This is a genomic window from Paralimibaculum aggregatum, assembly GCF_030270585.1.
GTDB classification, from domain to species: Bacteria; Pseudomonadota; Alphaproteobacteria; order Rhodobacterales; family Rhodobacteraceae; genus Thermohalobaculum; species Thermohalobaculum aggregatum.
This window is the reverse complement of the sequence record NZ_BSYI01000004.1, coordinates 57,672-171,690: the sequence shown is the minus strand read 5'-3', so window position 1 is coordinate 171,690 and position 114,019 is coordinate 57,672. Positions and strand designations below refer to the sequence as shown.

96 protein-coding genes and 1 tRNA gene (2 of these 97 only partly in view) are annotated in these 114,019 nt (G+C 70.9%); 40 read left to right on the top strand and 57 right to left on the bottom strand.

What is annotated here, in order from left to right:
* The 8 genes from tssJ to QSJ97_RS03925 form a co-directional block, all read left to right on the top strand.
* Positions 1-21 carry the 3' portion of a type VI secretion system lipoprotein TssJ gene (tssJ, locus tag QSJ97_RS03960; protein WP_285670265.1) on the top strand. Its footprint begins 648 nt before the window's first position, so only the last 21 of its 669 coding nucleotides appear in the window; the start codon falls outside the window, past its left edge; the stop codon is at positions 19-21.
* Positions 22-78: 57 nt separating this feature from the next.
* The gene (gene tssK, locus QSJ97_RS03955) at positions 79-1,416 is read left to right on the top strand and encodes a type VI secretion system baseplate subunit TssK (RefSeq protein WP_285670263.1); all 1,338 of its coding nucleotides are present in this window, start codon (positions 79-81) and stop codon (positions 1,414-1,416) included.
* A 23-nt stretch (positions 1,417-1,439) separates the two neighbouring features.
* On the top strand, positions 1,440-2,918 hold the full coding sequence (icmH, locus tag QSJ97_RS03950) for a type IVB secretion system protein IcmH/DotU (RefSeq protein ID WP_285670259.1): 1,479 nt from the start codon (positions 1,440-1,442) through the stop codon (positions 2,916-2,918).
* A gap of 3 nt (positions 2,919-2,921) precedes the next feature.
* Positions 2,922-6,569 carry a type VI secretion system membrane subunit TssM gene (gene tssM, locus QSJ97_RS03945; protein ID WP_285670258.1) on the top strand — a complete coding sequence of 1,216 codons (3,648 nt, stop codon included), beginning with the start codon at positions 2,922-2,924 and terminating at the stop codon, positions 6,567-6,569.
* Between the two features lie 86 nt (positions 6,570-6,655).
* On the top strand, positions 6,656-7,444 hold the full coding sequence (locus tag QSJ97_RS03940; RefSeq protein WP_285670257.1) for a PP2C family protein-serine/threonine phosphatase: 789 nt from the start codon (positions 6,656-6,658) through the stop codon (positions 7,442-7,444).
* A 13-nt stretch (positions 7,445-7,457) separates the two neighbouring features.
* Positions 7,458-8,576, top strand: a complete 1,119-nt coding sequence (locus tag QSJ97_RS03935) for a peptidoglycan-binding protein (protein WP_285670256.1) — start codon at positions 7,458-7,460, stop codon at positions 8,574-8,576.
* Between the two features lie 58 nt (positions 8,577-8,634).
* Positions 8,635-9,513 carry a c-type heme family protein gene (locus tag QSJ97_RS03930; protein ID WP_285670255.1) on the top strand — a complete coding sequence of 293 codons (879 nt, stop codon included), beginning with the start codon at positions 8,635-8,637 and terminating at the stop codon, positions 9,511-9,513.
* 22 nt (positions 9,514-9,535) lie between these two features.
* Positions 9,536-10,891 (top strand): serine/threonine-protein kinase, encoded by a 1,356-nt coding sequence (locus QSJ97_RS03925; protein ID WP_285670253.1) that lies wholly within the window; start codon positions 9,536-9,538, stop codon positions 10,889-10,891.
* Between the two features lie 90 nt (positions 10,892-10,981).
* Here QSJ97_RS03925 and QSJ97_RS03920 read toward each other — a convergent pair whose 3' ends face one another.
* Complete coding sequence (locus tag QSJ97_RS03920; RefSeq protein ID WP_285670252.1) at positions 10,982-11,824, bottom strand: M15 family metallopeptidase; 843 nt, start codon at positions 11,822-11,824, stop codon at positions 10,982-10,984.
* A gap of 176 nt (positions 11,825-12,000) precedes the next feature.
* On the opposite strand from QSJ97_RS03920, the gene QSJ97_RS03915 reads away from it, so the two are divergent.
* Entirely contained in the window at positions 12,001-13,296 is a 1,296-nt protein-coding gene (locus QSJ97_RS03915) for an AI-2E family transporter (RefSeq protein ID WP_285670251.1), read from the top strand.
* Between the two features lie 124 nt (positions 13,297-13,420).
* Here the strand turns inward: QSJ97_RS03915 and QSJ97_RS03910 are convergent, their stop codons facing one another.
* Positions 13,421-14,839, bottom strand: a complete 1,419-nt coding sequence (locus QSJ97_RS03910) for a hypothetical protein (protein ID WP_285670250.1) — start codon at positions 14,837-14,839, stop codon at positions 13,421-13,423.
* A gap of 116 nt (positions 14,840-14,955) precedes the next feature.
* On the opposite strand from QSJ97_RS03910, the gene QSJ97_RS03905 reads away from it, so the two are divergent.
* Positions 14,956-15,031 (top strand) — tRNA-Lys (locus tag QSJ97_RS03905).
* A gap of 197 nt (positions 15,032-15,228) precedes the next feature.
* On the opposite strand, the gene QSJ97_RS03900 is transcribed toward QSJ97_RS03905, so the two are convergent.
* The 7 genes from QSJ97_RS03900 to QSJ97_RS03870 are packed head-to-tail and all read right to left on the bottom strand — an operon-like array spanning position 15,229 to position 21,563.
* Positions 15,229-16,329, bottom strand: a complete 1,101-nt coding sequence (locus QSJ97_RS03900) for an ABC transporter ATP-binding protein (protein ID WP_285670249.1) — start codon at positions 16,327-16,329, stop codon at positions 15,229-15,231.
* Positions 16,326-17,237, bottom strand: a complete 912-nt coding sequence (locus tag QSJ97_RS03895) for a polysaccharide deacetylase family protein (RefSeq protein ID WP_285670248.1) — start codon at positions 17,235-17,237, stop codon at positions 16,326-16,328. The genes QSJ97_RS03900 and QSJ97_RS03895 overlap by 4 nt, the downstream gene beginning before the upstream one ends.
* An 18-nt stretch (positions 17,238-17,255) precedes the next feature.
* On the bottom strand, positions 17,256-18,056 hold the full coding sequence (locus QSJ97_RS03890) for an ABC transporter permease (protein ID WP_285670247.1): 801 nt from the start codon (positions 18,054-18,056) through the stop codon (positions 17,256-17,258).
* Positions 18,056-18,883, bottom strand: a complete 828-nt coding sequence (locus tag QSJ97_RS03885; protein WP_285670246.1) for an ABC transporter permease — start codon at positions 18,881-18,883, stop codon at positions 18,056-18,058. Before QSJ97_RS03885 ends, QSJ97_RS03890 begins: the two co-directional genes overlap by 1 nt.
* Positions 18,884-18,938: 55 nt before the next feature.
* Positions 18,939-20,060, bottom strand: coding sequence for an ABC transporter substrate-binding protein (locus QSJ97_RS03880; RefSeq protein ID WP_285670245.1), 1,122 nt, complete (start codon positions 20,058-20,060; stop codon positions 18,939-18,941).
* 49 nt (positions 20,061-20,109) lie between these two features.
* Positions 20,110-20,874 (bottom strand): MBL fold metallo-hydrolase, encoded by a 765-nt coding sequence (locus QSJ97_RS03875; protein WP_285670244.1) that lies wholly within the window; start codon positions 20,872-20,874, stop codon positions 20,110-20,112.
* On the bottom strand, positions 20,871-21,563 hold the full coding sequence (locus QSJ97_RS03870; RefSeq protein ID WP_285670243.1) for a cysteine hydrolase family protein: 693 nt from the start codon (positions 21,561-21,563) through the stop codon (positions 20,871-20,873). The genes QSJ97_RS03875 and QSJ97_RS03870 overlap by 4 nt, the downstream gene beginning before the upstream one ends.
* 135 nt (positions 21,564-21,698) lie before the next feature.
* On the opposite strand from QSJ97_RS03870, the gene QSJ97_RS03865 reads away from it, so the two are divergent.
* From QSJ97_RS03865 to QSJ97_RS03855, 3 genes are read left to right on the top strand one after another with little or no spacing between them, the layout of a single operon-like run.
* Positions 21,699-22,370 carry a TetR/AcrR family transcriptional regulator gene (locus QSJ97_RS03865; RefSeq protein ID WP_285670242.1) on the top strand — a complete coding sequence of 224 codons (672 nt, stop codon included), beginning with the start codon at positions 21,699-21,701 and terminating at the stop codon, positions 22,368-22,370.
* Positions 22,367-23,107 carry an SDR family NAD(P)-dependent oxidoreductase gene (locus QSJ97_RS03860; protein WP_285670241.1) on the top strand — a complete coding sequence of 247 codons (741 nt, stop codon included), beginning with the start codon at positions 22,367-22,369 and terminating at the stop codon, positions 23,105-23,107. The genes QSJ97_RS03865 and QSJ97_RS03860 overlap by 4 nt, the downstream gene beginning before the upstream one ends.
* Positions 23,108-23,139: 32 nt before the next feature.
* Positions 23,140-24,144 carry a dimethylarginine dimethylaminohydrolase family protein gene (locus QSJ97_RS03855; RefSeq protein WP_285670240.1) on the top strand — a complete coding sequence of 335 codons (1,005 nt, stop codon included), beginning with the start codon at positions 23,140-23,142 and terminating at the stop codon, positions 24,142-24,144.
* A 24-nt stretch (positions 24,145-24,168) separates the two neighbouring features.
* Here the strand turns inward: QSJ97_RS03855 and QSJ97_RS03850 are convergent, their stop codons facing one another.
* Genes QSJ97_RS03850 through QSJ97_RS03835 form a run of 4 tightly spaced genes read right to left on the bottom strand, consistent with a single transcriptional unit; the run spans position 24,169 to position 27,918 of the window.
* On the bottom strand, positions 24,169-24,828 hold the full coding sequence (locus QSJ97_RS03850) for an aspartate/glutamate racemase family protein (protein WP_285670239.1): 660 nt from the start codon (positions 24,826-24,828) through the stop codon (positions 24,169-24,171).
* Positions 24,825-26,285, bottom strand: coding sequence for a dihydropyrimidinase (gene hydA, locus QSJ97_RS03845; protein ID WP_285670238.1), 1,461 nt, complete (start codon positions 26,283-26,285; stop codon positions 24,825-24,827). The genes QSJ97_RS03850 and hydA overlap by 4 nt, the downstream gene beginning before the upstream one ends.
* Positions 26,282-26,977 carry a DUF1028 domain-containing protein gene (locus QSJ97_RS03840; RefSeq protein ID WP_285670237.1) on the bottom strand — a complete coding sequence of 232 codons (696 nt, stop codon included), beginning with the start codon at positions 26,975-26,977 and terminating at the stop codon, positions 26,282-26,284. Before QSJ97_RS03840 ends, hydA begins: the two co-directional genes overlap by 4 nt.
* On the bottom strand, positions 26,974-27,918 hold the full coding sequence (locus QSJ97_RS03835) for an N-carbamoyl-D-amino-acid hydrolase (RefSeq protein ID WP_285670235.1): 945 nt from the start codon (positions 27,916-27,918) through the stop codon (positions 26,974-26,976). Before QSJ97_RS03835 ends, QSJ97_RS03840 begins: the two co-directional genes overlap by 4 nt.
* A 120-nt stretch (positions 27,919-28,038) precedes the next feature.
* Here QSJ97_RS03835 and QSJ97_RS03830 point away from each other — a divergent pair, with 120 nt between their 5' ends.
* Entirely contained in the window at positions 28,039-28,929 is an 891-nt protein-coding gene (locus QSJ97_RS03830) for a LysR family transcriptional regulator (RefSeq protein WP_285670233.1), read from the top strand.
* Here QSJ97_RS03830 and QSJ97_RS03825 read toward each other — a convergent pair.
* From QSJ97_RS03825 to QSJ97_RS03785, 9 genes are all read right to left on the bottom strand, one after another.
* Positions 28,910-29,848 (bottom strand): DMT family transporter, encoded by a 939-nt coding sequence (locus QSJ97_RS03825; RefSeq protein ID WP_285670232.1) that lies wholly within the window; start codon positions 29,846-29,848, stop codon positions 28,910-28,912. The two genes, QSJ97_RS03830 and QSJ97_RS03825, sit on opposite strands and share 20 nt — an antisense overlap.
* Entirely contained in the window at positions 29,838-30,596 is a 759-nt protein-coding gene (locus tag QSJ97_RS03820; RefSeq protein ID WP_285670231.1) for a DUF1028 domain-containing protein, read from the bottom strand. The genes QSJ97_RS03825 and QSJ97_RS03820 overlap by 11 nt, the downstream gene beginning before the upstream one ends.
* A 22-nt stretch (positions 30,597-30,618) precedes the next feature.
* A complete protein-coding gene (locus QSJ97_RS03815) occupies positions 30,619-32,004 on the bottom strand; it encodes an amidohydrolase family protein (RefSeq protein ID WP_285670230.1) in 1,386 nt (461 codons plus the stop codon).
* A 3-nt stretch (positions 32,005-32,007) separates the two neighbouring features.
* Complete coding sequence (locus QSJ97_RS03810) at positions 32,008-32,784, bottom strand: ABC transporter permease (protein WP_285670229.1); 777 nt, start codon at positions 32,782-32,784, stop codon at positions 32,008-32,010.
* 13 nt (positions 32,785-32,797) lie between these two features.
* Positions 32,798-33,682: an ABC transporter permease gene (locus QSJ97_RS03805; protein ID WP_285670228.1), complete on the bottom strand. Its 885-nt coding sequence runs from the start codon at positions 33,680-33,682 to the stop codon at positions 32,798-32,800.
* Positions 33,683-33,692: 10 nt separating this feature from the next.
* Positions 33,693-34,853, bottom strand: coding sequence for an ABC transporter substrate-binding protein (locus QSJ97_RS03800; protein WP_285670227.1), 1,161 nt, complete (start codon positions 34,851-34,853; stop codon positions 33,693-33,695).
* Positions 34,854-34,903: 50 nt separating this feature from the next.
* On the bottom strand, positions 34,904-35,995 hold the full coding sequence (locus QSJ97_RS03795) for an ABC transporter ATP-binding protein (RefSeq protein ID WP_285670226.1): 1,092 nt from the start codon (positions 35,993-35,995) through the stop codon (positions 34,904-34,906).
* Positions 35,996-36,179: 184 nt separating this feature from the next.
* Complete coding sequence (locus tag QSJ97_RS03790; RefSeq protein WP_285670225.1) at positions 36,180-36,668, bottom strand: nuclear transport factor 2 family protein; 489 nt, start codon at positions 36,666-36,668, stop codon at positions 36,180-36,182.
* A 145-nt stretch (positions 36,669-36,813) separates the two neighbouring features.
* Positions 36,814-37,356 carry a carboxymuconolactone decarboxylase family protein gene (locus tag QSJ97_RS03785; protein WP_285670224.1) on the bottom strand — a complete coding sequence of 181 codons (543 nt, stop codon included), beginning with the start codon at positions 37,354-37,356 and terminating at the stop codon, positions 36,814-36,816.
* Positions 37,357-37,467: 111 nt separating this feature from the next.
* Between QSJ97_RS03785 and QSJ97_RS03780 the strand changes: the two genes are divergently transcribed.
* Positions 37,468-38,385, top strand: a complete 918-nt coding sequence (locus tag QSJ97_RS03780) for a LysR family transcriptional regulator (RefSeq protein ID WP_285670223.1) — start codon at positions 37,468-37,470, stop codon at positions 38,383-38,385.
* A 6-nt stretch (positions 38,386-38,391) separates the two neighbouring features.
* Here QSJ97_RS03780 and QSJ97_RS03775 read toward each other — a convergent pair whose 3' ends face one another.
* The 5 genes from QSJ97_RS03775 to QSJ97_RS03755 form a co-directional block, all read right to left on the bottom strand.
* A complete protein-coding gene (locus QSJ97_RS03775; protein WP_285670222.1) occupies positions 38,392-40,830 on the bottom strand; it encodes a GcvT family protein in 2,439 nt (812 codons plus the stop codon).
* Positions 40,831-40,834: 4 nt separating this feature from the next.
* Positions 40,835-41,719, bottom strand: coding sequence for a phosphotransferase family protein (locus tag QSJ97_RS03770; protein ID WP_285670221.1), 885 nt, complete (start codon positions 41,717-41,719; stop codon positions 40,835-40,837).
* An 11-nt stretch (positions 41,720-41,730) separates the two neighbouring features.
* Positions 41,731-43,749, bottom strand: a complete 2,019-nt coding sequence (locus QSJ97_RS03765; protein ID WP_285670220.1) for an ABC transporter permease — start codon at positions 43,747-43,749, stop codon at positions 41,731-41,733.
* Between the two features lies 1 nt (position 43,750).
* The gene (locus tag QSJ97_RS03760; protein ID WP_285670219.1) at positions 43,751-44,797 is read right to left on the bottom strand and encodes a quaternary amine ABC transporter ATP-binding protein; all 1,047 of its coding nucleotides are present in this window, start codon (positions 44,795-44,797) and stop codon (positions 43,751-43,753) included.
* Between the two features lie 126 nt (positions 44,798-44,923).
* Complete coding sequence (locus QSJ97_RS03755; RefSeq protein WP_285670218.1) at positions 44,924-45,895, bottom strand: ABC transporter substrate-binding protein; 972 nt, start codon at positions 45,893-45,895, stop codon at positions 44,924-44,926.
* A gap of 194 nt (positions 45,896-46,089) precedes the next feature.
* Between QSJ97_RS03755 and QSJ97_RS03750 the strand changes: the two genes are divergently transcribed.
* Entirely contained in the window at positions 46,090-46,851 is a 762-nt protein-coding gene (locus tag QSJ97_RS03750; RefSeq protein WP_285670217.1) for a DeoR/GlpR family DNA-binding transcription regulator, read from the top strand.
* Between the two features lie 750 nt (positions 46,852-47,601).
* Here QSJ97_RS03750 and QSJ97_RS03745 read toward each other — a convergent pair.
* The 10 genes from QSJ97_RS03745 to QSJ97_RS03700 all read right to left on the bottom strand — a co-directional run bounded on the left by QSJ97_RS03745 (position 47,602) and on the right by QSJ97_RS03700 (position 56,941).
* Entirely contained in the window at positions 47,602-48,012 is a 411-nt protein-coding gene (locus tag QSJ97_RS03745; protein WP_285670216.1) for a cysteine rich repeat-containing protein, read from the bottom strand.
* 20 nt (positions 48,013-48,032) lie between these two features.
* The gene (locus QSJ97_RS03740; protein WP_285670214.1) at positions 48,033-48,368 is read right to left on the bottom strand and encodes a hypothetical protein; all 336 of its coding nucleotides are present in this window, start codon (positions 48,366-48,368) and stop codon (positions 48,033-48,035) included.
* 79 nt (positions 48,369-48,447) lie between these two features.
* On the bottom strand, positions 48,448-49,005 hold the full coding sequence (locus QSJ97_RS03735; protein WP_285670213.1) for a lipid-binding SYLF domain-containing protein: 558 nt from the start codon (positions 49,003-49,005) through the stop codon (positions 48,448-48,450).
* 184 nt (positions 49,006-49,189) lie between these two features.
* Positions 49,190-51,640: a heavy metal translocating P-type ATPase gene (locus QSJ97_RS03730; RefSeq protein ID WP_285670212.1), complete on the bottom strand. Its 2,451-nt coding sequence runs from the start codon at positions 51,638-51,640 to the stop codon at positions 49,190-49,192.
* Positions 51,641-51,689: 49 nt separating this feature from the next.
* Positions 51,690-52,331 carry a tetratricopeptide repeat-containing protein gene (locus QSJ97_RS03725; protein WP_285670210.1) on the bottom strand — a complete coding sequence of 214 codons (642 nt, stop codon included), beginning with the start codon at positions 52,329-52,331 and terminating at the stop codon, positions 51,690-51,692.
* Positions 52,303-53,010, bottom strand: a complete 708-nt coding sequence (locus QSJ97_RS03720) for an ABC transporter ATP-binding protein (RefSeq protein ID WP_285670209.1) — start codon at positions 53,008-53,010, stop codon at positions 52,303-52,305. Before QSJ97_RS03720 ends, QSJ97_RS03725 begins: the two co-directional genes overlap by 29 nt.
* Complete coding sequence (locus tag QSJ97_RS03715; RefSeq protein ID WP_285670208.1) at positions 53,000-53,767, bottom strand: ABC transporter ATP-binding protein; 768 nt, start codon at positions 53,765-53,767, stop codon at positions 53,000-53,002. Before QSJ97_RS03715 ends, QSJ97_RS03720 begins: the two co-directional genes overlap by 11 nt.
* On the bottom strand, positions 53,764-54,720 hold the full coding sequence (locus QSJ97_RS03710; RefSeq protein WP_285670207.1) for a branched-chain amino acid ABC transporter permease: 957 nt from the start codon (positions 54,718-54,720) through the stop codon (positions 53,764-53,766). Before QSJ97_RS03710 ends, QSJ97_RS03715 begins: the two co-directional genes overlap by 4 nt.
* On the bottom strand, positions 54,713-55,582 hold the full coding sequence (locus QSJ97_RS03705; RefSeq protein ID WP_285670206.1) for a branched-chain amino acid ABC transporter permease: 870 nt from the start codon (positions 55,580-55,582) through the stop codon (positions 54,713-54,715). Before QSJ97_RS03705 ends, QSJ97_RS03710 begins: the two co-directional genes overlap by 8 nt.
* Before the next feature lie 57 nt (positions 55,583-55,639).
* Positions 55,640-56,941 carry an ABC transporter substrate-binding protein gene (locus tag QSJ97_RS03700; protein ID WP_285670205.1) on the bottom strand — a complete coding sequence of 434 codons (1,302 nt, stop codon included), beginning with the start codon at positions 56,939-56,941 and terminating at the stop codon, positions 55,640-55,642.
* 312 nt (positions 56,942-57,253) lie between these two features.
* Here QSJ97_RS03700 and QSJ97_RS03695 point away from each other — a divergent pair, with 312 nt between their 5' ends.
* The 8 genes from QSJ97_RS03695 to QSJ97_RS03660 all read left to right on the top strand — a co-directional run bounded on the left by QSJ97_RS03695 (position 57,254) and on the right by QSJ97_RS03660 (position 65,122).
* A complete protein-coding gene (locus tag QSJ97_RS03695) occupies positions 57,254-58,456 on the top strand; it encodes a sialidase family protein (protein ID WP_285670204.1) in 1,203 nt (400 codons plus the stop codon).
* A 99-nt stretch (positions 58,457-58,555) separates the two neighbouring features.
* Entirely contained in the window at positions 58,556-59,338 is a 783-nt protein-coding gene (locus QSJ97_RS03690; RefSeq protein ID WP_285670203.1) for an enoyl-CoA hydratase-related protein, read from the top strand.
* A 2-nt stretch (positions 59,339-59,340) separates the two neighbouring features.
* A complete protein-coding gene (locus QSJ97_RS03685) occupies positions 59,341-59,859 on the top strand; it encodes a thioesterase family protein (protein ID WP_285670202.1) in 519 nt (172 codons plus the stop codon).
* An 11-nt stretch (positions 59,860-59,870) separates the two neighbouring features.
* Positions 59,871-60,893, top strand: a complete 1,023-nt coding sequence (locus tag QSJ97_RS03680; protein WP_285670201.1) for a CaiB/BaiF CoA transferase family protein — start codon at positions 59,871-59,873, stop codon at positions 60,891-60,893.
* Positions 60,894-61,038: 145 nt separating this feature from the next.
* Complete coding sequence (locus tag QSJ97_RS03675; protein WP_285670200.1) at positions 61,039-61,434, top strand: Rap1a/Tai family immunity protein; 396 nt, start codon at positions 61,039-61,041, stop codon at positions 61,432-61,434.
* A 22-nt stretch (positions 61,435-61,456) separates the two neighbouring features.
* Complete coding sequence (locus tag QSJ97_RS03670) at positions 61,457-61,717, top strand: YMGG-like glycine zipper-containing protein (RefSeq protein WP_285670199.1); 261 nt, start codon at positions 61,457-61,459, stop codon at positions 61,715-61,717.
* 100 nt (positions 61,718-61,817) lie between these two features.
* Positions 61,818-63,080 (top strand): patatin-like phospholipase family protein, encoded by a 1,263-nt coding sequence (locus tag QSJ97_RS03665; RefSeq protein ID WP_285670198.1) that lies wholly within the window; start codon positions 61,818-61,820, stop codon positions 63,078-63,080.
* Between the two features lie 29 nt (positions 63,081-63,109).
* The gene (locus tag QSJ97_RS03660) at positions 63,110-65,122 is read left to right on the top strand and encodes a mechanosensitive ion channel domain-containing protein (protein WP_285670197.1); all 2,013 of its coding nucleotides are present in this window, start codon (positions 63,110-63,112) and stop codon (positions 65,120-65,122) included.
* Here the strand turns inward: QSJ97_RS03660 and QSJ97_RS03655 are convergent.
* From QSJ97_RS03655 to QSJ97_RS03640, 4 genes are all read right to left on the bottom strand, one after another.
* Positions 65,107-66,516, bottom strand: coding sequence for a hypothetical protein (locus tag QSJ97_RS03655; RefSeq protein WP_285670196.1), 1,410 nt, complete (start codon positions 66,514-66,516; stop codon positions 65,107-65,109). The genes QSJ97_RS03660 and QSJ97_RS03655 overlap by 16 nt on opposite strands.
* Positions 66,517-66,588: 72 nt before the next feature.
* On the bottom strand, positions 66,589-67,650 hold the full coding sequence (gene tcuB, locus QSJ97_RS03650) for a tricarballylate utilization 4Fe-4S protein TcuB (protein ID WP_285670195.1): 1,062 nt from the start codon (positions 67,648-67,650) through the stop codon (positions 66,589-66,591).
* Positions 67,640-69,046: an FAD-dependent tricarballylate dehydrogenase TcuA gene (gene tcuA / locus QSJ97_RS03645; RefSeq protein ID WP_285670194.1), complete on the bottom strand. Its 1,407-nt coding sequence runs from the start codon at positions 69,044-69,046 to the stop codon at positions 67,640-67,642. Before tcuA ends, tcuB begins: the two co-directional genes overlap by 11 nt.
* A gap of 28 nt (positions 69,047-69,074) precedes the next feature.
* Entirely contained in the window at positions 69,075-69,758 is a 684-nt protein-coding gene (locus QSJ97_RS03640) for a GntR family transcriptional regulator (RefSeq protein WP_285670193.1), read from the bottom strand.
* A gap of 79 nt (positions 69,759-69,837) precedes the next feature.
* Between QSJ97_RS03640 and QSJ97_RS03635 the strand changes: the two genes are divergently transcribed.
* Positions 69,838-70,899 carry an AbrB family transcriptional regulator gene (locus QSJ97_RS03635; RefSeq protein WP_285670192.1) on the top strand — a complete coding sequence of 354 codons (1,062 nt, stop codon included), beginning with the start codon at positions 69,838-69,840 and terminating at the stop codon, positions 70,897-70,899.
* On the opposite strand, the gene QSJ97_RS03630 is transcribed toward QSJ97_RS03635, so the two are convergent.
* The 6 genes from QSJ97_RS03630 to QSJ97_RS03605 form a co-directional block, all read right to left on the bottom strand.
* On the bottom strand, positions 70,874-71,848 hold the full coding sequence (locus QSJ97_RS03630; protein WP_285670190.1) for a D-2-hydroxyacid dehydrogenase family protein: 975 nt from the start codon (positions 71,846-71,848) through the stop codon (positions 70,874-70,876). The genes QSJ97_RS03635 and QSJ97_RS03630 overlap by 26 nt on opposite strands.
* The gene (locus tag QSJ97_RS03625) at positions 71,845-72,078 is read right to left on the bottom strand and encodes a hypothetical protein (RefSeq protein WP_285670189.1); all 234 of its coding nucleotides are present in this window, start codon (positions 72,076-72,078) and stop codon (positions 71,845-71,847) included. The genes QSJ97_RS03630 and QSJ97_RS03625 overlap by 4 nt, the downstream gene beginning before the upstream one ends.
* Positions 72,079-72,150: 72 nt before the next feature.
* Positions 72,151-73,242, bottom strand: coding sequence for a 4-oxalomesaconate tautomerase (locus tag QSJ97_RS03620; RefSeq protein WP_285670188.1), 1,092 nt, complete (start codon positions 73,240-73,242; stop codon positions 72,151-72,153).
* Positions 73,239-74,303, bottom strand: a complete 1,065-nt coding sequence (locus tag QSJ97_RS03615; protein ID WP_285670187.1) for an isocitrate/isopropylmalate dehydrogenase family protein — start codon at positions 74,301-74,303, stop codon at positions 73,239-73,241. Before QSJ97_RS03615 ends, QSJ97_RS03620 begins: the two co-directional genes overlap by 4 nt.
* Positions 74,300-76,330 (bottom strand): tripartite tricarboxylate transporter permease, encoded by a 2,031-nt coding sequence (locus QSJ97_RS03610; RefSeq protein ID WP_285670186.1) that lies wholly within the window; start codon positions 76,328-76,330, stop codon positions 74,300-74,302. Before QSJ97_RS03610 ends, QSJ97_RS03615 begins: the two co-directional genes overlap by 4 nt.
* A 69-nt stretch (positions 76,331-76,399) precedes the next feature.
* A complete protein-coding gene (locus QSJ97_RS03605) occupies positions 76,400-77,488 on the bottom strand; it encodes a type 2 periplasmic-binding domain-containing protein (protein WP_285670185.1) in 1,089 nt (362 codons plus the stop codon).
* Here QSJ97_RS03605 and QSJ97_RS03600 point away from each other — a divergent pair.
* The 14 genes from QSJ97_RS03600 (at position 77,422) to QSJ97_RS03535 (ending at position 95,663) form a co-directional block, all read left to right on the top strand.
* Positions 77,422-78,306: a response regulator transcription factor gene (locus tag QSJ97_RS03600; protein WP_434220879.1), complete on the top strand. Its 885-nt coding sequence runs from the start codon at positions 77,422-77,424 to the stop codon at positions 78,304-78,306. The genes QSJ97_RS03605 and QSJ97_RS03600 overlap by 67 nt on opposite strands.
* Entirely contained in the window at positions 78,303-79,700 is a 1,398-nt protein-coding gene (locus QSJ97_RS03595) for a sensor histidine kinase (RefSeq protein WP_285670184.1), read from the top strand. The genes QSJ97_RS03600 and QSJ97_RS03595 overlap by 4 nt, the downstream gene beginning before the upstream one ends.
* A gap of 1,269 nt (positions 79,701-80,969) precedes the next feature.
* Positions 80,970-82,301, top strand: a complete 1,332-nt coding sequence (locus tag QSJ97_RS03590; protein WP_285670183.1) for an FAD-dependent oxidoreductase — start codon at positions 80,970-80,972, stop codon at positions 82,299-82,301.
* A gap of 22 nt (positions 82,302-82,323) precedes the next feature.
* Complete coding sequence (locus tag QSJ97_RS03585) at positions 82,324-83,448, top strand: mandelate racemase/muconate lactonizing enzyme family protein (protein WP_285670182.1); 1,125 nt, start codon at positions 82,324-82,326, stop codon at positions 83,446-83,448.
* Positions 83,445-84,098, top strand: coding sequence for a GntR family transcriptional regulator (locus QSJ97_RS03580; RefSeq protein ID WP_285670181.1), 654 nt, complete (start codon positions 83,445-83,447; stop codon positions 84,096-84,098). Before QSJ97_RS03585 ends, QSJ97_RS03580 begins: the two co-directional genes overlap by 4 nt.
* 430 nt (positions 84,099-84,528) lie before the next feature.
* On the top strand, positions 84,529-86,556 hold the full coding sequence (locus QSJ97_RS03575; protein ID WP_285670180.1) for a hydantoinase/oxoprolinase family protein: 2,028 nt from the start codon (positions 84,529-84,531) through the stop codon (positions 86,554-86,556).
* Between the two features lie 28 nt (positions 86,557-86,584).
* Positions 86,585-88,606, top strand: a complete 2,022-nt coding sequence (locus QSJ97_RS03570) for a hydantoinase B/oxoprolinase family protein (protein ID WP_285670179.1) — start codon at positions 86,585-86,587, stop codon at positions 88,604-88,606.
* Between the two features lie 216 nt (positions 88,607-88,822).
* On the top strand, positions 88,823-89,989 hold the full coding sequence (locus QSJ97_RS03565; RefSeq protein ID WP_285670178.1) for a transporter substrate-binding domain-containing protein: 1,167 nt from the start codon (positions 88,823-88,825) through the stop codon (positions 89,987-89,989).
* Positions 89,990-89,994: 5 nt separating this feature from the next.
* Positions 89,995-90,675 carry an ANTAR domain-containing response regulator gene (locus QSJ97_RS03560; RefSeq protein ID WP_285670177.1) on the top strand — a complete coding sequence of 227 codons (681 nt, stop codon included), beginning with the start codon at positions 89,995-89,997 and terminating at the stop codon, positions 90,673-90,675.
* Positions 90,676-90,930: 255 nt separating this feature from the next.
* A complete protein-coding gene (locus QSJ97_RS03555; protein WP_285670176.1) occupies positions 90,931-92,166 on the top strand; it encodes a transporter substrate-binding protein in 1,236 nt (411 codons plus the stop codon).
* A gap of 157 nt (positions 92,167-92,323) precedes the next feature.
* A complete protein-coding gene (locus tag QSJ97_RS03550; RefSeq protein ID WP_285670175.1) occupies positions 92,324-93,184 on the top strand; it encodes a branched-chain amino acid ABC transporter permease in 861 nt (286 codons plus the stop codon).
* 1 nt (position 93,185) lies between these two features.
* Positions 93,186-94,262, top strand: coding sequence for a branched-chain amino acid ABC transporter permease (locus QSJ97_RS03545; protein ID WP_285670174.1), 1,077 nt, complete (start codon positions 93,186-93,188; stop codon positions 94,260-94,262).
* Positions 94,259-94,978, top strand: coding sequence for an ABC transporter ATP-binding protein (locus QSJ97_RS03540; RefSeq protein ID WP_285670173.1), 720 nt, complete (start codon positions 94,259-94,261; stop codon positions 94,976-94,978). The genes QSJ97_RS03545 and QSJ97_RS03540 overlap by 4 nt, the downstream gene beginning before the upstream one ends.
* The gene (locus QSJ97_RS03535; RefSeq protein WP_285670172.1) at positions 94,971-95,663 is read left to right on the top strand and encodes an ABC transporter ATP-binding protein; all 693 of its coding nucleotides are present in this window, start codon (positions 94,971-94,973) and stop codon (positions 95,661-95,663) included. The genes QSJ97_RS03540 and QSJ97_RS03535 overlap by 8 nt, the downstream gene beginning before the upstream one ends.
* A 22-nt stretch (positions 95,664-95,685) precedes the next feature.
* On the opposite strand, the gene QSJ97_RS03530 is transcribed toward QSJ97_RS03535, so the two are convergent.
* From QSJ97_RS03530 to QSJ97_RS03485, 10 genes are all read right to left on the bottom strand, one after another.
* The gene (locus QSJ97_RS03530) at positions 95,686-97,215 is read right to left on the bottom strand and encodes an AMP-binding protein (RefSeq protein WP_285670171.1); all 1,530 of its coding nucleotides are present in this window, start codon (positions 97,213-97,215) and stop codon (positions 95,686-95,688) included.
* A gap of 125 nt (positions 97,216-97,340) precedes the next feature.
* The gene (locus QSJ97_RS03525; RefSeq protein ID WP_285670170.1) at positions 97,341-98,030 is read right to left on the bottom strand and encodes a Crp/Fnr family transcriptional regulator; all 690 of its coding nucleotides are present in this window, start codon (positions 98,028-98,030) and stop codon (positions 97,341-97,343) included.
* 280 nt (positions 98,031-98,310) lie between these two features.
* Positions 98,311-98,742, bottom strand: coding sequence for a cyclic nucleotide-binding domain-containing protein (locus QSJ97_RS03520; protein WP_285670169.1), 432 nt, complete (start codon positions 98,740-98,742; stop codon positions 98,311-98,313).
* Between the two features lie 64 nt (positions 98,743-98,806).
* On the bottom strand, positions 98,807-101,347 hold the full coding sequence (locus QSJ97_RS03515) for an ABC transporter transmembrane domain-containing protein (RefSeq protein ID WP_285670168.1): 2,541 nt from the start codon (positions 101,345-101,347) through the stop codon (positions 98,807-98,809).
* Positions 101,348-101,429: 82 nt separating this feature from the next.
* Complete coding sequence (locus QSJ97_RS03510; RefSeq protein WP_285670167.1) at positions 101,430-102,272, bottom strand: hypothetical protein; 843 nt, start codon at positions 102,270-102,272, stop codon at positions 101,430-101,432.
* An 85-nt stretch (positions 102,273-102,357) separates the two neighbouring features.
* On the bottom strand, positions 102,358-103,578 hold the full coding sequence (locus QSJ97_RS03505) for a gluzincin family metallopeptidase (RefSeq protein ID WP_285670166.1): 1,221 nt from the start codon (positions 103,576-103,578) through the stop codon (positions 102,358-102,360).
* A 27-nt stretch (positions 103,579-103,605) separates the two neighbouring features.
* The gene (locus tag QSJ97_RS03500) at positions 103,606-104,349 is read right to left on the bottom strand and encodes a TfuA-like protein (protein ID WP_285670165.1); all 744 of its coding nucleotides are present in this window, start codon (positions 104,347-104,349) and stop codon (positions 103,606-103,608) included.
* Entirely contained in the window at positions 104,346-105,626 is a 1,281-nt protein-coding gene (locus QSJ97_RS03495) for a YcaO-like family protein (RefSeq protein ID WP_285670164.1), read from the bottom strand. The genes QSJ97_RS03500 and QSJ97_RS03495 overlap by 4 nt, the downstream gene beginning before the upstream one ends.
* Positions 105,592-108,888 carry an ATP-binding protein gene (locus QSJ97_RS03490; protein WP_285670163.1) on the bottom strand — a complete coding sequence of 1,099 codons (3,297 nt, stop codon included), beginning with the start codon at positions 108,886-108,888 and terminating at the stop codon, positions 105,592-105,594. The genes QSJ97_RS03495 and QSJ97_RS03490 overlap by 35 nt, the downstream gene beginning before the upstream one ends.
* Before the next feature lie 171 nt (positions 108,889-109,059).
* Entirely contained in the window at positions 109,060-112,053 is a 2,994-nt protein-coding gene (locus tag QSJ97_RS03485; protein WP_285670162.1) for a DUF4214 domain-containing protein, read from the bottom strand.
* A 1,450-nt stretch (positions 112,054-113,503) separates the two neighbouring features.
* On the opposite strand from QSJ97_RS03485, the gene metF reads away from it, so the two are divergent.
* Positions 113,504-114,019: the 5' portion of a methylenetetrahydrofolate reductase [NAD(P)H] gene (gene metF / locus QSJ97_RS03480; RefSeq protein ID WP_285670161.1), read on the top strand. It continues 384 nt past the right edge of the window; only the first 516 of its 900 coding nucleotides appear in the window; it begins with the start codon at positions 113,504-113,506; its stop codon lies beyond the right edge, outside the window.

Below are 114,019 nucleotides of genomic sequence, written 5' to 3'. Positions count from 1 at the left end.
ACCTCCGCCTTCGGGGGCTGAGGACGGACGATGCGACGCCTGCCGGGCGACGCCTGAGGGGAAGACGGGGAAGACAACGTGTCCTGGGACAACAAGGTCATCTGGAATGAGGGGCTGTTTCTGCAGCCCCACCATCTGCAGCAGCAGACGCGCTATACCGAGGCGCTTGTCGGACAGGTCACGCGGGCGGCGACCCCCTATCCCTGGGGGCTCACCGAGTTCGTGCTCGACGACGACGTGCTGAAGATCGGCAAGCTCGCGGTGAAGTCCTGTGCCGGGATCACCCCGGACGGGGCCTCGTTCCGGGTGCCGCAGGCCGACATGCACCCGCCGGCGATGGATGTGCCGGCGGAGGCCAAGAACACCGTGGTCTACCTCACCATCCCGATGCGCCGGCAGGGGGCGATGGAGATCGTGCTCGACGAATCCGAGCCCACGGCGGCGCGCTTTTCCGCCGAGGAGATCGAGGTCAGCGACGTGGCCGGCCGCGATCGCCGGCCGGTCACCATCGCCATCGGCAAGATGCGCCTGGCGCTCGCGCTCGACATGGACGACCTCTCCGACATGCTGGCGATCCCGGTGGCGCGGGTGATCGAGGTGCGCCCGGACGGCTCGCTGGTGCTCGACCGCGCCTTCATCCCGACGGTGATGGACATGCGCGCCGCGCCGGCGCTGGCCGGCTTCATGCGCGAGCTCGAGGGCATGGTGAACCAGCGCGGCAAGTCGCTGGCGGAGCGGCTCTCGGCAACCTCCGGCGCGCGCGGGGCGGCGGATATCGCGGATTTCCTGCTGCTGATCATCAGCAACCGGGCGCTGCCGACGATCCGCCATCTCGGCAGCATCGAAAACGCGCATCCCGAGCGGGTCTATGCCTATTGCTGCGAGCTGGCGGGCGAGTATGCCGCCTTCATGGCGCCGGACAAGCGGGTGCCGGAGTTTCCGGCCTATGACCATGCCGACCTGACCACGGTATTCCAGCCGGTGATGCGGGCGCTGCGGCAGTATCTCTCCACCACCATGGACGACCGCGCCGTGGCGATCCCGCTCGAGGAGCGCAAATACGGCGTGCGGGTGGGCGTGATCGCCGACAAGCGGCTGCTCACGGGGGCGACCTTCGTGCTCGCCGCCAGGGCCGACATCCCGGCCGAGAAGGTGCGCCGGCTGATGCCGGACCAGGCCACGATCGGGCCGGTCGAGGAGATCCGCACGCTGGTCAACTCGGCCCTCGGCGGTGTCGGGCTGCGGCCGATGCCCGTCGCGCCGCGGCAGATCCCGTTCCATGCAGGTGTTGTGTATTTCGAGTTGGACAGCGATAGTCCTAAGTGGAAGCAGCTGAGCACATCCGGGGGCCTCGCCATCTTCGTGGCCGGCGACTTCCCCGGCTTGACCCTGGAGCTATGGGCGATCCGCAACTAGCGCGTTGAACCGGGAGGCTTGAGATGAGCCAGGACGATCCGTTTGCCGAACCAGGCGATACCGAGAAAACCGTCATCCGCCCGATCCAGCCGCAGCGGCCCGCAGCGCCCCAGCAGCCGGCGCCGAACTATCCCCCGGCCGGCGCGCCGCAGCCCGCCGCGCCGCAGCAGGCCATGGTGGCGCCGCAGGCGACCGCCGCGGGGGCCAGCGTCGGCATCGACGCGGCGCTCTCGGGCATCAACAAGATGACCGCCGCCGCGGCGCCGCTGTTCGCGCTGGTCGGCCGCATCCGCAACCGGGCGCAGCACGCCAACCCCGAGGCGCTGCACCAGAGCGTGGTGCGCGAGATCCGCGCCTTCGAGCAGCGCGCGCTGGAACAGGGTGTCGAGGTGCAGCAGCTGCGCATCGCGCGCTACCTGATCTGCGCCACCATCGACGATGTGGTGCTCAACACCCCCTGGGGCGGGCAGAGCAGCTGGAACAAGCAGTCGCTCGTGATCACCTTCCACAAGGAGGCGGTGGGCGGCAACCGGGTGTTCGACCTGCTCGAGCGGCTCGAGAAGGAGCCGGGGCGGCATCGCGAGCTGCTGGAGTTCCTCTATGTCTGCCTCTCGCTCGGCTTCGAGGGGCGGCTGCGCTCCGGCATCGACGCCGGCGGGCCGGAGAAGCACTACACCCTGCGCGACAACCTCGCCCGGCTGATCCGCAGCCAGCGCGGGGATATCGAGCGCGGGCTCTCGCCGCGCTGGCAGGGGGCCGGGGTGCCGCACCGGCCGCTCTCGGCCTGGGCGCCGATCTGGATGATCTCGGGCGGCACCGGAGCGCTGCTGGTGCTGATGTTCCTGACCTTCACCTGGCTGCTCGGCGGGCAGACCGAGCGGGTGCAGGGCGAGCTGGCCTCGCTGGTGCCGAGCGCGCCGGTCGGCTTCGCGCGCGTCGCGCCCGAACCGCCGCCGCCGCCCCCGCCGCCGCCGCCGCCGCCGGGCGCCAAGGATGTCGAGGTCAGCCAGTTCGCGCAGATCAGCGGCTTCCTGAAGCCCGAGGTCGAGGCCGGCCTCGTCGAGGTGATCGAGAAGGGCAACACGGTGACGGTGCGGATCAAGGGCGCCGGCATGTTCGCCTCGGCCTCCGACCGGCTGCAGCCTGAGTACGAGCAGCTCGTGCAGCGGATCGGCGAGGAGCTTGCCAAGCGCAAGGAGGATCCGCGCCAGAGGACCAGCCCGGAGGAGCTCGACCCGGTGCCGGTGCATCCCGGGCAGGTGCTCGTCGTCGGCCATTCCGACGGCGACCCGATCAGCACCTCGCGCTTCCCGAACAACACCGCGCTCTCGCTGAAGCGGGCCGAAGCGGTGATGCAGCGGCTGCAGGCGGTGATGCTCGATCCGAGCAGGCTGAGGGCCGAGGGGCGGGCGGACAAGGAACCGCTGGTCACTCCCGAACGGACGCGCGAGGACAAGGCGCGCAACCGACGCATCGAGATTGTCCTCATCAAGTCGAGCTGAGTCATGAACATCTTCAGCAACATCCTCTTCGTCTTCGAGCGGTTCATGCGGTCCACCGTGGGCCTGGTGCTGCTCTTCGGCGGCGCCATGATCGCGGTCATCTGGATGTTCGGCCCGATGCTGACCATCGACGAATGGCGGCCGCTCGACACCGAACTCAGCCGGCTGATCGCCATCGGCATCTTCGTGGTGATCCTGATCATCACGCTGATCGTGGTGTTCTGGCTGCGCCGGCGGCGCGAGCGCAATCTCGAGGAGGACATCGCCAAGCAGCCGGCCGAGGCGGTGGCGGAGATCGACCCCTCCGACGAGGCGGCCAAGGGCGAGATCGCCGAGCTGCAGGGGCGGATGAAGCAGGCGCTCGGGATCCTGCGCAAGTCCAAGCTCGGCGGCAAGGGCGGGGCGCGGGCGCTCTACCAGCTGCCCTGGTACATCATCATCGGCCCGCCGGGCGCGGGCAAGACCACCGCGATCGTCAATTCCGGGCTCAAGTTCCCGCTCGCCGACAAGATGGGCAAGGCCGCGGTGGTCGGCGTCGGCGGCACGCGCAACTGCGACTGGTGGTTCACCAACGAGGCGGTGCTGATCGACACCGCCGGGCGCTACACCACGCAGGAGAGCGACGAGGCGCAGGACAGCAAGTCCTGGATCGGCTTCCTCGACCTGCTGAAGAAGAACCGCAAGCGCCAGCCGATCAACGGCGCCATGGTGGCGATCTCGCTCTCCGACCTCTCGCTGCAGGACGAGCAGACCCGGCGCAACCACGCGCTGGCGATCCGCACCCGCCTGCGCGAGCTGCGCGAGAAGCTGGGGGTGCGCTTCCCGGTCTATGTGCTGTTCACCAAGGCCGACCTGATGGCCGGCTTCGCCGAGTTCTACGACCGGCTCAGCAAGGAGGAGCGCGAGCAGGTCTGGGGCTTCACCCTGCCGCTCGAGAAGAAGGATGCCGAGGGCACGCCGCTCAGGTCCTTCGACCAGGAGTTCGACGCGCTGCTGGCCCGGCTCAACGACCGCACCATCGAGCTCCTGCAGCAGGAGGTGGACCATCGCCGGCGGTCGCTGATCTACGGCTTCTCGCAGCAGGTGGAGTCGCTGCGCGGCGTCGCCAAGGAGTTCCTCGGCGAGGTCTTCCAGGACAGCGCCTTCGAGGATCGCCAGCTGGTGCGCGGGGTCTATTTCACCTCCGGCACGCAGGAGGGCACGCCGATCGACCGGCTGATGCGCGGCATGGCGCAGGCCTTCGGCATCGGGCGCCAGGCGGTCGGCACCGGGCAGGGGCAGGGCAAGAGCTACTTCCTCACCACGCTGCTCTCCGACGTGATCTTCGGCGAGGCCGGGCTGGTCTCGGCCGACGACAAGGTGGAGCGGCGCTACAAGTGGATCTTCCGCGGCGCGGTGACGGCGGGCATCCTGGTGGCCGGCGTCTTCGGCGCGCTCTGGACCATGAGCTATCTCGGCAATGACGAGCTGCTGGCGATGTCGCGCTCGGATATCGAGCGCTACCAGGAGGCGGTTGCCGGCATCCAGATCAACCCGGTGGAGGATATCGACGTCGCCTCCGTGGTGCCCGCGCTCAACATCCTGCGCGACATGCCCGGCAACCCGACGGTGAACGACCCCGAGCCGCCGCTCGAGCTGACCTGGGGGCTCTACCAGGGCGACGCGATCGGCACCGAGTCGGCGCAGAGCTACCGCGCCGGGCTCAACAAGCTGCTGCTGCCGCGGCTGCTGCTGCGCCTCGAGAAGCAGATGGAGTCGAACATCAATGCCTCCGATCTGATCTACGAGGGGCTCAAGGTCTATCTCACGCTCGGCCTGCGCGCGCCGAGCGTCGACAAGGAGATGGTCCAGCGCTGGATGCTGGCGGACTGGTCGCTCGCCTTCCCGGGGCCGGCCAATGCGCAGCTCCGCGAGGACCTGATGGTGCATCTCACCGCGCTGATGGACCAGCCGATGCAGGAGCTGCCGCTCAACGGCAACCTCGTCGAGCTGGTGCAGCAGCGCCTGGCCGACCGGCCGCTGGCGGAGCGCATCTACAAGGCGATCATCTCAAGCCCGGCGGCCAAGCAGGTGCCGGACTGGCGGATCACCGATGCCGGCGGGCCGCAGACCACGCGGGTGCTGATCCGTCCCTCGGGCGATCCGCTCTCCGAGGGGGTCGAGGGCATCTACACCTACAAGGGCTGGACCGAGGTCTTCGTCGGCGAGGCGCTCAAGGTGGCGGACCGGATGCGCCGCGAGGCCTGGGTGCTGGGCGAGATCGGCGCGGCCGAGCTCGACGAGGACGCCCTCGGCCGGCTCACCCGCGACGTGCTCAACCTCTACTACGACGACTACGTCAACCGCTGGGACCAGGTGCTGGCGGATATCGACATCATCCCGCCGGCCTCGATCAACGATGCGGTACGCATCACCAACATCCTCTCGGGGGCGAACTCGCCGATCAAGAACATCCTCGAGGATGCCGCGCGCCAGACCGAGCTGACCCGCAAGCCGGGCTCGCCCTCGCTGCTAGATGGCGGCGGCGAGGCGATCGACACCGCCGCCACCGTGGTCGAGCAGAACTTCTTCGCCTCCTTCGATGCGCAGACTGCGGCGATCCTCGGCGCGCTCAGCAGCTCGTCCTCGCCGGGCGGGAGCGGTTCGGCCGAGGCGCCGCCGCCGCCGGGGCAGTATGTCGAGGAGCAGTTCGCCTGGCTCCGCGATCTCGCCGCGCCGCCGGGGCCGGGCGTGCCCTCGCGGGTCGACGACCTCCTGCAGAAGATCAGCGACGTCAACAACGAGCTCAACCAGATGAGCCGCGGCTCCGGGCTGACCCCGGCGGCCGAGGGCGGCGCGGTGATCGAGCTGAAGGAGACCGCGCAGGAGCCGGAGTTCGACCAGGGCCCGCTCAAGCGCTGGGCGATGCAGGTGGTGAACGCCACCGGCGGCTTCGCGGCCGGCACCACGCGGGATGCGCTCAACAAGCGCTGGCAGGCCACCGTGCTGCCGTTCTGCGAGAAGACGATGAACGGGCGCTATCCCTTCGCGCGCACCTCGCGCTCGGACATGGCGCTGCAGGACTTCGGCAAGCTCTTCGGCCCGGGCGGCATGATCGACAGCTTCTTCACCAAGAACCTGCTCGAATATGTCGACACCACCTCGAAACCCTGGCGCTGGAAGCGCGTCGGCGGGGCCGATCTCGGCATCTCGGCGGCGGTGCTGACCCAGTTCCAGCATGCCGGCGATATCCGCGACAGCTTCTTCCTCGGCGCCGGGCTGCCCAAGGTGACCTTCGATCTCAAGCCCTTCGCGCTCGACAGCAAGGCCACCTCGGTGACGCTCGAGGTCGAGGGGCAGCAGCTCGAATACGCCCATGAGGTGCCGCAGGTGACGCCGATGACCTGGCCGGGCTCGGCCGGCGGGCGCACCCGCATCGCCTTCACGCCGCAGCTTCCCAGCGCCGAGAACTCGATGAGCCAGGAAGGCCCCTGGGCCTGGTTCCGCCTGCTCGACTCGGCCGAGGTGCGCCGGACCAACGTGTCCGACCGCTCGCGCGTGGTGTTCAACATCGGCGGGCGGATCGCGGTGTTCCAACTCCGGGCAGGGTCGGCGCTGAACCCGTTCTCGCTGCCTGCGATGCGCAGCTTCCGCTGCGTGAAGTCGCTTTGAGGACCGGGCCGGATGCCGGGGGCGACGACGAGACGACGGGCGGTGTGGAGGTGCGCGCGATCGGGCCTCCGGAAGGGGGGGCCGGCATGAACTATGATATCACCGGGCCGGTCCGCTACTCGATGCGGACCCATGTGGGCAAGGTGCGCAGCGCCAACGAGGATGCCATCCTCGCGCTTCCGGAGCTGCATGTCTGGGCGGTGGCCGATGGTATGGGCGGGCACCAGAACGGCGCCTATGCGAGCAGCACGATCACCGAGTCGCTCTCCGAGCTGTCCTGCGAGCTGGCCGGGCTCGAGCTGATGCAGGCGACGCGCGAGGCCATCCTTTCCGCCCATGCGCATATCCACGACATGTCGGTGCGCAACGGCGGGACCACGATGGGCTCGACCGTGGTGGTGCTGATCATCGCGGGCGGGCATTTCGTTTGCCTCTGGGCGGGGGACAGCCGGCTCTATCTGCTGCGCGAGGGCGAGCTGATCCGCGTCTCGCGCGACCATTCGCTGGTGGCGGACATGGTGGATGCCGGCCAGCTGACCGATGCGGAGGCCGAGAACCACCCGCATTCCAACGTGATCACCCGGGCGGTGGGCGTCGGCGAGGCGCTCGAGATCGACAAGCGTCGCAGCAACGTGTTGCCCGGCGACCGTTTCCTGCTCTGCAGCGATGGGCTGACCAAATATGCCGATGACCTCTATCTTCGACAGATGCTTCGCACGGAGCCGATCGAGACCGTCTCCGACAAGCTCCTCCAGGCCGCGCTCGACGGTGGCGGAGCGGACAACATCTCCATCATCGTGGTCGAGGTGCCGCCCAATGGCGTCGCCGCCGACAACGGTTCGGAGCCGGAGGACACCGTCGTCTCGGGCCTCTGAACGCTGGCGCGCGGTGCTGGCCGGCGCGGCCCTGGCGCTGGCCGCCGGGCTGGCGCTGCCCGGCACGGCGGCTGCCGACAATGTCGCCATCGTGGTCATCAACAGCGACTACCGCGACCTCACCGACCTCGAGCATGGCAGCAGCGGCGAGATCGTCGCCGGCGCGCTGGAGGCCGCGGGCTTCCGGGTCGAGCGGATGCGCAACGCCACCACCGGCGGCATGATCGCGGCGCTGCTGGCGCTCGGCAAGGAGCAGGACCCGGACGGCGCGGCGGTGTTCTACTTCTCCGGCTATGCGCGCCAGATGCGCGGGCGGAACTTCATCCTCGCCAAGAACGCGCGGCCGCGCCGGCCCTTCGATTTCGTGACCCAGGGGCTCGACCTCGACAGCGTGACCAATGCGCTGGCCAAGGCCGGCGGGCGGCTGCAGCTGGTGGTGCTCGACGGCGCCTATCCCGAGCCGATGCTCGAGGGGCTGCCGGATCTCGACCCCGGCCTCGCGGTGCCGGCGCCGAAGCCGACCGAGGCGATCCTGCTCGGCGCGCGGGCCGGCACGATACTGGGCGACGGCGAGGGCGCGGAGGCGATCGCCGAGGCCTTTGCCGAGGCACTGGCCGATCCGCAGGAGGATCTCGGGCTGCTCACCGCGCGCTTCGCCCGGTCGGCGGATGTGCGGCTGGGGCGGACGATCTTCGTCGGCCTCGGCGCCGATGCGAACCGGCCGCTGGTGGTCCCCGCCGCCGCGGCGCCCGAGCCGCCCGCGCCGCAGACCCCCGAGCCGCCGGAGACCGCGGAGCCGCAGACGCCCGAGCCCACCGGCCCGGTCACCACCTTCGTGCCGGCGCCGACCGGCACCGAGACCCCGGAGACGGCCCAGCCCGAGGCTCCCGCGGTGCCGGAGACGGCGGCACTCTCGGCACTCGAGTTCGACGCACAGCTCAGCTTCTCCGAGCGTCAGCGCATCCAGCTCGCGCTCCGCTCCCTCGGTCTCTACCAGTACGGCATCGACGGCGTCTTCGGCCCGGGCTCGCGGGCGGCGATCCGCACCTTCCAGCGCCTGCGCGGCTTCGAGGCGACCGGCTATCTCGATCACGCGCAGAGAGAGGTGTTGTTCGATATCGCCGGCCTGTAAGATGCGCGTGAAAGACGGGTGGTAACAGCAGTCCACCGGATGATTCGGGAGAGAGATCATGAGCCTTCGGCTGAAGTTTAATCTGGTGCTGCTGCTCGCGCTCGGCGTGGGCTATGCGGTGCTCGGCTATTTCCTCTGGAGTTTCCTTGCCAACAATGCCCGCGACGAGGTGCTGGCCAAGGCCCGCGTGATGCGCGAGAGCGCGCTGGCGATGCGCTCCTACACCGCCGACCAGATCCGGCCGCTGCTGCAGACCGTCTCGGCCGAGCGCTTCCTGCCGCACACCGTGCCGTCCTATGCGGCGCAGGAGAACTTTCGCCTGGTGAGTGACAGCGACGAGGCGTACCGCGAGTATTCCTACAAGGAGGCGGCGCTCAACCCGACCAACCCGTCGGATCGCGCCAATGCCTGGGAAGAGGACATCATCCGCGCCTTCCGCGAGGATCCGAGCCGCAAGGAGATGGTGGTCGAGCGCACTGCGGCAACCGGCCAGATGCTGGTGCTGGCTCATCCGATCCAGATCAAGAACGAGGCCTGCCTGATCTGCCACTCGACACCGGATGCCGCCCCGGCCTCGATGATCGCGCAATATGGCGAATCAAACGGTTTCGGCTGGGAACTGAACGAGATCATCGGCGCGCAGGTGGTCTCGGTGCCGATGTCGGTGCCGCTCGAAAGGGCCAAGGAAACCTTTGGAATCGTGATGATCTCTCTGGCCGTGGTCTTCTTTGTCATGCTACTGATCATCAATACGCTTCTCGGCATCGTTGTCGTGCGGCCGATCTCGCGCCTGTCGGACCTGGCGAACGAGATCAGCCTCGGCAACCTGGATGCGCCGGAGATGGAACCGCGCGGCGGCGGAGAGATCGCCTCGCTGACGGAATCCTTTAACCGGATGCGCCGTAGTCTCGAGAACGCGCTTCGCATGATCGAGTGAGGGAACGGAGGCCCTCGAGCGTATGACCGCATCGCCCCAGCAGATCCCGGCGTTCATCGGGAAGTACCGGATCGATGCGGTCCTCGGCACGGGGGCCATGGGCGTCGTCTACAAGGCGCATGACACCGCGATCGAGCGCGATGTCGCGATCAAGACCATCCGGCGCGAGCTGCTCGAGGACCAGGACGCCCAGTCCTGGCGCGAGCGCTTCGCCCGCGAGGTGCGCACCGCGGCGCGCTGCATCCACCAGAACGTCGTCACGATCTACGATTTCGGCGAGGATGCCGGGGTGCCGTATATCGCGATGGAGTATTGCGCGAGCCGGCCGCTCTCGGATTTCCTGATCTCGCAGCGGCCCTTCGACGTGAAGTCGGCACTCTACATCGCCAGCCAGATTCTCGCGGCGCTCGAGGCCGCGCATGCCCAGGGCATCGTGCATCGCGACATCAAGCCGGGCAACATCCTGCTGCTCGATGCCGGCACCGTGAAGGTCACCGATTTCGGCATCGCCCGGGTCGAGAGCTCGACCATGACCGCGCATGGCTCGGTGGTCGGCACGCCGTCCTACATGAGCCCCGAGCAGTTCATGGCCTCGAATGTCGATCAGCGCTCGGATCTCTTCAGCGCCGCCATCGTCGCCTACGAGATGCTCGCCGGCAAGCGGCCGTTCCAGGGCAACAACAGCGCCGAGATCATGTACCGGGTGCTCAACGAGATGCCGCCGCCGATCACCGCGATCAACCCCTCGGTGCCGGCGGGCATCGAGCGGGCGATCTGGCGCGGCCTCGCCAAGGCGCCGGAGGAGCGCTTCCCGAGCGCCACCGAGTTCGCCCATGCGCTGCAGATGGGGGCGGGGAATACCGAGGCGGCGACGATCATCGCCCCGGCCGCGCCGCAGCCGAGTCAGGTGGCGCCGCGCCCGGTCGCCGGTTTCGACGACAAGGTGCTGGAGACCGCCGAGCGGCGCCTCGCGCGCTTCGTCGGGCCGATCGCAAAGGTCATGGTGAAGAAGGCGGCGCGCAGGGCAAACTCGGTCTCGCAGCTCTACACGATCCTGGCCGACGAGCTGGGCGACCCGAAGGCGGCGGACCGTTTCCGCCGCTCGGCCACCGACACCGCGATCTCCGACACCGCGATGCAGCTCTCGACCAGCCTCACCTCGAGCTCGGGCCAGCGCGTGGCGATCGACCCGGACACGCTGACCCAGACGCAGAACTCGCTGGCCAGCCATCTCGGCCCGGTGGCGCGGGTGCTGGTGCAGAAGGCTTCGACCAAGGCCGACAGCCTGGAGAGCTTCTACCGCATCCTCGCCGATGCGATCCCCGACCAGGCGCACCGCACCGCCTTCCTGCGCAAGCATCTCGGCACCGGCAGCTGAGCCGCCGGTGGGCGCCCCGGGAGCGGGGGCGCCGGGAAGATGGCAGCCACCTGCTAGGCCGGTTCCGCGCCATGCGGGGGAGGGGGAGGCTCAGATGTCGCCGCGGCGGCGCCAGCGCTCGAGCAGCTCGCGGCTCACCTCGAAATGCATCGAATCCTCGCGGCCGAAGCCGGCGCCCCAGATCCAGCCCTCGCGGTTGAAGATCTCCGAGAGCAGCACCAGGCCGAGCTGGGTCTTGCCGTCGCCCAGCGTGTCGAGCTGGCCGTCGATGTTGAGATCCACCGCGAGCCCGTAGGCATGGGCCGAGGCGCGGTCCTCCGAGCCGCGGATGCGGCGCACGCAGAGCGAGCCGGAGGACTTGATCCGGGCATAGAGCTCGGGCTCGTAGACCTGCACGTTCTTGAAGATCTGCTGCAGCGAGACGATGGCCGGGCGCAGCATGCGCACCTTGATCGGGCCGACATCGGCGAGCTCGAGCATCTCCTTCAGCGTCTCGTTGGTCATCTCCTCGCAGTTGTCGGAGAGCTCCTCCCGCGGCAGGCCGAGGAATTCCTTGAGGAAATTCGGCGTCGCATGGGTCAGCTGGCGGTTGAAGCTGCGCCGGTCGGCGACCAGCACCACCTGCGCGAAGTTTTCCTTGTAGCCGCCTTCCTCGTCCTGCGGCTCCTCCTCGGAGATCGGGCCGGCCTGGTCGGTGGGATAGGCGCGCGAGAGCACCTCGGCGGCGGAGCGCGCCTCGAGGTTGCGCACCGTGTCCTCCATCGCGTCGAGCCGGAAGGTGCTGTCGTTGACCTGCTGGCGGAGCGCCGTGATCTGGCCCTCGAGCTCGGCGACCCGGTCGTCGCCGCCGAACTCGGCCTCCGCGAGATGCCAGACCACCGGCGCCGCGAGTACTGCCAGCGCCAGTATCACAAGTCCGATATTTACCTTCACCGACGCGCCCTTCCGTCAAATTCTTCGCCCGAGCATACCACAGCGAAACGGGAATCCCAGCGTCCCTGCCGAGCCGACCCTGCGGCATTCGGGGCTCGACTTTCGCCAATTGATCGGCGACACCACGAGGCAGGAACCGCATCCGACGTCTCCAGCCATACACGAGAGGGAGTGCCATGGATCGTCTCGTCGACCGGTTGCCGAGCCCGGGGGGCTTCGCCCTCTGGCTCTATGCCATCGCCTTCGTGGCGCTGCCGGCGCTGCTTGCCTACAAGGGCCTGGCCTATGTGGTCGGGATCGTCGTCTTCTCGGTCGGGCTGCGGCCCCATGTCGACGGCATCGTCGAGGGGCGGACGGTGGATTTCGCCTTCAAGTGGCGCGGCAAGACCTATCAGCGACAATACCGGCTGGCGATCAGGTCCGAGGCCTGGGTGGTCAAGATCCTGTCCTGGGGGCTGATGGCGCTCACCGTCCTGGTGCTTCCGGTGCTGGTCTTCGTGCTGCAGGCGCAGGGGCAGATCTTCTACGAGCAGCTCGAGACCCAGCTGCCGGCGATCCTCGCCGAGCTCGGCCGGCTGATGGACTTCGCCCACGAGCAGCTTCCCGAATACGTGCCCGAGGTCGATGTCGACCGCGGCAAGGGCTGGACCGGGGTCTCGAACCTGCTGGGCCAGGTCGCCGGCGATGCGGTGCAGGACATCAAGGGCGTGCTGAAATCGGTCTTCGGCAGCGTGCTCAAGGTGGTCGGCACGCTGCTGGGCGACTGGGTCAAGCTGGTGATCGCGGCGATCATCGTCGGCACCATCCTGGCGGGCTGGGAGAAGGAGGTGAAGATGCATCGCGGGGTGATCTCCCGCGGGCTGGCCGCGCCGCGCCTGCGCGCCAACGTGCTGCGCTTCGGCGAGCTCTACCAGACCGGTGTCAGCCTCTTCATGATCGGCTATCTCGAGGTGGCGGCGACGCTCACCGTGCTCTACGCGCTGGCCATGCTGGTGCTGCCGCTCGGGCTCAGCCTCGGCGCGATCCTCTTCATGGCGGTGGTGCTGGGCTTCGTCACGGCGATTCCCAAGATCGGCGGCTTCGGCGGCATGGCGGTGGCCTTCCTGCTGATGGCGACGAACATCCAGGCCGGCCTCGGCTGGTTCGGCTACGACGTGATCAGCCTCGGCACCGGGTTCGACGTGCTGATCCGGGTCGCGGTGCTGATGGCGGTGGCCAAGACCATGGGGCTGCTCGAGGCCTACAACTACACCCCCGAGATCGTCGGCAAGAAGCTCGGCATGACGAAGATGCAGATCATCGCCACGGTGCTGATCTGGGCCGTCGGCGCGGGCTTCTTCGGGATGATCTGGGGGATCCTGATCTCGCTCGTCTTCCAGGCGGCGCTCCGGCTCGCCGAGGAGGATGCCGAGCGGCGGCTGGCCGGGGGCGAGGCCGAGCCCGCCGCCAGCGAGACCGGCGCGGCGGAATAGCGCGGCGCCGGATTGGGGCCGTGCTGTTCGGAGGGGTGCCGCGCTGCCTGCGCGGCTGCTCCCGCCGCGGCTCGCCCTGGCCCGGTGAAGCAGCCCGGCGAGGCCGCCGGGTCAGGCGCCCGGTTCAGCCGGCCGGGGCGATCTGCGCAGGGCCGGTCTCAGGGCCAGCCTCCGGGCCGGTCCCGGGGTCGCTTCCGGGGCCGATCTCCGGGGCCGTCGCCGGCTCGCCCTCCGGCAGTTCCCCGAGGCTCACCAGGCCGTTGGTATGCACCTCCATGCCGGGCAGCGGCCGCTTCAGCCAGCCGAGCTGGTGCGCGAAGTGCTGGTACTCGAGCTGCGCCCGGCCAAACTCTCCCGGCGGCGGCAGATGCGCGATCCAGTGCGGCGAATAGCCGGGCAGGGTGATCGTGCCGAGCAGCAGCTTGATGCGCAGATAGGCCTCGAAGGTGCCCTCCAGCACCGCCTCCGGCCCGAGCCCGACATAGGTCTGCAGCTCGGGGTCGAGCCGCACCTGCTCGCGCAGCGCCTCGGCATCGCAGATCAGCGTCTCGCCGCAGCCGCTGCCGTCGAGGCCGAGCTCGCGCCGCGCCCGCGCCCCGGCCTCGTTGTCGGCGGCGACCAGCTCCAGCACCCGGCCGGAGGCGACGGTGAACTTGAGGCTTTCCACCTCGAGGCCGAAGCGGTGGTAGAGATGGCTGAGGAACATCCGGTCGTGCTCGATCAGCTCGAGGCAGACGCCGGCCACCTCGGCCTCGTGCTCGGAGAAGATCCGGCGGTGCTCCTCGGCGATTGCGGTGCGCAGCTCGTAGAGCCGGGCGCGCAGCTTGCGCTTCTCGCGCTTGAGCTCGCGCGCGCCGAGGCTCGACCAGGCCAGGTTGACCACCGGCGCCACCAGCGAGCCGAGGAACTGCCCGAGCCGCCGCCGCAGCCAGAGCGAGACCGGCTGCGCCGCGATCGCGTGCTTGCGCCGGATGCGGATCATCTCGTGATCCTTCTCGGCGGCGATGCGCTCGCGCTCCAGCGGGTCGGTGTTGGTCTTGAGCTCGTCATGGATCGAGCGATGCGTGGCGCGAACCTTGTCGTCGAGCCGGTCGAGCTCGCGGAAGCCGCGTTCGGCGGTGCGGAAGGTCTCGACGAACTCCTGCTCGAAATAGCGCACGGCGATCCGCAGGCAGACCGCGGAGGGGCCGTTGAACTTGGTCTGCACCAGGTGAATCAGTTCGCGATAGGTCTGCATCCGGTGCGCGACATAGCCGTTGAAGCGGTTGAACTCCTGCCACGACGCCGGCACGTGCAGCTTCGGCAGGGTCTTGGTGTCGGCCAGCTTCTGGACGAAGCGGTCCTCGAGGATCTTGCCCGCCACCCGGCTGAACGGGATGGTGACGAGGCTGACGCCCTTGCCCTGCACGAAGAGCACCGTGACCGCCCATTTGAGCAGCCAGAGGATCGCCGCGGCGAGCAGCCCCATGGCGACCCAGACGGTGGTGGAGATGCCCTCGACATGTTCGAGAAGCGACGGATCCTGGGCGAGCTCCGCTTCCATGCTGTTCTCCTTCGCTGCCACACGGCTATCGGTCTAGCCGAATTCGACTTCGAGCGGTACCGGGCGAGATCGCCACTTGACGGCCCCCGGCGCAGGATCTAAATCCCCTCTCCGTGGGGCCCGTAGCTCAGCTGGTAGAGCAACTGACTTTTAATCAGTGGGTCACAGGTTCGAACCCTGTCGGGCTCACCACCTCACGATCTCGATCCGAGAGAGAAAACGGCGCTTTCAAAAGGCGCCGTTTTCTCTCTTGGCGCGTGCCGAATCTGTGCCTGATGACGAGATCATCGGCATCGCTGCCGATGAATCGCCTGTCTGTCGATCGGAGACTGGCGCGCGACTGGCGCATGGCGGCCGGGTGATTCCGGCTGCCGCGCCCGGCGCCGGGCTCAGGGCGCCGGCTCCTCGGGGAGCAGCACGCCCGCCTCCACCGGCCAGGAAAGCTCCGCCGCATCGCCGCGGGCGAGATGTCCCTCGGCGCGGAAGGAGGGCTCGATGGCAAGGATCTCGCCGAAATCCGTCTCCACCCGGTAGAGCACCTGCGCGCCGTTGAAGACCGCCGAGGCGACCCGGCCGGCAAGGCGGTTGGTGGCGGGGCCGTCTCCGGCGGGCCGGTCCGCCGCGCCGCCGGCCCTGACCGAGATCCGCTCCGGCCGGAGCGCCAGCAGGCTGCCGGCGCCGGCGCGCACGGTCACCGCCGCCCCGCCGCGGGTGAGGCGCGCGAGGCCGTCCGCGAGGGGGGAAAGTTCGCCGGAGAGAAAGTTCGCACGGCCGAGAAAGTCCGCAACGAACCGCGAGGCGGGGGCGTTGTAGAGCGCCTCCGGCGCGCCGCTCTGCAGGATCCGCCCCTCGTTGAGGATGACGATGCGGTCGGACATGTTCATCGCCTCCTCCTGGTCGTGGGTGACGTTGACGAAGGTGGTGCCGAGCCGCTCGTGCAGCGCCTTGAGCTCGATCTGGAGATCGACCCGCAGCTTCTTGTCGAGCGCCGAGAGCGGCTCGTCGAGCAGGATCACCGGCGGCTCGAAGACCAGCGCCCGCGCCAGCGCCACGCGCTGCTGCTGCCCGCCGGAGAGCTGGCGCGGATAGCGCCCGGCCAGCGGCCCGAGGCGCACCTGGTCGAGCGCCTTCGCCAGCCGCTCGCGCCGCTCGGCCCGCGGGATGCCGCGCAGCTTCAGCGGGTATTCGACATTGCCGGCCACGGTCATGTGCGGGAACAGCGCATAGCCCTGGAACACCACGCCGAAGGCGCGCTGCTCCGGCGGCAGGCCGAGGATCGGGCGGCCGTCGAGCAGGATCTCGCCGCGCTCCGGCGCGACGAAACCGGCGATCGCCATCAGGATGGTGGACTTGCCGGAGCCCGACGGGCCGAGCAGGCTGACGAACTCGCCCTGCGCGATCTCGAGGGTCACGTCCTCGACCGCGCGGGTGCGGCCGAAATCCTTGGTCACGCCGCGCAGGCTGAGCGCGCCGCCGCTCGCCCCGCTCACGGCGTCACCAGCGGCTCGACGGGGGCCGACCAGAAGGGCAGGGCCTCGCGCCGCGGGGTCCACTCGCCGCGCTCCACCAGCCCGGCGACATGCCCGGCGATCTCGGCCATGGTGGCGAACCACACGTCGCCGGCCGCCTGCATGTGCTCGATCAGCCCGCAGAGCGCCTCGGCCCGCGCCAGCCGCCCGGAGACGAAGGGATGGAAGACGCTGACCCAGAGCCCGCCATGGCGATGCGCGGCGTCGAACTCGGCGCGGAACACCTCCATCGCCCGCTCCGGCGCGCGGATCGGCATGGCCATGGAGAACTCGCCCATATGGACGTATTGCGGCCAGTCGTCGAGCGCGTAGTCCGACGGCAGCTCGACCAGCGACCCGCCGGCGCAGTCGAGCATGTAGGGCACGTCGTCGCCGAGCAGCGAGGCGTCATAGGCGAAGCCCTCGGCGACCAGCAGCCGCCCGGTCTCGGCCGACATCGCATAGGCCGGCGCGCGGTAGCCGCGCGGGCGGGCGCCGGTGGCCTGCTCTATGGCCTCGATGCCGCGCAGCAGCACGGTGGCCTCGTCCGCCGGGGAGAGCGTGTTGGGCCGCTCGTGCAGCCAGCCGTGATGGCCGATCTCGTGCCCCTCGCCGGCCAGGAGGCGCACGGTGTCGGGATAGGTCTCGACGCACCAGCCGGGGATGTAGACCGTGAGCGGCACGTCATAGGCCCGGGCGATGCGCGCCAGCCGCGGCACCGCGATGCGCGGGCCATAGCGCAGCGCGCTCGAGGCGCCGATCATCCCCGGCGCCGCCGCCCCGTGGCGCAGATGCACGAGGCTCTCGGCATCCATGTCGAAGGTGAGCGCCACCGCGCAGCGCGCGCCGCCCGGCCAGGGCGGGGGATTGTCGAGCAGGTCGAGGGACATCGGGCGAAAACCTCCGGTTCAGCCTTTCGGCCGCGCGCGGCGCAGCCGGGAGTGGATCATGACGATGGCGACGCCGAGGATGGTGATCGCCATCAGCACCACGGCGACCGCGGCGACGGTGGGGTCGACGTTCTCGCGGATGCCGTCCCACATCCGCCGCGGCAGGGTGTAGACCGCGCGGGTGGAGATGAAGAGCGTCACCACGATCTCGTCCCAGGAGATGATGAAGGCGAAGACCGCCCCCGAGATCACGCCGCCGCGGATGTTCGGCAGCAGCACGTCGATCGCCGCCCGCCAGGGGGTGGCGCCGAGGCTGCGGGCGGCCTGCTCGAGCCGCGCGTCGAGCAGCGCCAGCGAGGTGCTGACGGTGGTCACCACATAGGGCAGCGCGATGATGGCATGGGCGATCACCACGCCGGCCCAGCTGTCGTAGAGGTCGAGCTGCACCCAGACACGGTACATCGCCAGCGCCGAGACCACCGGCGGCAGGATCATCGGCGTCATCGCGATCACCAGCACCACCGCGGCGATGCGCCCGCCGAGGCGCCAGACCCCGAGCGCGCAGAAGGTGCCGAAGGCGCAGGCGATGGCCATCGCCGCGAGCGCGATGGTGAAGCTGTCGAGAAAGCTCTGGTGCCAGCCGCTGTCGGTCAGCAGCGCCTCGAAATGGCGCAGGCTGAGGCTGCCCTGCGGCAGCTGCATGAAGCGGCTGTCGTTGAGCGCGACGGGCAGCGTCACGAAGCCCGGCAGCAGCAGGAACAGCACCACCACCCAGGCGGCGAGAGCGATCCGGCGGCGGGCGCGGTCGGAGAGATCCATCAGCCCACCCCCGCGAGACGGCGGAAGCCGATGGCCCGCGCCACCAGCCAGACCAGCGCGATCACCGAGAGCAGCAGCACCATGGAGAGCGCCCCGGCCTGCGCCCAGCGCAGCGTCTGCAGCACCGAGACGGAGATGTATTCCGAGAGCATCACCACGCGCCCGCCGCCGAGGATCGCCGGCGTCACGTAGAAGCCGAGCCCGAAGATGAAGACCAGCACCCCGGCGCCGAAGATCGCCGGCAGCGTCACCGGCACGTAGACATCGGTGAAGGCGCGCCAGGGCCGGGCGCCGACGCTGCGCGCCGCCATCACCAGGCGCCGGTCCACCGTGGTCATCGCCGCGAAGAGCGGGAACACCGCGTAGGGAATGAGGAAATGCACCATGCCGATGATCACGCCGAGCTCGTTGCGCACCAGCTGCAGCGGGCGCTCGACCAGCCCGGCGCCGGTCAGCGCCTCGTTGAGCAGCCCGTTGTGGCGCAGCAGGATCAGCCAGGCCAGCGCCCGCGCCAGCACCGAGAGCCAGAACGGCACCAGCACGAAGAGCGTCAGCATCAGCCGCTGGGTCTCGCCGAGATGCGCCATCGCGAAGGCCACCAGATAGCCGAGCACCAGCGAGACCAGGGTGGTGATGGTGACGAGGCGCAGCGTCGTCCAGAGCATCGAGCGGATGCCGGGCGAGGTGACGATCGCCTCGTAGTGCTCGAGGCCGAAGCTCTCCGGCAGGCCGAAGGAAAGCGCCGCCAGCCAGCCGAGCGGCAGCAGGAACATCAGCCCCACGAGCGCCACCGCCGGCAGGACGAAGAGGAGATAGGGTCGGGTCATCGCATCCGCCGCCGGGGGTGGGGGAGGGCCGGCCCGCGGGGGGCCGGCCGCGGGTTCAGCCGGAGATACCGTCGAGCCAGCGCTCGACCGCCTCGTCGTAGTGCTCCTCGTACCAGGTCTCGCTGCGCGTCACCTGGCGGGCGACGTTGCTCGGATGGCCGGGGTCGAGGCGCACCAGTTCCTCCGGCAGCATCGCGGCGGCGGCCGGGTTGGTCGGCCCGTTGCCGAGCAGCTCGAGCAGCCGGATCTGGCGGGCCGGGTCGAGCACCGAGTCGAGGAAGCGGTTGGTCGCCGCCGGATCGGCCTTGTGCCCCTTCGGCATCACGAAGGAGGAGTGGCAGTAGAGCCCCTCGTCCCAGGTCCAGCTCACGCGCCCGCCGGTGTCGCGCTCGAGCACGCTGGCGCGGGTGTTCCAGATGATGCCCATCACCGCCTCGCCGGACATCATCATCTCCTGGCTCGAGGCGCCGCTCTCCCAGTAGATCACGTTGTCGCCGAGCGAGCGCGCCTTGGCGATGGCCCGGTCGATATCGGCGGGGTAGAGCTCCTCCGGTGGCACCCCGTCGCCGAGCAGGCAGGCCTCCATCGCGCCCATCTGGTATTTCCACATGGTGCGGAAGCCCGGATAGGTCTCGGTGTCGAAGAAGTCCTTCAGCGTCGGCGCCCTGTCCGGGAACAGGCTGGTGTCGTAGGCGAGCACGAAGCTGTAGGTGTAGTTGGCGATGCCGTGGTCATAGGCCCAGCCCTGCGGCAGCTTGGCCTTGTCGACGATGGCATAGTCCACCTCGTCGAGCAGCCCCTGCTTGCCGAGCTGGTCGCAGAGGAAGCCGTCGCCGTCGCAGACATCCCACACCACGTTGCCCGACTCGACCATCGCCTTGATCTTGCCGGCCAGCGGCACGCCGCCATCGACCACCACCGGCACGCCGGTATCGGCGGTGAAGGGCTCGCCCCAGGCCTCGCCCATGGCGCGCACCGCATCGCCGCCGAAGTTGCAGAGCACGATCTCCTGCGCTGCCGCGGCGGCCTCGGAGGCGGTCAGGATGCCGCTGCCGGCCACGGCGGGGGCGATGCCGGCGCCGAGGCAGAGGCGCACGAAGTCGCGCCGGTCCATCCGCCCGCGCGCAAGCTCGCGCCGGGCGATGTCGATCAGGTCGTCGGTGAATCTGGATGCCATTGTCAGTCTCCCTGTTGTGTCGGCCATGCCGCAGCGCCTGCGGCCGCGGTCAGTGCCCTCCCGGACATCCCGCCCGTCGTCTTCCGTCGAGGTAGTCCCGGATGAGTGCGCGCATCCGGTCGCGCCCGAAGCTGGCCCCGTGCCCGCCATGGACGGTGCGGGCCGCGAGCCGGTCGAGCCGGTCCATGGTCTCGCGATAGATCGCGGGATCGGAACGCGGCAGGTCGTCGAGAAGCTCGCCGTCATAGAGCGCATCGCCCGAGAAGAGCGTGCCCCCGGCCTCGTCGAAGAGCCCGATGGAGCCCGGCGAGTGCCCCGGCAGGTGCAGCACGGTGAGCGCGCGGTCGCCCAGCTCGATGCGGTCGCCCTCGGCCAGCAGGCGGGTCGCCGGCGCGGCCTTGGCGGTGAAGGCGGAGAGCTGCCAGCCCGGCGCCGGCAGGGCGGTGACGGCGCCCTCCATGGCGCGGAAGGCGGGCGCGAGGTGCTGCGCCTCGTCGCCGTCCAGCGCCGCCGCGTCGGCCGCGTGGATCGCGCGGTCGGCGAATTCGTGCATGCCGCCCATGTGGTCGATATGGCCATGGGTGGCGATGGCGAGCACCGGGCGGTCCTCGAGCCACTGGCCCTCCGCCGCCATCGCCGCGCGGAGCGGCGCGATCCCCATGCCGGGGTCGATCACCAGGTCGAGCTCGGTGCCCCGCAGATACCAGATATTGGCGCGAAACCAGCGATGCACATGCGGCTCGGCATAGCGGTCGAGCCCCGGGCCCGCCGGCGCGCGCGCGAACCAGCGCGGGACGACGGGCAGCGCGCTCATGCCGACAGCGCGAGGCCGGCCAGCGCCGCCCGCACCTCGGCCACCGTGGCGGTGGCGCCGAGCACGCCGCCCTCGACGGTCATCATGTAGACCGCCGCCTCGTGCGCCCTGGCATCGCCCGAGCCGCAGGCATCCGAGACCAGCAGGCAGTGATAGCCCCGGTCGTTCGCCTCGCGCACGGTGCAGTGGACGCAGCAATCGGTGGTGATGCCGCAGACGATCAGGTGGCGGATGCCGTGCACCCTGAGCACCGTGTCGAGATCGGTGTCGAAGAAGGCGCCGTTGGCGCTCTTGTCCACCACCGCCTCGCCCTCGGCGGGGGCCAGCTCGGGCACGATCTGCCAGCCCGGCTCGCCGCGCACGAGGAGCCGGCCGAGCGGCCCCGGGCTGCCGATCGGCGCGCCGTTATGCGCGGTGCGCCAGGCCTTGTGGGCGGGCAGATCCATCAGGTCCGGCCGGTAGCCCTGCCGGGAATGCACCACGAAGAGCCCGGCCGCGCGCGCCGCCGCCAGCAGCGCCGCCACCCCGGGCAGCGCCGCGCGGCAGCCGGCGGGATCGTAGCCGAGCGCGCCGAAATAGCCCTCCGGCTCGAGAAAGTCGCGCTGCATGTCCACCACCACCAGCGCGGTCGCCGCGCGGCTCAGCCCGTCATGCGGAAAGGGGTGGGGATTGGCCTCGATCCGGATCATCCGCGGCTCCGTTGCTGCATTGCACCCGAGTGTTTCACCAAAAACTTTGTAGTCAAGTATAATTTTGAAGTTGACTATAAAATTTTCAGGGGCTTGAGTGCAGCGCAGGCGGCGGCAGGGGAGAGATGCGGGTCGATGAGCGGATTGCGGGTCCGGCAGCAGCGGGAACGGACGGCGCGGGTGCTCGACGCCGCGGCCGAGCTGTTCGGCGCCAAGGGCTACCACGAGACCCATGTCACCGAGATCGCCAGGGCGGCGGGGCTGTCCGCGGCCACCGTCTACAACTACTTCAGCACCAAGCGGAACATCATCATCGGCCTCGCCGTGCGCCATGCGAAGATGGCGCTGCCGGAGCGCCGGGCGCTGCTGCGCAACCCGCCGGGTGATCCGCTCGCCGCGGTCTGCGCCTATGAGGACCTGCTGGCCGCGCAGTCCACCCGGGTGATGCCCAAGGAATGCTGGCGGGTGATCTTCGGCACGCTCTACGAGGAGCCGGGCGGCGAGGCGCACCGCACCGCGCTCCGGCTCAACCGGCTGCTGTTCCGGCACTATCTCAGGATGCTCTCGCGCTTCCAGGAGGCCGGCAGGATCCGCGCGGATATCGAGATCCGCGATCTGGCGAGCATGATCGTCGGCATCGGCACCTTCCACTGGATGGAATACCTCGCCGACGAGACCATCCCCATCACCGAGCTGCAGCGCCGGGTGAACAGCCAGCTCGCGATCGTGTTCCGCGGCGCCTATCCCGACAGCCCCGGCAGCCCCGGGAGCCCGGGCGGCCCCGACAGCAAGGAGACCTCCCCATGACCGATCCGGCAGGCAGGCTGGCGCTCGTCACCGGCGCCGGCAGCGGCATCGGCCGCGCCACGGCAGAGGCGCTGGCGGCGGCCGGCGCCGCGGTGATCGTGCAGGATATCGACGGCCCCCGCGCGGCGGCGGTGGTGGCGGCGATCCGCGCCGCCGGCGGCGCGGCCGAGGCGCTGGTCTGCGACGTCGCCGACGAGGCGGCGCTGGCGGCCGGGATCGGCGCGCGGCAGGTCGGCATCCTCGTCAACAATGCCGGCGTCGCGGGCAACAACGCGCCGATCGAGGAGATCGACCGCGCCGCCTATGACCGGATGCTCGACACCCATCTGCGCGGCGCCTATGCCGCCACCCGGGCCAGCATCGCCGGCATGAAGGCCGCGCGCTGGGGGCGCATCGTCAACATCGCCTCCAATCGCGGGCAGGTCGGCTTCGAGCGCTCCTCGCACTATGCCGCGGCGAAGGCGGCGCTGATCGGCGTCGCCAAGGCCTGGGCGCGGGAGTTCGCGCCGCACGGCATCCGCGTCAACGCCCTCGCCCCAGGGGTCACCCGCACCGCGATGACGCTGGCCTATGGCGAGGAGGCGGTGGCGGAGGAGGCGGCGCTCAATCTCGTCGGCCGCGCCGCGAGCCCCGAGGAGATGGCCGCCTGGATCCTCACCCTCTGCGGGCCTGCGGGCGACTTCATGACCGGGCAGCTGCTCTGCCCGAACGGCGGCGATCCAATCACCGGCATCTGACACCTCAGACACGGCAGCAGGGAGCTCCGAGCATGACCACGATGACCGAGAACGAATGGCGCTACAACCAGCTGATCAAGCTGTTCCCGTCGGCGCCCGAGCCGGCCTTCGAGACGGCGGCGGAGCAGCGCGCGGTCTGGGGCCGCGAATGGGGCTGCCGCAACGATACCGGCCGGCTGCGCTCGGTGCTGGTGCATCGCCCGGGCAACGAGCTCGCGGTGGTCGATACCGCCAGGCGGCTCGAGATCGGCGCCTTCGGCGATGTCGAGGCGGGCTGGTACTGGCGCGGCAACACCGGGCCGGACCTCGCCGCGATGCAGGCGCAGCACGACGCGCTGGTGGCCGCGCTGATGGGCGAGGGGGTCGAGGTGATCTGCATCGACCGCCCGGCCGAGGGGCGGATGAAGACGGTCTACACCCGCGATGTCGCGATCGCGGTGGATGGCGGCGTGATCGTCACCCGCATGGGGCCGCGCATTCGCCGCGGCGAGGAACTGCCGGCCACCCGCACGCTCGCCGCCGCGGGCTGCCCGATCCTGCGCACGCTCACCGGCACCGCGATCGCCGAGGGCGGCAGCTTCGCCTGGATCGACGACCGCACGGCGGTGATCGGCATGTCCTCGCGGGTCAACGAGGAGGGCGCGCGGCAGATCGAGGAGGTGCTGCGCACGCAGGGGGTCTCGCTGCTCCGGGTCGAGCTCACCGGCTACCGGCTGCATATCGACGGCACCTTCCTGATGGTCGCCCCCGATCTCGCGCTGCTCAACCCGGCCATCGTGCCGTTCTGGTTCCTCGAGGAGCTGAAGGCCCGCGGCATCCATGCCATCGAGGTGCATCACAGCGACAACCCGTGGATCATCAACTCGCTGGCGGTGGCGCCGGGGCGGCTGATCATGGCCGAGGGCGCGTCGGACCACACCATGGAGGCGCTGCACCGCCACGGGGTCTCGGTGATCACGGTGCCCTACGACCAGGTCTGCTCCGGCGGCGGCGGCATCCACTGCTCGACCGCGCCGCTGATCCGCGACGCGGCCTGAGCCGGGCGGCCCCCGGCGCGCCGCTCAGAGCCCGGGGGTGACGGTGCCGAGCGCCATCGCCACCGCGGCTTGCGCGGGCTCGATCACCGGGCGGCCGAGCGCCGCCTCCGCCGGCGCCCGGTGCCGCGCCATGCCGGCGCAGCCGAGCACCAGCGCATCCGCCCCGTCGGCGATCAGCTGGCGGCCGATATCGGTGATCCGCTCCAGCACGCCCTCGGCGCGGGCGCTCTCGTCCACGGTCATGTTCAGCGCGCGCTCCCCGGCGATGCGGTCGAGCAGCCCGAGCGTGCCGAGATAGGCGGTGTGGCGCGGGATCGAGGCCTCGGCGATGGCAATGATGCCGACCCGCCGGCCGCGGCAGAGCGCGGTCAGCACGCCGCTCTCCTGGATGCCGAAGACCGGCACCCCGGCGGCTTCGCGCACGAAGCCGATGCCGGGGTCGGAGAAGCAGGCGATCACCACCGCGGCGGCATCCGGGCGGCCGGCCACCAGCTCCAGCATCGGCGGCACCGCGGCGACGGCATCGGCGTCGCTCTGCACCCCGAAGGGGCCGCCCGCGGAGGTCACGCATTCGATCGCCGGGGCGCCGCCGCGGCGCAGCGGCGCGAGCGCGGCATCGAGCCCGGCGGTGACCGCGGGGTTCGAGTTGGGGTTCACCACGAGGATCGGGCCGGGGCCGCTCATCGCAGGATCTCCGCGCCGAAATTGCTGGCCGGGTCGACCTCCGGCGCGCGCGGGGCGCCGAGGCCGGTGAGGTCCAGCCGGTCGCGCGCCACGAAGCGGCCATGGCCCTCGGGTGCGCAGAACGCGCCGTCCTCCAGCACCGGCACCCCGCGCGAGAGCACGGTCACCGGCCAGCCGGTCAGCGCGCGCCCCTCGAAGGGGGTATAGTCCATCGCGTCGTGCTGGTCGGCGGCGGCGACGCGGCGGGTCAGCGCCGGGTCCCAGACCGCGATGTCGGCATCGGCGCCGATCGCCAGCGTGCCCTTGCGCGGCAGCATCCCGTAGAGCCGCGCGGCATTGGTCGAGGACAGCGCGACGAACTGCTCCGGCGTGATCCGGCCCCCGTTCACCCCCTCGGAGAACAGCAGCGGCAGGCGCAGCGCGATCCCCGGCATGCCGTTGGCGATCTGGCGGAAGCTGGCCTCCGGCCCGTGCTTCAGCTTGCCGGTCTCGTCGTGGCGATAGGGCGCGTGGTCGGAGGAGAACACCGTGAAGGTGCCGGCCTGCAGGTGGCGCCAGAGCGCATCCTGGGTGGCGGCGTCGCGCAGCGGCGGCGAGCAGATGTATTTCGCGCCCTCGGTTCCCGGCCGGTCGAGATCCTCGCGGGTCAGGAAGAGATATTGCGGGCAGGTCTCGCCGAAGACCGGGGCGCCGGCGAGCCGCGCCTTCTGCACCAGCGCCGCGCCCTCCGGCGTCGAGACATGCACGATCATCAGCGGCGCATCCACCAGCCGGGCCAGCGAGATCGCCCGGTGCACCGCCTCCTCCTCGGCCAGCGCCGGATGGCTCGGCGCGTGATAGCGCGGCGCGGTGTGCCCGCCGGCCAGCAGCCGCTCGGACATGAAGGCGATCATGCCGTCGTTCTCGGCATGGACCATGGTCAGCGCGCCATGCGCCCGCGCCACCGCGAGGATCTCGAGGAACTGCGCGTCGTCGAGCTTCATCAGAGGATAGGTCATGAAGACCTTGAACGAGGTGACGCCGCGCGCGAAGGCGGTCGGCAGCTCGGCCAGCACCGCCTCGGTCGGGTCGGAGATGATCAGGTGATAGGACCAGTCGATCACCGAGCGGCCGGCGGCGCGGCTGTCGTAGAGATCCAGCGTCTCGGCCACCCCCATGCCCTTGCGCTGCGCGGCGAAGGGCACGATGCAGCTGTTGCCGCCATGCACGGCGGAGACCGAGCCGCTGCGGTAGTCGTCCGCCGTCATCATCCCGTTGGCGGATTCCTGCGCGATATGGCAATGCGCTTCGATGCCGCCAGGCATCACCAGCCTGCCGGCGGCGTCGATCACCCGGTCGGCCGGCCCGAGGCTCTCGGCCAGCGCCGCGATGCGCCCGTCGCGGATGCCGATATCGGCACGGAACCGTTCCGAGGCGGTGACGAGCGTGCCGCCGCGGATCACCGTGTCGAAGCTCATGCGCTGCCCTCCCGTGGCTGGCCGTGCTCGACCTCGTGCGACGGCGGCGCGGCATCGGGATCGAGCGCGCGGGTCACATAGGCTGCGGCCTTCGGCTCCCAGTCCTGCCAGAGCGCGGCGAGCTCCGCCACCGGTTCCGCGCTGCGGTCGACGCGGAGATCGGTGAGCGGAAAGTCATGCGCGCCATAGACCTTCACCGCCGCCGATTGCAGCGGGTCGCGCTCGCCGCCCGCGGCCAGTCCTGCCGCCAGCGCGCCGATCAGCCGCGCCGCCAGCGGGCGCCCGGCCGCCTCCGCGAGCGCGGCGATCATCGCCGGCAGCACCGCGTCGCTGCCGAGATAGTTGCCGAGGGCGAGCGCGTGATCCCCCGCCAGCCCGCCGCAGGAGGGCAGGCAGGAGGCGCCGGTGAAATGCCGCGCCGTGCCGTCCTGTCCGAGCACGCCGAGCTGGCGCCAGTGCGGCGCCGTGGCCGCCGCCTGCATCGCCGCGAGCGCGGCATCGGCATCACCTGCCGCGAGATAGGCGGCGAGGCCGGTCCGGTGCAGCCGCGGATCGGTCCGCGCCTGCGAGAACACCACGCAGCGACCGGCCACCGCCGCGCCCACCCGCGCGCCGACGCAGACGCTCGAGGTGGTGACGGCAAAGCCGATCTCGCCGCTTTCCGGGCAGACGGCCGCGACGGAGAAGGTCATTTCGCCGCCTCGCGCTCGATCACCCCGGTGGTGGCGGTGATCAGGCCGTAATGCTCGATCCGCCGGTGCCGGCCGAAATCGAACACGGTCCGGCGGATATAGTCGCCGAGGCCGAGATCGCAGTTGTGGCAGATCACCTCGTCGGCCTCGCCGGCGGTGCGCGCCACGCTCTCGCCGGTGGGCGCCACGATGGCCGAGCCGCCGATCATCGCGAAACCGTCCTCCGCGCCGCATTTCGCCGAGGCGAAGACCCAGGCGCCGTTCTGGTAGGCCGCGGCCTCGATCGAGAGCCGGTGGTGGAACTCGCGCAGATGCGCCGGCTCGGGATGGTGGATGTTCCGCGTCGGCGTGTTGTAGCCGAGCATGAACATCTCCGCCCCCTGCAGCGCCATCACCCGGAAGGTCTCGGGCCAGCGCCGGTCGTTGCAGATGCACATGCCGATGCGCCCGATCGAGGTGTCGAAGGTGTTGAAGCCGAGATCGCCGACCTCGAAATAGCGCTTCTCGAGATGCTCGAAATCCGCCTTCAGCACCGGCTCGCTGGTGCCGGGCAGATGCACCTTGCGGTACTTGCCCGCCACCGTGCCGTCGCGGTCCACGAGAATCGAGGTGTTGAAGCGGCGCATCCGCCCGCCCTCGGCCACCTTCTCGGCATAGCCGAGATAGAAGCCAACCCCGAGCCGCGCCGCCTCGGCGAAGAGCGGCCGCATCGCTGGGGAGGGCAGCCCCTCCTCGAAGAAGCGGTCGTATTCCTCCGGGGTCTCGTAGATGTAGCGCGGGAAGAAGGTGGTCAGCGCCAGCTCGGGGAACACGATCCAGACCGCGCCCTGGGCATGGGCCTCGCGCAGCATCGCGATCATGCGGTCCACCGCCTCCGCCTTGCTCTCGGCAAGCATGATCGGGCCGAGCTGGCCGACGGCGATGACGTGTTTCCTGGACATGGTGCCTCCTTGGCGCTCGGGCGCTGCTTCGCTCCGCGGGCGGAGCCTCAAGCAAGAAATAGCTTCCCTCGCCTTCACTCAGAAATTACGATCCGCCCAAACCGTATAATCGGGTGTTATATGATAAACGCGCGCCAGCTCGAGGTGCTCACCACCGTGATCGAGGTCGGCACCACGCTTCGGGCGGCGGAGCTGCTCGGGGTCTCGCAGCCGGCGGTCTCCAACATGATCCGCCACACCGAGGACCTGATCGGCATCACGCTGTTCGAGCGCGCCAAGGGCCGGCTGGTGCCGACCAAGGAGGCGCGGCTGATCGCCCAGGAGGCGCAGCACCTCTTCATGCAGCAGAAGCGCGTCTCGCGCATCGTGCGCGAGATCCGCGAGGGCAGCCGCGGCTCGCTGACCATCGCCGCCTCGCCGAGCCTCGGCCTCGGCCTGGTGCCGAGGGTGATCGGCGAGTTCGCCACCGGCGCGCCGCAGCTCCGGGTCTCGCTGGAGCTCGGCTCGATCGACGTGATCTGCGACATGCTGGCCTCGGGCCAGGCGGATATCGGCTTCGCGCTGACCCAGCCGCGCCACCCCGCGGTGTCGCACGAGGCGGTGGGGGCGGGCGAGATGGTCTGCGTCTGCCCGCCGGGGCACCCCTTCGCGCGGATGCGCCGGATCGGCGTGGCCGATCTCAACCAGGTGCCGCACATCTCCTACAGCGCCGCCACGCCGCTCGGGCAGATGATCGACCGGGTCTTCGCCGAGAAGGGGCTGGAGCGGCGCTATGCCTTCGAGGTGCGCCACACCGCCACCGCGCTCGAGATGGTGGCGGCCGGGCTCGGGGTGGCGCTGGTCGACAGCTTCGGGCTGATCGGGCGCCGCGCCGACAACCTCGAGCGGGTCGCCGTCGAGCCCAGCATGCCGATCCGGATCAACGCGATGATGCCGCGGCTGTTCCCGACCTCGAGCCTCGCGATAAGCTTCCTCGACCGGTTCCGCACGGTCACCGGAGCGGCTGGTTGAAGCGCTGGCGCGGGGTGCGCCCGGCGCGCAGCACCATGATCCCGCCGAGCGCGGTGAGCGCCCCGCCGGCCAGGGTCTGCAGCGTCGGCGGATTGGCCCAGACGATCCAGTCCATCGCCGCGGCGAACACCAGATAGGTGTAGCTGAAGGGCGCGAGCCGGGGCGGCGCCGCGCGCTGGTAGACATAGAGCAGCACGAAGGCCATCAGCAGGTTGAGCGCCGAGATCGCCGCCAGCGCGGCCCAGGTGCCGCCCGTCACCGGCGACCAGCTCCAGCCGCCGGGCAGCATGCCGGCGGCGCCGAGCCCGAGCCCGGCCAGCCCGACCGCGAGGAAGCAGAGGTTCTGCACCCGCACCAGCGCCAGCGTGTCCTCCTGCCCGCAGCCGTAATGCGTGATGACCACCGAGACGGCGTAGCAGGTCGCGGCCAGCAGCGGCAGCAGCACCAGCACGTCGAGCTCGGCGAGCCCCGGCCCGATGATCAGCGCGGCGCCGGCAAAGCCCGTGAAGGTCGCGGCCCAGGTCGCGCGGCTGACCGGGGTGCGCATCACCGCGGCGCTGATCAGCGTGGTGAAGATCGGGAAGGTGTAGAAGCCCACCCCCGCCACCGCGAGCGGCAGCTGGGTGATCGAGGTGAAGTAGAGCAGGATCGAGGCGACCTGGAAGAGGCTCCGCGCCACCACCGGCCCGGTGCGCTTCACCGGCCGGCGCAGCGCCCGCACCGCCAGCGCCGCCAGGGCGATGAAGAACAGCACGAAGCCCGAGCGGATGGTGGCATACTGCCCGACGCCGAGATTGCCGGCGACGATCTTCACCACCCCGTCCTGCGCGCAGAAGATCATCTGCGCGGCGGTCAGCATCAGGGCGTAGCGGGCGACCGGCGGCTCCCCGGCGACGGCCCGCGCCGCGTCAGTCGGCAAGGGTCCAGCTCTGCGCCCGCTGTGTGGTGGGGAAGCGCTCGGCCAGGCCGAGCTCGGCGATCCGGGCCACCGAGCGCTCGAAATTGGCGCGGTTGACCGGCACCGCGTCGGGGCGGAGCGCGACGTCGCGCAGTAGCTCCTCCTGGTCGCCATAGGCGGTCTTGAGCGCGCGCAGCGCCGCCACCGCCTCATCGGCGATGTCGATGCGCAGGTCGCAGCGGTCGATGCCGTGCTCGCCGGTCACGCGCAGCGCCGAGGACCGCACCGGCCCGCCGATCTCGCCGCCGGCATCGCGCCCCGCCTCGAGCGCCAGCATCAGCCGCTCCGCCAGATCGCCCGACCGGGCCTCGGCAAAGGCCTCGGCCATGGCGCTGGTGACGGCGGGATTGGCCAGGATGTTGCCGAGCGCGATCGCCCCCGGCGCCACCGCATGGGCATAGATCGAGAAGATCCGCCGCCCGTGATAGGCGCCGGTGCCGCCGCGCGCATCCAGCGCCGCGAGCTGGCGCCACTCGATGTCCGGCGTGCCGGCGGCCACCGCGGCCACCGCATCCGAGGCGCTCTCGCCGCGCACCAGCTCGGCGATGCCGAGATCGCCGAGCCGCGGATCGGTGCGGTGCTGGCTGAGAAAGGCGCCCTGGCCATGGGCGAGCCGCACGCAGCGCCCGCCGACCGCGAGGTTGGAGGTGGCGATGGCGGCGCCGAAGGCCCCGGTCTCGCGGCAATGTCCGATAATCGAATAGGTCATGTCTCTCCCTTCCGCGGCACCGTCACACCGCGTCGCGCAGCGGCAGCGGCACCGTCGTCTCCTGCTCGGCAAAACGCGCCCACATCGCGTCCGTCGCGGCCTGCGCCTCGGCGATCGCGGCGGCCTCGTCGATGGTGGTGAGCCGGCCCGCGCGCATCAGGAACCGCCCGCCCACCATCACGTCGGTCACCACGCCCGGATGGCCGTAATGCACCAGGTTGGAGACCAGCGAGATCCGCGGCACCAGCGCCGGCGCGCCGAGGTCGAACAGTGTCAGATCCGCCTTGGCGCCGACCGCGATGCGGCCGATGTCGTCGCGCCCGAGGGCGCGGGCCGCGTTGGTGGTGGCGCAGTTGAAGACCTGCTGCGGGCTCGGCACGGTGCTGCGGCCATAGGCGCCGCGATGCACCACGAGGCCGAGCTTCATCGCGTGGAACATGTCCTCGGTCATGTTGTCGGTGCCGAGGGCGATGTTGACGCCGTTCTCCAGGATCGCGCGCATCGGCAGCCGGTGCGGCCCCTTGGCCGACATGCTGGCCGGGCAATGCGCGAGATGCACGCCGTGCTCGGCGAGGATCCTGACGTCGTCCTCGGTACAGAAGGTCCAGTGCACCGCCAGCAGGTCGTCGCCCAGCCAGTCGTTGTCGCGGAGATATTCGGTGGAGGTCTGGCCATGCGCGGCGCGCACCTGCTCGACCTCGCTGACCACCTGCGAGAGGTGGATGGTGCGGCGCAGCCCGGTCTCGGCGGCGAGCTTCTTCAGCTCCGCCAGCATCCAGGGCGAGCAGTTGTCCGGCCCGTGGGCGGCCACCAGCACCTCGACGCGGCCCTCGCGGGCGCCGTGCCAGCGCCCGATCAGCGCGCGGCTGCGGTCGAGGAAGGTCTGGCCCCAGGCGCGGTCGTAGCGGTAGCGCCCGGCGCCGCCCTCGCCGACCTCGCGGGTCAGCGCATCGGCGGCGCTCTCGCAGAGCCAGAGCCGCAGCCCGCTGTCGGCCATCGCCTCGGCATAGTCGTCGACCAGGCGCAGCGGATCGACGAGGGTGGTGCTGCCGCTGCGGATCGCCTCGACACAGCCGAGCCGGGCGATGGCGGCGCGCTCGTGCGGCTCCAGCAGGTAGCTCGCCGGCACCATGTACTGGTAGACGAGGTTGCCCTCGATATCCTCCACCGTGCCGCGCAGCGTCAGCAGCACCGTGTGGGTATGGGCGTTGATGAGGCCCGGCGAGACGGCGCGGCCGGTGCAGTCGATCCGCTCGAAATCGTCGAACCCCGCCGGCGCCGGCTCGGGCAGGATCGCGGCGATGCGCTCGCCCTCGACGGCGATGGCGCCGAGGCGCAGCACGGCGAGCCCGTCGGGCCCGTGCTCGAGGAACCGGGCGTTCTCGAGGAGGAGGCGGGGCAGGGGCATGGCTCAGGTCTTTCTCAGGCTGCCGGCAAGCATCAGCACCAGCGTCGCCAGCACCAGCAGCGTCGCCACCGCGGCGATGGTCGGGTCGATGTTGTCCTGGATGCCCTGCCAGATCATCTTCGGCAGGGTCTGCACCTTGCGCACGGTGATGAAGAGCACGCCGACGATCTCGTCGAAGGAGACGATGAAGGCGAAGACCGCGCCGGTGAGGATGCCCGGCCGCGCCGCCGGCACCACCACGGCCCAGACCGTCTGCGGCACCGAGGCGCCGAGGCTGCGCGCCGCCTGCGGGATCTTGCGGTCGAGATTGGCGAGCGCCGCGAAGACCGAGATCGAGACATAGGGCAGCGCCAGCAGGGTATGCGCCAGCACCACGCCGGTCACGGTGTCGATCAGCCCGAGCTGCACCCAGAAGCGGTAGAAGCCGAGCGACTGCACCACCGGCGGCACCAGGATCGGCGTGATCAGCACCCAGCGCGCGATGGTCGAGGCCCGGCTCGACAGGAACCAGCAGCCGATCGAGAACACCGTGCCGAGCACCGTCGCCGAGAGCGCCGTCAGCACGCCGATATAGAAGCTCTGCCAGGTGGCATCGAGCCAGCGCGCATCGGAGAAGTAGTTCTCGTAGTGCCGCAGCGAGAGCGCCTCCTTCGGCATCGCGAGATAGCTCGTGTCGGTCAGCGAGACCGGGATCACCACCAGCATCGGCAGGATCAGGAAGGCCAGCACCAGCCAGGCCCCGGTGTTCATGAAGATGCGGAAGAAGGAGGGTCGTTTCATCGCGTGGCCTCGCTCAACCGCGTTCCAGGAGGGCCTTGCGCAGGTTCACGAACCGCGCCGCCGCAAGGATCACCACCGCCGTCATCACCAGCAGCGTCACCGAGAGCATCGAGCCGACCCCCCAGCGCAGCAGCTCCTGGATCTGGTAGGTGATGTATTCGGAGATCATCAGCACCCGCCCGCCGCCGAGCAGCGCCGGCGTGATGTAGAAGCCGAGGCTGAGCACGAAGACCAGCAGCGCAGCCGACAGGATGCCCGGCTTGGTCTGCGGCAGGTAGACATGCCAGAACGCGCCGAACTCCGAGGCCCCGAGCCCGCGGGCGGCATCGACATAGGCCCGGTTGATGCCCTTCATGTTGGCCATCATCGGCAGCACCGCGAAGGGCAGCATCACGTGCACCATCGCCAGCACCACGCCGAACTCGTTGTGCATCATGGCGATCGGCTTCTCGATCAGGCCGAGCGCGATCAGGCTGTCGTTGACCACGCCGCTGCGCCCGAGCAGCACGATCCAGGCGAAGCTGCGGATCAGCACCGAGATCCAGAACGGCAGCAGCACCAGCGCGAGCATCACCCCGACCATGCGGTGCTGGGCGTTGTAGATCGCATAGGAGACCATGTAGCCGAGCACGAGGCAGAGCAGCGTGGTCACCGCCGCCACCCGGAAGGTGATCACCAGGCTGGTCTGGATCGGCCGGCTCTCGACCAGCGCCGCATAGTTGCCGAGCCCGAATTCGGGCTCGGTGAAGCTGATGCCGAAGATCTGCACCAGGGGCCAGATGTAGAACACCACCATGGCGATCAGCGCCGGGGCGACGAACAGCCAGTACCAGCCCCTGTCGGAGAGGCCGCGGCGGGCGGCCGCGGCCGCGGGCGGATCGATCGTGGTGGTGGTCATGGCCTGCCGCTCAGTTGATCAGCGCGTCGACATAGAGCTCTTCGGCGCGGATCTGGTTGGCGCCGTACCAGTCCCAGCTGTAGGTGATCTGGGTGGCGCGGTTCTCCGGGCTCGAGGGGTTGTAGGGCCTGAGACCCTCCGGCACCGCCGAGGACGCCTCCGGGTTGGCCGGGCCGTTGCCCATCATCTCGAGCAGCACCACCTGGCCCGCCGGCTCCTGGCTGAAGCGGATGAACTTCATCGCCGCCTCGCTGCCGGCCGGGTTGTTCTTCGGCACCACCCAGACGCCGGGGGCGAGGGTCGCGTTGAACTTCATGTCGAAGCTGCCCGCCGGCATCTCGTTGAGCAGGAGCTGGCCGCGGGTGTTCCAGATGCAGCCCATCGAGACCTCCTCCTGCAGGAAGAGCTGCTGGCTCGCGGAGCCCGAGCTCCAGACGATCACGTGGTCGCGGATCGAGCGGAACTTCTCGATCGCCGCCGCCAGCCCCTCCTCGGTGCCGAGGAAGGCATAGACCTCCTCCGGCGCGATCCCCATCGCCATCGCCGCGGGCTCCAGCATGCCGCGCACGCTCTTGCGGAAGGTGCGCTTGCCGGGGAACTTCTCGGTGTCGAAGAACTCCGCCCAGTCGGCCGGCGCCTTGCCGCCGGTCAGCATCGGGTTCCAGGCCATCACGTAGCTGTAGTAGTAGTTGGTCACGCCGTGGCTGAAGGCGAAGCCCTCGAGCACCTTGCTCTTGTCGACGATGGAATAGTCGATCTCCTGCGTCACGCCCTGGTCGCGCAGGATCAGCGAGGAGCCGGCGCCGCTGTCGCAGACATCCCAGACCACCGCGCCGGCCTCGACCTGGGCGCGGATCTTGCCGGCCGAGGGGCCGGAGCCGTCGACCACAACGGGAATGCCGCTCTCGGCCTCGAAGGCGGTGCCCCAGGCGGCCATCACCGCGTCGATCGCGGCGCCGCCCCAGTTGCACACGATGATCTCGCTGGCCGCGGCGAAGGCCTTGTTGCCGAGCGCCGGGGCGACGCCGATCGCCGCCAGCGCGGTGAGGAAGCCGCGCCGGTCGATGCGGCCGCTGCGGAACTTCTCCAGCGCGATCTCGCCGAGGTCGCGGCGAAACTCGTCGTCGTCGGTCGCGGGCATCGGCCCGGTGAACCTGCTTCTGTCGGTCATGGTTGCTGTCTCCCTGTTGATTGCCGGCCGGTTCGGGTCTTCGGGTGTGGTCAGGCGTCGTCGAGCAGGATCGGCGCGTCGTCGTCCCAGCCGAACGAGATCGGCTGGCCCTGGCGCAGCTCGACCTGCGATTTCCAGGTCGGGCAGGAGACCAGGACGCGGCCGAGCGCCTCGTTCTCCACGATCACCTGGCTGCGCTCGCCGAGATAGCTGTGCTGGCGGATGGTGCCGGAGAAGCGCTCGCTGCCGCAGGGGCCGAGGCGCACCCGCTCGGGCCGCAGCGCCACCCGCGCCGTGCGTCCCGCGGCCGGCGCCGCGGCGCCGTTGCGCTGCTGCACCTGCATCTCCACCTCGCCGGCGGTGCAGGTGACCTGTCCCGCGCCGGCGCCCCGCACCGTCACCTCGAAGAAGTTGCTCTTGCCGAGGAAGTCGGCGACGAAGCTGGTCCGCGGATGGGCATAGAGCTCGTCCGGCTCGCCGATCTGCTGGATCCTGCCCGATTCCAGGATCACGATGCGGTCGGACATCGACAGCGCCTCCTCCTGGTCATGGGTCACGTAGATGAAGGTGACGCCGATCTTGCGGTGCAGGTCCTTCAGCTCCCATTGCAGATCGGCCCGCAGCTTCTTGTCGAGCGCCGAGAGCGGCTCGTCGAGCAGCAGCACCTTCGGGTGGAACGAGAGCGCCCGCGCCAGTGCCACGCGCTGCTGCTGTCCGCCCGAAAGCTGCGAGGGCATGCGCTCGGCATAGTCCTCCATCTGCACCAGCGCGAGGCATTCCTTCACGCGCCGGTCGATATCGGCGCGGCTCCATTTGCGGATCTTCAGCGGGAAGGCGATGTTCTTCGCCACCGTCATGGTGGGAAACAGCGCATAGCCCTGGAACACCATGCCGAAGTCGCGCTTGTCCGGCGGCATCTGGGTGATCTCGGTGCCGCCGAGGGTGAGGCTGCCGGCATCGAGCTCGGTGAAGCCGGCGATCGCGGTGAGCAGCGTCGTCTTGCCCGAGCCGGAGGGGCCGAGCAGGGTCAGGAACTCCCCGTCGCCGATCTCGAGCGAGACGCCGTCGAGCGCGCGCACCTCCCCGTATCGCTTGGTGGCCTCGCGCACATGCAGCAGCGGCTGGATCGGCATCTCGGACATTGCCCCTCACGGTTCTGCGTCTGCGCCAGAGGGTCGGGCATGGGGGCGAATGATTGAAATAAAAGATTGCCCCAAGCCTATAATCAGAAGTTATTCGGAGGCTGTCGGGCGGGGCAGGGCGGGAGCGAAAGCGGCGCGGCGCCGCCGGGGCGGCGCGGCAGGGCATGGCCGGCGGCGGCAGGGCTCAGAGGCCGAGCTCCTCGAGCCCCGGGTAGTCGTCCGGCCGGCGGCCGAGGGTCCAGTGCATCCGCCGCTCGCCTTCCGAGATCGCGAGATCGTTGATGCTGGCGAGCCGCCGGCGCATCAGGCCGTTCGCCGCGAACTCCCAGTTCTCGTTGCCATAGGAGCGGAACCACTGGCCGCCGGCATCGTGCCACTCATAGGCGAAGCGCACCGCGATGCGGTTGCCGCGGAACGCCCAGAGCCCCTTGATCAGCCGGTAATCGTGCTCGCGCTGCCACTTGCGGGTGAGGAAGGCCTCGATCTCGGCGCGCCCGCGGGGGAACTCGTGGCGGTTCCGCCAAATGCTGTCGGGGGTATAGGCGAGCGCGACGCGGGCCGGGTTGCGGCTGTTCCAGCCATCCTCGGCGAGGCGCACCTTGAGGGCCGCGCCCTCCTCGGTGAAGGGCGGCAGCGGCGGGCGGGTTTCGGTCTCGGTGGCGACGGCATCCATGGGGGCGTTTCCTTCCTTCGGCTGGGCCGGACTGGGCTGATCTGGGCTGGTCTGGGTGTGGGACAGGGCGGCACGGGGCCGGTGCAGAGAGGGGCCGGTGCAGAGAGGGGCCGGCGCGGAGAGGGAACGCGCCGGCCCCGGCGGCTCAGGCCGCGTCGGCGCGGACCACCGGGAAGTCGATCTCGGTCTGCGCCACGTTGTTGAGGTAGTTGGTGAAGCTGTTCTCGGCGACCAGCGCCACGATCTCCACGATCTCGGCCTCGGAGAAGCCGGCGGCCTTCACCGCGGCGAGCTCGGCATCGGAGACCTGGCCGCGCCGCGCCGCGACCGAGCGGGCGAAGCGCACCGCCGCCGCGGCCTTCGGATCGCTGGCACCGCCGGAAAGCGCGAGGGCGGCCTCCTCCGGCGAGATCTTGGCGAGGTTGACCGCCAGATAGGTGTGGGCCGAGACGCAGTAGTCGCAGCCGTTGATGGCGGCGACGCCGATGGCGATGCGCTCGCGGGTCTTGACGTCGAGGGTCTTCGAGAGGGTGCCGGACTGGCCGAGCAGCGCCTCCAGCGCCTTCGGGCTCAGCGCCGCGACGCGGAACAGGTTCGGCACCGTGCCGAGGGCCTTGAAGACGCCGTCGAGCAGCGGCTGCGAGGCGGCGGGGGCGTCGTCGCGGGTCGGGGTGGTGAGGCGGGGCATTGCAGTCTCCATCGGTTTGGGTTGGTCGGTGCAGAAGAAATACGCCCTGCCGCCATCTGGAATAAGCCGGAGATATCGGTAAGCTTCCTCCCGGAAAGCGGGAGGACAGGAATGGACCGGCTCGGCGCGATGGAAGTCCTGCTGGCGGCGGTGGAGGCCGGCAGCCTCTCGGCCGCGGGGCGCCGGCTCGGCATCCCGCTCGCCACCGTCAGCCGGCGGGTGGCGGATCTCGAGGCGCATCTCGGCAGCCGGCTGCTGATCCGCTCGACCCGGCGGCTGACGCTCACCGAGGCGGGCACCGCCTATGTCGAGGCGGCGCGCCGCATCCTCGAGGCGGTCGGCGAGGCGGAGCGCATGGCGGCGGGCGAATACAGCACGCCCCGCGGCGAGCTGCTGGTGGCGGCGCCGGTGGTCTTCGGCCGGCTGCACGTGCTGCCGGTGATCGGCGCCTTCCTCGCGCAGTTCCCGGAGATTGACGTCCGGCTGATGCTGTCGGACCGCAACAGCCACCTGACCGACGAGCATATCGACGTCGCGGTGCGGATCGGGCGGCTGCCGGACAGCGCGGTGCGCGCGACCCGGGTGGGCGAGGTCTGCCGCATCGCCTGCGCCAGCCCGGCCTATCTCGCGGCCCGCGGGCGGCCGCAGGTTCCGGCCGATCTCGCGCGGCTCACCTGCGTCACCTTCGACGTGCTCGGCGCGCCGGGCGAGTGGCGGTTTCCGGGCCTCGGCGGCGGGCGCGAGGCGGCGGTGGCGATCCGCTCGCGGCTCTCGGTCAACACCGCGGAGGCGGCGGTCGATGCGGCGCTCGCCGGGGTCGGCGTCACGCGGGTGCTGTCCTACCAGGCGGCGGCGCATCTCGAGGCCGGGCGCCTCGAGCGTGTGCTGGTGGCCTACGAGCCCGAGCCGATGCCGGTCTCGGTGCTGCATGCCGGCCAGGGGCTGCTGCCGCGCAAGACCCGCAGCTTCATCGACTTCGCGGTGCCGCGGCTGCGGGCGGAGCTGGCCCGGCTCGCCGCCGCGGGCTGAGCCGCCTCAGAGCTTCATGCGGGCGCTGGCGGGGTCGTAGAGCGGCGCGAGGGTGACCTCGGCCGGCACCCGTTCGGTCGCCACCACCAGCTCGTAGCGGCCGGCCTCGATCCAGGCATCGTCGACGCCCGCGTCGCGGCGCAGATAGCCATAGCCGATCGGCCGGTTCACCGTGTAGCCGAAGCCGGCGCTGCGCAGATAGCCGACGGCCTCGCCGTCGCGCAGCACCGTCTCGCGGCCGAGCAGCACGACATCCGGGTCCGCCACGGTGAAGCCGGCGAGCTTCTTCGCCAGCGGCGTGTTCGCCGCCTTCTCCGCCGCCGCGCGCCCGATGAAATCGATGTCGCGGCCGAGCTTCACCGCCCAGCCGAGCCCGGCCTCGAAGGGCGTGTCGTTGGGGGTGATGTCGGCGCCCCAGGCGCGGTAGCCCTTCTCGAGCCGCAGCGACTCGATCGCCCGGTAGCCGCAGGGGCGGAGGCCATGCGGCGCGCCGGCCTCGATCAGCGCGTCGAACACCTCCCCGGTCGCCTCGAGCGGGATGTGCAGCTCCCAGCCGAGCTCGCCGACATAGGAGACCCGCAGCGCCCGCACCGGATGCCCGGCGATCGCCACCTCCCTCACATGGCCGAAGGGCAGGGCGGTGTTGGAGACATCCGCCGCCGTCACCGCGGCGAGGATGTCGCGCGCCCGCGGCCCCATCAGCGAGAGCGTGCCGAAGCGCTCGGTGACATCCGTGAGCACCGCCGCGCCTTCCGGCATGTGGTCGCGGATCCAGGCGCCGTCATGGGTGCGGAAGCCGGTGCCGGTGACGATGTAGAAGAGATCCTCGGCGAGCCGCGCCACGGTGAGGTCGCATTCGATGCCGCCGCGGCTGTTGAGCATCTGGGTATAGGTCAGCCGCCCCGGCGCGCGGGTCACGTGGTTGGCGCAGATCCGGTCGAGCGCCGCCGCCGCGCCCGGCCCGGAGAGCTCGAACTTGGCGAAGGAGGACTGGTCGAAGAGCCCGGCCGCCTCGCGCACCGCATGGTGCTCGGCGGCGACATGCTCGAACCAGTTCTGCCGGCCCATCGAGGGGATGTCGCGCGGCTCGACGCCCTCGGGGGCGAACCAGTTGGGCCGCTCCCAGCCGAGCTTGGAGCCGAACACCGCGCGCCGCGCCTTCAGCCGCGCATAGAGCGGCGAGACGATGCGCGGGCGGCCGCTCTCCGCCTCGGCATGGGGGAAGCCGATGGCGTAGTGCTTGCCATAGGCCTCCAGCGTGCGGTCGGCGACCCATTGCCGGTCGCGGTGCAGATCGGAGAAGCGCCGGATGTCCACGGTCCAGAGATCCAGCGGCGCCTCGTCGTGCATCACCCAGTCGGCCAGCGCCCAGCCGGCGCCGCCGCCCGAGGCGATGCCGAAGGCGTTGAACCCCGCGCCGACATAGAGGTTGGCGCATTCCGGGCCGCGGCCGAGGATGAAGTTGCCGTCCGGCGTGAAGCTCTCCGGCCCGTTGATCATCTGCTTGACGCCGGTCTCGGCGAGCACCGGCACGCGCGCCACCGCCTGCTCGAGATGCTGCTCGAAATGGTCCCAGTCGTCCGGGAAGAGCTGGAACTGGAAATCCGCCGGCACGTCGTCCAGCGTCCAGCATTGCGGGTCGGGCTCGTAGCCGCCCATGCTGAGCCCGCCGACCTCCTCCTTGAAATAGGTGCGCCGGTCCGGGTCGCGCACGGTGGGCGCGTCCGGCGCGAGGCCGGGGATCGCCTCGGTGATGATGTACTGGTGCCTGACCGGCTGCAGCGGCACCGAGACCCCGGCCATCGCCCCGAGCTGGCGGGTCCACTGCCCGGCGCAGGCCACCACCTTCTCGCAGCCGACCGTGCCTTGGTCGGTGATCACCCCGGTGATCCGGTCGCCGTCCATCGCGAAGCCGGTGACGCGCACGCCCTCGCGGATCGTCACCCCGTGCATCCGCGCGCCCTTGGCCAGCGAGAGCGTGATGTCGGAGGGGCTGGCCTGCCCGTCGGTCGGCAGGTAGCTGGCGCCGACGAGATCGCCGGTCTCCATCAGCGGCCAGATCTCCCGGACCTCGGCGGGCGAGAGCAGGTGCATCTCCATGCCGAAGGAGCGCGCGGTGGTGGCGAGGCGCTTGTACTCGATCCAGCGGTCCTCGTTGCAGGCGAGGCGCAGGCAGCCGCTCATCTTCCAGCCGGTCTCCAGCCCGGTCTCCCGGTCGAGCCGGGTGTAGAGATCCACCGAATAGGCCAGCAGCTGGGTGATGCTGGCCGAGGAGCGGAGCTGCCCGACCAGCCCCGCCGCGTGCCAGGTCGAGCCCGAGGTCAGCTTGCCCTGCTCGAGCAGCAGCACCTCGGCCTTGTGGTCGCGCGCGAGGTGATAGGCGGTGGAACAGCCGATGATGCCGCCGCCGATGACGACGATCTGGGCCTGCTGGGGCAAGGACATGGACTCAGGCCTTTCCGTGGCGTGTGCGGTGGTGGTCGAGGGCTTCGGCGAGGCGGTCGAGGTTCTCCGCGGTATAGGCCTCGTAATCGACGCCGGGCGCGCTCAGATGCAGCTCGGAGACCATCGACCACATCGCCTCGCGCAGCAGCGAGGCGCATTTCATCGCCGAATGCGCCCGGATCAGCTCCGGCCCCGGCGGCGCGCCGAAATAGGCGGTGAGCAGGCGCTGATCCTGCCCGGCGTCGAAACCGGCATTGGAGGCGATGCCGGCGAGGTCGAACATCGCGGTGGAGAAGCCGGCATATTCGAAATCCACCAGCCAGAGGCGGCTGCCGTCGTCGATGAAGTTGGCCGGCAGGAGATCGTTGTGGCCGAAGCGGATCGGCAGCGGCACCTGCTCGCCCTCCAGCGCCTCGGCCAGCGCGACGAACTCGCCGAGCCGCGGCCCGAAACGGCTGCCCCCGGCCTCGAGCGTGCGCGCATAGTCGCGCACCACGTGGAAGGGCCAGAACAGGAACCCGGCGCCGGTGACATGCGCCGGCATCGCCTCGTGGAAGCGCCGCACGAAGCCGGCCAGCCGCTCGAGATTGTCCCGCACCTCGGCCTCGCCATAGGTCACGCCCTCGACGAAGGCGCTGACCATCAGCCCCGGCTCGGCATGGAGCACCGCCGGCGCGAAGCCGGCCGCCGCCGCGGCCCGCGCGGTCATCAGCTCGCGCGCGCGGAAGACATGGTGGAAGGGGTAGTCGTGCCCGAGCCGCACGACGGATTTTCTCCCCGCGTCCTCAACGGTATAGCTCTCGTTGCTGAGCCCGCCCTTCAAGGGCTCCGGCTGCACCGCGCCGCGCCAGATCGGCAAGGCCCTGATGCGGGTTACCGCGTCGCTCATCTGCCCCTCCCTTATCGTTGCAGCCCGAGCCGGGCCCTGGTGCGCGCCGCGCCCGCGGAGATCAGCCGGTCGGCGATGATGGCGATGAAGGCGACCGCCAGCCCGGCGGTGATGCCGCGGCCGGTATCCGCCTTGGTCAGCGCGATATAGACCTCCTGGCCGAGATCGCGGGTGCCCACCAGCGCGGTGATCACCAGCATCGAGAGCGCCAGCATGATGGTCTGGTTGAGCCCGAGCATGATCTCGGGCAGCGCCAGCTTCAGCTTGATCTTGGTGAGCAGCTGCCAGGGCGTGCAGCCGGCCACCGTGCCGGCCTCGACGAGCTGCGGATCGACCCGGGCGAGCCCGTGCGCGGTGTAGCGCACCGCCGGCGCCACCGCATAGGCGATCACCGCCAGCATCGCCGTGAAGTCGCCGACCCGGAACAGCATCACCGCCGGCATCAGGTAGACGAAGGAGGGCAGCGTCTGCAGCGTGTCGATCACCACCTGGATCACCCGGCCGGCGCGCTCGCGCTCGGCCGCGAGGATGCCGAGCGGGATGCCGATCAGCGCCGCGAACATCACCGATATGCCGCAGAGATAGACGGTGATCATCGCCTTCTCCCACTGCCCGGTGGCGGCGATCAGGAAGGCCAGCACCGCGACCGTCAGCGCCAGCCGCCGCCCGCCCAGCGTGTAGCCGAGCAGCCCGAGCAGGCCCACCACCCCCGGCCAGGGCAGGCCCAGCAGGAAGCGCTTGACCGGGATCAGCACGTTCAGCAGCAGCGCGTTCTTGATCGCCTCGAGCTGGTCGAAGAAGTTGACATTGATCCACTTCATCGTCTCGGCCCAGAAGCTGCCGGTGGAGATCTGCAGCGCCGCCGGATAGCTCTCGATCCAGCCGACGACCAGCGCCAGCGGCGCGGTGACGGCGATCAGCACGAGGCTCGCGGCGCTGTAGGGGTGGCGCGCCCAGAGCGGCTGGCGCGCGGCGCCGGGCTCGGCATGCACCGGCTTGCGCGCCGCGGCGGCCTGGCTGAGACGGTCGAGCGCGATGGCCAGCGCGACGATGGCGAAGCCCGCCTCGAGCCCGGTGCCGATGTCGAGCCGCCGGAGCGCCGCCAGCACCTCGTAGCCGAGCCCGCCGGCGCCGATCATCGAGGCGATGATGACCATGTTGAGCGAGAGCATGATGACCTGGTTCACCCCGACCATCAGGTCGGGCTTGGCCGAGGGCACCAGCACCCGCCAGGTCATCTGCCGCCGGGTGCAGCCGATCATCCGGCCGAGATCGCGCACCTCCGAGGGCACCGAGCGCAGCGCCAGCATCGAGACCCGGGTCATCGGCGGCAGCGCGTAGATGATGGTGGCGATCACCGCCGCCGTGGGGCTGAAGCCGAACAGGAACAGGATCGGCACCAGATAGGCGAAGATCGGGATGGTCTGCATCAGGTCGAGCAGCGGCGTGATCGCCGCCTCGAACCAGCGCCAGCGATGGCCGAGAATGCCCAGCAGCAGCCCGCCCATCACCCCGATCGGCACCGCGATCAGGATCGAGGCGAGGGTCACCATCGCGTTCTCCCACTGCCCGAAGACCGCGAGGAACAGGAAGCAGCCCGCGGTGATCATCGCCAGCCGCAGCCCGCCGGCGGCATGGCCGAGCAGCCCGACGATGCCGATCACCGCGAGCCAGGGCAGCGGCGGCACCACCTGCACCGCGTCGGAGCCCTGTCCGCGCAGGAAGCCGGTGGAGAGCAGGCTCAGCGCGATGCGATAGGGCACGTCGATCACGTCGGCGATGAAGCGGGTGAGATCGGTGAAGCTGAACAGGCCGAAGCTCGCCTCCTCGAGCAGCCATTTCATGAAATCGCCGATCCAGCGCTTGACCGGGATCTCCCAGCCGCGGGGATAGTCGAAGGCCCAGTCGGCGACCGGCTCGCCCCATTGCCAGAGGATCACGAAGGCGAGCGCCGCCACCGCCCAGGCGGCGCGCAGGCTGTGCCGCGGGCTGACGGGTTCCGGCGCCGGGCGGGGCAGGGCGTCGGCCATCTCAGCCCCGCATCATCACGTCGACCACCGCCTCGCGGCGGATCAGGCCCACCGGGGCGCCCGAGCCGTCGAGCACGCGCAGCCGCTCGGCGCCCTCGGAGAGCAGCGGCGCGATCTCGGCCACGGTGGCGCTGGCGGCGACATCCGCGGTGCCCTCGGGCAGCGTCTCGGCATCCAGCGGCGCCATCAGCGAGCGCGCCTTCAGCACCTTGGCGCGGACCACGTTGCGGGTGAACTCGGCCACGTAGTCGCTCGCCGGGTTCATCACGAGATCCTCCGGCGTGCCGATCTGCACCACGCGGCCGTCCTTCATGATGGCGATGCGGTCGGCGAGCCGGATCGCCTCGTCGAAATCATGGGTGATGAAGACGATGGTCTTCTTCAGGATCGCCTGCAGGCGCAGGAACTCGTCCTGCATCTCGCGGCGGATCAGCGGATCGAGCGCCGAGAACGGCTCGTCGAGGAACCAGAGCTCGGGGTCGCCGGCCAGCGAGCGCGCGATGCCGACCCGCTGCTGCTGGCCGCCGGAAAGCTCGCGCGGGAAGAAGCCCTCGCGCCCGGCGAGGCCGACCAGGTCGACCACCTCGCGGGCCCGCGCCTCGCGCTCGGCCCGGGCGACGCCGCGCACCTCGAGCGGGAAGGCGACATTGCCGAGCACGGTCAGATGCGGCAGCAGCGCGAAATGCTGGAACACCATCCCCATGCGGTGGCGGCGGATCTCGATCATCCGGTCGGGCCGCGCCGCCAGCAGGTTCTCGCCGTTGAACAGGATCTCCCCCGCCGTCGGCTCGATCAGCCGCGACATGCAGCGCACCAGGGTCGACTTGCCGGAGCCCGAGAGCCCCATGATGACGAAGCATTCGCCCTCGCGCACCGCCAGCGAGACATCCTGCACCGCGCCGACGAGGCCGGCGGCGCGGATCGCCTCGAGCCCCGGCGCCGCCGTCTGCCCGGCGAGGAAGCCCTGCGCCTCCGGCCCGAACAGCTTCCAGACATTGCGGCATTCGAGCGTGACGGCGGTGTCCGCGGGGGCGGGAGTGTCGGGCATGGGCCGGATCCTGGCGTGTGGGACGGTCTGGCAGGCACGAATGCGGGCAGACGCGGGCAGACGGGGCAAAACGCGGGCAAGCGGGGGCGCGCAGGGGCGCCCCCGGCCGTCATCGTCGCGCCGCGGTCACTGGATCCAGGCGGACCAGCGATCCTCGTTGGCCGCCATCCACTCGGCGACCACCTCGTCGATCGGGCGGCCGTCGAGATCGACCGCGGTGATCATCGCGCCCATCTCGTCGTTGTTCACGGTGAAGGCGGTGATCGCGGCATGGGCGCCCGGCCACTTGTCCTTCAGCCCGGCCCAGGCGACCTTCCAGATCGGCCCGCGCGGCTTGGCGCAGTCATAGGCCATGTCGGGGTTCGAGCCCCAGGACGGGTCGTTGTAGCACTCCGCCGTATAGGGCGGGAATTCGACCCATTCGCCCTCGAACTTGGCCGGCGCCCAGTGCGGCGCATAGACCCAGAGCAGAATCGGCGCCTCGCGCTGATAGGCGCTCTCGAGCTCGGCGAAGAGCGCCGCATCGGTGCCGGCATGGACCACCTCGAAGGGCAGGTCCAGCGCCTCGGCGCGCTCGTCGTCGAAGCCGCCCCAGGTCACCGGGCCGCCCAGATAACGCCCGTTCGGCGAGGTCTCGGCGGTGGCGAAGGCCTCGGCGCAGTCCTTCTCCAGCAGCGCCTTCCAGTCCGGCAGGCCGGGGCATTTCTCCTTCATGTAGAGCGGATACCACCACTCCTCGATGGCCTGCATGCCGGTCTCGCCGAGATTCTCGACCTTGCCGGTGGCGGTCGCCTCGTCCATCGCGTCGCGGCCGGTGGTCTCCCACATCTCCATGGCGACGTGCAGGTCGCCGGTCTTCAGCCCGGCGAACTGGGCGATGTAGTCGGCCTGCACATAGTCGATGTTGTAGCCCGCCTTCTTCAGCACCTCGCCCATGATCTGGGTGGTGATGAGCTGGCCGGTCCAGTCATGCAGCGTGAGCTTGATCGGGTCCCGCGACTCGACCTCTGCTGCCGCCGGCAGCGCGGCGATGCCGACGCCCAGCGCCAGCGCGGCGCCGATCAGCGCCCGTCCGGTTGGTGGGGTGATCTTGGTCATACCTGTCTCCCTGTGGTGCCCTGTCGGCAGCGCCGCTTGCTGCGGCTTGGTGATCGCCAAGTCTGCGGGCAGCGCCGCGGCGCTGTCAATCGCGTTTGTGGCGATCTTGCCGGAATCGCACAGAATGCTGTGGCATATCCTGAGAAATCCGCCTAATGTTTTGGCAGTTTTCCGCTAGACAACATGATACCCACATGAATGCCACAGATCGACAACGCGCGATCCGCGAAGCCGTCAACCGTCTGGGCTCGGCGCGGATCAGCGCGCTGGCAACGGATCTCGGCGTCTCGCTCGAGACCATCCGGCGCGACATCCGCCCGCTTGTCGAGCATGGCGACCTGACCAAGACGCATGGCGCGGTGTTCGCCGCGCAGCACGCCCGCGAGGCGCCCTTCGAGCGGCGGATGCGCGAGAACGCCGGCGCCAAGCGGGCGATCGCCCGGCACATGGCGGCGAGCATCGCCGACGGCGACAGCGTGATGATGGACACCGGCACCACCACCAGCGTGCTCGCGCGCGAGCTGCTCGGCAAGCGCGGGCTGATCATCGTCACCAACTCCTCCGACGTGGCGCGCACGCTGGCGACGGTGAACGGCAACAAGGTGTTCATGGCGGGGGGCGAGCTGCACGGCGACGACGGCGCGGCCTTCGGGCGCTCCACCATCGACTTCGTGGAGAATTTCAAGACCCGCCACGCGATCATCTCGATCGGCGCGATGGATGCCGAGACCGGGCCGATGGACTATCGCCTGGCGGAGGCCGAGTTCGCCCGCACCGTGCTGCGCTGCGGCGAGCGGCGCGCCATCATCACCGACCACACCAAGTTTGCCCGCAAGGCGCTGGTCAGGGTCTGCGGCTTCGGCGATTTCGACCTGCTGGTCTGCGACCGGGCGCCGCCGGAGGATCTCGCCGAGCGGCTGCGCGCGGCCGGCACCGCGGTCGCCATCGCCGGCTGAGGCCCGGTTCGGGGCGTCTCGTTCCGGTATGGCTTCGGTGTGGGATCGGTGTGGGATCGGCATGGCATCGGCGCCGGGCGGCCCGCCTTCGGCGGCAGCACCGTCCGCCCGGAACCGCCGCGGAGTGCAGGGCCGCCCCGAACCGTCGGGAGGCGCAGGGCCGCCCCGAACCGCCGCCGAGAACCCGCCGCCCGAACTCTCGCACATCCGGCAGGACCGTCCGCACGGAACCTCCGTTCCGAACCCGCTGGCGGAACTTTCGTACATCCGGCAAGACCGTCCGCATGCAACCTCCGGCCCGAACGTTCGCTGCGAACCTCCGGTCCGAACCCGCCGCCCGAACATTCGTACATCCGGCAAGAACGTCCGCACGGAACCTCCGTTCCGAACCCGCCGCCCGAACATTCGTACTTCCGGCAAGTCCGTCCGCACGGAACCTCCGGTCCGAACCTGCCGACGGAACTTTCGTGCATCCGGCAGGACCGTCCGCGCGGAACTTCCGGCCGAAGGTTCGTTGCGAAGATCCCGCCAGAAGGTCCGCGGAGGACTGTCCTTCCGGCCATCCGGGCCGGCCGTCCCGCCGGGGCCTTCGCCGCGCCCCCCGGCCGGACCCTCCGGGCCGGGCCGGGCCGGTGCTCCGGATCTCGGGGCGGGCCTTCGGCGGGGCGGGGCGCTTCGCGCTGCGGCCCGGAACGCAAGAGGGCGCCGCCGGCGGCAACCGGCGGCGCCCCGCGTGTCATGCCTCCGGGCTCAGTCGGCGAGTTCGAGCGACACCTGGTCGAGCACCGCGGTGCAGCCGGCCGAGATCGCCGCGCCCTGGTCCTTCAGGCAGGCAAAGATCCGCCCCTCGCCGACCGCGACGCCGGCGCAATGGGTGCGGATGTCCTCGCCGCATTCCTGCGTCACGTGCCGGACCCGCTCGAAGAACAGGTCGAGCAGGTCGGCCATCTCGGCGACGGTGGCGTCGCATTCGTCGGAGAGCTGGTCCTCATGGGCATAGAGGCAGGCCACCAGCCGGCCGTCGCCGGGCTCGACATCCATGCAGTGGTTCTCGATGTCGCCGGAGCAGGCGCCGATCACGTCGGCCGCCAGCGCCTCTGGGCCAGCCAGCGAGAGGCCGAGCCCGAGGGCCGCGGCGGTGAGGGCGGAAATGCGTGCCATGGGTGCTGTCTCCTCTCGGCTCACGGGGTCACGACGACGTAGACGGTGGCGCCGTTCTGCACCACCGGGCGGTAATAGACCCCGCCGCAGTAGTGGTAGCCGCCGCGCAGCACGCAGCCGCCCGGGAGCGAGTGGATGTAGGCCTGGCGCCGCGAGGTGCGCCGCGAGGTGCGCCGGGCGGTGCGGCGCGAGACCGCCCGCACGGTCTGCGCCGCGGCGGGGGCGGCGCCGAAGCCGATCAGGGCCGGGGCGCCGTGGCCGGCGGAGCCGCTGGTCCCGACCATCGGGGTGAGGCCGAGGCCGAGGGCCAGGGCGAACCCGGCGCCGGCCAGCCGGGCAATGGTTGCAAGTCGCATGATGTCCTCCTCTGTCGCTGCTGCCCGGCCCCTGCCGGGCCGGGGTCCTGTGGCCCCCCGGCGGGAGCCGGAGCCGGGATCACTCCGCGATCGGCGAGATCTTGCTGCCCTCGATGCTGGCGCCGGCGAACAGCCCCTTCTGATCGACGAAGAAGACATAGATGCCCTCCTTCACCGAGCTGCTCGAGAGCCGGTCGGCAAAGCCCTTGTCGGCCACGGTGACGTCCGGACCGACGCCGACCTCCCAGCCATCGGTCTTGCGCACGAAGTCGAGCGCCTTGTCGTCCATCAGGAACATCACGTAGCCATAGGCCGAGATCCCGGCCTGCAGGCCGATCGAGGCGGCGGCGCTCTGGTAGTAGCCGAGCGTCTTGCCCCTGGCGCGCAGCACGCCCTCGCCGCCCGAGGCGCCGATGATGAAGCCGCCCTTGACGATGCTCGGGAAGATCAGCACGCCGGCCGCATCGTCGATCATCTTCTGGGTGACCGGGGCGGAGGCCTTCAGCGTCTCGAGCGTGGCATCGGCCTTGCGCTCGAGCTCCTCGGCGCTGGCGGCGCGCGCATCTCCGCCGGCGGCAGCGAGGCCAAGGACGCCAAGGGCGCAGATGGCAGAGAGAATCAGGCGTCTGGAAAGCATGTGGGTCTCCTCGCGGTTGATGCGCGGACCGCCCGGCGGACAGGCCGGGGCGGGCCGGCTGCGGGGCGACTATCACCGTTTCCGGTCGCTACCGCAACACCGGAGGTTGTCGAGCCCCGCGGCCGGTCCACCGCCGCCCGATCGCGGTGCGGAGCCCCAGATCCGGGCCCTCGGATCCGGGCCCTCAGATCCGGACGTTGCGCAGCCGCAGCGCGTTGCCGATCACCGAGACCGAGGAGAGGCTCATCGCGAGCGCCGCCAGCATCGGGCTCAGCAGCACCCCGAACACCGGGTAGAGCAGCCCCGCCGCCACCGGCACGCCGGCGATGTTGTAGGCGAAGGCGAAGGCGAGGTTCTGGCGGATGTTGCGCAGCGTCGCCGCGGCCAGGCGGCGCGCCCTGAGGATGCCGCGCAGATCCCCCGAGGCGAGCGTGACATGCGCGCTCTCCACCGCGACATCGGCGCCGCTGCCGAGCGCGATGCCGATATCCGCCGCCGCCAGCGCCGGGGCGTCGTTGACCCCGTCGCCGGCCATCGCCACCCGGTGGCCCTCGGCGCGGAACCGCGCGATCAGCGCCGCCTTGTCGGCGGGGCTCTGCCCGGCATGGACCTCCTCGATCCCGAGCCCGCGGGCGACCGCCGCCGCGGTGCGCGGGCTGTCGCCGGTGGCCATGACGATGCGCAGGCCGGCCGCGCGAAGCCCCGCCAGCGCCTCGGGGGTGGTCTCGCGCACCGGGTCGGAGACCGCGATCAGCCCGGCAAGCCGGCCATCGGCCGCGAGCAGCACCACCGTGCGCCCCTCGGCCTCGAGCGCCGCCTGGCGCTCCGCCGCCGCCTCGGTCGCGATGCCAAGCTCGGCGAGGAAGCCGGCGCTGCCGAGCGCGAGCCGGGCGCCCGCGACGGTGCCCTCGACACCCTTTCCGGTGACGGCGGCAAAGCCCTCGGCCTCCGGCACCGAAACGCCGTCCGCTTCCGCGGCGGCCATCACCGCCTCCGCCAGCGGGTGCTCGGAGCCGCGCTCCAGCGCCGCCGCGAGGCGCAGCACCGCCGCCCGGTCATGGCCGTCGAAGGCCGCGAGATCGGTCAGCCGCGGCCGGCCCTCGGTGAGCGTCCCGGTCTTGTCCAGCACCAGCAGATCCGCGCCGGCCAGCCGCTCCAGCGCCTCGGCATCGCGCACCAGCACGCCGGCCTGCGCGCCGCGGCCGGTGGCCACCATGATCGACATCGGCGTCGCGAGGCCGAGCGCGCAGGGGCAGGCGATGATCAGCACGCTGACCGCCGCGACCACCGCATGGCCGAGCGCCGGCGCCGGCCCGAACGTCATCCAGGCGGCGAAGGCGAGCACCGCCACCGCCACCACCGCCGGGACGAAGACGCCCGCCGCACGGTCGGCCAGCCGCTGGATCGGCGCGCGGCTGCGCTGCGCCGCGGCAACCATCGCGACGATGCGCGCGAGCACGGTGTCGGCGCCGACGGCGCGGGCCTCCATCACGAAGCCGCCGGTGCGGTTGAGGGTGCCGCCGGTCACCCGGTCGCCCGGCGCCTTCGGCACCGGCAGCGGCTCGCCGGTGAGCATGCTCTCGTCGACCGCGGAGCCGCCCTCGGCAACCACGCCGTCCACCGGCACCGCCTCGCCGGGGCGCACCCGCAGCCGGTCGCCGGCCCGGACCTCGGCCAGCGGCACGTCGGCCTCGCCGGCCGCGGTGATCCGCCGCGCCGTCTTCGGCGCGAGATCGAGCAGCGCGCGGATCGCATCGCCGGTGCGCTCGCGGGCGGCGAGCTCCATCACCTGGCCGACCAGCACCAGCACGAGGATCACCGCCGCCGCCTCGAAATAGACCGGCGGCCGCCCGCCCTCGCCGAGCGCGGCGGGGAACAGGCCGGGCGCCAGCAGGCTGGCCATGCTGAAGGCCCAGGCGGCGGCGGTGCCGAGCGTGATCAGCGTCCACATGTTGGGGCTGCGGTTCGCCACCGAGGCCCAGCCGCGGACGAAGACCGGCTTCGCGATCCAGAGCACCGGGGTGGCCAGCGCCGCCTGCAGCCAGACGAAGGCGTCGGGCCCCAGCCAGGCGGCGAAGGGCAGGCCGAGATGGTGCCCCATCTCGAGCAGGAACACCGCCCCGGCCAGCGGCGCGCCGAGCATCACCCGGCGGCGGAAGTCTAGAAGCTCGGGGTTCGGCCCGGCATCCGCCGTCGGCACCATGGGCTCGAGCGCCATGCCGCAGATCGGGCAGTCGCCCGGCGCGTCGCGGACGATCTCGGGGTCCATCGGGCAGGTGTACTGCGTGCCCGCGGGGGCCGGCTCGGGGGCCGGGGCGTCGCCGAGGAAGCGCTCCGGATCGGCCTCGAAGCGCTGCCTGCAGCCCTCGGAGCAGAAATAGACGCGCTCGGTGCCGTGGCGGCCGAGATGGCGCGCGGTGGCGCGGTCCACCGTCATGCCGCAGACCGGGTCGGTGGCCGAGACATGCGCCTCCGGCGCGGCGGCGAAGCGTTCGCGGCAACCCTCGCGGCAGAAGTGGAAGACGCGGCCGGCGTGCTCGTGGGTCGGCTTGCCAGCGGCGGGGTCGACGGTCATGCCGCAGACCGGGTCGCGGATCACCTGCGGCTCGGCCTCGGTATCGGTGGATGCATGCATGGCGGCTCTCCTCTCGGAGCGGGAGATAGAGCCTCCAGCCGCTGGAGGGTCAAGCCTCCAGGCGGTCCTCCGGGCGGTCCTCCGGCGGGGCGGCGATCAGCAGCGCGGCGGACATCAGCTTGCGCATCTCGTCGAACACCGGGGGCTTCTCGCCGCGCCAGCGGGTATAGAGCCGGGCAGGGGGCCGGCGGCTCTCGGCCAGCGCGGCGAGCGCGGCATCTGCATCGGCGACGAAACCGGCGAGGCGCTTGCGCTGGTTGGCGACATAGGTGTCCCAGTGCCGCGCCTCCATGCGCAGGTGGAAGAGCGAGCTGCGGGCGCGGCGCGCCGGCTCGACCGCGGCGACGCGGCCCGGCACCGCGGCCCAGCGCCGGCGCGCCGCGGCATAGAGGCGGCGGGCGCGGGCCTCGCGGCCGGCCAGGCGGGCGGCCATGGCGGCATTGGCGAGGCTGGTGGCGTGGCGCGGGTCGGATCGGGCGATCCGCCAGAAGGCGAGCCGGCGGGCCTTGCCGAAGGCGGCGATGGCGGCCGGCAGGTCGCCGCCATGCAGCGCCGCGCAGCCCGCCTCGGTCAGCCGCTCGAAGGCGAGGTCGGCGCCGCGCCAGCCGGCGGCGCGGGCCATCGCCTCCTCGCGCGCCAGCCGTTCGGCGCGGGCCTCCGGATCAGACCCCGAGATAGGCGGCGCGGACATGCTCGTTCCCATGCAGCTCGGGCGCCGGCCCCTCCAGCGAGACCCGCCCGGTTTCCAGGACATAGGCGTAGTCGGCCAGCTCGAGCGCCAGCTCGGCGTTCTGCTCGACCAGCACCACCGGCACCCCCTCGGCGCTGATCTCCTCGACGATGCGGCCGATCTCCTCGACGATCACCGGGGCGAGGCCCATCGAGGGCTCGTCCATCAGCAGCAGCCGGGGCTTGGCCATCAGCGCGCGGCCGATCGCCAGCATCTGCTGCTCGCCGCCGGACATGGTCTTGGCGAGCTGGTGGCGCCGCTCCAGCAGCCGCGGGAAGCGGGCATAGACCTTCTCGAGATCGGTGGCGACATCCGGCGCGCCCCGGCGCAGGAAGGCGCCGGTGTGGAGGTTCTCCTCGACCGTCATCTCCGGGAAGATCCGCCGCCCCTCGGGCACGTGCACCACCCCGCGGGCGACGATGCGGTCGGGCGGCAGCCGGTCGATGCGCTCGCCGTCGAAGCGGATCTCGCCGGTGCGCGCCCGCGCGAGGCCCGAGATCGCCCGCAGCGTGGTCGACTTGCCCGCGCCGTTGGCGCCGATGATCGTCACCACGCCCTTCTCGGGCACCTTGATCGAGACATCGGTGATCGCGCTCACCTTGCCGTAGCTGACGCTGACGCCCTGCATCTCAAGCAGCATGATGGGTGCCTCCGAGATAGGCCTCGATGACGTCCGGGTGCTCGCGGATCTCCCGCGGCGCGCCCTCGGCCAGCAGCTTGCCGAAGCTCATGCAGGTGATGCGCTCGCAGAGCCCCATGATGGCGTGCATGTCGTGCTCGACGATCAGGATGGTGACGCCGCTGTCGCGGAGCTTCTCCATCAGCACCATCATGGCGCGGGTCTCCTCCGGGTTCATGCCGGTGAAGGGCTCGTCGAGCAGCACGATCTGCGGCCCGGCGGCATAGGCCACCGCCATGCCGAGGGCGCGCTGGTGGCCATGCGCGAGATCGCCGGCGCGCTCGTTCTCCTGCCCGGCGAGGCCGAAGAAGTCGAGCGCCGCGCGCGCCCGCTCCCGCGCCTCGGCCCGCGCCGCCCGGTCGCTGCCGGTGACCGCGGCGAGCAGGTTGGGCCGGTGCACCATGTGGGTGCCGACGACGGCGTTCTCCAGCACCGTGAGCTCGGCGAAGAGGGTGGAATGCTGGAAGGTGCGCACCAGCCCGCGCCGTGCCACCTCGTGCATCGGCTGGCCCGAGATCACCTGGCCGCGCAGCCGGATCTCGCCGCCGCTCGGCCGGTAGAAGCCGGAGATTGCGTTGAAGGTGGTGGTCTTGCCGGCGCCGTTCGGGCCGATCAGCCCGTGGATCACGCCTTCGGCCACCGAGAAGCTCAGCCCGTCGACGGCGGTGAGCCCGCCGAAGCGCATGGTCAGGCCGTCGACCTCGAGGATGGGGCTCATGCGCGTGCCCTCCGCGGGCCGACCAGGCGCTCGACGACGCTTTCCAGCCCCTTCGGCAGGAACAGGATCGAGAGGATCATCACCGCTCCGTAGATCAGCGGGCGCATCTGCTCGAAGCCGAGCTCGCGCAGCACGATCTCGTTCAGCACCGTCAGCATCACGCAGCCGAGGATCGGCCCGTAGAAGGTGGCGGTGCCGCCGACGATCGCCCAGGTGAGCACGAAGACCATCACCTCGACATCGAAGCTGTTGGGGTTGATCGTGCCGATGTAATGCGCCAGCAGCGCCCCGGCGAGCCCGGCGAAGCCGCTGGCGATCACGAAGGCCCGCGTGCGGTAGGCGCGCACGTCGATCCCCGAGGCCTGGGCCAGCTTGTCCTGCCAGTGCACCGCGTGGAAGGTGAGGCCGACCGGGGAATGCTCGATCCGCCACATGATCCAGAGGCAGACCGCGACCACCGTGCCGGCGAAGTAGTAGTAGCTCACCGGCTCGAAGAAGTCGAAATCGTAGAAGCCGATCGAGAAGTCGGGCATCGGGTCGATCCCCTTCAGCCCCTTGGGCCCGCCGAAGGGATCGCGGAACCGCTTCCAGAGCAGCCGGATGATCTCGCCCGCGGCGAAGGAGCCGATCAGGAAGTAGAACCCCTTCATGCGGAACAGCGGGAAGCTCAGCGCCCAGGCCACCGCCGCCGCGGTGAGCGCGCCGAGCAGCATCGAGAGCGGCACGAACAGCCCGAGCTGCTTGGTGAACAGCGCCGAGGCATAGGCCCCGACCCCCATGATCACCACATGCCCGAGCGACCATTCGCCGGTGAGCGTGAGCAGCCGGTAGGAGGCCACCAGCAGCACGTTGATGGTGAGGAAGACGAGGATTTCCTGCTGCGAGAAGCTGAGCCCGTGGGGCAGGGCGACGAGCGCGGCGGCCAGCGCGATGCCGATCACTGCCCTAAGCACGGTCGGCCGTCCCGAAGAGGCCGGTCGGGCGCACGACGAGCACCCCGAGCAGCAGCGAGAGCCCCACGATATCCGCCACCACCCCGTCATAGAAGGTGGTCACGATGGTGTGGACGAAGGCGTAGAGCACGGAGGCGACCACCGCCCCCTCGAGCGAGCCGACCCCGCCCACGATGATGACGATGAAGGCCGTGACGATTACCGAATGCCCCATATGCGGATTGACCGAGACCAGCGGCGCGGTGAGCGCCCCCGCCACCCCGGCGAGCGCGGCGCCGATGAACATGGCGATGCGTGCCGTCTGGTTGATCGAGATGCCCTGCAGCGCCGCCGCCTCCGGGTCCTGCGCCGAGGCGCGCAGCGCCCAGCCGAAGCGGGTGCGCTTGAGGAAGTACCAGAGCGCCGAGAGCAGCAGCACCGCCGAGACGATCACCACCAGCCGCGAGACCGGCAGGCGGACCTTCTCGGAGAGCACGATCACGTCCTGCGTCGGCGGCGGGATATGCTCCATGCGCACGCCGAAGCCCATCACCGCCAGCGCCTGCAGGATCATCAGGAAGCCGATCGAGGCCACCAGCCCGCCCAGCGGGTTGTCCCGCAATGGCCGGAACAGCGCCCGTTCCATCAGCAGCCCGAGCCCGCCCACGAAGACCAGCCCGGCCGCCACAGCGGCAAGGAAGGGCACGCCGATATCGGCATAGAGCGCCACGATCGCATAGGCCCCGGCCATGAACAGCTCGCCATGGGCGAAGTTCACCACGCCCATCACGCCGAAGATCAGCACGAGGCCGACCGCGACCAGCGAGATGTAGCTCGCGGCGTACAGCGCATTCAGCCCGGTCTGCGCCAGGAGTTCCGTCATTCGTCAATCCTCAGGTCGGAAGCGCGGCGCCCGCAGGCGCCGCTCACGCCGCTCGGCTCAGCCGCGCTGGTCCCACATCTGGCCATAGGCGGCCATGTGCTTCTTCAGCAGCTCGCCATGCTTGGCGTACCATTCGGGGATGGATTTCATCGCCTTGATGCGGGCCTTGCCGTCCTCGATCACCACCACCGGCCAGTTGCCGACGAGGGCGTTGTCGATGCCGAAGAGATCCTTGCCCCACCACTCGGCATCGCCGAATGCGTGCTTGCCCTTGCCGCCCTCCTGCATGGCGGCGATCACCGCCTCCGGATCGGCGCTGCCGGCCTTCTCGGCGGCGGATTTCCAGAGATCCATGATCGAGGCGTATTCCCAGCTCACCGCGCCCCACTCGCCGGGATGGCGCTCGTTGTAGACCTCGAAGAACCGGTTCGGGTCCTTGAAGTTGATGCCCTCGCCGTTCAGCGCCGGGTCGTCGAAATCCGGGAACTGGAAGACGAAGCCCTCCATGAACTCCTTCGAGGTCTTCTCGATGATCTGGTCGTAGAAATCGGCGGTGCAGGAGATGATCTGGCCCTTGTAGCCCTGCTGGAAGAGCTGCTCGCAGATCGGGTGGACATAGTCGGAATAGCAGGTGTCGAGGCAGACGATGTCCGGGTTGTCGGCCAGCAGCTTGGTGACCACGGGCGCGAAATCGGTGGTCGCCGGGTCGAACAGCAGCGGCTCCGACTGCATCTCGATGCCCGCCGCCTCGAAGGCCGCGAGATAGGTGGCGACCGAGGGCAGGCCGAGCGCGTCGTCCTGCGCGCACATCACCGCGGTCTTGAGCTCGGGCCGGTTCTCCGCCAGCCATTCGACGCCGGTGACGTTGTAGATCGGGTGCACCTCGGCCGGCGCGATCAGCGTGGTGGTGTCGGGCGAGAGGTCCGAGGGCAGCAGGGTGGAGAACAGCATCCCGGTCTTGTCCGCCACCGGCTGCACGCCGGGCCAGGTGTCGCCGCCCAGCATCATGATGAAGCTGACGCCGTCCTCGCGGATCAGCTTGGTGCCGCCGGTGCGCGCCTTGGCCGGGTCGTACTCGTTGTCATAGCCGACGAACTCGACCGTGTAGTTGCCGTCGGCGAGCTTGATCCCGCCGGCTTCGTTGACCCATTCGGCCCAGATCCGGCAGCCGTCGAGCCCCGGCTTGCCCCAGGCCGCGACCGGCCCGGTCAGCGGCGCGAGAAAGCCGATCTTGATCACCTTTTCATCGGCATAGGCCCGGCCCGCTATCCCGCCAGCGGCGCTGACACCGATCAGGGCGGTGGTGCTGGCGATGAAGCGGCGGCGCGAGAGACCGTTGAGAAATCCGTTCAGCGACATTGTGGCTCCCTGTGATTCGTTTGTTTCTGGCGGTGATCGTAGCGAGCCCAAACCCGGTTTACGAGACGGTTTGGGGCCGGATTGCGCCCTGCGGGTGCATTTCTGGCTGTACCAGCCGAGGACCAATATCCGGATTCGCGCGATCCGGTATAGATCCGGTTCAGATCCAATAGGGGACCAATCGCCATCGCGGCCGGGTCGTTCCGCGCCGCGGGCCCGGCCGCCGCTGCCGCCGGGCGCGAAACGCTCCGCGAGCAAATCCGCCATTTGCTTGCTATGGTACACCAGACATCCGCGATCTGGGAGGCGCAGATGACGACCGACGCGACACAGCCGGCCGGGGCGGTCACCCTGCTGGTCGGCACCACCAAGGGCCTCTTCCTGCTCCGCAGCGACGGCGACCCGGAGCATTGGCGGACCAGCGGCCCGCTCTGCGGCGGCTGGCCGATCAACCACGCCATCGGCTGCCCGGAGACCGGCGCGCTCTGGGCCGCCGGGGGCGGGGACTTCCACGGTGCCGGCATCTGGCGCTCCGGCGATGGCGGCGAGACCTGGGAGCTCGCCAAGCTCGCCAATGGCGAGATGGACGCCTGGGTCGAGGCCAACCCGGAAGAGGCCGCGCAGTATGGCTTCGCACCGGTGCCGCCGGCGCCCTACACCGGCGATGTCAAGGCGATCTGGTCGCTCGGCCGCGGGCCTGCCGCGCACGGGTCGGCCGCGCACGGGTCGGCGCGGCTCTATGCCGGGGCCAAGCCGGCGACGCTGCTGGCCAGCGATGACGGCGGCGCGAGCTGGTCGCGGCTCGATGCGCTCACCAGCCATCCCTCCGCCGATGGCTGGCAGCCGGGGGCGGCGGGGCTGACGCTGCACAGCATCGTCACCCATCCCGAGGACGGGCAGAAGCTCTGGGTCGGCATCTCGGCCGCCGGCGTCTTCGCCTCGGAGGATGGCGGGCAGAGCTGGGAGCGGCGCAACCGGCGCTCCAACATCGGCGGCGACGGCGCCGGGAGCGGCGGCGAGACCGAGGTGTTCCTCTGCGTCCACAACCTCGTGCGCGCCGGGGCGGCGGCGGGCGACCTGCTCTACCAGCAGAACCACCAGGGGGTGTTCCGCAGCCATGACGGCGGGCGCAGCTGGGACGAGATCACCCCCGGCCTGCCCTCGAGTTTCGGCTTCCCGGTGGCGGTGCATCCGGAAGACCCGCAGCGGATCTTCGTGATCCCGCTCAACGGCGACACCCAGGGGCGCTATCCGCCGGAGGCCGCGGCCGCGGTCTGGACCTCCGGCGACGGCGGCGCGAGCTGGGAGGCGCTGCGCGAGGGGCTGCCGCAGGAGAACTGCTATTTCACCGTGCTGCGCCAGGCCATGGCGACCGACGGGGGCGATCCGGCCGGGCTCTATTTCGGCACCAATACCGGCTCGGTCTTCGCCCGGCGCGGCGCGGATGCGCCCTGGCGGGAGATCGCCCGCCACCTGCCCACCGTGCTCTCGGTGGAGACGCTGGCGCGGGCCTGAGCCGGCCCGGCGTTTCGCCGCTTGGAATGCGCCGGCATTTCCCCTTAGGCTCGCGGCGGACCGGCGGCGGCGGGCCGCCCTGTGGACAGGCGAGGGGACATGGACGAGGTCAGGACCGAGACCCGCGGCCGGGTGCTGGAGATCATGCTCGACCGGCCGAAGGCCAACGCGATCAACGCGGCGACCAGCCAGGCGCTGGGCGCCGCGTTCCGGCGGCTGGCGGAGGACGACGCGCTCTCGGTCGGCATCGTCACCGGCGGCGGGGCGCGCTTCTTCTCGGCCGGCTGGGATCTCAAGGCCGCGGCCGAGGGCGAGGCGCCGGATGCCGACCAGGGCATCGGCGGCTTTGCCGGGCTCACCGAGTACTGGGACCTGAAGAAGCCGGTGATCGCGGCGGTCAACGGCATGGCGCTCGGCGGCGGCTTCGAGCTGGCGCTGGCGGCGGACATGATCGTCGCGGCCGAGCATGCCGAGTTCGCGCTGCCCGAGGCGACCATCGGCATCATCGCCGATGCCGGCGGGGTGATCCGGCTGCCGCGCCGCCTGCCGCGGGCCATCGCCATGGAGATGATCATGACCGGGCGTCGCGCTTCGGCGGCCGAGCTGGCGCGCTGGGGGCTGGTCAACGAGGTGGTCCCCGCCGACCGGCTGATGGCGGCGGCGCGGGCGCTGGCCGAACGGGTCGCCGCCGCGGCGCCGCTCTCGCTGCAGGCGGTGAAGGAGGTCGACCGCGCCAGCGAGGGCCTCTCCGAGCGCGCCGCCTACGAGATCACCCGCGCCGGCGGGCTGGAGATCTATGGCCGGATCTATGACAGCGAGGACGCGCGCGAGGGCATCGCCTCGGTCACCGAGAAGCGCGCGCCGGTCTGGAAGGGGCGCTGAGCATGGCCGAGCGCTTCGACGACCCGCTGCCCTGGACCGGCGAGATCGCCGCGCCGCTCCGGCTCTTCGAGACCGCGGTGCGCGCGGAATGGATCGACGACTACCAGCATGTGAACATCGCGCATTACCTGACGATCTGCGACCATGCCAACTGGGCCTTCTGGAACTGGATCAACGCGCCCGAGGGCACCATCGGCGCGCGCGGCGGGCACGAATACATCATCGTCGAGAACCATGTGCACTATCTCGACGAGCTGGCGCTGGGCACGCCGATCCATGTCACCACGCAGCTGCTGGCGCATGATGCCAAGCGCTACATCCTGTTCCACCGGGTGCACCGGGCGGACGGCACGCTGGCCGCGACCAACGAGGTGAAGTGCCTCGCCTTCGATCTCGAGGCGCGGCGGCCGGAGGCCTGGCGCGCGCCGGTGGCCGGGCGGTTGGCGGCGATCGCCGCGGCGCATGGCGGGCTGGAGACGCCGCCGCAGGCCGGCGCCGGCATCGCGCTGAAGCGGCGCTGAGGGGGCGGGCGGTGCAGGCGGCGCTCACCGGCATCCGGGTGCTCGATCTCTCGGTCAACGCGCCCGGGCCCTTCGCCACCAAGATGATGGCCGATCTCGGCGCCGCGGTGACGCGGATCGTCAATCCCGGGCAGGCCGCGCCGGCCTATGCCGGAGCCGAGGGGGACGCGGTGCTCTCGGGCCGCGGCGGGCCGACCGATGCGCTCGCCGCCGGCAAGGCCGCGGTGCCGCTCGACCTCAAGTCGGCGGCGGGCCGCGATGGCTTCCTGGCGATGGCGGCGGAGGCGGATGTGGTGGTCAGCGAGATGCGCCCCGGCAAGCTCGAGGCGCTCGGCCTCGGCTGGGAGGCGCTGCACGCGGCGAACCCGCGGCTGATCCTCTGCGAGATCTCGGGCTATGGCCGGCACGGGCCGCTGGCCGGGGCGGCGGGGCACGACATCGACTACATCGCGCGCGCCGGGGCGCTCTCGCTGATCCGCGACGCGGCGGGCAAGCCGGTGGCGCCGATGAACTTCCTCGCCGATTACGGGGCCGGCGGCAGCATGGCGGTGACCGCGGTGCTCGCGGCGCTGATCGAGCGCGGGCGGACCGGGCAGGGCTGCGCGCTCGCGGTCTCGATGACCGGGGGCGTGCGCTATCTGATCGCCGACATGGCCGCGGCGACGCTGCTCGCCGGCCAGCCGAGCGCGGCCTGGCGCGGCACGCTCTCGGGCGCCATGCCGACCTATGACACCTATGCCACGGCGGACGGGGAGTGGATCGCGGTCGGCGCGCTCGAGCCGAAATTCATCGCGGCGCTGGCCGACGGGCTCGGCTGGCCCGAGCTGCCCGCGCTGATGGCCCGCCGCGAGACCTGGGAGGCGGCCCGTACCGGCCTCGCCGCGCGGTTCGCCGCGCGCGGCCGCGACGACTGGGCCGCGCATTTCGCCGGAACCGATGCCTGCGTCGCCCCGGTGCTCGCGCCCGAGGACCTTGCCGCCGACGGTCTGCCGCGGCTTGGCGATGCGGTCGAGATCCGCCGCCCCGGCGGCTGAGCATGCGCGCTTGCCGCACCTGCCGCCGGGGCGCGCAAAACCCTTGGACCGCCCCCGCCCTCATGGTCTATTCCGGTGCAGGTTGATACCGGAAGATTTCAATCGTTTCTGCGTTCCGCCCCATCGACGGGAAAGGGAGACACCGATGACCTTCGACAGATCTTGCCGACCGGCCGGCCTCGCCGCGGCTGCCGTGCTCGCCTTCGCCGCCAGCACCGCCTCGGCAGAGGAGGATGTGCGGTTCATGATTACCACCACCAGCGACCTGGCCGGCCTTTGCGCCGAGACGCCGGAGAGCCTGAACTACGCCGCCGCCATCCACATGTGCCACGGCTACATCGTGGGGGTGCACCAGCTCCACACCGCGGCGATCGCGGCCTCCGAGACCGGCGGGATCTATTGCGTGCCCGACCCGGCGCCGAGCCGCAACCAGGTGGTGTCGGACTTCGTCGGCTGGGTCGCGGCCAACGAGGACGCCGCCGCGGTGCCGGCCGTCGAGGGGCTGATGCGCTTCGCGGCGCAGGCCTATCCGTGCAACTGATCGCCGCGAAGGGAACAGAGCAATGAAACACGCCGCAATCCTCAGCATCGCCCTTCTCGCGGCCGGCTGCGCCGGCCTCGACGACCGCCAGCAGCGCGCGCTCACCGGCAGTGCCGCCGGCGCCGCCGGCGGGGCGCTCATCGGCGCGATCGCCGGCAATGCCGGGCTCGGCGCCGCGATCGGCGCGGGCGCCGGCCTCGCCGGCGGCCTGATCGTCGACAAGGTCGAGCGCGACAAGCAGGCCGCCTATCGTCGCGGCTATCACGACGGCAGCGTCAACTGATCGCGGGTGCCGGCGCCGGGGCCGATCCGCCCCGGTGCCGGCACCTTCCGGTGCTGCCCGCGGCTGGCGCCAGACATTCCCCTGCACGGAGGCTCTCGCCATGACCCCGACCGCGACCCGTTCCGCCCCGGGCGCCCGCGTCACCCTTGCGGGCCTGCGCCGGCTGCTCGCGCGGATCCTCGGCATCGGCCTTCTGCTCGCCGCCGCCGGCTGCACCACGGTGCTGGTGCGCAATGCGGTGCCCGAGGACAAGCTCGAGCAGGCCCATCCCTATGGCATCGACGCGCCGCTGATGCGGATCTGGGGCGACAGCCTGCGCCAGGAGGATGTCGACCGGGTGCTGAAGATCCGCGCCGACAGCGTGCGCCAGCGGTTCCGCGAGGAGAGCGCCGGGGGCCGGACGATCCACCATGTCAGCCTCGCGCTCTCGGGCGGCGGGCCGGACGGCGCCTTCGGAGCGGGCCTGCTCGCCGGCTGGACGGCGCGCGGCGACCGGCCGGAATTCCAGGTGGTGACCGGGGTCTCGACCGGCGCGATCATCGCGCTCTTCGCCTTCCTCGGGCCCGACCACGACGACACCCTGCGCGAGATCTACACGACCTATTCCAGCAAGGATCTCTTCATCCGCACCTTCTTCACCGGGTTGACCGGCGGCACCGCGCTGCTCGACACCCGCGGCTATCGCAAGCTGATCGACCGCTACATCACCGACGAGATCGTCGCCGACATCGCCGAGGCCTATGCCGAGGGGCGGCTGCTGATGATCGGCACGACCAACATCGACGCCTCGCGCCCGGTGATCTGGAACATCGGCGCCATCGCCGCCAGCGGCCATGCCGATGCCAAGCGCCTGATCCAGGACGTGGTGCAGGCCTCCTCGGCGATCCCGGCGGTGTTCCCGCCCGGCATCATCCCGGTCGAGGTCGACGGCAAGCGCTATGACGAGATGCATGTCGATGGCGGCGCGACGCAGCAGGTGATGCTCTACAGCCCGGCGATCCGGCTCGGCGATTTCGATCACGATCTCGGCGTGAAGATCGACCGCACGGTCTATGTCGTGATCAACAACAAGCTGGAGAAACCCTATGCGCCGGTGCGCCCGCGGCTGCTCTCGATCGCCGGCACCGCGGCATCGAGCCTGATCGGCGGCTCGGGCTCGGGCGATGTCTACCGCATCTTCGCGGTCGCCGAGCGCGACGGGCTCGACCTCAACATCACCGCGATCCCGACGGATTTCGACGCCGAGCCGAACGAGATGTTCGACCCGGTCTACATGACGAGCCTCTACCAGCTGGGCCGCCAGGTCGGCCTCGACGGAAACAGGTGGAGCCCGTATCCGCTCGACTTTGTACCGGCCGAATAGGTGGCGCGGCGCGTGAGGGGAATGACAGGATGAGCGTTTCGGTTCTGGTGCTTGCGGCGGCAAGTTCGGCTGCGGGCCCGGCGGCGGCGGGCCCGGCTGCAGGTTCGGCGGCCCCGGCCGGCGGCGCCGCCCCGGTGCCGGCCGCGGCGCAGGGGCTCTCCGCCGTCGCGGAGCTCGAGAACGCGCTGGCCGGGGCGTTCGCCGCGGCGGGCGATCTGCCGGCGAGCCTCGCGGAGGCATTCGGCGCGCTGCCGGAGAACGCGCTCGTGCTCATCCTCTTCGCGCTGGCCGCCGCCTACGGGGTGGAGCGGCTGGTGCGGCTGCTGCTGGCGCGCGCCGAGATCATGACCCCGCCGGCCAGTTTCGCCGAGCGGCTGTCGCGCGGCGGGCGCTGGTTTGCCGGCCGGCTGCTGTCGCTCGCGGTGTTCGCGCTGGCGGCACGGCTGATCGGGCGCAGCATCCTGATGCCGGACCCGCATGTCGCGGCGCTCGGCTTCGGGCTGCTCCATGCGCTGATCTTCGCGCGCTTCATCTGGGCGGTAATCGAGGCGCTGGCCGGGCCCGGGGCGCCGGGGCGCCGGCTGATGGGCTTCACCGATGCCGAGGCGCAGCATATCGGCCGCGATGCCCGCGTGCTCGTCGGCCTTGTCGGGGCCGCCGTGGTGCTGCGCGCGGTGCTGGTCGCCATGGTGGGGCCGGTGTCGGAGGCGGTGCTGGGGCTGCTCGCGGTGGTGCTGCTGAACGCCGCCGCGGGGATCTGGTTCTTCCTGCGGCTGCGCGCGCCGATCTCGGCGCTGATCGACCGGCAGGCGGGCGACGAGCCGCATGCCGGCTGGCGGGCGCTCCTGGCACGCAACTGGGTCTGGCTCTTCGTCGCGGCCTATGCGCTGGATGCCGAGATGAAGGCGGCCGGCGTGCTCGGCCTTCTGGGCGAGGCGGCGCGCGAGAGCAACGGCGCCGGCCCGGTCATCCTGCTGCTGGCGCTGGCCACGCTGGCGGTGGCCGGCCTCCGGGTTTGGCGCAGCGAGATCGAGGCGACGCGGCCGAGCGGCTGGACCGTCGGCGCGGCGGTGCTGGCCGAGGGGCTGATCGTGATCCTCGCCGCGGTGCTGCTGCTGCGCTTCTGGGGGCTCGACCCGCTGGCGCCGGAGGAGGGCGACGGCATCGGCCGCATCGTCTCGGGGGTGGTGGAGGCAGGCGTCGTGCTGGCCGCCGGCATCGCCGCCTGGCAGGTGCTCACGGTGCTGCTGCGCAGCTCCGGCGAGACCCCCGACGAGGACGATGCCGGCGGCGACGGCATGGGGGCCGAGGGCTCGCGCATCGAGACGGTGCTGCCGATCCTGCGCCGATTCGGCCTCACGGTCGTCGCGATCGTCACCGGGATGACCGCGCTGGCGGCGCTCGGGGTGAATATCGGCCCGCTGATCGCCAGCGCCGGCGTGGTCGGCCTCGCGGTCGGCTTCGGCGCGCAGAAGCTGGTGTCCGACGTGATCAGCGGCGCCTTCTATCTCTACGAGGATGCCTTCCGCATCGGCGAATACATCGTCACCGAAAGCGGCAAGGGCATGGTCGAGCGGATCTCCATGCGCTCGGCCACGCTGCGCCACCACAACGGGCCGATCTACACCATCCCGTTCTCCTCGATGGGCACGATCCAGAACCACAGCCGCGACTATGTGGTGATGAAGTTCAGCTTCCTGGTGCCGGACGACACCGATGTCGAGATGGTCCGCAAGCTGGTCAAGAAGGCCGGCGCCGAGCTGGCGGAGGACCCCGAGCTCGAGGGCAAGCTGATCTCGCCGCTGAAATCGCAGGGGGCGATCTCGATCCAGGGCCGCAGCTTCGAGATCGGCTGCAAGTTCACCGCGCGCCCGGGGCAGCAGTTCGTGATCCGGCGCAAGGCCTATGCGGTGCTGCAGAAGGCGCTGCGCGAGAAGGGGGTGGAGCTCTTCGCGCCGCAGCTCCTGCTCAACACCGAGGGGCTGACCGGGCAAGGCGGGCTGCCGTCCGGCGGCGCCCCCGGCGCTCAGAGCAGCCCGTAGCCCAGCACCCAGAGCGAGAGCGCGAACCCGGTCAGCAGCGTGAACAGCCCGTTCCAGACCAGCCCGACATGGCGCGCGCTGACCCCGCCCATGGCGCCGATCAGCAGCGTCGTGGCGGTGAAGGGCGAGCTCGCGCCCGAGAGCGCCCAGCCCCCGGTGATCGCCAGCACCATCGCCACCGGCGACACGCCGAGCGCCTCGGGGCTCGGCAGCAGCGGCCCGAGCAGCGTGACCGCGAGGATCGGGTTCATGCCGATCTGCCCGGTCAGCGGCACCAGCCACACCAGCGCCGGCAGCAGCACCCAGGCCGGCAGCACGGTGAGATCCAGCCCGCCGGCCGCCAGCATCGGCCCGAGCAGCGGCGCCCCCATCGTGCCGATGAAGCCCGCCATCATCAGCAGCACCAGCTCGTCGCGATAGGCCGGCAGCCCGGTCGCGGCGAAGCCGCCGGCCACCGCGCACACCGCCGCGCGCGGCGCCTCCGGCCGCTGGATCGCGATCCAGATCAGCGCCACCGTCGGCACCACCGCCATCGCGACCCCGACGGCGCGCACCCCGGTGCCGAGATGCAGCCCGCCGACCAACACCATCATCACCGCGAGCAGCACCAGCAGCGGCGCCAGCCGGCCGATGCCGCCCTCGATCACCTGGCGCGGCGGACGCGGGCCGCTGAGGCGCGGCTTGAAGATCGTGTCGAGCGCCCAGCCGATCCCGGCGATCAGCGCCGAGCTCACCAGCGCCGGCAGCACGATGTCGAGCCAGCGCAGCCCCGGCACCACCGTCAGCGTCACCGCGATGGCGAAGGAGAAGGGCGACCAGGGCAGCGTCGAGCAGAAGCCGCGCTGCACCGCCAGCAGCATCCGCCGCAGCCGGTGGGCGCGCACCTCCGGGTTCTTCTCGGAGCGGGCATTGGCCTCGGCGAGCCCGCCGAGCAGCGCCAGCGCGCCGTAGTTGAGCAGGAGCGCGAAGAGATGGCCGCCGACGGTCAGCGCGAGATAGCGCCGCCCGGGCGGCTGCTGTGCCAGGTAGCGCCCGCAGCGCTCGATCGCCGGGGAGCTCGAGGACGCGACGCGCAGCGTGGTGAGCGCGGTGAAGAAGGCGGCGATGAAGGCCGCGGTGCCGAAGGCCCGGCTGGCGAGCTCCGGCCAGTCGGCCCGCGTGGCGGCGGCCCAGACGAGCAGCGCGATGCCGATGCCGAGGAAGATCGCGCCGGTGCGCTTCACCCGGCGCGCCAGCAGCACCAGCGCCGCCAGCGCCAGCGCCGCGGGCAGCGCCGCGAGCCCGCCCAGCAGGCCCCATTCCCCGAGCGTGACCGCGGCCGTGGTCAGCAGCACGAGCACGCCGAGCGGCGTGTCCTGTTTCGATGTCGTGGCTGTGGAACTGGATGTTGTCATGGCGGGCTGTCCATCAGAGCCCCTCGGCGCCGGGGCCGCAAGCCCGGCGCCCGCAAAGCTGCTATGCAGCGCTCAGCGGCGGGACTGCGCCTCCCGCAGCAGCGCCGCCAGCCGGTAGAAGCCGTGGGCCATCTTGGTGAAGGGCGTCAGCAGGAAGAAGGCCAGCACCGCGCCGAGATGCAGCGCCAGCAGCCCCGGCATCGCCGCCGTCTGCCCCAGCGCATAGAGCGCGAGGCCGGAGACCGCGACCAGCCCGAGCAGCAGCACGAAGCCGATCTCGCCGCCCCAGGCCGAGGCATCGCCGAGCGCCCGGTCGGCCCGGAGCTTGAGCGCCACCATCCAGCCCGTGCCGGCGGCCAGCATCACGCCGCCGGTGATGCCGAACAGCTTGGGCAGCGACAGCAGCGGGTAGGGCGCCGGCATCGCGAAGGCATAGTGCATCACGGTGGCCACCGAGGTGGCGGCGAAGCAGAGCAGGAAGCCGTACATCACCAGCTGGTGCGCGATCCGGCGGGCCTGCGAGAACCGGTCCTCGTCCTCGAAGTTGCAGCCGTCGCCATGGCCGCCGGCGAGGTTGCGCATCCGCGCCGCCGAGCCGAAGGCGGCCAGGATGTCGGCCCGGGTCAGCGGCCGCCCGCCGACATGGCGCCAGTAGCGCCGGAGGCTGACCCCGAGGCTCGCCAGCGGCAGCAGGAAGGCGGGGGCGAAGATCGCCACCATGGCGTTGTGCGAGAGCACGGCATAGAAGCCCTCGCCGCCGGCCGGGCCGATCGCCCGCGCCGCCCAGATCATCAGCGCGAGGCCGACCACCGCCGCCAGCGCGATCGCCGTGCCGGAGCGCTGGAACAGCCGCGCGAAGCCCCGCGGCCAGGCGAAGTCGTCCCAGCTTTCCTGCCGCAGCTCGGCGAGGATCTTCGGCAGGTTCAGCGCGAACTCGTGCGGCGCGGTGTACTGGCAGGCATAGTAGCAGTTGCGGCAGTTGTGGCAGAGATTGGCAAGCTGCGTGAGGTCGGCATCGGCAAAGGCGCGCTCGCGGTGGATCGCCGGGAACACCGCGCAATAGCTCTCGCAATAGCGGCAGGCGTTGCAGATCTCCGACTGGCGGCGGGCTTCCTGGAGCAGATCAGCGTGCATGGGCGGCGGCCTCCTGGCCCGCGATACGGCCGAAGACGGTGCCGATGGTCATGCCGAAACCGGCGAGATAGCCCTGTCCGAGGATCGAGCCGGCCATGGTCTCGCCCGCGGCCCAGAGGTTCTCGATCGGGCCGGAGGCGGTGCAGCACTGCGCCCGCGCATCGACCTTGAGCCCGAGATAGGTGAAGGTGACGCCGGTGCGCAGGGCATAGCCGTAGAAGGGCGGGGTGTCGATCGGGCGCGCCCAGTTGGTCTTGGGCGGCTCGATCCCGGTGGTGGCGACGCCGTCGAGCTCGGTCGGGTGGAAGGCCGAGGTGTCGCCGCAGGCGGCGTTGAACGCCGCCACCGTGGCGCGCAGGCGATCCGCCGGCAGGCCCATCTTGCCGGCGAGCTCGTCCAGCGTCTCGCCGCGGATCGGCGGAAACACCGAGGGCATGAAGAGCTCGAGCGACTTCGCGTCGATGATCACATGGCCGACCTGGTCAGGCTGTGCCGCGACCAGCCGGCCCCAGATCGCATAGCGCTTGGGCCAGACATCCTCGCCCTCGTCGTAGAAGCGCTCGGCATCCCTGTTGACCACGATGGAGAAGGGCACGCAGTCGAGCCGGGTCACGATGCCGCCGTCGAATTTCGGCGCGCGGCCGTCGATCGCCACCGCGTGGCACTGGGTCGGGTCGCCGACGCTCTCGACGCCCTGCGCCAGCAGGTCCGCCAGCACCACGCCGCGGTTGTAGGGGGTGCCGCGGATCAGGAAGTTCTTCGCCGCCGGCCCCCAGGCGCGGGTCAGCCAGTCGAGATCCGCCTGGAAGCCGCCGGAGGCCACCACCACCGCGCGCGGCGTCAGCGAGAAGCTCTGCCCGCCCTGCGTGACGTCGACCCGCGTGATGCGGCCGCCCTCGAGCTCGAGATGGGTGACGCCCGCCTCGTAGCAGACTTCCACCCCGAGCCCCTCGGCGGTGCGGTAATAGGCGTTCACCAGGCTCTTGCCGCCGCCCATGAAGAAGGCGTTGGTCCGGGCCAGCGACAGCGTGCCCGAGAGCGAGGGCTGGAAGCGCACGCCATGCGCCTCCATCCAGGGCAGGCACGCCTGCGAGCTGCGGATCGCGAGGCGGGCCAGCCCCTCGTCGGTCCGGCCGCCGGTGACCTTGAGGAGATCCTCGAGATACTCCTCCTCGTCATAGCGCTCGACCAGCACCGAGAGCGGGCCCTCGTGCATGCAGCGGAAATTGCGGGTGTGCCGGGAGTTGCCGCCGCGATAGGGCTTCGGCGCGGTCTCGAGCACGATGACGCGGGCACCGGCCTCGGCCGCGGTGATCGCCGCGCAGAGCCCCGCATTGCCGCCGCCGATGATGGCGACGTCCCAGTGGTCGGCTGGGTGCCGGTCGAGTGGAGACATCGGGATTGGCTTCCTCCGGTCGGGCTGGTCAGATGTCGTCGCTGGGCCGGTCGCGGTCGCGCAGGGCGCGCACGCGCAGCCGCTGCGAGGCCTCGATATGGGCGCGCATGGCGGCTTCGGCGGCGGCGCCGTCGCGGGCCTTGAGCGCTGTCAGCAGGACGCGGTGCTCGGCCAGCGCCGCCTCGGCGCGGGTCTCGTCCGAGAGCATCGAGGGGCCGAGGATCATCAGCGATTTCTGCAGGGTCTGCATCGAGCGGCTGAGGAACCGGTTCTTCGCGGCGTCGAACAGCGTGCCGTGAAAGAGCCGGTTGAGCCGCGCCGCGTCGGGGCCGGTGCCGGCCGCGGCGAGCTCGGCATTGATCGCCTCCAGCTCGTCGATCTCCACATCCGAGGCGGCTCGCGCCGCCAGCCGCGCCGCGGTGCCCTCGAGCACCACGCGCATGTCGTAGAGCTCCATGATCTCGGCATAGTCGAGCACCCGCACGGTGGCGCCGTGGCGCGGCACGTGCTGCACCAGCCCGTCGGCCTCGAGCTGGCGGATCGCCTCGCGCACCGGGGTGCGGCTCACGCCGAGGCGCTCGGCCAGCTCGGTCTCGCGCAGCCGGTCGCCCGGCAGCAGCGCGCCCTGGCGGATCTGCTCGAGGATCTGGCGATAGGCCGCGTTCCCCTGCGGCTGCGCCGGCGCCGGCTGGTTGTCCTCGGTGTCGGTCATTGCACGACTCGCTTGTTTTGTGTATCCAATCGTATACACATGGATGCACATTACGTCAACCGCGAGGGAATTCCCGCCGATGCCGAACACCGCAGGCTTCCTGTCCCGCCACAGATGGCGGGCCTTCACCTTTGCAGCGGCCGGGCTGGGCACGTATCTCTTCTCGGCGCTCGGCCTGCCGCTGCCCTTCCTGTTCGGGCCGATGGCGGCGTGCCTCTTGTCTGCCCTGCTCGGCGCGCCGCTGGCCGAGTTCGGCCAGGTCTCGGTGGGCGCTCGGACGGTGCTCGGCGTCGCGGTCGGCGCCTCGATCACCCCGGCGCTCTTCGCCCAGCTGCCGACCATGGCGGGCTCGATCGCGCTGGTGCCGCTATTCATCGTGCTGATCGCGCTGATCGGCGTGCCGTTCTTCCGCCATGTCTGGAAGTTCGACCCGGCCACCGCCTATTACGCCGCGATGCCCGGCGGGCTCCAGGACATGGTGATCTTCGGCACCGAGGCGGGCGGCAACCCGCGCGCGCTGTCGCTGATCCATGCGACCCGGGTGCTGATCATCGTGACCGTGGCGCCGGTGCTGCTGACGCAGTTCTACGGGGTCAGCCTCGCCAATCCGATCGGCGCGCCGGCGGCGGAGATCCCGCTGCACGAGATCGGGCTGATGGCGCTTGCCGCGCTGGTCGGCTGGAAGCTCGGCGAACGCGTCGGGCTGTTCGGCGCGGCGATCCTCGGGCCGCTGATCGTGGCGGCGGCGATGTCGCTCGCCGGGCTGATCCACATGCGCCCGCCGCGCGAGGCGATCCTCGCCGCGCAGTTCCTGATCGGGGCGGGGATCGGCGTGCAGTTCGTCGGCGTGACGCTGGGCGAGCTGCGCCGGGTGGTGATGGCGGGCGTCGCCTTCGTCTCGCTGCTCGCGCTGCTGGCGGCGGGGTTCAGCCAGGTGGTGATGGGGCTCGGCCTCGGCAACCCGGTCGAGGCCTTCCTCGCCTTCGCGCCGGGCGGGCAGGCCGAGATGACGGTGCTCGCCATCGTGACCGGCGCCGATCTCGGCTTCGTGGTGACGCACCACCTGGTGCGGCTGATCATCGTGATCACCGGAGCGCCGCTGGCGGCGGCGCTGCTCAGCCGCGCCAGACCTCCGGATTGATCATGTTGATCGGCGCGCCCTCGGCATAGGCGTTCACCTGGTCGAAGATGTCGGCGAACTGCAGGTCGAACTCGTCCTCGGTGACGAAGCCGATATGCGGCGTGGCGATCAGGTTGGGATGCGCGAGCAGGGGGTCGGACGGATCGGTCAGCGGCTCGGTGTCGAACACGTCCACCGCCGCCATGCCCGGCCGCCCGGCCTCGAGCGCCGCCAGCAGCGCCCCTGGCGCCACCAGCCCGGCGCGCGAGGTGTTGACGAAGACCGCCCCCGGCTGCATCGCGGTGAGGTCTGCCAGCGTCACGATCCCGCGGGTCTCGGGCTTCAGCCGGACATGGACCGAGACCACGTCGCTCGCCGCGAAGAAGGCCTCGCGGCTCGCGGCGAGCTGCCGGCCATCCGCCGCGGCACGGGCGCGGCCCGCCTCCGAGGCCCACCAGACCACCTCCATCCCGAAGGCCTCGGCATAGCCCGCCACCGCCGTCGCGATCCGGCCATAGCCATAGAGGCCGAGCCGGCGCCCGCGCAGGGTCTTGCCGACGCCGATCTGCCAGCGCCCGGCCTTGGCTGCCGCCATCTGCTGCGGGATCTGGCGCATCGCCGCGAGGATCAGCCCGAAGGTGAGCTCCGCCGCGGCATAGGAGGGCGTGCCGGCATGCATGTTGGAGCAGAGCAGCACGCCATGATCGGTGCAGGCGGCGACATCGACATGCGGGTAGACGCTGCGCTGGCTCACGAGGCGCAGGCCGGGCAGCCGCTCCAGCAGCCCGCGGGTCACCTTCGTGCGCTCGCGGAACAGCACCAGCGCCTCGGCCTCGGCAAGCCGGGCGGCCAGCGCCGCCTCGTCCTCCAGATGGTCGGTCCAGACGGTCACGTCATGGCCCGCGAGCCTGGCGAAGCAGGGCAGGCCGCGCAGGGTGTCGAACCAGTCGTCGAGGATATGGACCTTCACCGGCGCGCCGCCCGGCCTTCCGGCGCCAGCTGCCGGGGCGTCGCGACGAAGACCTCCCGGTCGAGCGCCTCGATGGCGCGGCGGACCCGGGAAAGCTGCCCGATCAGGTGGGTGTATTGCAGATCGCAGCCGGAGACCGGGGTCGGATAGCCGGCGATCTCGCGCTGCAGGGCCTCGCGCGCCGCGATCAGGGCTTCGGTGGCGGCGTCGAACTTGCTTTGAGCGGACATGGGCGCCTCCCTTGTGTATACTGCCGTATACAATATCTGCTGCCGCGGATCAATTCCCCGCTTGGGCCCCGCTCAGGCCGGGCCGGCCCAGATCCGGCCGGGCACGTAGATCCGGCCGTCGGCCAGCTTGCGGGCGGTGCGCACCAGCCCCGCCGAGCGCAGGGTGAAGCCATCGGACATCTCGAAATCCACCAGCACGTCGATGGTGCCCGAGGGATGCTCGAGCACGATCTCGGCCGGGCCGGTGGCGGGCCGCTCAAGCAGGCCGTCGGCCACCGTTCCGGGCGTCAGCGCGCAGGAGGCGAGGCACTGCGAGCCGGTCACCGCCATGCTCGGATGCGCGTTCCACGGCATGAAGTAGAGCGTCGCGATGGTGCCGCCGGCGCGCGCCGGGGCGAGCAGGCCGAATTTCGGCGTCACCGATTTCGAGACGTCGCCCAGCCCCATGCGCCGGCCGGCCTCGATTCGGATCGCCTCCATCCGGGCGAAGAAGTCGCGGTCGGCATCCAGGGCCTCGGCGCTCTCGTAGCCGGTCAGCCCCAGATCCGCGGCGCGGGCGATCACCATCGGCATCGCGACATCCATGCAGGTGACCTCGACCCCGTCGATCTCGTCGCGCAGATGCCCGCTCGGCAGGAAGGCGCCGGTGGAGGAGCCGACCACCCCCATGAAGCTGAGCGCCACCGGGGCGGCGGTGCCCGGCACGCCGGCGATCGCGGTCTCGCCCTCATAGGTGAGCGTGCCGCCCGGGGTCTGCACCCGGGCCAGCACCTCGGCCCCGGTGTTGACCGCGCGGATGCGGATCTCGGTCTGGTCACCGGCGGGCTGCACCAGCCCCATCTCGATCGCCGCCGGGCCAACGCCGGAGAGGATGTTGCCGCAGGTCGGCTTGAAGTCGACCAGCCGGTCCTCCACCGAGACCTGGGCGAAGAAGTAGTCGATGTCGATGCCGTCCTCGTCGGAGCGGGAGAGCATCGCCACCTTGGTGGTGACCGCCGCACCGCCGCCGATGCCGTCGATGTTGAGCGGATGGCCCGAGCCGACCGCGGCGATCAGCACCTCGGCGAGGGTGTCGCGATCCTCCGGCAGGTCGCCGCGGTTGAAATAGGGGCCGCGCGAGGTGCCGCCCCGCATGAAGACGAAGGGGATCGCGGTCTGGGTCATTGCGGTGCCTCCGGGATCAGTTGGCAGAGAAGATCGGTGAAACCCGCGGTGCCGAGCGGCCCGCCGAGATCGCCGGTCCGGCTTTCGGGGGCGGCGAGGGCGCGGGCGACGCTGGCCTCGATGGCGGCGGCGGCTGGCGCCTCGCCGAGATGGCGCAGCAGCATCGCCGCCGAAAGGATCAGCGAGACCGGATTGGCGCGATCCTGCCCGGCGATGCCGGGCGCCGAGCCGTGCTGCGCCTGCGCCACCGCATTGGTCTCGCCGTGGTTGAGCGAGCCGGCCAGCCCGAGCCCGCCCGCCAGCTCGGCGGCGAGGTCCGACAGGATGTCGCCGAACATGTTGGTGCAGAGCAGCACGTCGAAGCGCTCCGGCTCGCGCACGAGGTGGGCGGCGGCGGCATCGACGAGAAGCTCTTCGCAGGCGATCTCCGGGTGGCGCGCCGCCACCTCGCGCACCACCTCGAGGAACAGCCCGTCCGACAGGCGCATCACGTTGGCCTTGTGGATCGCCGTGACCCGGCGCGCCTGCCGCCCCGCCGCGAGGCGAAACGCCGCCTCGGCGATGCGCCGCGAGCCGGCCTCGGTGATCTTGCGCATAGCCAGCGCGATGCCGGGCTCGGGCATGAACTCGCCGCCGCCGGCAGCCATGTTGCGGTCGGCATAGAAGCCCTCGAGATTCTCGCGGGCGATCACCAGATCGAAGCGCCGGCCGGTCGGCGAGGCCAGCCCCGGATAGGTCCGGGCGGGGCGGATGTTGGCGAACAGCGCGAGCTCGCGCCGCAGCACGCCGGAGGGGTTCCGGCCGCCCTCGGCGACCGGCGGATAGTCGTTGTGCGAGACCGGGCCGAGGATCACCCCGTCGGCGGCGCGGGCCCGTGCCAGCACCGCCTCCGGGATCGTCGTGCCCGCCGCGGCGAGCGCCGCGAAGCCGATCTCCGCGGTCTCGACCTCGAGCGACCGGCCGAGCCGCGGCGCGGCCGCCGCGAGCACCCGGAGCGTCGCGCCGGCGATCTCCGGGCCGATCCCGTCGCCGGGCAGGCAGAGCAGGCGCAGGCTGCTCACTTCAGCGGCCAGGGCAGGTCGACCGCATCCTGCAGCATCCCCGGCGGGAAGTCGCGGTTGAGCGCCCCGGCCATCAGGCACATGAAGGCGATGCCGCAGGCGGTGAGCAGCAGCACCTTGCCCCAGCCGGCCTGCGCGCGCAGCCGCAGGAAGGCGATCAGGAAGCCGGCCAGCGCCAGGATGAAGCCGAGCACCCAGGTCGCCGCGATCAGCCCGCCGAACCAGGCCAGCGTCGGCCAGAGCCCGTGCGGCGCCTCGGCATCCTCGCCGGCGGTCTCCTTGTCGGCGAAGATCGGGTCGGTCTCGGGCCGCAGCATCATCTGCACGAACAGCACCGCGCAGCAGGCCAGCGCGATGCCGCCCACCACCATCGGCACGATCTTGTCGGTCATGTTGATATCGGGGATCAGGCTGGCATTGACCACGGCGGTCGCCAGATAGGCCGAGACGATCAGCAGGAACACCAGCGGCGCGCGCTTGGAGCCCGATTTCACGTCGCCCTCGGCCATGATGCTCTTGGCCTGCCGGATGCCGACGACCACCGAGACCACCGTCACCACGATGAGCACGATCACGATCGGGCTGAAGATGTAGTCGATGCCCTCCTCGAAGCTCTTGCGGAAGCGGAAGCTGGCGATCTGGAACGCCTGGTTGGAGAACTTCTCCACCGGGTTGGACAGCACGAAGCCGATCAGGAAGGCCGGGCGCGACCAGTCAAACCGGCGCAGGAAGATGCCGATCAGGCCGATGCCGACCAGAGCCAGCAGGTCCTCGAAGTTCTGCCCCGACTGGAACGCCGCGAAGCTGATCAGCATGAACAGGAACGGCGCGAGATAGGTGAAGCGGATCGTCGTCATCCTGGCGATGCCGCCCGACAGCGCGATGCAGAGCAGCGTGCCGAAGACATTGGCCAGCGCCAGCAGCCAGACGATCGAATAGGTGATGTCGAGATTGTCCTGCAGCATCTTCGGCCCGACCTCGATATCGCCGGAGCCGAGCAGCGCGATCGCGCCGATGAAGACCGCCATTGAGCCCGAGCCGGGGATGCCGAACAGGAGCGTCGGCACCAGCCCGCCGCCTTCCTTGGCGTTGTTCGAGCTCTCCGGCCCGATCACGCCGCGCACCTCGCCCTTGCCGAAGCGCGACTTGTCCTTCGTCGTCTGCACCGCGTGGCCATAGGCGATCCAGTCCACCACCGAGCCGCCGAGGCCCGGGATCACGCCGATCAGCACGCCGATCAGCGAGCAGCGCACCGAGAGCCACTTGTTGGCCACCCAGTCGCGCACGCCGTCGGCCCAGCCGGCGCCGAGCCTGGCCTCGCGCGCGATCGCCCGGTCCTGGCGCAGCAGCGAGACGATCTCCGGCACCGCGAAGATGCCGAGGCCGACGATCACCAGCTTGAGCCCGTCGATCAGGTAGGGAATATCGTAGGTCGCCATGCGCAGCGAGCCGCCGGCATCGGCCTCGCCGATGGTGCCGACCATCAGGCCGAGGCCCGCCGCGGCGAGGCCCTTCAGCGCCACGCGCCCGGCCAGCACCGCCACCATCGAGAGCCCGAGGATGGTGATCATCAGCATCTCGGGCAGCCCGAAGGCCAGCACGATCGGCCGCGCCACCAGGATGAAGAGCGTCAGGAACAGCGCCCCGACCAGCCCGCCGAACAGCGAGGAGGTGAAGGCCGCCGCGAGCGCCCGCGCCGCCTGGCCGTTCTTGGCCATCGGGAAGCCGTCGAGCACCGTCGCCTGCGAGGCCGAAGAGCCCGGAATGCCCATCAGCACCGAGGAGAAGGTGTCGCTGGTGGGCACCACCGCCACCATGCCGATCATCAGCGCGAGGCCGTAGACCGGCTCCATGCCGAACATGAAGGGCAGGAGCAGCGAGAGCCCGGCGATGCCGCCGAGGCCGGGAAAGACCCCGACCGCCAGCCCCATCGCCACGCCGAGCAGGAGATAGCCGATGACGACCGGCTGCAGGATGAGCCCCCACGCGTCGCCGAGCGCGGGCAGCGCCGTCGCAAAGATGTCCATGGAACCAGCCTTTTCAGGGAATGCAGGGAGGGCGGCAGCGGGCCGGCAGCCCGCGCCGCCCCGGCGCGCTCAGTTCAGCGAGACGCCATAATCCTGCTCCAGCCAGTCCAGCACGAACGCCTTCGCCTCGGGCGAGACCGTGGTGGCATCCTTGGTGGCCCGCGCCGCGCCGGCGCCGACGAACATCGGATACTTGCCGACCTGCTTGGCCGCGAGGGTCTTGAAGTCGGGCCGCGCGCGGACCGCCTCGAAGGCCTTCACATAGGTGTCGATAACCTCCTGCGGCGTGCCGGCGGGCAGGAAGGCGATCTTCTGCGACGGGAAGCCGGCCACGAAGAAGGCCTTCCAGGCGTCCCAGGCCTCGCCCGAGGTCGCGCAGCCCTCGGTGGCCTCGCAGACCTCCTTGAAGGTCGGGATGTCGGGGAAGGTCGGGTCGCGGACGATGTTGCCGTCGTCGTCCAGCGCGCCCCAGCTCATCATCGGCACCGCGGTGCCGGCGGCGACCAGATCGACCGAGGCGCCGAGATAGCCCGAGGAGGTCTGGTAGTCGATCGTCGCCTCGCCGCGCTCGAACATCAGCCGGCCGTCGCCGCGGCCCTTGATGCCGAACACCGGCTCGACGTTCATGCCGAGCATCTTCCAGGCCAGCAGCGGCACGAGGTCGAGCCGGGTGGCGCCCTGCGAGCCGTAGATGAAGTCGATGCCCTTCAGGCCATTGGCCGAGCCGTCGAACTTCTTGCCGTCCTCGGCGTTCAGATAGGCGACGCCGCCGGTGCCGGTGGCCATCACCGGGTTCCAGTCGGAATACTCGTAGCGCACGCGCGGGTCGCCCAGCAGATAGGGGAACTGCGTCGAGCCCGAGGTGCCGAACAGCAGCGTGCCGTCCTCGTGCTCCTGGCTCTGGAACCAGTTGGCGCCCTTGGTCGAGCCGGCGCCGGGCATGAACTTCACCACCACGGTCGGGTTGCCGGGCAGCGCCTCGGACAGCAGCGGCGCGAAGAAGTTGGCCCATTTGGCCGAGCCGCCGGTCTCGGAGAACGGGATGACCCATTCGATGGTCTGGCCGCTGAAATCGGTCTCGGCGACCGCCGGTGCCGCGACGGCGCCACTCAGGAACGTGGCCGCAACGAGGCTCTTGGCAAATTTCGACAGGTTCATCTGTTTCCTCCCGTTTTGTATCTGCATGGGCGAGCAGAGATGCACGCCGCCGCAATCGGTTTCCAGTGTCTGCCGGGGTATTGATTCCCCTTGCGAACGCGCGGAACCTAGTCCGGCTACCTTGCGGGAAACTTGCGGAACGTGAAACGATTCGGATCGTCGTTGTCGAAGACAACCCGTCGCTGGCGAACGCCATTGCCTATCGGCTCCGCGACCGGGGCCATGCGGCCGATGTCGTCGCCGACGGTGCGGTCGCCGACCGCTTCCTCGCGCAGGAAGGGGCCGATCTCGTCGTGCTCGACATCAACCTGCCCGGGCTGAGCGGGCTCGAGGTGCTGCGCGCCATGCGCCGCCGCGGCGACGGCACGCCGGTGATCCTGCTCACCGCCCGCAGCGACACCCGCGACCGGGTCACCGGGCTCGATGCCGGCGCCGACGACTATCTCGTGAAGCCCTTCGCGATGGACGAGCTGGAGGCCCGCATCCGCGCGCTCTCCCGGCGCAAGGCGCTCGACTATGGCGCCCGCGAGGCGATCGGCGCGCTGGCCTTCGACCGCGCGGCGCGCCAGGTCTGGGCCGGCGACGAGGCGCTCGACATCCCGCGCCGCGAGCTTGCCACCTTCGAATGCCTGCTCGAGCGGCGCGGCCGGCTGGTGCCGAAATCGCAGCTTCTCGATCACGTCTACGGCGTCGGCGCCGATGCCGAGCTGTCCGCCATCGAGCCCCATGTCTCGCGCCTGCGCCGGCGGATCGCGCAATACGGCGTGCGGATCCGCACCGCCCGCGGCCTCGGCTACATGCTGGAGGCGGATGAGTGAGGCGCCGGCCGCTCTCGCTGCGGATGCGGCTCCTGGTGCTGATCCTGCTGCCGCTCGCGCTGGCGGCGGCCGGGCTCGGGCTCTGGCGCTACCAGGCGGCGCAGCGGACCGCGGCGGAGCTGTTCGACCGCTCGCTGCTGGCAACCGCGCTGGCGATCTCCCGCGACGTGGCGATCTCCGGCGGCGACGCGCTGTCCTCCTCCACCCGGGCGCTGATCGAGGACGCCTCCGGCGGCGAGGTGTTCTACCACGTCACCGCGCCGGACGGGGTGCATGTCACCGGCTATGCCTATCCCCCGGTGGAGCGCGGCGCCGACCGCGACCCCGCCGCCCGGATGCGGTTCTACGAGGCGGTCTATCGCGGCGAGCCGGTGCGGGTGCTGCGCATCGTCGAGACCATGGCGATCGGCCCGATGGTGGGGGATGCCCGGGTGCGCGTCTGGCAGCGGCTGGCCGAGCGGGAGGCCTTCGCCCGCGGCCTCGCGCTGCGGGCGGCGGCGCTGATGGGCATGCTGCTGGCGATTCTCGCGCTGGTGGTCTGGTTCAGCGTGCATCTCGGCCTGCATCCGCTGCGCGAGCTGCACCGCGCCATCGCCCGCCGGTCGCCGGACGATCTCAGCCGCATCGAGGGCCCGGTGCCGGCCGAGGCGCGCGGCATCGTCGACACGCTCAACCGGCTGCTCGGCCAGGTCTCCGACAGCATCGCGGCGCACCAGGCCTTCATCTCCGACGCCGCGCACCAGCTCCGCAACCCCACGGCCGGGCTGCTGGCCATGGCCGAGGCGCTGGAGCACGCCGCCCCCGGCCCGGAGCAGGACCGCCGCCGCGCCGAGCTGGTGCAGGCCGCCCGCCGCGCCGCCCGCGTCACCGAGCAGCTGCTGTCGATGGAGCGCCTCGCCCATGATCCGGGGCAGGGTGCCCGCGAGCGGGTGGAGCTGAACGCGCTGGTCGAGGAGATCTGCGCCGGGTTCGCCGAGGCGGCGCTGCGCCGCGGGATCGGCTTCGCCTTCGAGGCGGCCTCCGGGCCGCTGGTGGTCGAGGCCGACCCGGTCTTTCTCGGCGAGGCGCTGAAGAACCTGCTGGACAATGCGCTGGTCCATGGCGGCGCCGGGCTTGCCGAGATCGCGGTGGAGACCGGAGTGGAGACCGGGGCGGAGGGGCGCTTCGCCCGCATCACGGTCAGCGACGACGGCAAGCCGCTGCCGCCCGAGGCCGAAGCCGTGGTGTTCCGCCGCTTCGCCCAGCTCGAACCGGGGGCGGGGAGCGGGCTCGGTCTCGCCTTCGCCGCGACCGTCGCCGAGAAGCATGGCGGCAGGCTCAGGATCGACGCGGCCGACAAGGGCGCGAGCCTCAGCCTGCTGCTGCCGCTGGCGCCCGGCCGGCCCGGCCGGTGACGCCCCGGATCTCCGCCGGCATCGCCGGCCGGATGCCCCGGCTCTCCCGATCGATCTCGGCGCGCTCCGGCATTCGCCGGGGCCAAGCGCCGGCGGCTGGTGACCGGGCAATGCCGGCGCGGTGCCCTGCCAGACGCCGCACAGCCCCGACCCCGGCAATGAACGCCCGCGGCCGCTAGCCGATCCGCACCAACGGCACCTGCCGGTGGAGCCGCCTGGGCATGTCGGGCACCGCCTTCGAGGGCCTGCCCGTCTGGACGCGCGAACAGGCCGTGGCGACCCTGTTCTTCGGGAGCGCCAGATTCCGCGCAGGCCCCACCGCGGCATCCTTCGCCCGCATCTCGAAGAAGCGGCGCGGCGCGGGCCGGGGCTCCGCATGCCGAGGCGAGCGCCGCTGTGAAACGCATCATACCCGGTCTTTGCGCGCTCCCCTACACGATGCGGAGGGCCCGGCTCCCACTCGACCCGGCGCGTCGCTCCCCCGTCGGCTCGGGATGCCCCCGGGTCGGCCACGCTGCCCGCACGCCCGATGGCTCCGTTGCCGGGGGCGAGGGCTGGCCCGCGACCATCGCCTCGACGGTGGTGCAGGGCCATGCACTCCCGCAGTCGCCCGAGGCGCATCCCGGGGGAGCTGGGCATTCCTCCGCGTTGCCAAGGGCGTGGGCTGGCCCGCTGCAATCGCCGCGATAGAGGTGCAGACCCGTGCGCTCTCGCAGCCCCCCTTCCGAGGCGCATTCTCGGGGGCCAGGCATTCCTCCGCATTGCAAGGGGCGAGGGCTGGGCCGCGGCAATCGTCGCGATAGAGGTGCAGGGCCATGCACTCATACAGGCGCCCGAGGCGAATGCTCGGGTGGACGGGTGTTCCCTCGCTGCTGTCGCACCACCCGTCACGCGGTCGCGGCGCGGTTTCCCGGCACGGGCCAGGCGGCCAGCCAGCAGGCATTGCGGCTCGCGGGAATCGTGCCTGCGTTTTCGCGAGCTTTCCCGTAGGCGCCCCGGCGCAGCCGGTTCGGTTCGAGATGGCGGCGTCTGCGGGACCTGCGATGCCTCGGCGGCTGCAGTCGAGGAGCGGGTATCTCCGTCGCGCGGGCATTGCCCGAATGGGGCTGGCTGGAGCGCGCGGGCCACGTCCCCTCGCCGAGACCGGCTCGGCTGTGCCGGGGGGCGGCGGAATGTCGGTTTCGATGGAGAAAGCGTCTCAACCGGGTCGTCTCTTCCGATTTCATATTCTAAATATATTTCAAATATGCAGACGAGGGGGCGCGCAGCATGCCGAGTTACCAGCCGAGCCTGTCGGAGGCGGGGTTTCGCGATCTCCCGGAATTCGGGCGTTTCGACATCGTCGTGCTGGGCGGCGGCCCGGCCGGCATCGCCGCGGCGACGACCGCCGCTGAGGCGGGGCATGCGACGCTGCTGATCGAGCGGCTCGGCTTCTGCGGCGGCGCCGCGGTCTCCGGCATGTCGGGCACCATCTGCGGCCTCTACATGACCGCCGAGGACCCGCATGTCGCGCAGCCGCAGCAGATCATCTTCGGCTTTGCCGAGCGGTTCCGCGCCGCGCTGGAGGCCGGAGGCGGCCTGACCGCGCCGCAGATCTACGGCAAGACCTGGGTCGCGACCCATGACTGCGCGACCTACAAGCGCACCGCCACCGATCTCCTGCGCGGCGCCGGGGTGCAGATCCTCTACCACACCGAGATGGTCGACGTGATCACCGAGGAGGACGCGCTGACCGGGCTCGTGCTGCACACCCGCTCGGGCTTCACCCGTGTCCACGCCCGGCGCTTCATCGATGCGAGCGGCGACGGCGATGCGGTGTTCCGCATGGGGCTCGGTACCACCAAGGGCAACAACGGCGTCATCCAGAACCCCTCGATGATGTTCAAGATCGGCAATGTCGACCGCGAGCGCTACCTCGACTACTGGGGTGCGGACACGATCTCGCCGGCAAAGGTCATCGAAAAGCTGGAGCGGCGCGACGAGCTGCTGCGCAAGAAGGTCTGGCTGTTCCCGACGGTCAATCCCGGCGAGGTGCTGGTCAACGGCACCAAGATCACCGGCTTCGACGGGCGGGATCTCGACGTCACCGACCCGGTCGATCACTCCGAGGCGGAGCAGTTCTCGATCTACCAGGCACGGGCCTTCTTCCAGTTTCTCAAGGAGGAGATCCCGGGCTGCGAGAACGCCTATTTCATCGACTATGCGCAGGAGGTCGGCGTGCGGCAGACCCGCTCGATCGAGGGGGTGAAGCGGCTGATGAACGGGGACGTCGTCGGCGCCCGGAAATGCGCCGATTCGATCGCCCGCTCGAGCTGGCCGATCGAGCTGCATTATGGCGCCAAGCCGCGCACCGAATGGCTGGTGGACGAGTATTACGACGTGCCCTTCGCGACGCTGGTGCCGCAGACCGGCCGCAACGTGATCGTCGCCGGGCGCTGCCTGAGCGCCGAGCACGAGGCGCTGGCGAGCTGCCGGGTCACCGCCCAGTGCTTCGAATACGGGCGCGCCGCGGCGCTGGCGGCAGACCTCTCGATCCGGGAGGGGCTGGAGTTTCGCGACATCGACGGGGTCGGGATCTCGGAGCGGATGCGCGCCGGATAGTCCGGCGGCTGGAGGAGGCGTCATGCCCGCGGCACTGGTCGAAGGAATCGAGCTCGTTGCCATCGGCCCCGGCGGCGAGCGGGTCACCTGGTCCTCGCATCTCGGCGAGATGTACGAGGCGCTGGTGATCGCGCGGCTCACGCTCTCGAACGGGATCGAGGCGATCGCCGGGCAGACCGTCTATACCGAGCACGAGTTCGACCGGTCGGTGTTCTCCGCCGCCGCGCTGATGGCGCCCTTCGTGCTCGGGCGCAACATCCTCGACATTCCGCAGATCTACAGCGACATGCGCGGGCGCTACGTGCCGCTCGGCCATCTCGCGACATCGCTGTTCGACATCGCGCTGCACGACGGCAAGGCCAAGACGCTGGGGCTGCCGATCTACCAGATGCTCGGCGCGGTGCGCGACCGGATCCCGGCCTATGCCTCGAGCCCGCTGCTGCCGGACGACGATGCCTATCTCGCCTATTGCCACCGCATGATCGACCGCGGCTACCGCGCCATCAAGATCCATCCCTATTGCCGCTTTCACGACGATCTGCGGCTGGTGAAACGGCTGCGCGAGGAGTTTGCCGGCCAAGGCATCGGCTGGATCCTCGATGCCGATGCCAACTACTCGCTGAACCAGGCGCTGCGCATGGGCCGGGTGCTGGACGCCTCGGGCTGGGAGTTCTTCGAGGCGCCGATCCCGGACAGCGACCTCTCCGGCTACAAGGCGCTCTCCGACGCGCTCGACACCGACGTGATCTGCGGCGGCAACAGCGTGCCGGACCTGCGCCTGATCCAGCTCGCGCTGCAGATGCGCTCGTGGGACCGCAGCCGTTTCGACGTCACCGGGATCGGCGGCTTCACCGGCGGCAACGAGGGCATGGCGATCTCCCGCGCGCACGGCATGAAATGCGAGGTCCAGAGCTGGGGCTACACGCTGACCCAGGCGGCGAACCTGCATCTCATGCTGGCCAACGAGAACTGCGACTTCTTCGAGCAGGCGGCGCCCTTCGAGAAGTACGAGTTCGGCGCAAGGCAGGTGATCCGCCCGGACCGGGACGGCTTCGTGCAGCCGAGCGGCCTGCCGGGGCTCGGCGTCGAGATGGACTGGGGCGCGGTCGAGCCCTTCGTCTACTGCCGCCGGAGCTTTCCGGCATGATCCGGGGAGGCGCGCCGCGGAAGACCAAGGCCGAGACCGCGGCCGAGATGCTGGAGGCGATGATCGTGAACTGCGAGATCGCGCCCGGGGCGGTGGTGCCCGAAGCCGATCTCATGGAGACGCTGGAGCTCGGCCGCACCCCGGTGCGCGAGGCCCTGGTGCGGCTCTCCAGCGAGAACCTCGTCCGCCTCGGGCGGGGAGGCATCGTCATCCCCGAGCTCAACGCGATGACCATGCTCAAGCTCCTCGAGCTGCGCGAGCCGATCGAGCGGCTGTGCATCGAGAAGGCCGCCCAGCGCCTCGACGCCGACGACGCAAGGCGGTTCCGCGAGATTCGCGAGCGCCTCGCGCCGCTGCCGCATGACGACCGGGCAGGGTTCATGGAGCTGCTGCGGCAGACCCATCGCGCGCTCGCCGAGGCCTCGAAGAACGAGTTCATCCTCTCCTCGATGAAGACGACGCAGGGCCTCTCGCGCCGGTTCTGGCGATACTTCGCGACCGACGACGACCAGCGCTACTGCACCGAGCTCTACTGCGCGCTGCTGGACGGGCTGGTCTCGGGCGACGGCGCGGAGCCGGTGCGCCGGTCCGAGGAGCTGATGCGCTATCTGCGCCGGTTCACGCTGCGGCAGATGGAAGACCTGGCCTGAACGCCGAAACCCGCGCGGCGCCCCGGTGAATCCTTCTTGACAGCGCGACTGTCCTCAGTTGTAGTAATTGCGCGCGGTGCAAAAACGCTTGCGCGGACTTGGTGGCAATAGCGCCCTGCCAAATCTCCAGACACTCGTCGGATTGGACGTTGAGACAGCGGATCGCTGACTTCTCAATGATGCATGGCGCCGCCGAATCCGGATTGCGCACCCTGTCCTGTCACGCCGGAACTGTGCCGAATCGTTGCGCATCTCGCGACATCGAGAACGGCCAAGTAACCGCAGGCCTTTCCGGGCCGCCAGGCGCATCCCCCTGCCAGCCGATCTGACAGTTGTCGGTCTCAATCAGGCGAAGCCACCGCTTCGTACATGAAGGAAGGGATGTATCACGATGTATGACGAACCCTCTACTATCCGGAAAGGCACGGCCATGCGGGTCGCCTGCGATGTCGGCGGCACCTTCACCGATGTCTGTTTCCTCAACGAGGCGACCGGCACGATGCATGTCGCGAAGACGCCGACCACCGTCGACCCGATCGACGGGGTGATCGCCGGCATCGCCGCCGGCGGGGTGAACCTGGCCGATATCAGCCTCTTCGCCCATGGCACGACGCTCGCGACCAACGCCCTGATCACGCGGAAGTTTCCGCCCGCGATCATGATCACCACCGAGGGTTTTCGCGATGTGATCGAGATCCGCCGCGGCACCCGCAACGATCTCTGGGACACCTACAAGGAGATGGCCGGCCCCTACATCCCGCGGCGCGACCGGCTGACCATCCGCGAGCGGGTGGACTATTCCGGCAAGGTGCTCGTGGAGGTCGACGAGGCCGAGGCGCGCGAGGTGGCGCGGGTCATCGCCAAGCGCGGGGTCAAGACGGTGGCGATCTGCTTCGTCAACGCCTTCGCCAACCCCGCCAACGAGCAGCGCATGCGCGACATCCTGGAAAGCGCGCTGCCGGACTGCTCGATCTCCCTGTCGAGCGACATCATGCCCGAGATCTTCGAGCATGAGCGCTTCTCCACGACGGTCGCCAATGCCGTGCTGTCGCCGGTTGCCGGGGCCTATACCCGCGATCTGGCAACCCGGATGGAGGAGGGCGGCTATACCGAGGACGTGCTGCTGCTGCATTCCGGCGGCGGCGTCGTCACCGCCAAGGGCGCGAGCAAGTTCGCCGGGCGCCTCGCCGCCTCGGGCATCGCCGCAGGGGCCATCGCCAGCCGCTTCGTGGCACGGCTCTCCGGCTTCGAGGACTCGATCAGCCTCGACATGGGCGGCACCAGCACCGACATCTCGCTCTGCAACAAGGGCGAGCTCTCGGTCACCGACGACTGGCATGTCGAATACGGCTACCCGATCAAGTTCCCCAGCATCGAGGTGCTGACCATCGGCGCCGGCGGCGGCTCGCTGGCCTGGATCGACGACGCCAAATCCCTGCGCAACGGCCCGCAATCGGCCGGCTCCAATCCCGGACCGGCCTGCTATGACCGCGGCGGCGACCAGCCGACCAACTGCGATGCCAACGTGCTGCTCGGGCGGCTCGGCACCCGGCTCGCCGGCGGCGCGGTGGGGCTCGACCGCGACCTTGCCGAGGCGGCGATCCGCAAGCATGTGGCCGACCCGCTGGGGCTGACCCCCGAGGAAGCGGCGATCGCGGTGCTGAAGGTGGCAAACGCCAACATGGCCGATGCGGTCCGCCTGGTCTCGATCCGCAAGGGCCACGACCCGCGCGACTTCGCGCTGGTCGCCTTCGGCGGCGCCGGCGCGCTGCACGGCGCGGCGCTGGCCCGCGACCTCTCGATCCCGACGGTGCTGGTGCCGCCCAATCCGGGCGTGACCTCGGCGCTCGGCTGCCTGCTCGTCGACATCACCCACGACATCAGCCAGATGTATCTGCACAACATCGACGAGATCGAGCTGCCGGACATGGAGGCGGCCTTCGTCGAGCTGGAGAAGGAGGGCTTCGACCGGCTGTCGAACGAGGGCGTCGCGCCCAAGGACATGGTCTTCGAGCGCTTCATCGACATGCGCTATCTCGGGCAGTGGCGCGCCATGGCGATCCAGGTCTCCTCGCCGCTCACCACGCTCGCCGACGCGGTCGCCTCCTTCCACGTCGATCACGGCCGCGAGCACAACTATTCCCGCCCCGATGCGCCGGTGGAGATCTACCGCATCAGCGTCCGCGCCACCGGCATGACGCAGAAGGCCGAGTTCGCCCGCAACGAGCCCGATGGCGCGGCGGCCACGCCCGTCGGCACCCGGATGGTCCGCTTCGACGAACTGCCCGAGGCCATCGAGACGCCGATCTACGACCGCGACCGCCTGACCGCGGGCATGCGCGTGGAGGGTCCCGCGATCATCGAGCAGCTCGACAGCACGATCCTCGTGCCGCCGGGGATCAGCGCCGATGTCGACCCCTATCTCACCATCCGGATGGACATCCCGCCGGCCGACTGAGTGCCGCGCCCGCAACGGAGACAACATCATGACCAAGCAGAACAACCAGGGCTACAGCCTCGATCCGGTCACCTTCGAGGTCCTGAAGAACGCCTATGTCAACATCGTCGACCAGATGGCCGAGCAGATCCTGCGGACCTGCTATTCCTTCGTGATCTGGTCGCGCGACTTCTCCTCGGCGCTGTGCGACACCGAGGGCAACACGATCATGCAGGGCAGCGGCGACATCGCCGCGCATGTCGGCACGCTGCACTACACCGCCAAGGCGGTGATCAAGAAGTTCGAGGGCGACATCCATCCCGGCGACGTCTTCGTGGTGAACGACGTCTACCAGGGCGGCACGCATTTCAACGACACCCGGATCTTCGCGCCGATGTTCTTCGAGGGCGAGCTGCTCGGCTTCGCCCAGGCCAACGGCCACTGGGCGGATGTCGGCGGCGCGGTGCCGGGCTCGTTCAACGTGAGCGCGCTCGACCACATGGCCGAGGGCCTGCGCATCACCCCGGTGCGCGTCTACAGCAAGGGCAAGTATCTCTCCGACGTCGCCGAGCTGATCGCGCACAACACCCGCAAGCCCGACGACATCATCGGCGACCTGCAGGCCCAGGCCGAGGCCTGCCGCCTGGCCGAGCGCGAGATCCAGCGGCTCTGCCAGAAATACGGCGTGGAGACGATCAAGACCTCGTTCGCCGAGGTGCAGGACTATGTCGAGACGCTGACCCGCCAGCGCATCTCCGAGCTGCCCGACGGCACCTGGGAGACCACCGACTACATCGATGTCGACCCCGCCGAGGGCGAGGGCCTGATCCCGATCAACGTGCGGATGACGATCAAGGGCGACTCGGTGCACTACGATCTCTCCGGCTCGCATCCGCGGACGATCTCGACCTTCCTCAACTGCTGCTATGGCGGCGCCTTCGCGGCGATCGTGGCGGGCACCAAGATGCAGTCGCCCGACATTCCGCTGAACTCGGGCTTCTACCGGGTGGTGACGGTGGAGCTCGGCCCGGTCGGATCGGTGGTCAACGCCGACTGGCCGACCCCGGTGGCCGGCTTCTGCTCCGGCCCCTTCGAGAAGATCATGAACTCGGTCTTCGAGCTCTGGGCCGAGATCCTGCCCGAGCGGGCCATGGCCTGCACCTTCAACCTCGACTACCTGCTGATCGGCGGGCGCGACACGCGCCACGAGGACAAGCCGATCTTCATGTGGTACGACTGGATGGTCGGCGGCTGGGGCGCCCGCAACGGGCGCGACGGCTGGGCCGCCACCGGGCCGGTGTTCGGCGTGCAGCTCGGCACCCAGCCCTTCGAGGGGCAGGAGCGGCTCTCCCCGGTGTTGACCACCGAGCACGAGCTGCTGATCGACAGCGGCGGGCCGGGCGAATACCGCGGCGGCATGGGCGTGCAGAAGGGCGGCACCCTCTATGCCTGCGAGCGCACCGTGGTCTCCTATTGCTGCGACCGCGAGCGCTCGGTCACCTGGGGGCTCTGGGGCGGGCTGCCCTCGTTCCCGCATGGCGTCTGGGTGAACCCTGGGCAGGAGGGCGAGCGCTATCTCGGCTCGATCTTCTCCGGCGAGCCGCTGCACCAGGGCGATACCGTGACGCGCCCCTCGGCCGGCGGCGGCGGCCTCGGCGACCCGCTGCGGCGCAGCGTCGAGCGGGTGCTGAGCGATGTCACCGAGGGCTATGTCTCGATCGAGCGGGCGCTCAAGGACTACGGCGTCGTGGTGCGCCTGCTCGACCCGGACCTGGCGGAATACGAGGTGGATCTCGACGAGACCCTGGCCGCCCGCCAGCGCATCGCGCGGGAGCGTCCGGCGATGCTCGAGGAGGACCCGGAGGCGGTCGCCGCGCGCTACCGTGCCGGCGAGCTCACCCTGCTCGACCTGATCCGGCAATACGGCGTGATCGTCAACTGGGGCTCGGGCGAGCTGCTCGAGAAGACCACCGCCCAGTTCCGCGACATGCTGAAGCGCCGCACGGTGCCCTACTGGTCCACCAGGATCGAGCAGGTCGACATGGACCGGCCGACCCTGCGCGTGGCCTGAGCCGGCGCAGCCAGCCGCCCGGGCGGGATCTCCGCCCGGGCATCACGGCCCGCGCCGGGCAGGGCCGGCGCGGCGCGGCAGGACAGGGGCCGAAGAGACGATGACGGATCGCCGCACGCTTTCCTTCTGCGCCGTTTCACCGGATCATGCCGCATATTGCGGCTTCCCCGGCGGGAGCCTCCACCTCTATATTTTCATGCCGAAGGAGCAGCGATTGTGAGCAAGCCGGACAGCCAGGAGCCGTTTCGCATCGGCGTCCTCTTCTCGGAAACCGGGATCACCGCGGCGATGGAGCGCTCGATGCTCCAGGCCGTCACCTTCGCGGTGGAGGAGGTCAACGCGACCGGCGGCATCGATGGCCGCGAGCTTGTCATGGTCCGCTACGACGCCGGCTCCGACCCGGTCTATTACAACTACCTCGCCGAGCAGCTCATCGTCAGCGACGGCGTGCGCGTGCTCTTCGGCTGCTACCGCTCCAGCACCCGCAAGGCGGTGATCCCGGTGGTCGAGCGCCACAACGCGCTGCTGATGTATCCCGCCCAGTACGAGGGCTTCGAATATTCCAAGAACATCATCTATGGCGGCGCGGTGGCCAACCAGAACAATGCCCAGCTCGGCGACTACCTGCTGAAGAACTTCGGCGCGCGGGTGTTCATCGTCGGCTCCGACTACATCTGGCCGCGCGAGGCGGGGCGGACGCTGAGCGACCTGATCTCGCTGCAGAAGGGCGAGACGGTGGGCGAGGTCTACATGTCGATGGACGTGCCGCAGGAATCGCTGACCGAGCTCGTCGCGCGGATCCGCAGCGCGGCGCCCGACGCGATCTTCTGCAACCTCGTCGGCCCCAGCATCGGGCTGTTCTACCGTGCCTATGCAGCGGCCGGGCTCGACCCGGCGCGGATGCCGATCGCCAGCCTCACCACCAGCGAGACCGATATCGCCGCGATGGGCGCGGAGTTCGCCGAGGGGCATCTCACCTCGGCGCCCTATTTCCAGTCGGTCGGCACCGAGGCGAATCTCGCCTGCCTGGCGCGGCTGCGCGCGAAATACGGCGCGGATGCGCGGACCAACATGTGCTGGGAGGCGGTGTATTCCCAGGTGCATCTCGTGGCGCAGGCCCTGCGCTCGGCCGGCACCGACAATGTCGACGTGCTGCGCCGGGCGCTGATCGGCTCGGAGTTCGACGCGCCGCAGGGCCGGATCCGGATCGACCCAGAGACCTCGCACACCTATCTCTGGCCGCGCATCGGCCGCGCCGACGCCACCGGCACCCTCGAGGTCATCCAGGATTCGATCCGGCCGGTGAAGCCCGATCCATACCTCACCAGCCATCAGGCGATCGACTGGGGCATGCGCGATGTCAGCGGCGGATCGGCGGGGTAGGGAACATGCGCGCGACACCGGATGACGATCTCGAGGTAGGCCCGCAGCCGCGCAGCCACACGTCGATCTCGGAGCTGATCCGGAACATCCGCGCGCTGCGCATCCTCGTGCTCACGCCGCCGAGCCCGGAAGCCGAGGAGCTGCTGATGCATCTCCAGCGCATCGGCTGCCGCTTCAACCGGATGTGGCCGCCGCCGGCGCAGATCCCCGGCGAGATCGACGTGGTCTTCGTCGCGGTGCGCCCGATCATCGAGGACAAGGTGGAGTTCGACTGGGCGGCCGAGGAGCCGCCGGCCTGCCTGATCGCCGTGGTGGATTACGAGAACCCGCTGGTCGTCGAGCAGGTGCTGCGGATGAACGCCCAGGCGGTGATCGGCCTGCCGGTGCGGCCCTTCGGCATCATGACCAATGTCCTGCTCAGCGTCGCCAACCTCAAGCGCGAGCGCCGGCTGCGAAAGCATTTCAACCGGCTATACGCAAAGCTTCAGGCGAGAAACGAGATCGAACGCGCGAAATCGATCCTGGCCGCGAGCCGCGGCATCAGTGCCGAGCGCGCCTATCAGCTTATCCGCGAGCAGGCGATGAACAAGCGCTCGACGGTCGAGGAGATCGCGAAAATCATCATCTCCGCCGAGGAAATCTTCAATATCGACTTGACAGAGAAACCCGACGCGGCAAAACTTTGATGCGCTGTAACGGCAAAAGTGCCGGACAGTCCACGGGCAGGATCGCCCCGGTGGACAACACGGACTCCAGCCAGAGTTGATAGGAATATCGACCGGCTCGGTTGCCCGCAGCGATTTTCTACAAATCACTGCCTTCCAGGTCTTGGCCCATGTCTTGGCCCCACCGGGATCGGTCTGCCAACTGCACGCTTTCGTTGCGGTGCAGTGCAGCCCTTCGCCATTCGCGCAGACAAGATCAACGACAGGGAAGCCAACATGAGACTGAACCGCAGACAGTTCTTCCGCAGCGCCAGCGGTGCCCTCGCCTTCGCCAGCTCCGCCGGCCTTCTCAGGAGCGCCGGGATCGCCGGCGAGGCGCCGATCGTCGTGGCCAACATCCTCGACCAGACCGGCGGGCTCAACATCTATAGTCTCAAGCAGATCAAGGCGGTCGCCATGGCGGTCGAGGAGATCAACGCCGCCGGCGGGCTGCTCGGCCGGCCGCTCGAGCTGGTGTTCTACGACTCCCAGTCGAACAACCAGTTCAACGCGCAGTACATGACCCAGGCGCTGATCCGCGACAAGGCGTCGGTGGTGCATGCCGGGGTCACCAGCTCGTCGCGCGAGGTGATGCGCCCGATCGCGCACAAGTTCCGCGGGCTGCTGTTCTACAACTCGATGTACGAGGGCGGCGTCTGCGACCGCCGCCATGTCTGCGTCGCGCAGGTGCCGGGCCAGCAGATCGCGCCGCTGGTGCCGCATGTGGTGAAGGAATACGGCAAGCGCTGCTACATCCTCGGCGCCGACTACATCTACCCGCACACCACCGCGAAATGGGTGCGCAAGTTCACCCAGGAGGCCGGCGGCGAGGATATCGGCGTCGAGTTCTTCCCGCTCGACGTCTCCAACTTCGCCCCCGCGCTGTCGCGCATCCAGGCGGCCAAGCCCGACGTCGTGTGGTCGATCCTGGTCGGCAGCGCGCACAACGCCTTCTACCGGCAATACGAGGCGACCATCGGCAAGGCGAACATCCCGCTCGCCTCCTGCATGTTCGGCATCGGCCGCGAGCAGACCTATCTCAGCGCCGACGAGGCCTCGGGGATCGTCAACGCCACGCCCTTCCACGACAGCCTGCCGACCGAGGCCGCGCAGAAGTTCGTGCGCGACTTCAAGGCCTATACCGGCGAGGACGACTATGTCGGCGACTATGCCGAATACGGCTATCGCGGCGTCAACATCTGGGCCAACGCCGTGCGCAAGGCGGGCGATCCCTCGCCCGAGGCGGTGATCGAGGCGCTGCCGGGCGTGCAGTTCGAGGCGCCCGGCGGGCTCGTCACGGTCGACGGCCAGACCAACCACGCCACGATGGACATCCATCTCGTCCGCACCAACCGCAACCAGGGCTGGGACCATCTCGAGACCTTCGCGCAGCGCCCCCCGAGCGACACGCAGGCGGTCTGCGACCTCAACGCCAACCCGAACGACCGCACGCAGTACACGCTCGAGCTCTGACCAGGCCGCCCCCCGGGCCGCTCCCGGTCCGCCGCGCGCCGCCTGCGGGCGGCGGCGCGGGCGGCCCGGGGGCGGCCACCGGGCGGCCGGCCGGGGGGCCGCCGCCCGCGATCCGTCCGGGACGCTGCATGCGCGCGCCAACGAGAAGGAACCCAACGTGCACGAGATCGTCATACACCTCTATCAGGTCATGTTCGCGATCGGGATCTTCGTCCTGATCAGCCTCGGCCTGGCAGTCATCTTCGGAATGATGCGGGTGATCAACCTGGCCCAGGGCGAGTTCATCATGCTCGGCGCCTATTTCTGCCTGTTCGCCACCCAGCTCGGGCTCGACTTCTGGCTGGCGGTGCTCTGCGCCGGCCTCGGCGTCGGCCTCTTCGGCATCCTCGTCGAGCGGCTGCTGATCCGCTTTCTCTACGGGCGCATCATGGACACGCTGCTCGCGACCTGGGGGCTGAGTCTCTTCATGGTCGGCCTCGTGACCAGCGTCTTCGGCCCGCAGGAGGCCGGGGTCGACGCCAAGCTCGGCAAGGTCACCTTCGGCGCCTATTCGATCGCGGAGTACAACCTCGTGCTGATCGCGGTGGCCGGGGCGCTGCTGGCGCTCACCTTCGCGATCTGGCGCTACACCCGGTTCGGGCTGGTGGCGCGCAGCGTGATGCAGAACCCGACGATGGCGGCGGCGCTCGGCGTCAATCCGCGGAAATACTACATGCTGACCTTCGGCTTCGGCTCGGCGCTGACCGGGGTTGCCGGCGCCATGCTCGCGCCGCTGGTGGGGAACCAGCCGACGATGGGCAGCTTCTATGTCGCCAAGGCCTTCGTCACGGTGATCTCGGGCGGCCCGGCGCCGCTCACCGGCACGCTCTATGCCTCGACCCTGTTCGGCGCCACCGACGGGCTGATCTCCTATCGCACCACGCAGGTGCTCGGCGAGATCGGCGTGCTGCTGATCGCCATCGTGCTGCTGCGCATGCTGCCGCTGGGGATCACCGGCCACAGCGCGCGGAGGGCCTGAGATGTTCGCACGCCTATCCGAAACCCAGTCGGTCTCGCTGCCGCCGGCACTCTGGTGGACCGCGGTCGCGCTGGCCCTCGCGGCGGGGCTCGCGATCCCGTCCTTCACCGGGCTCGACGTCCATCTCGACCTCTCGATCATCTTCATCTTCGGCATCCTGGCGCTCAGCATGGGCTTCATGTGGGGCCAGGTGGGGATGCTCAGCTTCGGGCAGACCGCCTTCTTCGGCCTCGGCGGCTATACCTATGCCGTCTGCTCGCTGAACTTCGGCGAGACCACCTCGGCGATGCTGCTGGCGATCCTGCTGCCGGCGATCTTCGCGACGGTCCTCGGCTATTTCATGATCTATGGCCGGATCAGCAACATCTACTTCACCGTCATCACCATGGTGGTGACCATCGTGCTGGAGAAGGCGATCCGCGCGACCTCCGACGAGAGCTTCGTGATCGGCGATGTCTGGCTGCGCGGACAGAACGGCATCGCCGGGCTGCCGGACCTGCAGGTGCCCTGGGACCCGGCCACCACGCTTTTCGTCACCGAGGTCTACTATCTCGCCTTCGTGCTGATGATGGCGGTCTATGTCGGCTACCGGATGCTGCTGCGGCACCGCTTCGGGCGGGTGCTGCTCGGCATCCGCGAGAACGAGCGGCGGATCAACCTGCTCGGCTACGACACGCGGCGCTACAAGCTGGCGATCTTCGCGATCTCCGGCGCGGTGGCGGGGCTGGCCGGCGGGCTCTACGCGGTCTGGGGCAACTTCGTCGCACCGGAGATGATGAACCTCAACTCCGCCGCCAGCGTGGTGATCAACGTGATCGTCGGCGGCAAGGCGACGCTGCTCGGCCCGCTGATCGGCACCGGCGTGGTGCAGTGGCTCACGGCCTGGCTCGGCACCGCCGGCGTCGGGCAGGTGAACCTGGTGCTCGGCCTCGTGCTGATCGGCTTCGTGATGCTGTTCCCGCAGGGCATCCTGCCGATGGCCGCCGGGCTCGGGCGCGAGGCGCTGGAGGCGGCGCGGCAGCTCTTCCGCCGGCGCGATCTGGCCGCGGCGGCGCTGCGCAAGGAGACCAACTCATGACCCCGATCCTGGAGACCCGCGGGCTGGTCAAGCGCTTCGGCGGGGTGGCGGCGATCGACGGGGTGGACTTCCGCCTCGAGCCGGGCGAGCTGCGCTGCCTGATCGGCCCGAACGGCGCCGGCAAGAGCACCTTCTTCAAGATGCTCACCGCGCAATATGCCCCCACCGCCGGCCAGATCCTGCTCGACGGCGACGACATCACCGACGAGGAGCCCTCGGAGATCAGCCGCCGCGGCGTCGGCATCAAGAACCAGGTGCCGGACGTGCTCGACGGCCTGAGCGTGCGCGAGAACATCTGGATCGCGGCGCGCGGGCGGCACGACACGGCGGGCGCCGATCACGCGGTGTCGGAGATCCTCGAGCGGCTCAATCTCGGCCCGCTGGCCGACCGGGTCGTCGGCAAGCTGTCGCACGGGCACCGGCAATGGGTCGAGTTCGGCATGGTGCTGGCGATCAACCCGCGCCTCGCGCTGCTCGACGAGCCGACCGCGGGGATGACCGCGGAGGAGACCCGGCGCACCGCCGAGCTGATCCGCGAGATGAACCGCAGCATGGCCATCGTGGTGGTCGAGCACGACATGCAGTTCGTCCGGACCATCGCGCACCGGGTCACGGTGTTCGACCAGGGCCGGATCCTCGCGGAGGACACGATGGACCGGATCCAGGTCCATCCCGAGGTGCTGCGGATCTATCTGGGGACATCCGGACATGCTTGAGATACGCGCGCTGCGCGCCGGCTATGGCGCGATCAACATCCTCAACGGCGTCGAGCTCTCGGTGGCGCAGGGGGAGGTCGTCGGCATCCTCGGCCACAACGGCATGGGCAAGACCACGCTGCTGCGGAGCCTGATCGGCGAGCTGCCGGCGAGCGCCGGCGAGATCCGCTTCGACGGCGCCGAGATCGCCGGCTGGCAGAGTCATCGCCGGTCGCTCGCCGGGCTCGGCTACGTGCCGCAGGGGCGGGCGATCTTCCCCGATCTCACGGTGCTGGAGAACCTGCGCATGGGCGAGGCCATGCGCCCGGGGCCGAGCGCGATCCCCGAGATCCTCGGGCATTTCCCGGCCCTCGGCGATCTGCTGAACCGGCCGGGCAGCGGGCTCTCGGGCGGGCAGCAGCAGATCCTGGCGCTGGCCCGCTGCCTCGTCGGCCGGCCGAAGCTCGTGATGCTCGACGAGCCGACCGAGGGCATCCAGCCCTCCATCGTCGAGGAGATCGCCGCAACGCTGGCGCGGCTGCGCCGCGAGCTCGGGCTCACGATCCTGCTGGTCGAGCAGGACCTGCGCTTCATCGAGGCGCTGGCGGACCGGGTGCTGATCATCCAGAAGGGCCGGATCTCGGCCGAGATCGCACCCTCCGAGCTGCGCCGCCCGGACATCCTGGAGGCGCATCTCGGGCTCTGAGGCGGCGCCGGGGCTGGCGGCGCTACATCGCCGCCAGCTTGCCCTTCTCCGGCTTGCCCGTGGGCGTCCGCGGGATCTCCGAGAGGAACACCGTCTGCGCCGGGACCATGTATTTCGCCATCCGCGTCGCGCAGTGCGCCTGCACCGCATCGGCGGTCAGCGCCCGGCCCGGCCGCGGCACGATGAACACCTTGATCTCCTCCTCGCCGAGCGGGCTCGGCACCCCGATCGCCGCGCAGTCCTCGATATCCGGGTGCGCCAGCACGCCTTCCTCGACCTCGAAGGCCGAGACCATCTCGCCGCGCACCCTGATCCGCTCGGCCTTGCGGCAGACGAAGTAGAACAGCCCCGCCTCGTCGAACCTGGCGATGTCGCCGGTGTGGAACCAGAGGTTGCGGCGGCTGGCCAGGGTGGCCTCCGGCATCCCGAAATACTCGTCCGAGATGATGCCCGGCTCGCGGCTGCGCACGAGCAGCTCGCCGGGGGTGCCCGGCGGCACGGGATCGTCGTTGTCGTCGACGATCGCCACCTCGAATTCCGGCAGCACGATGCCGCCCGGATGGTCCCATTGCGGCACCACCACCCAGCCCGCATCGGTCGAGCCATAGCCGCCGCCGGGGATGAGATGGGTGTTGAAGCGCGCGTCGAACTGCGCCTTCGGCACCGGCGCCGGGGTCGCCCAGCAGCGGCTCACCTTGTGCATGCGCTCCTCGGGCCGCTCCGGCGCCGACCAGAGAAGCTGCTGCACCGAGCCCAGCATCATGAACCAGGTGGCCCCGAACTCGCAGATCTCGGGCCAGAAGTTCGACAGGCTGAACCCGTCGCGCAGGATCAGCCGGCCGCCCGTGATCATCGCCGTCAGCCCGTCGTAATAGGCCGGGCCGATATGCGCGAGCGGGTAGGGGGAATAGACCGCGTCCGCCCCGGTCACGCGGAACGGCGGCACCACGTTCTCCGCCGTGCGGATGGCATAGCGATGCGAGAGCTGGCAGCCCTTGGAGACGCCGGTGGTGCCCGAGGTGAACATGATCGCCGCCGGCGTCAGGTCGCTCGCGAGGTTGCGGATGTGGTCGTCCCGCTCCGCCAGCAGCGCCTCGAAGCGCAGCACCTCGAGCGCCGGGAACGCCGCCCGCACCGCCGCCTCGCCATCGGTGACGATCAGCGTGCGCAGCGCGGTCAGCTCGTCGCGGATGCCGGCCAGCGCCTCGGCATGGGCGCCCGAGGTGATCAGGTAGGGCGTGCCGGTCAGGTTGATCGTGCGCGCCAGCGCCGGGCCGCGGAAGGCGCGGTTCACCGAGACCTCGACCGAGCCGATCTTCTTGAGCGCATAGCTGGCGGCGAGATAGTCCACCCCGTTCTCCAGCATGATCGCGACATGCGAGGGCGGTCTCCCGGTGACCGCCAGCAGCCCGTGCGCGAAGCGGTTCACCAGCTGCTCGAAGGCGGCATAGGTCCAGGTCTCGCCCGAGGGCGCGATGGTGAGGAACGGGCGCTGCGCGTAGCGCTCCGCGCAATCATGGAGCAGCTCGCCTAGGGTCGTGCGAAGAGCCAAAATATACCCTCCTCTGGCCGGTCCGGCAGAGGGTAGCGACGGCCGCCGCCCGCATCTTGCCGTTTTGCGACCGGAACGGGCGCGGGCCGACATTCCCGCGCCCCGGGTTTCGGCCCTCGGCCCCCTCAGAGCACCGGCCTGATCGCCTCCAGCGCGCCCGGCCCGGTGCCGCGCAGCAGGGCGATGTCGGTTATCAGGAGCGCGCCGGGGCGGCGCATGACGAGGCCGGCCCTGGCCAGCCGGCTCATCTCGCGCGAGACCGCCTCGCGGTGGCTGCTGATCCGGTCGGCGAGCGCCTGATGCGTCGGCGCGGGGGCGATCTCGACACCGTCGCCCGCAGCCCGGCCGGTGGCCGCGAGGCGCAGCAGCTCGCGCTGCAGCCGCTCGCGCATCAGCATGGTGCTGTATTCGAAGACCCGGGTGTTCATGTCGCGCGAGACCGCGGTGACATGCGCGAGCAGCGCCCGGGCGAAGCCGGGGTCCTCCGCGACGAACCGGTCCAGCAGGCTGCCGGCAAGCCCGGCGACCACGACATCGGTCAGCGCGACGACGCTGGCCGAGCGCGGCGCCTTGTCGATGGCCGAGAACTCCCCGAAGATGTCGCCCGGCGCGAAATCCCGGAACGACACGGTCCTGCCCTCGTCCGACGCCAGCGAGGCGCGGGCCTGCCCCGCGAGCATGAAATGCACGGAGGTGCCGTCCTCGCCGGCGAGCAGGATGGTCTCGCCGCGGCCGCGGCGGCGCCGTGTCCAGTGCCGCTCCAGGCGGCTCCGGGTGTCGTCGCCCAGGCGGTCCAGGAAGGGGCGGCTGGCCATGGCGCTGAGCCTCGAAGCGGGGACGGGCGGAAATCCTACCATCCCTGTGCGGAATGCCACAGCGGTTGCGGGGCGGCGGACCGATCTTCGGAACACCGAACCTGTTCCAGGAGTGCATCATGTATCCCGAGAAACCGCGTGAGACGTATGATTGGAGGAACCGTTCACGGAGCGAGCCGAGCCCGCTCGGCGCCGTCATCCTGTTCGCGATCCTGGGCGGACTGCTGGCCCTGCTCTGAGGCCCGCGGCGCCGCGCCGCCCCGCGCCCCGTGGCAGCGCGTCAGGCGGACCGGGCGTTCACCGCCTCCAGGCGTTCGGCGATGATCCTGATGACGCCGAGCGCCACCTCCGGATATTCCCGCAGCAGCGCCAGCACCACCTCGCGCTCGATCCGCAGCAGCCGGATCTCGCCGGCCGCGGCCAGCGCGGTGTTGCGCGGGTTCCCGGTCAGCACCGCCAGCTCGCCGACGATCTCGCCCGCATGCAGGGTGGTGAGGCGCCGCTCGCCCGCATCGGTCGGGATCAGCACCTCGACATCGCCCTCGAGGATCACGAAGGCGGCGTCGCCGCTGTCGCCCTTCTCGGCGATCCGCTCGCCGGGCAGATAGGAGAGCACGTCGCCGGTCATCGCCACGACCCGCAGGCGCGACTCGTCGAGCACGCCGAACAGCGGCATCCGCCTGAGCACCTCCATCGCCGAGCCGAGGCTCATGCTGCACCTCCCGGATCGTGCCGGCGCGGCCCGGCCGGCGGCCGCGCGCCATGCGTGCCCCCGCTCATGCCCGCGAGACCATCCTACCACGCGCGTCGATCTCCCAGACCGTCGCCGGGCCGGGGGCGATCCCGCCGCTCCGCTCGACCGCGAGCAGGAGCGCGGCCTCCGGCAGCAGCGCGCGGATCTCGCGCAGCAGCGCCGCCTCGCCATCGGGGTGCAGGTCGGGCGTGACCGCCACCAGCAGGATGCGCGGGCGCTTCAGCAGGCCCCGCAGCAGCGCGATCCGCCGCAGCACCGCCGCCGGCACCGCCCCCGCCGCGACCGGCGCGTCGAGCCCCAGCCGCAGGATCTCGGCACCGAGCCCCTGGGCAGAGATGGCCTGCTCCATCGCCTGGTCGATCCGCCCCCAGGCCGAGCGCCGGTCGAAGCGCCGCCGGGCATGCAGGATGTTCTCCGCGACCGTGCGCGCCGGATGATAGGTCTCGGCATCGAAGGTCGCATAGGCGGGCGAGCCGCGGATCAGCGGCAGCGCCCGGGCCCGGAGCGCGAGCACCCGCGCCTGCGCCGCCGCGTCCAGCACGTCGAGCTTGTCCCGCGTCTGGACGAAATTGGCGGCGAGCCCCATCAGCCATGCCGCCTCGCGGCGCGACGGGGCGCGGCGCAGGTCGTCGGAGCGGGCGAGGATCGCCGCCGCCTCCAGGATGTCCTGCCGGCCGAAGCCCGGAACCCGGTCGAGAATGCCCGAGCCGCTGCCGATCGAGCCGGCGATCTCCGCAAGATCGCGCGCGATGGCCCGGCCGATCTCCAGCAGCAGCCGGTCGGCGCCCAGCCGGCGCAGCAGGCCGCGCAGCGCCGGGTCCTGCAGATAGGCCGCGGGCAGGGCCGCCGGCGCCGTCGGCAGGGCATAGAGCAGGTTGGCGAGCAGCGTGCCGTTGCCGTTGAAGCGCGCCGCGTCCCAGGGCTCGACCAGATCGCCGATCTCGGCCTTCTGCGCCGCCATCTCGTGCCGCAGCCGCATCAGCGGCCCGCTCCAGGCGCCGAGCTCCGCCGCGGTCAGCCGCCGGTCCATCGCCGCCGCCCGCAGATAGGGCGCGAGCCCGAACCGCCCGGCGAGATCGAGGATCCGGGCCTCCAGCGCCTCCGGCCCGGCCACGCCGGCGGCGGCGTGATCGACCCATGGCGCCGCCGCGTCCGCCGCCGGCCCGGTGCCAGGCGCGGCGCCCGCTCCCGTGCCCGCCTCGGTGCCCGCGCGGCGCAGAAGGCCGTAGACGAGGTTCGTCCGGATCGAGCCGGGGATCAGGCCGGGCGCCTCCGGCACCAGCGCCAGCGCCGCGCCGATCGCGCCATGCGGCACGCCCTCGAGGCTGGTGCCGCCGATCGCGACCCGGCCCTGCTCCGGCGGGTCGATGCCGGCGGCGACCCGCAGCACCGCGCCGCGGTTGGCCAGGTTGCCGCCGCGCAGGATCGCGGTGCCGCCCGCCGGCAGCTCGAGCCGCGGGATCGCCGGCCGGTCGAGCGGCGGCTCGGCCGGCACGTCCTCTACCACCAGCGGCCCGTGCAGCGCCGGCCCGGCAGCACCGGCGACGATGCGCCCGGCGAGCATCCCGTCGGCCCGGAAGCCCTCCTGCACGAAGCGGTAGCGGCTGGAGAAATCCGACAGCCGCTGGACATAGCCGAGCAGCGCCCGCCACGGCCCGGCCAGCTCCTTGCAGGCCGCCAGCACCGCGACCAGCGCCCCGAGATCGAGCGCCCCGCGGATCACCAGATAGCCGCCGATCGAGAACAGCAGGAACGGCGTCAGCTGGCTCAGGAAGTTGTTGAGGAACTTGATCGTGTACTTGCGGCGGAAGATCCGCTCGCGGATCGCCGCGTTCTCGCCGAGCAGCCCGGCGATCTCCGAGAGGTGCCAGGGCGCGGTGCCGTGGCTGCGGATCTCCGCGGTGAGCTGGAGCAGCGTGCCGATGCGGTCGGCCAGCGTGCGGGCATTGCCGGCGCGCGCCCGGTTGAGCGCGACGATGCGCGCCTGCAGCACCGGCACGAGGATCGTCTGCACCGGGTAGAAGGCGACCGCCGCGAGGCCGAGCCAGACATCCTGCACGAAGATGAAGCCGAGAAAGACCGCGAACAGCCCGAGCTGGAACACCGGGGTGACGATGACCTCGCCGAAGAAGCCGCCGAGCGGCTCGATCTCGCCCATGATCGACTGGATCGTCTCGCCCTGGCGCAGCGAGCGCAGCCGCTTCATCGGAAACCGCACGACCCGCTCGGTCAGCGCGAAGCGCAGCCGCCGCAGCAGCCGCTCGCCGCAGATGCCGAGCCCGACATTGATCAGCCACTTGATGCCGTTGTTGGCGACCACCAGCAGCAGGAAGGCGATGCTGAGCACCATCAGATAGCCGATGCGCCCGAGCTCGACGCCGCCGAGCCGCACCGGGAAGCTGCCGCCCGAGATCGCCTCGTTGATGATCAGCTTCGGCACCTCGAGCGAGAGATAGACGACCGGGAAGGACAGCGCCGTCAGCAGCAGCAGCAGGCATTGCTCGCGCCGGGAGTGGCGCCAGACGAAGCCGACGAGAGTGCCCTCGCGGTCGCTGTCCATCATCGGGCCATCACCGGGCCATCATCGGGCGCCCATCGGGGTCGCTGCCGCGGATGCCGGCCGGAAGCGCCGGGCGCACCGCGGCTCAGTGCTCGTGGTCGTCGCCGTGCTTCAGCCCGTCGCGCATCTTGGCGGCCGCGCCCATCAGCCGGGCGCGCGCGGTGAGGCGGGCGCGGGCCATCAGGCGCGCCCGGGCCTGCAGCCTGGCCCGGCCCTGCATCCGGGCGCGGCCCTGCATGCGGGCGCGGGTGGCGATCTGGGCCTCGGCGGCATCGACCACCTCGCGCACCCGCAGGTCGTCGCGATCCACGCCGGAGGCCATCTGCAGCGCGTCGCGCTCGCCGTCGTCGATCACCTCGAAACCGTCGAGATTGCCGGCGACGAAATACAGCCGGCCGTCGCTGCCGCGCAGCGTGAAGCCCTCCGCCGCGCCCTGGTCGGCATCCTCCTCGCGCGGCAGCAGGCCGATCGCCTCGCCGATGGTCGCGCTCTCCATCTCCAGCGCGATCGTCGCGGTCTCGAGATCGAGCGGCCAGCGGAAGAACTGGTCCTCGGCGCGGTCCCGGCCGAACACCCAGGCGATCTCGGCGGGCGTGGCCCGGTCCGGGTTGTCGGGCAGGAGGATCATCACCGGGGCCGGGAAGACCTCGCTCTCGCTCCCCAGCCGGCAGCCATGGACCATCGCCGCGACCGCCCCCTCGGCCTTCGCCCCGGCCAGCGTCTCCTGCATGCGCCGCGACAGGGCGGCCCGGGCGAAGCTGAAGCCCCGCACCTTCCGGCCATAGAGCGTGGTGGTCAGGTCGTCCGGCATGTCGGCGACGCCGAACTCCTCCGCCGCGCCGTCGCCGCTGCCGGCAGTATCCTGATCGACCGTGCCATAGGGCGGGGCGGGTGCCGGAGCCGCATCCTCGTCGCTGCCATTCGTCATCTTCCGCGTCCCTCCCATCAGAATGCCGGGCCATACCAAATCAAGACAAATACCGATCCGGGATTTATTCCTCGAACAGCCGCCCTCACATGTCCGCAATTATACCACGCCAGGCGAAGCACTCGCGGATATTTTCCGTGTAGCGGCTGCCGGACAGTTCGCGGTCGCTGATCAGGAAACAGCGGCTGACATCGCCGAAATGCAGGTTCTGCGGCCGCAGCCGGTGCCATGACCGGGCCAGCCGCAGCCCGAGCATGTCGCGCGCATCGCGGATCGCGCGCCGGAACAGCGCCGGGTCCTGCAGATACCTGGCGCGGATGCGGGCGCGCTCGGCGGTATCGAGATCCTCGACCCCCTGCACCTCCCGCAGCAGCGCCGCCTCGGCCGGCGTCACCACGCCCAGCGCCACCAGCCGGGCGATGAAGAACTCGACGCCGATATCGAAGAAGGCGCCGGTCAGCGGCTGGCCGAGCTCGTGGATCTGGTGCCCGGTCAGCTGGTCCGGCGGCTTGCCGCGATAGGCGAGATCCGGCAGCCGCAGCGCGTTCGAGGCGCTGCGGATCTGCCGCGTGCCCGAGAGCTCGCCGATCCGGTTGAGCTCGTTCTCGGCATGCAGATCGCCCTTGGTGCGGCGCAGGATGTGATCGACGAAGCTCTCGAAATGCAGCGCCGAGACGATCGCCACCAGATCCGAGGCCGACTCGTGGAAGGCCAGGTAGTCGGTCGTGAGCGTCCCGACCGGCGGAATGCCGGCGATCGCGAAGACCAGCCCGTGCCCGACCTCGTGGGCGATGATGTCGAAGTTGAGCGCGAAGGGCCGCATGACGCCGGCATCGTCCGCATCCTCGCCGCATTCGCAGTAGCCGCTGCCGAAATGGGCGTTCCTCCAGGGCACATGGGCGATCAGCTCGAGCCGCGGAAAGCTCATCTGGAAATGCCAGGGCACCGGGCCGCCGGAATAGACCTCCCAGATGTCGAGCACCCGCCGGATCGAGCCGAACATGTGCACCGCGAGGAACGCCGGGCTGTCCGGGGCGACATGGTCGAAATGCCCGTCCGGCCCGGGCATGGCCGGCGGATGGACGGGCCCGCAATAGGGCGGGCAGTCCTCGTCGAGATAGGGCCGCTTGGCGATCGGGGTCAGCGCATACATCCGCCGGTCGGACGGCCCGGGAGCGAGGCTGCCCCTCGGCGAGGACAGCCAGACCGTCTCCGGCTCGCGAAAATCCTCGAGCACGGGAGACTGGGGATGGAGCCGGAACCGCGTGCCGCTGCCTTCGAAATACGCACTCAGGGAAAACGACATGGCGGCTCCTCCGCTCGCCCTCCCAGCCTAGGTGACGTAACGTCCGTGCGCAATCTCCCAGAGCAGCGTGCGCTCGAAGCGGAACCGCGGCGGCGGCGCAGGCGGCGGCCCGGCGGCGAGCAGGGCGAGCAGGGCGAGGGCGTCGCGGCGCTTCTGCCAGACGGCGCCCTCCGGCAGCCGGCGCTCGAGCGCCGCGACCGCCCCGGCCGGGATGCCGGCGCCGCGGCAAGCCGCCAGCGCGCGCGCCCAGGTGCGCTCCTTGTAGAACAGCGCCTTGATCGCCGCGGCCATCGCCCGGCAGGTGCCGAGACCGATCGCGCCGTCCTCCGCCGCGGCGGCCAGCGTCGCCCGGATATCGACCATCGCGACCGTGGAGACCGCCTCGAGCCCGGCCGGCCCGTGCACCACCGCAACCTCGTCGTCGTCCTCGAAGGGCGTCTCGAAGGGCGCGAAACGCCCGCTGCGGTAGCTCTCGTAGATCCGGCCGTGGCCGCGCATGCCGAACTGCGCCAGCTCCGCCGCCCTCAGCGCGCCCATGCTGGCGGCGCCCCAGACATCGACGCCGGCGCCGAGCGCCCAGAGGATCTCCTTGTGCCAGACCGCGGGGACCTGCTCGAAATACCCGTCGATGACCGCAACGGTATCGGCGCCATGCGCCCGCACCGCGTCCTCGAGCGCGCCGCGGCGCACCGGCGGCAGATACACCGCGTCGAGCACCGCGGCAGCCTCGCCGGCGCCGAGCGTCGGGCCGAGGAACACGCAGACGGTCATCGCGGGCCGTCCGCGAGCAGGGCGGCGGCGCGGGCCCCGGGCACATAGCCGTCGTCGGGCCCCTCGAGCGCGGCCTCGAGCCCCGGCACGACGACGCGCATCACCGGGACCGCGAAGGGCGCGGCGGTCAGCTCGACCGCGACGACCTCGGCAATCCCCACCGCGGCGAGCGCCGCGAGCGCCGCCGCGACATCTTCCGCGAGGCTGTCGGCCTCGCGCCCGGCCACATCCGCGAAGCGCCGGCGCGGCGCCAGCCCGGCCATGATCGCGCGCGCCCTGCGGTGCCGCTCGGCGACGATCTCCGGCGCGTAGTCCTCGGCGGCGATGTCCTCCCGCGCGCCGGCGATATAGGTCAGCCGGGCCTGCGCCGCCTCGGTCAGCGCCCGCGCCAGCGCCACCTCGGGCGCGAGATGCGCGCCGGCGCCGATCTCGGGCGCCCCGGTCTCGCCGCTGGGATCGTCGATCATCGCGAGGAAGGCCGGCACGCCGGTGTCGGAGGTGATGTCCCAGATCGCGAGGTCGATCCGCGCCGCGGCGAACCGCGCGATCAGCGCCCGGCAATGCGGGTCGTCGATGCCCGCCGGGTCGATCGCGGTCTCGCTGCCCCAGCCCTGCGGCCCGAGCTTCCAGAGCGTCTCGGCATCGCGCTCGATCACCTCGAGCAGCGCATGCAGCAGCGCCTCGTCGCGGGTGTTGCCGGAGGCGAGGCCGTTGGTCGTCGCCGTCAGCACGCCCGATTGCGGCGGCTCGGGCAGGGCATAATTGGCATGCACCATCTCGAAGGGCAGCCAGCGCGGGCCGCCCGCCAGCAGCTCCTCGCCCTCGATCCACATGATCGGGCGATAGGGGTCGAACCCGGCCGGATCGGTCAGCGGCAGCCGCTCGACATCGACCAGCGGATGCGAGAAGCGGATCGCCTCGGCGCTGGCGAAGACCAGCGGCGCGTGGATCGCCTCGGCGCAATGCGTCTCGATCGCCTCCATCACCGCCGAGACCCGCGCGGCATCGGCGTCCAGCCCCTTGCCCTGGTAGACCGAGAGCGAGCGCGCATTGGGCCGGCAGGCCTGGAACACCGGGATGCCGATGCGGTCGAGCCCGGTCAGGTTGGCGACCCGGGTGATGCCGAAGACCGGCAGCAGCGGCCGCAGCCGCGCCCAGGTCTCGGCCGGCGTGCAGCTGCGCCGGGTGCCGCGCCGGTAGCGCTTGTCGCCCGTCGGCCCGGGATCGTCCGCCACCATCGCCTCAGCCGCCGAGCCGGGCCAGCGCGGCCCGCGCATCCGCCAGATCGCGCCCGCCGGCCGCCGCCGGGAACCGCGCCAGCACCGGTGCCAGTGCCTCGCGCGCCGCCGCCGCCGCGCCCTGCCGTTCGTGCCATGCCGCGGCGGACTGCGCGTTGCGCAGCGCGAGCGCCAGCGCGCCCTGGCCATGCGCGATCCGGCGGCCGGCCTCGAGCCGCGCCGCGACGGCATCGTGATCCGGCGCGGCGCGGGCCATCTCGGTCTCGGCCTCCTGGCGCTCGATCTCCGCGGCCCAGTAGGTCACGCCCTCGCTGGCGATGATCGACCGGGCCGCCGCGATCGCCCCGGCGGCGCCGTCGAGATCGCCGAGCCGGCGCATCGCCGAGGCGCGCAGGCTGTGGAACAGCGGGAAGTCCTCGTTGGTGGTCACCGCCTCCAGCACCGCGAGCGCGGCGTTCATGCGCCCGAGCCCGGCCCGCAGGTCGCCGGCGCCGCAGACCGCCCAGCCCTCGAAGAACTGCCCCTTGGCGACGTATTCCTCGAGCCGCGCGGTGTCGCCGAGCGCGATCAGCCGCGCCGCCGTCGCGGTCATCGCAGCCGCCGCGCGCAGATGGCAGTGCAGCGTCACCGCGATGTCGAGCGCGTGGAGCAGGCTGCCCTCGTGGCCCAGCGCCTCGCCATGCCGGATCGCCAGCCGGACATCGCCGGCCGCGGCGTCGCCCTCGCCCTTCAGCCAGCGGGTCAGCGCGATCTGGCCGTGGCCGCAGACCTTGCAGTCGTGCCCGCCGAACAGGATGCTCTGCTCGGCCGAGATCTCGGGCCGGTAGAGCGCCAGCCCGCGCGCGGCATGGTCGAGGGTGTCGTCGAGCGCGCCGATCTGGAAGGTGTTGGCCCACATGCAGTGCAGCGCCTGCAGCTTGAACTCCGGGTCCTGCATGCGGTCGGCGACCGCGACGATCCGCGCCGCGCGCCGGCTCATCACCGGGAAGTTGGTCGAGATCCGCCACCAACCCCAGTAGGCCGGGAAATGCCAGCGCGATTCCGGCACCCGCTCGCAGATCCCGATCGCCGTCTCGTAGGCCTCCGCGGTGCTCTCGGCGCCGGGGCCGTCGGCGCTCAGCAGCGCGCCGGCGAGCCGCACCTGCAGCTCCAGCACCGCCGCGGTCTCGGCGGCATCCGGCGCGGCCAGGCGGGTCGCCTCCAGCGCCCGCTTGAAATGGGCCGCCGCCTCCCGGTTGGCGCCGGTCCGGGCGGCGAGCAGCCCGGCATCGCGGTAATGCGCCGCCGCCTCGGCATGGCGCCGCGCGCCGAAGCAGTGCCAGGCGAGGATCTCCGGCGCGGCGTCGCCGGCGCCGGGCGGGCGCGACTGCAGCCAGTCGACGAAGGCGCCGTGGAGCAGCGCGCGCCGGCTCTTCAGCAGGGTCTCGTAGGCCGCCTTCTGGAACAGCGCGTGGCGGAACTGGAACCGGGTGCCCGAGCGGTCGGGCTCGAGCACCGTGGCGTCGAGCAGGCGGCCGAGCCCCTCGTCGACCCGGTCGGCGCTCCGCTGCATCACCGCGGCCAGCGCCTCGGCCGTGACGATGCGCCCGAGCACCGCCGCCGCCTGCGCCAGCGGCTTGGCATCGCCCAGCGAGTCGAGCCGCGCCGTCAGCAGGTCCATCAGGGTGCCCGGCGTCGGCATCTCGGCGGCGATGTCGCGCATCCTGAGCCGGCCCTGCGAGACCTTCACGAGATCCCGCTGGATCAGCATCCGCGCCATCTCCTCGACGAAGAGCGGCAGCCCGTTGGCCAGCGCCGCGATCTGCGCGGTCAGCGCCCGGTCGGGCGGCACGCCCCCGGCGACGCGCCGGACGATGCCGTGGCAGGCGTCCTCGTCGAGCCCCGACAGCGCGACATTCATCGCCGAGCGCCGGCTCCAGGGAAAGCGCCGGCCGGTGCGCGTCATCACCAGCATCAGATGGTCCGGGTCGCCATGCCCGGCGCGCAGCGCGCCGTCGATCATCTCGAGCGTCGAGGGGTCGATCCAGTGCGCATCCTCGAGCACCACCAGCAGCGGCCGCGCGCGCCCGGCCAGATACCGGCGGAAGGCCGCGAAGATGTCGGCCCGGAGATCGGCGGCGTCGCCGCGGTCCTCGAGATGGTGCAGCGCCGAGCGCCGCAGCGCGAGGACCGCCGCGCGGAACCCCTCGCCGGCGCAGCCCTGCGCGGCGAACCAGTCGAGCAGCGCCGCCTCGCGCGCCTCGCGGCCTGCCGCACCGGCGGGCAGGTGGTGCCGGTCGAGCATCGACCAGAGGCTGCTGAACGGCGCCTCGCGGTCGGCGATGGCACCGTTGAAGAGCATCAGCTCGGGGCCGGATGGCGCGAGATCGTGCAGGAAGCGCCGCAGCAGGCCCGACTTGCCGACCCCCGGCTCGCCCTCGACCGTGACGATGCCGCCACGGCCGGTGGCGCGATGGGTCTCCCATGTCCGGTGCAGGAGGCCGAGCTCGAAGGCGCGGCCGTAGATCTCCGGCGCGGCGCCATCGGCATCCGGCCGGGCCGCCCGCCGGCGCGGGCCGAGGCCATAGACCTTGACCTCGCCGGAGACCCCCTTCAGCCGGTGCGCGCCCATCGGCGTCACCTCGAAGGCATCGCCCAGCCGCCGCCGCACCTTGTCGCTGATCACCACGCCGTTGGTCGGCGCCAGCTCCTGCAGCCGCGCCGCCACGTTGGGCAGCGCGCCGACGACCGAATGCCGGTCCCGCGCCTCGCCGCTGCCCATCTCGCCGACCAGCACCATGCCCGCATGCAGGGCGACGCGCACGTTGATCCGCGCCGGCATCCGGGCCGAGATCTCGCCGTCGATGCGCGCCGCCTCGGCGACGATCCGGCGCGCGGCATCGGCGGCGCGGATGGCGGCGTCCTCGAGCGCCATCGGATAGCCGAAATAGGCGAGCACGCCGTCGCCGAGATAGTTGGCGATCATCCCGTCATGGCCGGTGATCGCCGCGGCGCAGGCCTCCTGGTAGCGGCGCAGCACCTCGCGCATGTCCTCCGGGTCGAGCACCATCGAGAGATTGGTGGAGCCCATGAGATCGGAGAACATGATGGTCAGCATCCGGTGCTCGCCATCCGCCGCCGGGGCCGGCCCGTCGGCCTGCTGGGGCGCGCCGCAGCCGCGGCAGAAGCGGTCGGCGGCATCGAGCTCGGCGCCGCAGGAGGCGCAGCCCGGCGCCGCCTTCCTCCCGCAGGAGGGGCAGAACCTGGCGGCAGCCGGGAGCGGGCAGGAACACTCGCGGCAGATGCGTTGGGTGGCACTCAACTCGTTCGCCCCGCGGGCCGGTTTCGCAGCGTCAAGGAAACCCCGATCCCGGGGGCAAGGCAAGGCGCCAGTTCGCCGGAGCGGGCGGCGGCAGCGGCCGGGCGCGGCGGCCCGCGCGAGCCCCGCCGCCGCGGGCGGCGCGATCCAGCCCGCCGCCGGCGGCGCCGGGCGTCAGACCACCCAGTAGCCCTCCGCGATGTTGGGCTCGGTGAGCAGCAGGTTCTCGGCGCTGTCGGCAAAGGCCAGCAGCAGCTGGTTCCGGTCAAGCGTGCCGTTGGCCAGGATGCCCTGCCAGAAGGCCAGCCCCGGCCCGTCGGGCTCGCGCTGCAGCACGTTGCGATAGAGCGTCTCGGCATAGGTGTCGTCCGGGATGTCGGTGCCGTATTTCTCGGCGAACTCGGGGGAGCTGCGGAACGCCTCGGCGAGCGCGGTGAGGCTGAGCCCCTCGTTCACCGTGTCCCAGAAGCGCAGGCCGCCTTCGTCCGGCACCCGGGCATAGCTCGCCTGGTAGATCCGGTAGAGCTGCTGCGTCGGCGCGTCGAAGGCCAGGTCGTAGAGCAGCGTGCCGTCGGCGAGCGCGATGCGCTCGACCCCGATCAGCGTGTCGACCGCGCCGCCGGGCTTGGCGACCGTGACCGCGCCGCCGGGCATCAGGTCGGGCGTGTAGTCGCCGCGCGGGCCGGCATAGATGATGGTGTCGGTGCCGGCGCCGGCCTCGACCGTCATGGCGCCGGCATCGCGCAGCGTGACCTCGTCGTCGGCATCGGTCAGCAGCAGGGTCTCGATCGAGAGCAGCACGTCGTCCTCGACCTCGCCGGTGCCGAGCCGCGCGCCGGTCAGATCCAGCGCGACGCCGGCCGCGCGCCCGGCATAGCTGGCGGTGTCGGTGCCGGCGCCGCCGTTCAGGATGTCGGCGCCCGGGCCGCCGAGCAGCAGGTCGTCGCCGCCGCGCCCGTAGAGCTCGTCGTCGCCCTCGCCGCCGTCGAGCGTGCCGCCGAAGATGCCCGAGGTGAGCCGGTCGTCGCCCTCCAGCCCGTGCAGCGCGCCGGCCCAGGCGCCGAGATCCATCTCGTCCGCCGCCTGCCCGCCGCGCTGCGCGATCTCGTGCGGGCCGTCGAGGCGGACCGCGCCGGGGCCGGAATTGTAGCGCTCGGACGCGACCACCACCCAGACCCCGCCATACTCGCCGACGGCCATCACCGGCTTCCGGGTCCCGACATAATAGGTCATCTCCGCGAGGAACCCGAAATCCGCCTGCAGCGCCGCGAAGGCGCCCTCCGCCGTGCCGTCCTCCGGCTGCACCGCGAAGATGCGGAACTCGGTGGTCGGGTTGCGGTCGACCCCGCCGAACCAGATATCCACCGCCGAGCTGCCGATGGCGTAGAGCTCGCCGAAATTATCGAGCGCCGTGACCTCGCCGAAATCCAGCAGGCCGTTGTTGTGCACGATGTCCCAGGCGGTGCGGTTGGCGAGGGCGGAGAGCTTCACGTCGGGATGCAGCGTGTTGAGGAACCCCTCGGGCGTCAGCGTCTCGATCATGTCATAGAGCGCGAGCTCCGGGGCGCTGGTCTCGTCGCCGTTGAAATACGCCTCCAGCGGGCGGTAGATCTCCGGCCGGTCGGTGGCGCCGATGCCGGAACCGAGGCCGATCAGCGCATCCGCGTCGGGCGGCTCGGCCTGGTCGGGATGGGTGGTGAGGCCCGCCGCGGCGCCCTCCGCCAGATAATGCGCATAGGCCGAGGCGAGCTCGCCGCGGGTCAGCGCCTCCGCCACCGCGGGGTTCTGCGCGAGGTAGTAGCCGGCATCGAAGGCCGGCCCGCCGGAGAGATCCTGCCCGGCGAGGGCGTCGGTGATCGAGAGCTCCTCGGCCGCCGCCTCCGCCGCCGCGAGCGCCAGGGCGAGCTGCTGGGCGCCCTCGACCTCGGTCGAGGCCTTCACCTCCTGATAGAGCTGGGCGAGCAGCGGGCGCACGCTGTCGCTCACCAGCGCCGAATAGGTCAGCCCGGAGAGAAATCCCCCCACCGGCCCGAGGATCGGCGCGCCGACGCCGCCCGAGGCCACCGTGCCGGCCGCGCCGCCGGCCCAGACCGCGGCATGCAGCAGCAGCGCATCGGCGATCTGGATGAATAGCTCCTGGCCCTTGTCGTCGGCATTCCAGACCTTCTCGATGCGGATCACCGAGCCGAGCACCCGGCCGCCCCACTTGAACTTGGCGGCAAAGGAACCGAAGCGGGCGGCGAGGTCGTCGGCGCTGTCGGCGGCCTTGGTGAGCGCGTTGATCTCGGCGATCATCGTCGCCTGGTTGATGCCGAGCTGGCGCAGGATGCCGGCGAGCTTGAAGGGCGTGCTGGATTCCGGCGCCTCGACGCCGTCCACCGCCTTCAGCCGCAGCTTGTAGGTGCCGAAGAAATCGCCGCTGACATCGTCCTCCTCCACCGTGAAGCTGTTGGTGCCGGGGCCGAAGCTCTTCTCGAAGGTCCGGACATTGTCCGGAAAGCGCGGGTTGAAGAGCTCGAAGGTGACCCGGGCCTGCGTCTCGGTGTTGTTGGCGAGGGTGAAGTAATGCGCGTCGTTTTCCCCGCTCGCCATGAAATCGCTGGCCAGCACGGTGCCGAGCGCCCTGCCGTGGATGTCGCCGAGCCGGTGCACCCGGTGATTGTCGAGCACCACCTCCTCGTAGAACTCGGTCCAGAACCACGGATCGCCGATCGCCGGGGGCTGGTCGATCGGCGCCAGCGGGCCGACCGCGACATTGTCGATGACGACGCCGTTCTCCTCGAAGTCCTGCGGATCGATCACCACGCGGAAGATGCCCTCGCGCAGCGAGCCGTCGTCGGACACCTCGATCTCGATGCGCTCGTGCACGTCGCCGCCGGGGGTGACGATGCGGCGGATCTCCTTCAGGTCCTGGTCGAACACCGAGATCACCACGCCGTTGGGGTCGTTGAGCTGGCCGATGTCGAAGGCCAGCGAGGTCACCGGCTTGGCGAGCTGGATCAGGCTGTCGGTGCCGAAGCCGCCGCGGCCCGAGAGCGCCGGCGAGCTCGCCGTGGCGCCGTCGATGGCGATGACGCCGCCGAAGCTGATCCGGTTTCCGCCGTCGAGGGCATAGGCCGGATTGACCGTGCCGATCGGGGTGGTGTCTTCGCCGAAGGTGATGTTCATGTTGCCGTTTCCCGAGTGACCATCATCGAACCCCCCGCTTCCGCTGTTACGCGGGGCAGGCACGGATTTCCGGAATCCGCGTGATGACGCCGGGTCACTGTAGCGCATTCACCACGAATCGGCGATTGCCCGGCGGTTTGTCGGCATCCGCGGGCACTCCGGCGGCCGGCATGGCGATGGCTGCGCCGCCTGGGCCATGCGGTGGCCGGCGCCGGCGGCAGTTCGGGGCAGATCGGGGTGCATTGCAGGACCGCCGCGAGCGCAAATCCCGTTTCAATATGAACGGCTTGCCGGGCAGGCGGCTGTTGCAGAGCAGCAAATGTCGCATCCGGCTGTTGTAATGTCGTTTTGTGCGGTTAGTATCGCCGCTGCCGGATCGGGCGGGCAGGGTGCCTCCGCCCGCGACGCCGGCAGGCGTGCGCGCCCGCGTCTCCGTCCCGGGCAGGGGCTGCGGGGCGCGGCCGGCCGGCGCCGCCTGCATGCCCGGCGCCGGGCGCGCGGGCCCGCAGCCGGGCCGGGAGAATTGCCGAACGGGTTCCGTGTCCGGAGCCGATCCACCGCATGCCGGCCCGCAGCAGCCCGGCAGAACACGACGCCTGCGCCGCCCCGCGGCGGACCGGCGCCGGGACCTCGGAGGGGACCGAAGCGATGCCAGCCATGAGCGCGAACACCGCGCGCGCCCTCGACCGGCAGAGCCGCAGCGCGCGGCCGCCGGGCGAACGCGCGACCGGTCCCCGCGGCGACGGCATCCCGTCATGCGCGGCGAAGCGGGACGGGCCGTTCGGCCGGGCGGCCCGCGCCGGGGGCGAGGCGCGGCCCGGCAGCGCCCCGCCGCGCGCCCGCCGCACCGCCCGCACCAGCGCCCATCCGGAGATCGCCGGGCCGCGGGACGACATTGGCCGGGCCGGGAGCCGCGGGGCGAGGCGCTCCGGGCGCCGCCGCGTCGTGCCCGGCGTCATCGAGACCAATCCCAAGCCCGGTGCCAGCCCCAGCCCGGTCCGGAGCCCGGACGCGACCCTGCCGCCCTTCCGGCGCGCGGCGATGCCGGCCGGGGCCTTTCGCGCGCTGAAGCCGGGCGGGCGTGTCGTCCTCGCCGCGCCGTGCCGGGCCGGCGTGCCGGCGGGTGCGCTCCGGCCCCTCCGCAACCGCCACGGCCCGCCGCGCCTCTGCCGCGAGGCGGTGCAGGCGCCCGGCTTCGGGGTGCCGGCGCCGGCGGCGATGGCCGCGCAGCCGCGCAGGCATTGCGGGAGGCGGCGCGCAGGCCCCGGTGCGGCCCATGACGGGCGGCGCGCGGGCGGCGCCCCGGCCGGGTATCGCGGCAGGATGATGCGCGGCCCGGGCAGGCGGGGAGAGGCGGCCGATGCCGCGCCGCTCGCCCGGGGCACCCAGCCATCCCGGATGCCGGAATGAGGCGGGCGGCGCCGCGCCTCCGCCCCGGCAGGCGGATGGCATGACCAGACACAGCCCCATTGCCGGGCCCGATGCCGCAGGCATCCGCTTCTCCTTCGAGCTGTTCCCGCCGCGGACGCCCGAGGGGCTGGCGCAGCTCGACCGCGTGGTCGACCGCCTGGCGGCGCTCGGCCCGGAGGGCTTCTCGGTGACCCATGGCGCCGGCGGCACCACGCGGGACCGCACCCGCGGCGTGGTCGAGCGGGTCGCCGCGCGCACCGGCCTGCCGGTGGCGCAGCACCTCACCTGCATCGGCGCGCGGCGCGCGGAGATCGACGACGAGGCCCGCGCGCTCCGGGCCGCCGGCATCCGGCGCATCGTGGCGCTGCGCGGCGATCCGCCGGCCGGCGGCGCCCCTCATCCGCCCGGGGGCGGCTATCGCCATGCCGCCGATCTGGTCGCCGGGCTGATGCGCATCGCCGATTTCGACATCTCGGTGGCCGCCTATCCCGAGGTGCATCCCGAGGCGGCCAGCGCCGCGGCGGATCTCGACAACCTCAGGCGCAAGTTCGATGCC

What these genes read in the sequence shown, in the direction of transcription:
- icmH (WP_285670259.1), top strand. Translation starts at nt 1,440, where the DNA reads ATGAGCCAGGACGATCCGTTTGCCGAACCAGGCGATACCGAGAAAACC.
- tssM (WP_285670258.1), top strand. Translation starts at nt 2,922, where the DNA reads ATGAACATCTTCAGCAACATCCTCTTCGTCTTCGAGCGGTTCATGCGG.
- QSJ97_RS03940 (WP_285670257.1), top strand. Translation starts at nt 6,656, where the DNA reads ATGAACTATGATATCACCGGGCCGGTCCGCTACTCGATGCGGACCCAT.
- QSJ97_RS03930 (WP_285670255.1), top strand. Translation starts at nt 8,635, where the DNA reads ATGAGCCTTCGGCTGAAGTTTAATCTGGTGCTGCTGCTCGCGCTCGGC.
- QSJ97_RS03925 (WP_285670253.1), top strand. Translation starts at nt 9,536, where the DNA reads ATGACCGCATCGCCCCAGCAGATCCCGGCGTTCATCGGGAAGTACCGG.
- QSJ97_RS03915 (WP_285670251.1), top strand. Translation starts at nt 12,001, where the DNA reads ATGGATCGTCTCGTCGACCGGTTGCCGAGCCCGGGGGGCTTCGCCCTC.
- QSJ97_RS03910 (WP_285670250.1), bottom strand. Translation starts at nt 14,839, where the DNA reads ATGGAAGCGGAGCTCGCCCAGGATCCGTCGCTTCTCGAACATGTCGAG.
- QSJ97_RS03895 (WP_285670248.1), bottom strand. Translation starts at nt 17,237, where the DNA reads ATGTCCCTCGACCTGCTCGACAATCCCCCGCCCTGGCCGGGCGGCGCG.
- QSJ97_RS03890 (WP_285670247.1), bottom strand. Translation starts at nt 18,056, where the DNA reads ATGGATCTCTCCGACCGCGCCCGCCGCCGGATCGCTCTCGCCGCCTGG.
- QSJ97_RS03885 (WP_285670246.1), bottom strand. Translation starts at nt 18,883, where the DNA reads ATGACCCGACCCTATCTCCTCTTCGTCCTGCCGGCGGTGGCGCTCGTG.
- QSJ97_RS03880 (WP_285670245.1), bottom strand. Translation starts at nt 20,060, where the DNA reads ATGGCATCCAGATTCACCGACGACCTGATCGACATCGCCCGGCGCGAG.
- QSJ97_RS03875 (WP_285670244.1), bottom strand. Translation starts at nt 20,874, where the DNA reads ATGAGCGCGCTGCCCGTCGTCCCGCGCTGGTTCGCGCGCGCGCCGGCG.
- QSJ97_RS03870 (WP_285670243.1), bottom strand. Translation starts at nt 21,563, where the DNA reads ATGATCCGGATCGAGGCCAATCCCCACCCCTTTCCGCATGACGGGCTG.
- QSJ97_RS03865 (WP_285670242.1), top strand. Translation starts at nt 21,699, where the DNA reads ATGAGCGGATTGCGGGTCCGGCAGCAGCGGGAACGGACGGCGCGGGTG.
- QSJ97_RS03860 (WP_285670241.1), top strand. Translation starts at nt 22,367, where the DNA reads ATGACCGATCCGGCAGGCAGGCTGGCGCTCGTCACCGGCGCCGGCAGC.
- QSJ97_RS03855 (WP_285670240.1), top strand. Translation starts at nt 23,140, where the DNA reads ATGACCACGATGACCGAGAACGAATGGCGCTACAACCAGCTGATCAAG.
- QSJ97_RS03850 (WP_285670239.1), bottom strand. Translation starts at nt 24,828, where the DNA reads ATGAGCGGCCCCGGCCCGATCCTCGTGGTGAACCCCAACTCGAACCCC.
- hydA (WP_285670238.1), bottom strand. Translation starts at nt 26,285, where the DNA reads ATGAGCTTCGACACGGTGATCCGCGGCGGCACGCTCGTCACCGCCTCG.
- QSJ97_RS03840 (WP_285670237.1), bottom strand. Translation starts at nt 26,977, where the DNA reads ATGACCTTCTCCGTCGCGGCCGTCTGCCCGGAAAGCGGCGAGATCGGC.
- QSJ97_RS03835 (WP_285670235.1), bottom strand. Translation starts at nt 27,918, where the DNA reads ATGTCCAGGAAACACGTCATCGCCGTCGGCCAGCTCGGCCCGATCATG.
- QSJ97_RS03830 (WP_285670233.1), top strand. Translation starts at nt 28,039, where the DNA reads ATGATAAACGCGCGCCAGCTCGAGGTGCTCACCACCGTGATCGAGGTC.
- QSJ97_RS03820 (WP_285670231.1), bottom strand. Translation starts at nt 30,596, where the DNA reads ATGACCTATTCGATTATCGGACATTGCCGCGAGACCGGGGCCTTCGGC.
- QSJ97_RS03815 (WP_285670230.1), bottom strand. Translation starts at nt 32,004, where the DNA reads ATGCCCCTGCCCCGCCTCCTCCTCGAGAACGCCCGGTTCCTCGAGCAC.
- QSJ97_RS03810 (WP_285670229.1), bottom strand. Translation starts at nt 32,784, where the DNA reads ATGAAACGACCCTCCTTCTTCCGCATCTTCATGAACACCGGGGCCTGG.
- QSJ97_RS03805 (WP_285670228.1), bottom strand. Translation starts at nt 33,682, where the DNA reads ATGACCACCACCACGATCGATCCGCCCGCGGCCGCGGCCGCCCGCCGC.
- QSJ97_RS03800 (WP_285670227.1), bottom strand. Translation starts at nt 34,853, where the DNA reads ATGACCGACAGAAGCAGGTTCACCGGGCCGATGCCCGCGACCGACGAC.
- QSJ97_RS03795 (WP_285670226.1), bottom strand. Translation starts at nt 35,995, where the DNA reads ATGTCCGAGATGCCGATCCAGCCGCTGCTGCATGTGCGCGAGGCCACC.
- QSJ97_RS03790 (WP_285670225.1), bottom strand. Translation starts at nt 36,668, where the DNA reads ATGGATGCCGTCGCCACCGAGACCGAAACCCGCCCGCCGCTGCCGCCC.
- QSJ97_RS03785 (WP_285670224.1), bottom strand. Translation starts at nt 37,356, where the DNA reads ATGCCCCGCCTCACCACCCCGACCCGCGACGACGCCCCCGCCGCCTCG.
- QSJ97_RS03780 (WP_285670223.1), top strand. Translation starts at nt 37,468, where the DNA reads ATGGACCGGCTCGGCGCGATGGAAGTCCTGCTGGCGGCGGTGGAGGCC.
- QSJ97_RS03775 (WP_285670222.1), bottom strand. Translation starts at nt 40,830, where the DNA reads ATGTCCTTGCCCCAGCAGGCCCAGATCGTCGTCATCGGCGGCGGCATC.
- QSJ97_RS03770 (WP_285670221.1), bottom strand. Translation starts at nt 41,719, where the DNA reads ATGAGCGACGCGGTAACCCGCATCAGGGCCTTGCCGATCTGGCGCGGC.
- QSJ97_RS03765 (WP_285670220.1), bottom strand. Translation starts at nt 43,749, where the DNA reads ATGGCCGACGCCCTGCCCCGCCCGGCGCCGGAACCCGTCAGCCCGCGG.
- QSJ97_RS03760 (WP_285670219.1), bottom strand. Translation starts at nt 44,797, where the DNA reads ATGCCCGACACTCCCGCCCCCGCGGACACCGCCGTCACGCTCGAATGC.
- QSJ97_RS03755 (WP_285670218.1), bottom strand. Translation starts at nt 45,895, where the DNA reads ATGACCAAGATCACCCCACCAACCGGACGGGCGCTGATCGGCGCCGCG.
- QSJ97_RS03750 (WP_285670217.1), top strand. Translation starts at nt 46,090, where the DNA reads ATGAATGCCACAGATCGACAACGCGCGATCCGCGAAGCCGTCAACCGT.
- QSJ97_RS03745 (WP_285670216.1), bottom strand. Translation starts at nt 48,012, where the DNA reads ATGGCACGCATTTCCGCCCTCACCGCCGCGGCCCTCGGGCTCGGCCTC.
- QSJ97_RS03740 (WP_285670214.1), bottom strand. Translation starts at nt 48,368, where the DNA reads ATGCGACTTGCAACCATTGCCCGGCTGGCCGGCGCCGGGTTCGCCCTG.
- QSJ97_RS03735 (WP_285670213.1), bottom strand. Translation starts at nt 49,005, where the DNA reads ATGCTTTCCAGACGCCTGATTCTCTCTGCCATCTGCGCCCTTGGCGTC.
- QSJ97_RS03730 (WP_285670212.1), bottom strand. Translation starts at nt 51,640, where the DNA reads ATGCATGCATCCACCGATACCGAGGCCGAGCCGCAGGTGATCCGCGAC.
- QSJ97_RS03725 (WP_285670210.1), bottom strand. Translation starts at nt 52,331, where the DNA reads ATGTCCGCGCCGCCTATCTCGGGGTCTGATCCGGAGGCCCGCGCCGAA.
- QSJ97_RS03720 (WP_285670209.1), bottom strand. Translation starts at nt 53,010, where the DNA reads ATGCTGCTTGAGATGCAGGGCGTCAGCGTCAGCTACGGCAAGGTGAGC.
- QSJ97_RS03715 (WP_285670208.1), bottom strand. Translation starts at nt 53,767, where the DNA reads ATGAGCCCCATCCTCGAGGTCGACGGCCTGACCATGCGCTTCGGCGGG.
- QSJ97_RS03705 (WP_285670206.1), bottom strand. Translation starts at nt 55,582, where the DNA reads ATGACGGAACTCCTGGCGCAGACCGGGCTGAATGCGCTGTACGCCGCG.
- QSJ97_RS03700 (WP_285670205.1), bottom strand. Translation starts at nt 56,941, where the DNA reads ATGTCGCTGAACGGATTTCTCAACGGTCTCTCGCGCCGCCGCTTCATC.
- QSJ97_RS03695 (WP_285670204.1), top strand. Translation starts at nt 57,254, where the DNA reads ATGACGACCGACGCGACACAGCCGGCCGGGGCGGTCACCCTGCTGGTC.
- QSJ97_RS03690 (WP_285670203.1), top strand. Translation starts at nt 58,556, where the DNA reads ATGGACGAGGTCAGGACCGAGACCCGCGGCCGGGTGCTGGAGATCATG.
- QSJ97_RS03685 (WP_285670202.1), top strand. Translation starts at nt 59,341, where the DNA reads ATGGCCGAGCGCTTCGACGACCCGCTGCCCTGGACCGGCGAGATCGCC.
- QSJ97_RS03675 (WP_285670200.1), top strand. Translation starts at nt 61,039, where the DNA reads ATGACCTTCGACAGATCTTGCCGACCGGCCGGCCTCGCCGCGGCTGCC.
- QSJ97_RS03670 (WP_285670199.1), top strand. Translation starts at nt 61,457, where the DNA reads ATGAAACACGCCGCAATCCTCAGCATCGCCCTTCTCGCGGCCGGCTGC.
- QSJ97_RS03665 (WP_285670198.1), top strand. Translation starts at nt 61,818, where the DNA reads ATGACCCCGACCGCGACCCGTTCCGCCCCGGGCGCCCGCGTCACCCTT.
- QSJ97_RS03660 (WP_285670197.1), top strand. Translation starts at nt 63,110, where the DNA reads ATGAGCGTTTCGGTTCTGGTGCTTGCGGCGGCAAGTTCGGCTGCGGGC.
- QSJ97_RS03655 (WP_285670196.1), bottom strand. Translation starts at nt 66,516, where the DNA reads ATGACAACATCCAGTTCCACAGCCACGACATCGAAACAGGACACGCCG.
- tcuB (WP_285670195.1), bottom strand. Translation starts at nt 67,650, where the DNA reads ATGCACGCTGATCTGCTCCAGGAAGCCCGCCGCCAGTCGGAGATCTGC.
- tcuA (WP_285670194.1), bottom strand. Translation starts at nt 69,046, where the DNA reads ATGTCTCCACTCGACCGGCACCCAGCCGACCACTGGGACGTCGCCATC.
- QSJ97_RS03640 (WP_285670193.1), bottom strand. Translation starts at nt 69,758, where the DNA reads ATGACCGACACCGAGGACAACCAGCCGGCGCCGGCGCAGCCGCAGGGG.
- QSJ97_RS03635 (WP_285670192.1), top strand. Translation starts at nt 69,838, where the DNA reads ATGCCGAACACCGCAGGCTTCCTGTCCCGCCACAGATGGCGGGCCTTC.
- QSJ97_RS03625 (WP_285670189.1), bottom strand. Translation starts at nt 72,078, where the DNA reads ATGTCCGCTCAAAGCAAGTTCGACGCCGCCACCGAAGCCCTGATCGCG.
- QSJ97_RS03620 (WP_285670188.1), bottom strand. Translation starts at nt 73,242, where the DNA reads ATGACCCAGACCGCGATCCCCTTCGTCTTCATGCGGGGCGGCACCTCG.
- QSJ97_RS03610 (WP_285670186.1), bottom strand. Translation starts at nt 76,330, where the DNA reads ATGGACATCTTTGCGACGGCGCTGCCCGCGCTCGGCGACGCGTGGGGG.
- QSJ97_RS03605 (WP_285670185.1), bottom strand. Translation starts at nt 77,488, where the DNA reads ATGAACCTGTCGAAATTTGCCAAGAGCCTCGTTGCGGCCACGTTCCTG.
- QSJ97_RS03590 (WP_285670183.1), top strand. Translation starts at nt 80,970, where the DNA reads ATGCCGAGTTACCAGCCGAGCCTGTCGGAGGCGGGGTTTCGCGATCTC.
- QSJ97_RS03585 (WP_285670182.1), top strand. Translation starts at nt 82,324, where the DNA reads ATGCCCGCGGCACTGGTCGAAGGAATCGAGCTCGTTGCCATCGGCCCC.
- QSJ97_RS03580 (WP_285670181.1), top strand. Translation starts at nt 83,445, where the DNA reads ATGATCCGGGGAGGCGCGCCGCGGAAGACCAAGGCCGAGACCGCGGCC.
- QSJ97_RS03575 (WP_285670180.1), top strand. Translation starts at nt 84,529, where the DNA reads ATGCGGGTCGCCTGCGATGTCGGCGGCACCTTCACCGATGTCTGTTTC.
- QSJ97_RS03570 (WP_285670179.1), top strand. Translation starts at nt 86,585, where the DNA reads ATGACCAAGCAGAACAACCAGGGCTACAGCCTCGATCCGGTCACCTTC.
- QSJ97_RS03560 (WP_285670177.1), top strand. Translation starts at nt 89,995, where the DNA reads ATGCGCGCGACACCGGATGACGATCTCGAGGTAGGCCCGCAGCCGCGC.
- QSJ97_RS03555 (WP_285670176.1), top strand. Translation starts at nt 90,931, where the DNA reads ATGAGACTGAACCGCAGACAGTTCTTCCGCAGCGCCAGCGGTGCCCTC.
- QSJ97_RS03545 (WP_285670174.1), top strand. Translation starts at nt 93,186, where the DNA reads ATGTTCGCACGCCTATCCGAAACCCAGTCGGTCTCGCTGCCGCCGGCA.
- QSJ97_RS03540 (WP_285670173.1), top strand. Translation starts at nt 94,259, where the DNA reads ATGACCCCGATCCTGGAGACCCGCGGGCTGGTCAAGCGCTTCGGCGGG.
- QSJ97_RS03535 (WP_285670172.1), top strand. Translation starts at nt 94,971, where the DNA reads ATGCTTGAGATACGCGCGCTGCGCGCCGGCTATGGCGCGATCAACATC.
- QSJ97_RS03525 (WP_285670170.1), bottom strand. Translation starts at nt 98,030, where the DNA reads ATGGCCAGCCGCCCCTTCCTGGACCGCCTGGGCGACGACACCCGGAGC.
- QSJ97_RS03520 (WP_285670169.1), bottom strand. Translation starts at nt 98,742, where the DNA reads ATGAGCCTCGGCTCGGCGATGGAGGTGCTCAGGCGGATGCCGCTGTTC.
- QSJ97_RS03515 (WP_285670168.1), bottom strand. Translation starts at nt 101,347, where the DNA reads ATGATGGACAGCGACCGCGAGGGCACTCTCGTCGGCTTCGTCTGGCGC.
- QSJ97_RS03510 (WP_285670167.1), bottom strand. Translation starts at nt 102,272, where the DNA reads ATGACGAATGGCAGCGACGAGGATGCGGCTCCGGCACCCGCCCCGCCC.
- QSJ97_RS03505 (WP_285670166.1), bottom strand. Translation starts at nt 103,578, where the DNA reads ATGTCGTTTTCCCTGAGTGCGTATTTCGAAGGCAGCGGCACGCGGTTC.
- QSJ97_RS03500 (WP_285670165.1), bottom strand. Translation starts at nt 104,349, where the DNA reads ATGACCGTCTGCGTGTTCCTCGGCCCGACGCTCGGCGCCGGCGAGGCT.
- QSJ97_RS03495 (WP_285670164.1), bottom strand. Translation starts at nt 105,626, where the DNA reads ATGCGCGGGCCGCGCTGGCCCGGCTCGGCGGCTGAGGCGATGGTGGCG.
- QSJ97_RS03485 (WP_285670162.1), bottom strand. Translation starts at nt 112,053, where the DNA reads ATGAACATCACCTTCGGCGAAGACACCACCCCGATCGGCACGGTCAAT.